This window comes from Stenotrophomonas maltophilia group sp. SKK55, assembly GCF_057179845.1.
The window spans coordinates 1-107,823 of sequence record NZ_JBXUHP010000056.1; the positions used below are offsets into that span (position 1 = coordinate 1).

Consider the following 107,823-nt stretch of genomic DNA (forward strand, 5'->3'; position numbering starts at 1 on the left):
CTACAGAGCGATCGAAAAGACCTAGAGCCGAACGGTCGTCCGCGCCGGGCTCTCGGCACCTAAGGTGCCAGAGTCGGAAGAGATAAGAGCCGAGCCCACGCTCGGCTGCTTCTTCTCACACCCCGACACAGCCGAGCATGGGCTCGGCTCTACAACCGCGCGTTAAGCTGCGCGCCACCCGATCCTGGAGTTTCGCCCCGATGACCACCCGCCGTTTCCTGCAGCTGGATGTGTTTTCCCCGCGCGCCGGCGCTGGCAACCCGCTGGCCGTGGTACTCGATGCCGAGGGCCTGGACGACGCCAGCATGCAGGCCATCGCACGCTGGACGCGCCTGCCCGAGACCACCTTCGTGTTCCCGCCCCAGGCCGCCGGTGCCAGCTACCGGCTGCGCATGTTCAGCCCGCAGAAGGAAGTGCCGTTCGCCGGCCACCCCAGCGTCGGCACGGCGCATGCGGTGCTGCAGGCAGGCCTGGCCACACCGATCGACGGCGTGCTGGTGCAGGACGGCATTGCCGGTGTCCTGCCGCTGCGCGTCAGCGGTGAGGACGCGCAGCAGCGCATCGACATCCGCACCCCGCGCGCGCAGCTGGCCGAGACGACCGAGGTCACCGATCCTCGCCTGCAGGCCGCACTGAAGGGCTGGCCGCTGGGCACGCTGCCGCCGGCGCGCATGCAGGGCGGACGCAGCTGGTGGGTGGTGCAGTTGGCCGATGAAGCCGCATTGCGTGCGCTGCATCCGGACTGGGACGCGGTGGCTGCGCTGGCCGAGTCCACCGACAGCATGGGCGTGTTCGCCTATGCCTTCAGCGATGGCAGTGAGGGATTCGATCTGGCCGTGCGCGCTTTCGTCGGCAATGGTCGGCGCTTCGAGGACGCCGCCTCGGGGGCCGCCAATGCAGTGCTGGCCGCGTGGCTGGACCTGCGCGACGCGCTGCCACGTGGCCGTGCACCGTTCGAAGTCAGCCAGGGCCGCGAAGTCGGCCACGATGCGCGCCTGACCCTGCGGGTCGACGAGGACGGCGAGGTCTGGTCGGGCGGCCAGGTGCAGACCGTCATCACCGGCACCCTTGATTGGTAAAGGGACACTGTAGAGCCGAGCCCACGCTCGGCTGCTCTTCGGCCAGATCACGGGAGCTGCAGAAGCCGAGCATGGGCTCGGCTCTACAGATGCGCCGGCTCAGCCCAGCTCGGCTTCCAGGCTGATCGGCACGGCGCTCAGTGCCTTGGACACCGGGCAGTTCTGCTTGGCGTCATCGGCAATCGCACGGAACTGCGTCGCGTCGATGCCCGGCACCACCGCCTTCACCTTCAGCCGGATCTGCGACAGCTGCGGGCCGCCTTCCAGCGACAGATCGACCTTGGCTTCGGTATCCAGCGAGGTCGGGGTAAAGCCGGCTTCGCCGAGCTTGGCTGACAGCGCCATAGTGAAACAACCCGCGTGCGCGGCGGCAATCAGCTCTTCCGGATTGGTGCCCTTTTCGTCGCCGAAGCGGCTGTTGAAACCGTAGCGGGTCTTGTCCAGCAGCCCACTCTGCGGCGTGCTCAACTGCCCCTTGCCCGTCTTCAGATCGCCTTCCCAGTGCGCGGTGGCGTGTCGCGAGATTCCCATTGTGCTGCTCCTGCGTGGCGGTGATGAACGGCTACCCTCGCACGTCACGCGTTAGCCCTGCGTCGCTCCGCCGCACGCCGGACGTCGCCCCCGAGCCCGGCGCGTGGACACTTCCGCGCCAGCCCGGAACGCATTTTCCTCTTGTTTTCAGTGGTTTCGCGCACCCCACCGATCGGCGGGCGCCGGCGATCGAACACGCTGGCGTGCCCCCATCCCCCACCGCCGACCATGTACTGAATCGGCCTGGATATGAAAAAACATGCACTTTCCGCGCTTCGGGCTATTGGCGGCGCCCGAGAGTTGCCCTACATTGCGCTTGCCGACGGGGTTCGGCGCCGACCAAACAACCAACCGTTCACGGAACAGGAAACCATGGCAAAGACCGCTAAGAAGGCTGCCCCGAAGAAGGCAGCGAAGAAAGTCGCGACGAAGGCAGCCGCCAAGCCGGCCGCTCCGAAGCCGATCAAGGAAGTGCTGACCAAGTCCGGCCTGGTTGCACACATCGCTGAAGCCTCCGGCGTCATCGCCAAGGACGTCCGCGCTGTGCTGGCCTCGCTGGAAAGCGCCGTCGCCTCCTCGGTGCACAAGAAGGGCGCTGGCTCCTTCACCCTGCCGGGCCTGCTGAAGATCACCACCGTCAATGTGCCGGCCAAGCCGAAGCGCAAGGGCATCAACCCGTTCACCAAGGAAGAGCAGTGGTTCGCCGCCAAGCCGGCCACCACCAAGCTGAAGGTGCGTCCGCTGAAGAAGCTGAAGGACGCCGCGCTGTAAGCGCGCGCCCCAACGTGGATTCCGACGGGACGGCTCTGGCCGTCCCGTTTTTTTTTGCGTGCCCCGCGGTAGATCCACGCCATGCGTGGATGCGTCGCGCTGCGGCAATCCGCAACACAGCGTTGCCGCCTCCCCGGGAATGCCCGCACAGGCCCGTCACCACTGGCCGAGCGCGGCCTGGGCAGGTGCTGGAACGTACCGGGTGGAACACTGCGTGCAGCGCCGGCCGTCGCCTCAGGCCGTGGCCTTGCCTATGGTGGGCACATCCTCCACAGCTACGGCGAGCACACCCTCATGGCCAGCCCCTCCACCCGCTACCGGATCTCGGTGACCCCCATCGAAAAGGACGGGCTGCAGTGCACAGGGCGCTGCACCATCGAACTGGAGCATCGCGCCAGCCGCGACCTGATGCGCCTGCTGGAGGCGGCCCCGCGTACCGCCGGTATCAGCGGCGACGAGCGTGCGACCCTGGTGATCGCCACCCAGCTGCTGCGCGACATCGTGCAGCGCCATGCCGAGACCGGCGGCCACGCATTGGCGGCCATCGCCGGCCAAGTCCTGCCAGCGCTGGACGCTCTGGATCAGCTGCCCTCCTCCCGCTGATCCCGGCGCAATCGCTACACTGCCACCCTTCAGGTTGCCTCGGGGAGGAGGCAGACATGCGCAGGATAATGTTGCTGATCGCCCCCCTGGTGCTGCTGGGCTGTTCACGCCCGGCAGCACAGACGACCGGCGACATCGCGGCAGCGTCCGCTCCCGTCGCTGCTACCGCAGCCGTGGACACCCGCACCGGCCCCGATCCCGCAGCAATGCAGGCAAGTGAAATGCCGGTGCTGTCTGCTGTCGCCGACGATGCCGAGCCGCCATCGACGATGCTCAACCGCTACGTAGCGGCGTTGCTCAACCGCGACCGCGCCGCCAGCGATGCCGCCTGGACGATCCCGCCCAGCGACCCGCGGCATGCGGACGACGCCGCGCTGCGGCAGCTGCAGGACCTGCGCACCCTGCGCCTGCACAGCGATCCCCCGGTCGCCCGCGACGACCGGCAGCCACCGCGGCTGCTTGAAGTGCCGGTGCAGATCCGCGCGATCACCGCCAACGGTACGTTCCGCTTCGGTGGCTGGTACCGCGTGCAACCCAGCAGCGATGGCAGCGCCTGGCAGATCCAGTCGGCGCAACTGCGTCCAATGCTGGACTGAACCGTTACAGCCGCATGCACGCGCGATTCAGCCTGCACGGCTACTCTTTGATCCATCCATTCCCTGCCATCGGTCACCGCCATGCGCCTGCGTTCCCTGATGACCCGCCTCGCTGCCTCCACCGTACTGATCGCCGCTGCGATCGGCGCGCAGGCGGCTCCCTCCATTTCCGGCCGCGAACTGTCGGTGGGTGCCAGCGACGTCCAGCAGTACCTCGATGGCAGCTTCCCGCGCACCCAGGACGCCCTTGGCGGCCTGATCTCCCTGACCATGAGCCATCCTCAGCTGAGCCTTCCGGCCGGCGAGCGCTTGAACTTGGGCATGGACGTGGCACTGGCCACCGCCGGTGGCAACCCGGCCAAACTGGGTACGGTGAAGCTCAGCAGCGGCCTGCGCTACGACGCGCAGACCCAGGGCTTCCACCTCCAGCAGCCCAGCGTGGACGACTTCACCCCGGCCAACCAGGGCGGCCGCCTCGACTCACGCACCCGTGGCCTGCTCAATGCCTGGCTGAGCGACTACGCCCAGCGCGAACCGATCTACAAGCTGGACCCGGCGGTGGCCGGGGTGCTCGGCGCGCTGCAGGTACAGGCGGCACAGGTCAAGAACGGCAAGCTGGTGGTCACCTTCAACCAGAACCTGGGCAACCTGGTGCCGGCAGGCCTGCTGGGCAAATAAGGTGGTGCCGGGCGCTGGCCGGCAGCGCAGACTGCACTGCCGGCCAGCGGCCGGCACTACCGGTATAGCGGATCACGCGGCAAGCGCTTTTACCACCGCCTCGCTGAAAGCAGGAATGTCATCCGGCTTGCGGCTGGTGATCACGTTGCCGTCGACCACGACCTCGGCGTCGCGCCAGTTCGCGCCCGCGTTGGCCAGATCCTGCTGAAGGGAGGGCCAGGAGGTCAGCGCGCGGCCATCGGCCAGGCCGCTGTTGATCAGCAGCCACGGGCCATGACAGATCGCGGCGACGGGCTTGCCGGCTTCATCCACTGAGCGGATGAAGCTGAGCACCGCGTCGTCGGTGCGCAGTGTGTCCGGATTGATGACGCCCCCTGGCAGCACCAAGGCATCAAAGCCCGCCGGGTCCGCCTCGTCCAGCGGAATGTCGACCGCGACGGCGTCGCCCCAGTTCTTCTCTTTCCAGCCCTTGATGGTCGCCTCCTTTGCGGGCGACACCACGCTGACCCGCGCACCTTCCGCTTCCAGCAGCCGCTTGGGCTCGGTCAATTCGGACTGTTCAAAGCCGTGGGTCGCGAGGATTGCGATCTGTTTGCCCTTCAATCGCTCTGCCATGGGTGCACTCCAGTTGGGGAGTGCACAGCGTGGACGAACGGCCCTTGCACGGCGGTGACCCTGCCGTGCACGGCAGGTGGAGAGCCTCCCGCTGGTGCCGGCCGCTGGCCGGCTCCTGCATCGCGCCATGCCGGCCAGCGGCCGGCCCTACCCGGTACCGGTCAGCGCTTGGGCTGCAGCATGGTGCCGGTGCACTTGGGCGAGCCGCAGCGGCATTCCCAGATCTTCTTCAACTTGGCGGTGTGGCGCTCGGCCAGGGTGATGCCGTAGTTGTAGGTCAGCTCTTCGCCAGCCTTGATATCGCGCAGCGCCTCGATGAACACCTTGTCACCACGGCTGTCGCCGTCCTCATCCTCCTCGATCACCGCCTCGCAGTTCGGGTCGCAGCTGTGGTTGATCCAGCGCGCGTCGTTGCCCTTGTAGTTGGCGTCGATCACCCAGTCGTCATTGAGGGTGAACAGGAAGGTATGGCCGCTTTCGACGTCGCCGCTGTCATCGGCATCAACGTCGCCGTGGCTGCGCAGCAGGCCCTTGTACTGGATCACGCGCTCGCCCTGCTTGATCGGGGCGACGGCGAACACGCCGTTGCCATGGATGGCGGACTTGCGGGCTTGGATCTTCTTCGGCATCGGCACGGGCTGTTTGCAGCGGATGGAACAGGGATTCTCGCCCATTCCGGGTGATTGCGAAAATCACCCGGTTGGCGCAGCATGGCGCCCCCGGCAGCGCCCGCTGGCAGAGCCTCCCGGCCCGGCCCCAGCGCCGGCTGAATGCCCGGGTTGGATGGTGACGAATAAAAGCGTACAATTTCAGTCCGCTTTAAGAACCACTCGCATCCCCATGTTGCGCGTCACCAAGCTCACCGATTACGCCACCGTCGTGCTGACCGTGCTCGCCGCCCGTCCGGGCGAGGTGCTCAGTGCCACCGAACTGGCCGAATTCACCGGCCTGGAGCCGCCCACCGTCAGCAAGGTACTCAAGCCGCTGGCCCAGGCCGGCCTGGTCGAAGGCCTGCGCGGCGTCCGTGGCGGCTACCGGCTGACCCGCCCGGCCATCGAGATCTCGCTGTTCGAAGTGGTCGAAGCGATGGAGGGGCCGCTGGCCCTGACCGAATGCAGCCACGACCACCACCAGTGCGGCATGGCGCCCAAGTGCGGCGCGCGCAGCAGCTGGCGGTTGATCAACGACGTGGTGTCCGAGGCCCTGCGCGACGTCAGTCTTGCGCAGATCCTGCCCCCCCTTCCCCTTGCCGATGACGAACAGCGCCGCACCATCGCTGTCGACGTCGTCTCCTGATCCACAGGCAGCCCCCCATGGCCACCGAAACCATCGAAAACGTCGCCCACGACGACACCCCCAACCGCGAGATCCACGAGCAGCTCGGCCGCAAGTATTCGGCTGGCTTCATCACCGAGATCGAGTCGGACTCCCTGCCGCCGGGCCTGGACGAGGACACCATCCGTGCCCTGTCGGCCAAGAAGGACGAGCCGGAGTGGATGACGCAGTGGCGCCTGGACGCCTACCGCCACTTCCTGACCATGCCGATGCCGGACTGGGCCAAGCTGGAGATCGCCCCGATCGACCTGCAGGCGCTCAGCTACTACTCCGCGCCGAAGGGCCCGAAGTACGCCTCGCTGGACGACGTGCCGAAGGAACTGCTCGACACCTACGACAAGCTGGGCGTGCCGCTGCACGAGCGCGCCAAGCTGGCCGGCGTGGCGGTGGATGCGGTGTTCGACTCGGTGTCCGTCGGTACCACCTTCCGCAAGGAACTGGCTGAGAAGGGCATCATCTTCTGCTCGATGTCCGAGGCCATCAAGGAACACCCGGAGCTGGTGCGCCAGTACCTGGGCACCGTGGTGCCGGTGGGTGACAACTACTTCGCCGCGCTCAACTCGGCGGTGTTCTCCGATGGCAGCTTCGTGTTCATTCCCAAAGGCGTGCGCTGCCCGATGGAACTGAGCACCTACTTCCGCATCAACGCCGGCCACACCGGCCAGTTCGAGCGCACCCTGATCGTGTGCGAGGACAAGGCCTACGTGTCCTACCTGGAAGGCTGCACCGCGCCGATGCGCGACGAGAACCAGCTGCACGCCGCAGTGGTCGAGCTGGTCGCGCTGGAAGACGCGGAGATCAAGTACTCCACCGTGCAGAACTGGTACCCGGGCGACGAGAACGGCGTCGGCGGCATCTACAACTTCGTCACCAAGCGTGCCGAATGCCGTGGTGCGCGCAGCAAGGTCACCTGGACCCAGGTCGAGACCGGCTCGGCGATCACCTGGAAGTACCCGTCCTGCGTGCTGCTGGGCGACGACTCGGTCGGTGAGTTCCACTCCGTGGCGCTGACCCATCACCGCCAGCAGGCCGACACCGGCACCAAGATGATCCACGTCGGCAAGCGCACCAAGAGCAAGATCGTCAGCAAGGGCATCAGCGCCGGCCGCGGCCAGAACACCTACCGCGGCCTGGTGCGCGTGGACCGCAATGCCGACGGCGCGCGCAACTACACCCAGTGCGATTCGCTGCTGATCGGCAAGCAGTGCGGCGCCCACACCTTCCCCTACATCGAGGTGAAGAACCCGGGCGCCACCGTCGAGCACGAGGCCACCACCTCCAAGATTTCCGACGACCAGCTGTTCTACTGCCGCGCCCGTGGCATCAGCCAGGAAGACGCGGTGTCGATGATCGTCGACGGCTTCTGCAAGCAGGTGTTCCGCGAACTGCCGATGGAGTTCGCAGTGGAAGCCAAGAAGCTGCTGGAAGTCTCGCTGGAAGGTTCGGTCGGATGAAGGCCCTGTTCGCCCTGGCCCTGCTGCTCGGTACCGCCGCGCCGGCATGGGCGGCAAGCGCCGACGCCGACGGGTGCAATCCTGAAGGCACGCAGATGGAGCTCAACGCCTGCGCCGACCGCGATTTCCGCAAGGCCGACGCCGAGCTCAACGCGGTCTACCGGCAGGTGCTGGCCAAGCTTGCCGGGCAGCCGGTGGCACTGGCCCGGCTGAGGGACGCGCAGCGCCTGTGGGTGCAGCTGCGTGATGCCGATCTGGAGGCGCGCTACCCGGTCGGCAAGGACGAGAATCCGCGCGTCCTGTACGGCTCGATGTACCCGATGCTGTATCTGCACGCCAAGTCCAGCCTGACCGATACGCGCACCACCTACCTGCGCAGCGAATTCCTGGAGCGCAGCGAATACGACCTGTAAGTCGCGCTGCCTGCCATCCCCCATTCGACAAGACGACCATTCCAATGCTGAAGATCGAAAATCTCCACGCCCGCATCGGCGACAAGGAAATCCTCAAGGGCCTGTCGCTGGATGTGAAGCCCGGCCAGGTGCACGCCATCATGGGCCCGAACGGCGCCGGCAAGTCCACCCTGGGCAATGTCCTGGCCGGCCGCGACGGCTACGAAGTGACCGGAGGCAGCGTGCAGTTCGACGGTGTCGACCTGCTGGAGCAGGACCCGGAAGCGCGTGCCGCTGCCGGCCTGTTCCTGGCATTCCAGTACCCGGTGGAGATCCCGGGCGTGAACAACACCTACTTCCTGCGCGCGGCGCTGAACGCCCAGCGCAAGGCACGCGGCGAGGACGAACTCGACTCCATGCAGTTCCTCAAGCTGGTGCGGCAGAAGCTGGCCGTGCTGCACCTGAAGGACGAGCTGCTGCATCGTGGCGTCAACGAAGGCTTCTCCGGCGGCGAGAAGAAGCGCAACGAGATCTTCCAGCTGGCCGTGCTGGAACCGAAGCTGGCGATCCTCGACGAGACCGACTCGGGCCTGGACATCGACGCACTGAAGAGCGTGGCCGACGGCGTCAATGCGCTGCGCGCCGCCGACCGTTCGTTCCTGGTCATCACCCATTACCAGCGCCTGCTGGACTACATCAAGCCGGACGTGGTGCACGTGCTGGCCGATGGCCGCATCGTCAAGAGCGGCGGCCCCGAGCTGGCGCTGGAACTGGAAGCGCACGGCTATGATTTCCTGAAGGACCGGGTCGTGCCCGAGGCGGCGGTCTGATGAGCGCCCTGCTCGACTCGATGGCCCAGGCCTTCTGCGGCAGCGATGCGCGCCGCGAAGTGCTGGATGCGGCCCTGCGCGATGGCCTGCCGGCCGCCCGCAATGAAGCCTGGAAGTACACCTCGCTGCGCCAGCTGGAACGCCGTGCGTTTGCTGCGGCACCGCTGCAGGGCCCGGCGCTGGACGCCGCGCTGCTGGACGACATCCCGGCGCCGCGCCTGGTGTTCGTCAACGGCCGCCTCGATGCCACGCTGAGCGACGTGCAGGCCCTGCCGGCCGGCGTGCAGCTGCAGCCGCTGTCGGCCGCACTGGCCTCCGGCGAAGACGCCGTGCGTTTCCTTGGCCGCCGCTACGAGCGCAGCGAAGAGATCTTCGCCCGCCTCAACGCCGCACTGGCCGATGAAGGCGTGGTGCTGCGCGTGGACGAAGGCGTGCAGGTCGAAGCGCCGCTGCAGCTGGTATTCGCCAGTGTGGCGGGCGAGACCGACCTGGCCTGGCACCACCGCCACCTGATCGAACTGCGTGCCGGCGCCAGCCTGGGCGTGGTCGAGCACCGCTTCAGCGTCGGCGATTCGGCCCACCTGGACAACACCGTGCTGCACGCCCACGTCGCCCGCGATGCCGTGCTCAAGCATGCCCGCGTGCAGGCCAGCAGCGCGCGCCAGACCAGCTTCCTGCGCACCGACGCCGTACTCGCCCGCGACGCGCAGTACCACCGCGTCGACCTGGAACTGGGCGCCGCGCTCAGCCGCCATGAACTGAACGTGCGCCTGGAAGGCGACAATGCCCGGCTGACCGCCAACGGCGTGCTGCTCGGCAATGGCCGCCGCCACGTCGAAACCCGCCTCGGCATCGACCATATCGCCCGCGATACCGCCTGCGAGCTGCTGTGGCGCGGCGTAGCCGCCAACCGCAGCCGCGTGGTGTTCCATGGTGGCATCCAGATCCGCGAAGGCGCCGATGGCACCGACGCGAACCTGTCCAACAAGAACCTGCTGCTGTCGGCCGACGCCGAGATCGACACCCAGCCGACGCTGGTGATCGACGCCGATGAAGTGAAGGCCGCGCACGGCGCGACCGTTGGCCAGCTCGATGCCAATGCGCTGTTCTACCTGCGCTCGCGCGGCCTGCCGCAGGCCCAGGCGCAGGCGCTGCTGAGCGCTGCGTTCTGCCATGAACCGCTGAAGATCCTGCCGGACGCGCTGCGCGCGCAGCTGGCACGCCGCCTGGACAAGGCCCTGGCCGAGGCGGGTGTGGCATGAACCTGTCCACGCCGCGCCCGATCGAAGAACGCACCGGCGCCCCCGACTGGGACCGCGTCCGCCTCGACTTCCCGCTGCTGATGCGCGAAGTACACGGCAAGCCGCTGGTCTATTTCGACAATGCCAACACCGGCCAGAAGCCGGTGCAGGTGATCGGCGCGGTGGACGAGTTCTACCGCCGTTACAACGCCAACGTCAGCCGCGCGGTGCATGCACTGGGCAGCGAAGCCACCGATGCCTACGAAGGTGCGCGCAACACGCTGGCGCGCTTCCTCAACGTGCGCCCCAGCGAGCTGGTGCTGTGCAGCGGCACCACCTTCGCCATCAACCTGGTGGCGTATTCGTGGGCGCTGCCGCGGCTGAAGGCCGGCGACGTGATCCTGGTGTCGCGCATGGAGCACCATGCCAACATCGTGCCGTGGCAGCTGGTCGCGCAGCGTACCGGTGCCACCATCCGCGTGGCCGAGATCACTCCCGATGGTGCGCTGGACCTGGATGCGCTGCGCGCGGCGATGACCCCGGAGGTCAAGCTGCTGGCGGTCACCCATGTCTCCAACGTGCTGGGCACGGTCAACCCGGTGCGCGAGATCTGCCGCGAAGCGCGCAAGCGCGGCATCATCACCGTGGTCGATGGCTCGCAGGCCGTGCCGCACCGCAAGGTCGACGTCGCCGCGATCGGCTGCGATTTCTACGCCATCACCGGCCACAAGATGTGCGGCCCAACCGGTACCGGTGCGCTGTGGGCGCGCCGCGAACACCTGGACGCGATGCCGCCCTTCCTCGGCGGCGGCGAGATGATCAAGGAAGTCAGCTTCGACGGCACCGTGTTCAACGATGCCCCGCACAAGTTCGAAGCCGGCACCCCGAACATCGCCGGCTTCATTGGACTGGGCGTGGCCGCCGACTACCTGCAGCAGCTGGGGCAGGACCACGTGGAAGCGCGCGAAGCCGAACTGCTGGCGCACTTCACCGAAGAACTGCACCGCGTCGATGGCCTGCGCATCATCGGCGAAGCACCGGAAAAGGCGGCCGTGGTCTCATTCCTGATCGACGGCGCACATGCGCATGATCTGGCGACCCTGCTCGACCTGGAAGGCGTGGCCGTGCGGTCAGGCCAGCACTGCGCGCACCCGCTGCTGCAGTACTTCGGCCTTGCAGCAACCTGCCGTGCCTCGTTGGCGTTCTACAACACGCACGCCGAGATCGAGCGGTTCATGACTGCGCTGACCAAGGTGCGCAAGCTGCTGGGATGAGCCCGCAGACTGGGGTCAGATCCCTTTCGCCGCCCGAAAGGGCTCTGACCCCAACTACCCGATCACTCCTGCAGCCGCCGCACCGACGACACACATAGTTCGGCAGGCCACTGGCCAAGATGCCCCTTGCCGCTCACCGCATCCGGCCGCGCCGCCGACACGATCCCGGTCATTTCAAAAGCCTGCTCCGTCGGCAACGTCACCGGCGCGATTCCCTCCACCCAGATGCCGTCTGCCGCCCACGGGTCACGTACCGCCGGTCCCGGATGCAGCGCCGACATTTCCCAGCCTTCGACGTAGGCACCCCGCACCTTTACCAAGCGGCCCTGGTAGCGGACAGGGTGCGCACGCAGTTCCTCCAGGGCGACAGGAAGTGCACGTGCCGGGTTGAACCCAGGGCAGGCAAAACTGTTGAAGGAAGCATCCCTGCCCACGACAGAGCCATCCGTGCACGCGAGCAGGATCGACATCGCCACGATCATGCCGAGCGTAGCGACCTTCATGGCGCCCCCGTCTCCGCCTTGCCAATCCATTTCTGCCTCCTGCGGGAAAGCGATGAACGGCGAGCATAGCCGGCGCTCCGGGGGCAGAGCTCCTCCGCGTTGCGAAAGGGATCTGCCCCCTCCCCCCATTTGCGCCCGCCCACGCCCCACCTAGAATGGGGCGATGAGCACTCTGACCTTCCGCGCCGCCACGCCGGCCGACATTCCCGCCCTGATCACCCTGGTCACCTCGGCCTACCGCGGCGATGCCAGCCGCGTCGGCTGGACCACCGAAGCCGACCTGCTGGACGGTGCCCGCATCGACGCCGAAGGCATCCAGGCCGACCTCGACCGCCCGCGCTCCACCATCCTGCTGGCCGAACGCGAGGGCCAACTGGTGGCCTGCGCCCACGTCGCCGATGTCGACGGCAAGGGCTACTTCGGCATGTTCTCGGTTGATCCGGCGCAGCAGGGCGGCGGCGTCGGCAAGCAGCTGATGGACGCCGCCGAAGCGCACGCCGCACGCGAATGGAACGTGCCGGTGATGCAGATGACGGTGATCGACGTACGCGACGAACTGATCGCCTTCTACGAGCGTCGTGGCTACCAGCGTACCGGCATCAAGAAGCCGTTCCCGTATGGCGACGAACGCTTCGGCATTCCCAAGCGCGACGACCTGCGTTTCGAGATCCTGGAGAAATCGCTGGCCGGAGCGGCCGCGTGAGCGATACCTGGACCTTCGTCTGTGCCGGCAACGAGCTGCTGCCCGGTGAAATGAAGAGCGTGTTCGACGAAGTGACCGGCACGCCGATCGTGGTGTTCAACCTCGACGGCGAGCTGTACGCACTGGAAGACCAGTGTACGCACGAGGAATTCGAGCTGTCCTCGGGCGAATTCAACACCGCCGAAGGCAGCGTGGAGTGCGTACTGCACGGTGCGCGCTTCGACGTGCGCGATGGCCGCGCCCTGTGCGCCCCGGCCTATACGCCGGTACCCAAGTTCCCGGTGAAGCGCGAACACGACGCCGTCTGGACGCGCGACGACCGGGATTGAGGCCGCGCCCCGACCTCGGGGTATCCGCCCGTGGGCTGGATCTGCAGGAGGCCCGCAAGGGCCCTCCCAGGGCGTTCCCCGGCCGCTCCAACATGCCGTACATGCGAATCATTATCGTTGATGTTATTCTACGTAACATCTTCGTAACGACGCCGCCCTCGCGCCATGGCTTCGCCCGCGCCCACCGCCACGTTGTGCCAGCTCGCCCGCCAGGGTTGGCCGTTGCTCGTGGCCGTGCTGCTGACGCTGCTGCTGGGCTGGTCGGCACTGCACGAAGGACGCGGCAATGGCCCTGCTGCCCACGGCTGGCAGGCACACGCTGAAGATCTGCAGCAGGTCATGCCGACGCCGGCCCCGCCGGCGGACGAGTGCCCGCACCATGCGGCACCGGCACCGGAACCGCCGCTGGACGGCGAGGGCGCCGCGCCCTGCACCGGACTGGCTCCCCCGCGCGCCATCCTGGTCGCGCACATTCCGCTGTGGCGATCCGACGCCCTGCGTTGGCAGCGGCACGATCCTGCGCTGCGCTTGAACCCCGGCCACGCACCGCCTGCACCGCACGCCAGTTGAGGCGCCCTGCGGCGGTTGCCGTGCGCCTGTTTACGTTTCCTGCCAGCCGAGCGTCGGCTCGGCTCTACAGATACCGCCTTCTACATGTCGTCGCGCTGTCTGCGCTTCGGCCTTCGCCGTTTCCCGATCCACGCCACTACCCATAGCCATGACCCACATCACGTCCCGCAAACACGCCCCGCGCGTATCCCTGCTCGCCACCGCCACCCTGGCCGCCGGCTTCGCACCGCTGGCCGCGCAGGCTGCCGACAGCGCCGATGCCGGCTCCCGCAATGCCACCGACCTGGACAAGGTGCAGGTGCGCGGCAGCTGGTTCAATCCGTCCTCGCCGAAGTTCACCGCCGAACTGCTGGACACCCCGAAGTCGGTGTCGATCGTGTCGGAAAAGCTGATCGCCGAAACCGGTGCGACCAACCTGCAGGATGCACTGCGCATGGTGCCGGGCATCACCTTCGGTGCCGGCGAAGGCGGCAACCCGACCGGCGACCGCCCCTTCATCCGTGGCTTCGATTCGCAGAGCAACGTCTTCGTCGACGGCCTGCGCGACGTCGGCTCGCAGACCCGCGAGATCTTCGATCTGGAGCAGGTGGAAGTGGTCAAGGGCCCGAGCTCGGCCTACGGTGGCCGTGATTCCGGTGGTGGCAGCCTGAACCTGGTGAGCAAGACGCCTAAGCTGAAGAACGAGACCAACGCCAGCATGGGCATCGGTACCGACAGCTACGCACGCGGCACCGTGGACGCCAACTACGTCCTGGGCGATGGCATCGCCGCGCGCCTGAACCTGATGAAGCACGAATCGGACATCGCTGGCCGCGACGCCGCCAATGTCAGCCGCTGGGGCATCGCGCCGTCGATCGCGTTCGGCCTGAACGGCCCGGCGCAGCTGATCGCCAGCCACTACCACATGCAGAGCGATGACCTGCCGGACGCCGGTGGTTTCCCCTACGGCAACCCGAACGGTGCGCCGGCCTCGAAGTGGGTCGACGGCCGCCCGATGGTGCCGGACCGCAACAACTACTACGGCCTGGTCGACCGTGACTTCCAGCGCACCCGTGCCGACATCAGCACGCTGGATGCCAGCTACGATTTCGGCGGCCACAAGCTGCGCAACATCGCGCGCCTGGGCAACACCAGCAACGATTACCTGTGGACCCAGCCGGACGACAGCCAGGGCAACCCGAACAACTACGGCACCTTGTGGCGCCGTACCAACGCCCGCGCCGTCGACGTCAAGAGCTTCGCCGACCAGCTGGGCCTGACCGGTGCCTTCCAGACCGGCGCGCTCAAGCACAGCTACAGCGCTGGCGTGGAGTACAGCGACGAGAAGATGACCCGCGGCAGCTATCTGATGACCCCGGGCACCAGCAACCCGCTCACCGGCAACAGCAAGTGCCCGACCACCGGCGCGGCCACCGGCTACAACTGCACCGATTTCGCCGATCCGGATCCGCGCGATCCGTGGGCAGCCACCCATTCGGTGTACCGCAGCGACAAGGCACTGGACGTCGAGCAGCGCACCAGGACCACCTCGGCCTACGTGTTCGACACCATCGAGCTCAATGAGCAGTGGATGATCAACCTCGGCCTGCGCTACGACGACTTCCGCACCACCCTGACCACCCCGGTGGCCGGCAAGGCGCCGACCCGCGTGCGCAACAGCAATGACTTCCTGAACTACCAGGCCGGTGTGGTGTTCAAGCCGGCCGCCAACGGCAGCATCTACCTGTCGTGGGGCACCTCCTCGACCCCGCCGGGCATGGACGGTGGTGACGGTTCGGACGGCCTGAGCGCCGCCGTGGCCGACCTCAAGCCGCAGGACACGAAGAACCTCGAACTGGGCACCAAGTGGGACCTGTTCGACCAGCGCCTGAACCTGACCGCAGCGATCTTCCACACCGTGATGAACAACGCACGCGTGACGGTCGACAACGGCACCAGCCAGAACGCCGGCAAGAAGGAGATCAACGGCTTCGAACTGGGCTTCACCGGCCAGCTGACCGACGCCTGGAGCCTGTACGGCGGCTACACCTACCTGGACTCGGAACTGAAGGACAACGGTTTCGTCTGTGGCGCACCAGTGGGCCGCACCTGCCCGTCCAACGTGTACGTGCCGTCGCCGTACAACGGCAACGTGTTCCCGAACACTGCCAAGCACAGCGCCAACCTGTGGACCACCTACCGCTTCCCGATCGGCCTGACCCTCGGCGCCGGCGCGTTCTACTCGGACAAGCAGTACGGTGATGTCGCCAACACCAAGTGGATCCCGAGCTACACCCGCTTCGACGCGATGGCCAGCTACGCGATCCAGGACAACATCAGCCTGCAGCTCAACGTGCAGAACCTGACCGACAAGACCTACTTCACCAAGGCCTATGCCTCGCACTACGCGAGCATCGCCCCGGGTCGCTCGGCCACTCTGGCACTGAACGTCAAGTTCTGATGTAACGGCGCTCCACCACGGCGGCAGGCGCTCTCCTGCCGCCGTTTTTGTTTCCGGCGATACTCACCCCATGGCAACCCGTACCCCCATCGACAGCGACGCCCTGGCCGAGCTGCTGCAGCACGATCCACAGGCTGCGTTCGCACGCGTGCGCGACGCCGCACAGGCCGGGCAGGTCGAGGCGCAGCTGCTGCTCGCGCAGATGCACATGGAAGGTAAAGGCACCGCGCAGGACGCCTCGGCTGCGCTGCTCTGGTACGAAACCGCCGCCAACAACGGCGCGCCGATGGCGATGAACATGCTCGGCCGCTGCCATGAGCTGGGCCAGGGCACCACGCCCGATCCCACGCTGGCCGCGGTGTGGTACCGGCGCGCGGCCGACACCGGCCTGGACTGGGGCCTGTACAACCTGGCCAACCTGCTGGCCACCGGCCGCGGCGTGCCCCAGGACCGCGCGCAGGCACTGGCCCTGTACACCCGCGCCGCGCATCTGGGCCATGCCAAATCGATGAACCTGCTGGCCCGCCACCTCGAGGACGGGCTGGACACCGCAGCCGATCCGCAGGCAGCGCTGGCCTGGTACCAGCGCGCGGCCGAGGCCGGTGATTTCCGCGGCCAGGCCAACTACGCCTCGATCCTGCTGCAGGCCGGCCAGGTCGAGCAGGCCGTGCACTGGCTGCAGCTTGCACTGGCGCACGGCAGCCCGGCGTTCATGGCGCACATCGTGCCGGAGCTGGCCGCATCGCCGCATCCACAGGTGCGCGCCCTGGTCGCACCGCCGTCGCTCTGAGGAGTTCCGCATGCTGCTGCACATCCCCGATATTCTCAGCGCCGACCAGGTGGCCGACTTCCGCCGCCGACTGGATGCCGCCGACTGGACCGATGGCCGCGAAACCGTCGGCCATCTGGGCGCGCAGGCCAAGCACAACCAGCAGCTGCCCGAGGCGTCGCCGCTGCGCCGCGAGCTGGGCGAGATCATCCTCGTCGCGCTGGCCCGGCATCCGCTGTTCTTCAGCGCCGCGCTGCCACTGAAGTACCTGCCACCGCGCTTCAACCGTTACAGCGGCGGCGGCACCTACGGCTTCCATGTCGATGGCGCGGTGATGAACCTGGCCAACGGCGAACAGCTGCGTTCGGACATCTCCTGCACCCTGTTCCTGTCCGCGCCCGAGGAGTACGAAGGCGGCGAGCTGATCATCAGCGACACCTACGGCGAGCACGAAGTGAAGCTGCCGGCTGGCGACCTGATCGTCTACCCGTCCAGCAGCCTGCATCAAGTGCGCCCCGTCACCCGCGGCGCACGCGTGGCTTCGTTCTTCTGGGTGCAGAGCATGATCCGCGACGACGTGCAGCGCCGCCTGTTGTGGGAAATGGATGGCTCGATCGAGCGCCTGCGGCAGACCGGCGGCGACGCCGAGGCGATCCTGCAGCTGACCGGCGTGTACCACAACCTTTTGCGGCGCTGGAGCGAAGTCTGAGCCTTGCCGGGCCGGTCCGCGAAATTTTGGCAATCATTCTCATTTGCAACAGCTAACGGCTCTCATTACAATCACGCCCCGTTGATGCCGGCCGCTGCCGGCAGACCCCTGGGGACCCCTGCTTGCTGCGTCCGCTTCGCCCTCGCCCGCTCATCCATCGCAAGATGGGCACCGCCATGCGCGGCCAGCGTCCGGCGCTGGCCAGCCTGCTGGCATGGGTGGCGATGCTGGCGTTGCTGCTGGGCACCCTGCCACTGCTGCCACAGGCCCAGGCTGGAATGGCCATGCAGATGCCGCTGGAAGAGCGCGGTGGCGAAAGCCCCCTGCAGGAAGAGGCGCCGGCCAAGCTGCGCCGCGGTGCATCCACTCCGGTGAAAGCGGCCGAGCAGGCACACCCGCCGTTGCTGCTGGCCAGCCACTGGCTGCGCACTGAACTCGAACTCGTACCCGCCACGCCGGCCATGCCCGGCGTGCGCCCGGACTGGCCGCTGGCCGCTCCGGACACGCCCTGGGCCGATGCGCCCGGGCGCCGCCAGCAGCGCGGCCAGGCGCCCCCGCTGGCCTGATCCACGGCCTGGCGTGACCGCCTGCGCGGTCGCGCCTGCACGTCGCTGCCTGCTTCATCCCTGCCGCCCCTGACCGGGCCTTCCGTGCCCGCCGCGCGCTTCGCGCACGGCATCGCGCCACCCTGCATTCTTCGAGGTAATTGCCATGGCCCAGCGCCATCGTGTCCGTTCGTCCCTGTCCCGTACCCTGCTGACCAGCGCCGTGCTCGCGGCTTTCGCCAGCCCCGCCTTCGCCCACGGTGACGCCGTCGGCGCCCCGCAGGCGCTGGACAAGGTGGTGGTCACCGCCTCCGGCTTCGAACAGAAGGTGATCGATGCCCCGGCCAGCATCAGCGTGGTCAGCCGCGAGGAACTGAGCAAGCGCCCGTATACCAGCCTGGTCGATGCGCTGCGCGACGTCGAAGGCATCGACGTGGGCCTGGAAGCGACCGACAAGAACGGCCGTGCCACCGTGTCGATGCGCGGTCTGCCGTCCGAGTACACCCTGGTGCTGATCGACGGCCGTCGCCAGAGCAATGTCGGCCAGATCTACCCGAACAACTTCGGTGGCGGCCAGTTCGCCTACCTGCCGCCACTGGAGGCGATCGAACGCATCGAAGTCGTGCGCGGGCCGATGTCCACGCTGTACGGCTCGGACGCGATGGGCGGCGTCATCAACATCATCACCCGCCGCAACCAGGACAGCTGGCACGGCTCGGTGACCCAAGGCTTCACCGTGCAGCAGGACGACCAGTTCGGCGATGCGCGCACCACCGACCTCTACCTGAGCGGCCCACTGCTGAAGGACCGCCTCAGCCTGGCGGTACGCGGCAGCTACTACGATGCCAAGGCATCGAACCCGGAATGGGATGCACTGACCCTTCCCGACGGTACGCCGTGGGAGCGCAGCATCGGCTTCGGCGGTGGCGGCAAGTCGGTCGCCAACACCAACTGGAACACCGGTGTGCGCCTGGACTTCCGCATCAACGACGATCACGAACTGTGGCTGGACTACGACGTGTCGCGGCAGAAATACGACAACAGCGAAGGCCAGACCGGCACCCTCGACAGTCTGGCCAGCCTGTGGCGCGTCGGCAATGCGATCATTCCCAACCCGAACGGCAGCGGCACCGTCACCCGTCGCGTGGTGCAGCCGCGCGTGGGCTACACCGCCTACCAGCGCTACGAGCGCGATCAGCTGTCGCTGACCCATCAGGGCCGCTACAGCTTCGGCACCTGGCAGACCTCACTGACCCACAGCAAGAGCAACAACCTGGGTCGTTCGCTGCCGCTGACCCTGGACGAGCGTGCCAACCTGCAGACGCTGTGGAATGACGTCTGCCGCCGCACCGGCGCCGCCAACCACTGTGCGGCCGGCCGAGGCAACGCCCTGGCCGCCCTCAACCCGAGTGAGACGGCGCGCCTGCAGGCGTTCCTGCCGCGCCCGCTGCGCAGCATGGAACTGGAAGGCTACGTGCTCGACACGATGCTCGACCTGGACTTCGGCGCGCACACGCTGACGGTGGGTGGCCAGTACAACAACACTGACATGGTCGACGGTGTGTTTGGCATGGATGGCGCCGGCTACCGCAGCAACGTCAAGCAGAAACACCGCATGTGGGCGCTGTTTGCCGAGGACAACTGGGCGCTGACCGACACCCTCACTGCCACCTTCGGCCTGCGCTACGACGACCACAACGTGTTCGGCAGCCACGTCAGCCCGCGTGGCTACCTGGTGTGGAACGCCAGCGATGCGTGGACCTTCAAGGGCGGCGTCAGCACCGGCTACAAGACCCCGCGACCGGACCAGCTGTTCCCGGGCATCACCGGCTTCGGTGGCCAGGGCGTGCTGCCATTGGTCGGTTCGCCGAACCTGAAGCCTGAAACCAGCACCAACTACGAGCTGGCCGCCTACTACGAGGGCCAGCGCTGGGGCTTCAACGTCACCGGCTTCTTCAACACGTTCGAAGACAAGATCGCCAGCGGCGGCACCTTCCCCAACTGCGAAGTGGCGCGCGCCGGCAGCGGCTACTGCGTGGACATCGGCCCGGGCTGGGCCGCACTGGGCTACAGCACCTTCACCCAGAGCGTGAACATCGACAAGGCTGAAACGCGGGGTGCCGAACTGGCCGCCCACGTCGACCTGCTCGACACCCTGCAGCTGCGCGGCAACTACACCTGGACCAGGAGCGAGCAGACCCGTGGCGCACAGAAGGGGCTGCCGATCAGCGGCACCATGCCGGCAAAACACATGGCCAACGCCAGCCTCAACTGGCAGGTCAACGAAGCGGTCAGCCTGTCGCTGATCGGCGAGGGCCGCTACGACCGCTACCGCGACACGCTGCTGGACGCCAACGGCGCCAGCCACACCCGCTACTACGAGGACTACACGATCTTCCATCTGGGTGGCAGCTGGAAGGCCACGCCCTGGCTGACGGTGAACGCACGGGTCAACAACCTGTTCGACAAGGATTTCGTCTCGCAGTCGTGCCTGTTGATCAGCCAGAGCGAATTCAACTGCGTGGACGACTATGCGACCAAGGACCAGCGGCGCAGCTACTGGATTTCGCTGAACGCGAAGTTCTGATCGCCGGGCCCTGCTCCTGCTCCACGCATGGCGTGGATCTACCGATCGGTAGTGCCGGCCGCTGGCCGGCACCCCGGAATGCCTGCTCCGGGATACAGAACGATACGCAATTGCGAGCTATTCTCATCAATGATGTAATGGGCAGTCCCCGTCCGCCTCGAACCGTGCCGTGAGCCGTCCCGCCCTTTCCACCGTGCAGCAGCAACAGAACCGTGGCTTCTGGCTGCGGACGCTGCACCAGTGGCACTGGATCAGCTCCGCGGTTTGCCTGATCGGCATGCTGCTGTTCGCGGTGACCGGCCTGACTCTCAACCATGCCGCGAAGATCGAGGCCAAACCCCAGGTGCAGAACCAGCATCTGGAACTGCCGGCCGATCTGCTTGGACAGCTCGGCACGCGCGAAGTCGGCAACGCGCCGATCCCGCGCCCGGCCCGGCAATGGCTGGACACGCAGCTGGGCATCGCCATCGGCGGCCGCCCGGCCGAATGGTCGGCCAAGGAGATCTACCTGTCGCTGCCGCGCCCCGGTGGCGACGCCTGGCTGAGCATCGACCGCGAAACCGGCGCGGTGGAGTACGAATCGACCTCGCGCGGCGTGGTCTCCTACCTCAACGACCTGCACAAGGGCCGCAACGCAGGCCCCACATGGGGCTGGTTCCTGGACCTGTTCGCCGTGGCCTGCCTGGTGTTCTGCATCACCGGCCTGTTCCTGCTGCACCTGCATGCGCGGCAACGGCGCATGACCTGGCCGCTGGTCGGCCTCGGCCTGATGATCCCGCTGTTGATCGCCCTGCTGCTGATCCACTGACTTCCACCGTGAATTCCATCCGTTCCTCCGGAGCCGCCCCATGCGCGTCACCCTGACCATCGCCCTCAGCGGCCTGCTGGCCACCTCGCCGGCCTATGCCACCACCCTCGACATCAACGTCGAAGTGCCCAAGCTCAACGTGGCCGAATACCACCGCCCGTATGTGGCGGTGTGGCTGGAAGGCGCCGACCAGAAGGTCGCGGCCAACCTGTCGGTCTGGTACCAGCAGACCAGCAACAGCGAAGGCCACGGCACCAAGTGGCTGCCCGACCTGCGCCAGTGGTGGCGCAAGAGCGGCCGCACCCTGCAGGTGCCGGTGGACGGCGTGACCGGCCCGACCCGCCCGGCCGGCAAGCACGCGCTGTCGTTCAACGACAGGCAACCGGCACTGAAGCAGCTGGCCCCCGGCAACTACACCCTGGTGGTGGAGGCGGTGCGCGAAGTCGGCGGCCGCGAACTGCTGAAGATCCCCTTCACCTGGCCGGCCACCGCCGCGCAGAGCGGCAAGGCGCAGGGCGCCACCGAACTGGGCCAGGTCACCCTGTCCGTCAAACCCTGAAAAGGGGACGGAGGGGATTAAGTCGTAATCCCCTTCTCCTTGCCGCATCACCCCGCATCCACTGGAGTCCTCCGCATGAAGCGCACGCTCGTCCTCGCCGCCGCCCTGGCCGCTGCCCTTCCCTTCTCCGCCCTGGCCCACAAGGCCTGGCTGCTGCCCTCGCAGACCGTGCTCGCCGGCAACGCACCGTGGGTCACCGTCGACGGTGCGGTCTCCAACGACCTGTTCTACTTCAACCACGTGCCGCTGCGACTGGAATCGCTGGTGATCACCGCGCCGGACGGCAGCACCCTGCAGCCGCAGAATGCCTCGACCGGCAAGTACCGCAGTGTGTTCGACATCGAATTGAAGCAGCCAGGCACCTACCGCATCGCGTCGGTCAATGACGGCCTGTTCGCCACCTATGAGCAGAATGGCGAGCGCAAGCGCTGGCGCGGCAGCGTGGCGACCCTTGGCGAACTGCCCAAGGACGCGAAGAAGCTGGAACTGAGCCAGTCGGTCGGCCGCGTGGAGACCTTCGTCACCAACGGTGCACCGAACGACACCGCGCTGAAGCCGACCAACCGGGGTATCGAGCTGGTCGCTGTTGGTCACCCGAACGACCTGTTCGCCGGCGAGGAAGCCACCTTCCGCGTGCTGGTCGATGGCAAGCCGACCGCTGGCCTGGAGTTCGAGATCGTGCGGGGCGCCACCCGCTACCGCAACGCACAGGACGAACTGAAGCTCACCAGCGACGCCAAGGGCGAGATCAAGGTGACCTGGCCGGAAGCCGGCATGTACTGGCTGGAAACCGGCACCGAAGACAACAAGACCTCGGTGAAGCAGGCCGCCAAGCGCCGCCTGAGCTACGTCGCCACGCTGGAAGTGCTGCCGCAGTGATGTGGACCACGATGCCGGGCACACCCCGGCATCGCCGCCACGACGCATCACCATGACTGATCCCCAGCTCGACATCGCCCGCCTCGGCGGCACCACCATGGGCACCACCTGGAGCGTGTCGCTGGTCGCGCAGCGCCAGCGCGACCTGCACCCACTGCATGCCGGCATCCAGGCGCGGCTGGATGCGGTGGTGGCGCAGATGAGCACATGGGAGCCCGGCTCGAACCTGAGCCGCTACAACCGCACCAACACTGGCCAATGGTGTGTACTGCCCGCCGAGACCCGCCACGTTCTGGCCTGCGCACAGGCCATCGCTGCCGCCAGTGACGGCGCCTTTGACCCCACCATCGGTCCGCTGGTTGCGCTGTGGGGCTTCGGTGCACACGCCGGCGAACGCCGCCCGCCCGACGACGCTACCCTGCAGGCCACGCGTGAGCGTTGCGGTTGGCGGCGCCTGCAGTGGCAGGGCGATGCGCTGCTGCAACCGGGTGGACTGGAACTGGATCTCTCTGCGATCGCCAAGGGCTTCGGCGTCGATCACGTGGCTGCCTGGCTGCATGGGCAAGGCATTGCGGCAGCGCTGATCGAAGTCGGCGGCGAGCTGGCCGGCTACGGCCGCAAACCGGATGGCCATCCCTGGCGCGTGCTGGTGGAATCCGCACCCGAAGAAGACGCGCACAGCGAAACACCACTGCGGGTGCTGGCGTTGGATGGCAAGGCGGTCGCCACCTCCGGCGATCGCTGGCATCAGTACCAGGCCGATGGCGAGGTCTACAGCCACAGCCTCGACCCGCGCAGCGGCACGCCGGTGCGCCAGGTCGCCGCAGCGGTCACCGTGGTGGCAGACGACGCGATGCATGCTGATGCCTGGGCCACCGCACTGACCGTCCTTGGTCGCGAACACGGCATGGCACTGGCCGAGCGCGAAGGCCTGGCTGCACGCTACCTGCAGCGTGCAGCGGACGGCGCGCGGGAGTTCCTCAGCAGCGCCTTCCAGCGCCTGCTCGACGAGCAGGATGCATGAGCACCCGGCCGTCACGCGCCTGGCTCGGCAACGGCCTGGTCCTGCTTCTGCTGGCGCTGATCGGTTGGGCGTTGCTGCGCCTGCATCTCGGCGAAGCGTGGTGGCACGGCGCGCCGCCAGCGCGGCAGTCGCAGATCGCGGTGCTCGCTACGGCGTTGTATGCGCTGGCCTGCGCCGCACTGTGGTGGCGTGGGCGCCCGCGCGACGATGCCGCCTCCGCTGACGCCGCACCGATCCTGCTGGTCTGGTCCAGCCAGACCGGTTTTGCCCGCGACCTGGCCGAACGCAGTGCCGAGGCATTGCGTGGTGCCGACGTGCCGGTGCGCGTGCGCGGTCTGCATGAGGTCGACGCCGCCTTGCTGGCCAGCAGCCAGCGTGCATTGTTCATCGCCAGCACCACCGGCGAAGGCGATCCGCCTGACCACGCGCTGCCGTTCCTGCGCCGGGTGATGGCTACGCCGCCGTCGCTGCAGCACCTGCAGTACGGCGTGCTCGCACTGGGCGACCGCAGCTATGGCCACTTCTGCGGATTCGGCCACCAGCTCGATCAATGGCTGCGCCAGCACGGTGCGCATCCGCTGTTCGACGCGATCGAAGTCGACAATGCTGATCCGGCAGCGCTTCGTCATTGGCAACAGCTGCTGGGACAACTCGGCGGCGGCGCCAGTGAACTGCCCGACTGGAGCCCGGCCGAATACCAGCCGTGGACGCTGCTGCAGCGCGAACATCTGAACCCGGGCAGCCCCGGCGGTCCAGTGTATTGGTTGCGCCTGCGGCCACCGGCCGGCGCAGATGTGCAGTGGCAGGCCGGCGACATCGCCGAGATCGGCCCGCAGCATGCGTCGCACACCGTGCGTGCCTGGCTGGACGCACAGCGCTTCGATGCGGACAGGGTGCTGGATGACGGGCAGACGTTGCTGGCACGCGTCGCGCGCTCGCACCTGCCTTCATTGGTTCCCCCGGGTGATCTGCCCGCATTGCTGGCGACCCTGCAGCCGCTGCCGCATCGCGAGTACTCCATCGCCTCGGTGATGGCCGACGGCGCGATGGAGCTGCTGCTGCGTCGCCAGCTGCGCGCGGACGGCACGCCTGGCATCGGCAGCGGCTGGCTGTGCGACCACGCGGTCATCGGCGAGCCGGTGCAGCTGCGCCTGCGCCGCAACGACAATTTCCACGGCGTCGCCGCCGAGGTGCCGCTGCTGCTGATCGGCAACGGCACCGGCATCGCCGGCCTGCGCGCGCACCTGCACGAACGCGTACGCAATGGCGCGCGCCGTACCTGGCTGCTGTTCGGTGAGCGCACTGCCGCGCATGACTTCCACTTCGGTGAAGAACTGCAGGCGATGCTGGAAGACGGCACGCTGGCGCGGCTGGATGCAGTGTTCAGCCGCGATGGCGGCGTGCATCGCTATGTGCAGGACCGCCTGCTGGCCGAAGCAGCAACACTGCGGCAGTGGGTGGACGAAGGCGCGACGATCCTGGTCTGCGGCAGCCTGCAGGGCATGGCCCCGGCGGTGGATGCGGTGATCGAGCAGGTGCTGGGGACTGCGGACAAGGAAGCGCTACTGCTGGCCGGTCGTTACCGGCGCGATGTGTATTGAGCTCACCGCGTCCACGCATGGCGTGGATAGCGCCCACCGGCGCCGAGGAATCATCCCGCCGCCGCACTGACCCGGATCGCCAGCAACTCGCCCCCGCCCTGCAACGCATGCCTTTGCCGTTCACCGGCCGCCAACCACGCGGTATCGCCAGCGTGCATCGGCGGCAGACCACTGTCAGCCCCAAATTCGGCATGACCGGCCAACAGGTAAAGCGCCCAGGCCACGCCTGGTTCGCAGAAAAAGAACATCGAGCCCACCAGCGGCCGATGCAGTAGTTCGGCCTGCAGCAGGTCGCGCTTCCACATCAGGTTGAAGTCGTGGGTGGTGCCGTCGACCAGTTCGCCGTGCAGCGTTTCCTCGCCCGCAAAGCGCACGCGCCCATGCGGCGGCAGGACTTCGGCCACGCGGCCATCCTCGAAGCGCAGGCGCACGCCATTGCCCTGCAGCAGCACCAGCTCACGCTCCACACCGGGAAACGCGGAGAACGCCGCGTCCAGCTCGATCTCGGCCACCGACAGGCGCAGCGCCCAGTCATTCCCCTGCGCAGGCAGGCGCAGGATCTCGCGGGTCCAGCCAAGTCCATTCCGCCAGCGTTCGCGGCGATAGTCCAGGCTGGAAATGACCTGGCTCGGAGTGTGCAGCAGGGAGTCGATGTTCATCGGCGCATTGCATCACGCCGCGCGCCATCGTGCATCACCGCGTGGCCAGCGTGCCCTGGCCGCCGCACCCGCCGGCCAGCAGCTGCGAGTGTTTCAACCAGTCCTGGTCGGGGTAATAGGCGAACACCATCGTGCCGCCACGCAACGCATCGATCAGTGGCTTGGCCACCGACAGGCGCACCGCCGGACAGCCCAGGCTGCGGCCCAGCCGCCCCTGCAGCTGCGCGGTGGCCGGGTTCACATATGGCGCGCCGTGGATGACGATCGCGCGTTCGCGCGCGCGGTCATTGAAGCCCGGTTCCAGCCCGGCCAGGCGCAGCGAATACCCGTTGCCGCCCATGTAGGTCTCCTGCGCGGTGAACGCGCCGAGGCTGGACATGAAACTGCCATCGCGGTTGGAGAAGTGCTCGGTGCGGTTCTCGCCGCTGTTGCGGCCATGCGCCACCCATTCCTCGAACAGCAGGCGCTGGTGGGCCAGGTCGAACACCCACAGGCGCGGCTCGGTGGACGGTCGCGAGTAATCGATAACGCTCAGTCGGTCACCGTTGATGCCAAGCTCCGGCCGCTGCAACGCACAGCGCATGGCGTGCGCCGCCAGCTGCAACACGTGGCGGTCGGCCTTGGGCGCACTGCGCGACAGCAAGGCAGCCAGATCTTCGGCACTGGTGGCGAGGGCGGGCGTCTGTGCCAGCGCCGGGGCGCTGGCCGAGGTCGCCAGCAGGCCGAACGCGGCCAGCCGGCACAGGCGGGATGCAGTCATGGGCACAACGAGGGAACTCAGTTGCCCTTGAGGGTGGACCCTGGCGGCTCGGATTCCAAGACCGGCTGCATTCCGGATTCAGCCAGGCTTGGACGGACCGCCGGCAGCGAGGTCACCAGCAGGGTCGTGCCTGGCACCAGCACCCGGTACAGCTGGCGGGCGAACTCGGCCGGCAGCGCCATCGGCAGCGAGGGCGTGGCCAGCAGGTCCGGCGTGGCCTGGGCGCGGTCCTGGCCCAGCAACGGGTAGGCCGTCCACTGGTGCAGGCGCTGGTTCGCGTCCAGCGGGCTGGGCGTATCGCTGTAACCCTGCCCCATCACGAACAGGGTGGTGCCCTGGAAGGCCGGCAGCGCGTCGGCCTTCAGCGGCGACTCGCCGATCATCACGCCATCGCGCAGCACGTACAGGCGCTGGTCGTGCAGGCTGACCAGGATGCCGACCTGCCCGGCCGGCGCCGCGCTGTCGTTCCACCAGGCCTGTGCCGACGCCCCACCCTCCGTCTCCGGCAGGGCCTGGCCGCGTGCATTGACCGGCGCCAGCACTGACGGATAGGCCAGGGTCATCGGCGAGCTCTTGGCATCGGCCACCACGACGGTATCGCCACGCTGGGTTTCGCTGAACAGCTTCTGCGCGAAGGCCTGCGGCAGGCGCACGCAGCCGTGCGAGGCCGGATGCCCGGGCAGGCTGCCGCCATGCAGGGCGATGCCATCCCAGGTCAGCCGCTGCATGTAAGGCATCGGCGCGCTGTTGTAGAGGTTGGACCTGTGGTCCTTGTCCTTCTGCAGGATGGTGAACACGCCGGTCGGTGTCTCGTGCCCGGCCTTGCCCGAGCTGATCGTGGTCAGGCCGATGGCAATACCGTTGCGGTAGACGTAGGCACGCTGCTCATCGAGGCTGACCACCAGCACGATCGGGCCGGTCGGCGAGATTTCCGGATGCCACAGGTATTCGCCCGGCTTCAGGTCGGTCGGCCCGCGTACCTCGGCGGTGCCGGCGGTGGCGGCTGCGGGCTTGGCAGCCGGTGTCGTCGCAGCGGCATGGGCCAGCAGCGGCAGGGCCAGTGCAAGGGCGAGCATCAGGGTCGTGGGGCGGTGCGGAAGCATCCAGCGCGGGTCCTTTCCATGCAGAGCGGCCACCGTACACCATCGGCCCGTGGTGGCCGCGGCAAAACCAGGCGCCGGAAATGAAACTGCCCGGCGACACAGCCATGTGTCGTACCGGGCAATCGTTACGTCCTTGTCGGCCTGCTGCCGCCCCCTCGCATCCTGCGCTGTGGGGGTAGCGTTGCATCCTGCACGCGGCCGCGTCTGTCCTGTTTGTATCTCAGCCCCTTCCACAGGTCTGTGATGCCACCATCCTGGTGATTGGTGCCGCGTCCTGCGGCGGTCGGTGGTCACGGCCTTCCTGTCCGCGACCGGTGAACCAGCCTCCTGCCGGTTCCGACGATTCCTGCTGTCAGCGCCTGGGTACGGTCCGCACCGGTACCGATCCGGGTACCGGATCCGCCGGCAACAACCTGTTGCCTACGGTGATCCGCTGTCGATTCCGTTCGACGATCGCTTTCCCTATCCCCTTCACCTGCGCCAGGTCCTCGACGCGATGAAACGGGCCGTGTCTGCGCCGGTGCTCGACGATCGCCTCGGCCTTGGCGGCCCCGACCATCGTCAATCCCTGCTGCAGCGCCTGGGCATCGGCGCGGTTGATGTCGATCGGTTCGGCGGCATGCGCCCCAGCGATCCCCACTACCAGCACCAGTGCCCTCAACACGACACTCCAAGGCACCACGTGTATCTCCCTGTGATTCTGGCCGCCCCGACCGGCAATCCCGTCGGCAGGAACAGTGTCCGTCACCACATGTGCACAGCCTATCGGTTTCCCGGATTTCCGTAAGCCAGCCAAATACCCGACGTGATGTAGGAAAAACCCTACCCGTGGCACAGGCGTAGAATGGCCGGATCAGCCCATGCAACCGGAGTTTCAGATGGACAGCGCCAAGCTCGGCCAATTCGTCAATGACAAGTGGGACAGCGAAATCGTCCCGCAGTTGGTCGACTACATCCGCATTCCCAACAAGTCGCCGATGTTCGACGCCAATTGGGTGCAGAACGGCTATATGGAACAGGCGGTCACCCTGATGGAGAACTGGGCCAGGGCCCAGCAGCTGCCCGGCCTGAAGGTTGAAGTGGTGCGCCTGGAAGGCCGTACGCCGCTGATCTTCCTGGAAATTCCCGCGACCGGCGCCGAAACCGGCGACGACACCATCCTGCTCTACGGCCATCTGGACAAGCAGCCGGAAATGACTGGCTGGGATGACGATCTCGGCCCGTGGACGCCGGTCCTTCGCGGCGACAAGCTGTACGGCCGCGGCGGTGCGGACGACGGCTACGCCATCTTCGGCTCGCTGGCCGCCGTGCTGGCGCTGCAGGCCCAGGGCCTGCCGCACGCCCGCTGCGTGGTGCTGATCGAGGCCTGCGAAGAGTCCGGCAGCTACGACCTGCCGGCCTACGTCGACCACCTGGCCGAGCGCATCGGCAAGCCCTCGCTGGTGGTCTGCCTGGATTCGGGCTGCGCCAACTACGACCAGCTGTGGTGCACCACCTCGCTGCGCGGCCTGACCGGCGGCAACTTCACTGTGAAGGTGCTCAACGAAGGCGTGCACTCCGGCGATGCCTCCGGCGTGGTGCCGTCCAGCTTCCGCCTGCTGCGCCAGCTGCTGTCGCGCATCGAGGACCAGGACACCGGCCGTATCCTGATCGACGGCATGAACGTGGAAATCCCGGCCGAACGCCTTGAACAGGCCAGGCGCGCGGCCGAAGTGGTGGATACCGAGATCTTCGAGAAGTTCCCCATGGTCGACGGCCTGCGTCCGATGAACGAGGACCTGACCGAGCTGGTGCTCAACCGCACCTGGCGCCCGGCGCTGTCGGTCACCGGCGTGGGCGGCATGCCGCCGCTGGAATCGGCCGGCAACGTGCTGCGCCCGCAGACCTCGGTGAAGCTGTCGCTGCGCCTGCCGCCGACCGCCGATGGCAAGACCTGCGGCGAGCTGCTGAAGGAAGCGCTGCTTCGCGACCCGCCGAACGGCGCGCAGGTCACCCTGGACCTGGAAAAAGCCTCCACCGGCTGGAACGCCCCGGCCATGGCGCCGTGGCTGACCCAGGCCATCGACGATGCCAGCCAGGCCTTCTTCGGCAAGCCGGCGATGTACATGGGCGAAGGCGGCTCGATCCCGTTCATGGGCATGCTCGGTGAGAAGTTCCCGGGTGCGCAGTTCATGATCACCGGCGTGCTCGGCCCGCACTCCAATGCGCACGGCCCGAATGAGTTCCTGCACATCCCGATGGGCAAGAAGGTCACCGCCTGCGTGTCCAAGGTGATCAGCGAGCACTACGCCGCCAGCCTGCGTGGCGAGACCAGCGGTTCGCCGGTGGCTGCCGACAGCGGCACCCGCCACGGCGACCACGGCTGCTGCTGATCCGGCACCGGTGACGGACGCAGCCTGGCCTTGCTAGGCTGCGTCCACACTCAAGCGGAATCCGCGCGCATGAATGGTCTGTTCGGCAGCAGCAGCTGGTTGTACATCCTGCTGGTCGGCTTCTTGGTCGGCCTGCTCGGGCGTTTCTTCATGCCCGGCAACAACCGCATGGGCTGCCTGCTGACCATCGTGCTGGGCATCCTCGGTGCACTGCTGGCCGGTTGGTTCGGCCAGTACATGGGCTGGTACGCCCCCGGCGAACCGGCCGGTTTCCTCGGTGCGGTAGTGGGCGCGGTGGCCGTGCTGGCCGTCCTGCGCCTGTTCAGCGGCCGCCGCTGACCCCGTCCCTCCTTCCCCTCCTGTTCCCGACGTTGGCGCGCCCAGCGCCCCCGGATATGCCCGCATGACCGAACCCGCCTCCGATCCCCAGCGCAGCGCGCGGCGCCTGCAGTGGGCCCGTACCCAGCTCGACGATGCCAGCGCGGTGGTCGAGCGCGCTTCGGTCGATGCCGGCATGCGCAGCTACTGGCGCACCACCAGCACCCGTGGCAGCCACATCGTGATGGACGCCCCACCGGGGCTGGAAGATCCGCGGCCGTGGCTGCGCATGCGCGGCCTGCTGCACGACCACGGCCTGCGCGTGCCTGCATTGCTGGCGCAGGACCTGGAGGCCGGCTTCCTGCTGCTGGAAGATCTCGGCGGCCCGACCCTGGCCAGGATCCTCGACGAGCGCAACGCCGATGAATGGTTCGGCCGCGCGATCGAACAGCTGCTGCGCCTGCAGGCGATTCCGGTGCCGGCCGACTTCGGCCAGTTCGGCGAAGCGCTGCTGCAGCGCGATGCCGGCCTGTTCGACGAATGGTTCCTGCAGCGTCACCTGAACCTGGAACTGGACTGCGGTGAGCTCGAGGGGCTGCAGCTGGTGCATCGCCGGTTGATGGACAACGCGCTGGGCCAGGCCCAGCTGATGACCCACCGCGATTACATGCCGCGCAACCTGATGCCGGTCGACGACGGCCCCGCGGTGCTGGATTTCCAGGACCTGGTGCGTGGCCCGATCGCCTACGACGCGGTGAGCCTGTTCAAGGACGCCTTCCTGAGCTGGCCGCTGCAGCGCGTTGACGAGTGGCTGGCGCAGTACCACGAACGCGCGCGCGACGCCGGCCTGCCGGTGCCCGACCGCGCCACCTTCCTGCGCGATGCCGACTGGATGGGCATCCAGCGCCACGTGAAGATCCTCGGCCTGTTCTGCCGCTTGCGCTACCGCGACAACAAGGGCCATTACCTGGACGACGCACCGCGCTTCATCGGCTATCTGGATGAAGTGCTGCCACGCTATCGCGAGCTGGCCCCCCTGCAGCAGCTGCTGGAAAACCGCATCAAGCCGGCGCTGGCAGACCTGGGCGCACCGATGCGCGTGGCCCGATGAAGGCGCTGGTCTTTGCCGCCGGGCTCGGCGAGCGCATGCGCCCGCTGACCCTGCACACACCCAAGCCGCTGTTGGAAGTGGCCGGCAAGCCACTGATCGTCTGGCACCTGGAGCGCCTGGCGGCGCTCGGCGTACGCGAGGTAGTGGTCAACACCGCGTGGCTGGCCGAGCAGTTCCCGGCGACGCTGGGTGATGGCAGCCAGTGGGGCCTGCGCCTGCATTTCCTTTACGAAGGGCAGACCCCACTGGAAACCGGCGGCGGCATCCTCAATGCACTGCCGGTGCTGGGCGATGCCCCGTTCCTGGTGGTGAACGGCGATATCTGGACCGATTTCAATTTCGCCACGCTGCCGCGCGAGCCGCAGGGCCAGGCACACCTGGTGCTGGTCGACAATCCGGTTCAGCACCCGAACGGTGACTATCGGCTGGATGCACAGGGCCTGCTGCACCACGACCGCGCAGGGCCATGCCTGACCTATGCCGGCATCGGCGTGTACCGCCCCTCGATCGTGGCCGACTGGCGCGCGGTGATCGGCGATGCGCCGGGCAGCGAGCGGCTGCCGCCGAGGTTCTCGGTGGTGCCGCTGCAGAAGCATTTCATGGCGCAGGGGTTGATGACGGGGCAGCACCATCGGGGGCGTTGGACCGATGTCGGGACCGTGGATCGCCTGCGCGCGCTGGATGTGGAGCTGGCGGCGAACGGCTGAGCCCCTCGTGGCTGGACTCATTGAAAGCAGAAGCCGTGCTTGGCCGGTCGGGGTGGGCTGCGCAGGGGACGCTGCAAGTCCCCCTCCGGGGCCCGGCCCAGCCGCTGGCGGCTGTGCGTTCGGGCGCTTGCGAAGCAGTGCTTCGCAAGCAAAGCGCCCTCACCCCTGTAAGCTCGGTCGCCGCATCCATGCGGCTCACGCCCCTGCGCAGCCCACCCCGACCGGCCTCTGACAGTTTCCATGCGCGTCCAGCCACGGAAGAAAGAAAGAAAAGCAAGAGCGGGTCGCTTCGCTGCGCTTGCTCTGGTGTCGACCAAGGTCGACACCCACCAACAGCAGTGCAGTACGCAGTCCCGGCAGATCGCGGGAATCTGTCGAAGGCGGGGTGGCTCAGGTTGCGGGGGCGTGAGCGCCATGGATGGCGCGATCGAGGCTACAGGGACGTACTTGCGCCGTCCCCCGCAACCTGAGCCACCCCGCCTCCCCTCAGGAAGCCAGCCTTTGACGTTGACGTTGACGTTGACGTTGACGTTGACGTTGCTTCGGCTTCGGCGGGTGCAGGGCGCAGCCCTGCCAACAAACCCCACCCTCAGTAACGAGGCCGGCCTTCTTCCAGCACCTGGCGCAGGAACGGCACGGTGATCCGCCGCTTCGCCGCCAGCGATTCGCGGTCCAGCCAGTCCAGCAGGGTGATCAATCCACCCAGCTCACGGCCGGTGTGCGACAGCAGCCATTCGATGGCCGCTTCGTCGATGGCCAGGCCGCGTCGCAGTGCACGCTCGCGCAGCACCGCAGCACGACCTTCCTCATCCAGCGGCTGCAGCAGCACGCGCACGCACTGGCCCAGGCGCGAACGCAGGTCCGGCAGCACCAGGCCCAGCTCGCCCGGCGCCTTCTGCGCCGTGTACAGCACGGTTACACCTGCAGCGCGCGCGCGGTTGTGGAAATCAAACAGCGCGATCTCGTCCTCGCGATTGCCGGCAACCTCGTCCAGCCCGTCCAGCGCCACCAGTTCGCGTGCGTCCAGCCCATCCAGCGCTGCACGAACGCGGCCGGCGGCGCTGGCCAGTGGCACGTACGTCGGCAGGCGCCCGGCCTGCTCGGCGCTGGAGCACATCGCCAGCGCCTGGTGGGTCTTGCCGGTGCCCGCCGCACCTTCCAGGTAGACCCAGTCGTGGCTGGCGCCAACCGCGATCGCGCGCAGCTGCGCCAGCGCGCCATCCGGCGCGCCGATGAAGGTCTCCAGGCGCTGGTCCCGCGGGTAATGCAGGGCCAGCGGCAGTTGCGGCACACCCATCACTTCAGGTCGGGGCCCTTGTCGTTCGGAACGATGATATGGGGGGCGTCCACTACGCCATCAAGCACGATCGCCGGCTTCTCGCCCACGTACAGCTCGCTCTGTCGGTAGCGCTGATGCGCATAGCGCAGCAGAACATTGGTCACCGCCGCCACCGGCAGCGCCAGCAGCATGCCGAGGAAGCCGAACAGCTGGCCGCCGGCCATCACCGCAAAGATCACTGCCACCGGGTGCAGGCCGATCTTGTCGCCGACGATACGCGGGGTCAGCACGTAGCTTTCCAGCAGCTGGCCCACGGTGAACACCACGCCCACCAGGATCAGCAGCTTCAGGTCGAAGCCCTGCGCCTGCACCAGCGCCGCGATCACCGCCATCAGCACGCCAGTGGTCGCGCCCAGGTACGGTATGAAGCTGATCAGGCCGGCAATCAGGCCGATCAGCAAGCCCAGCTTGAGGCCGACCAGCGACAGGCCGCCGGCATAGATCACGCCCAATGCCAGCATCACCAGGAACTGTCCGCGGATGAACGCGCCCAGCACCTCGTTGGACTCGCGCGCCAACGCGCTGATGGTGCCGATCTGGTTACGCGGAATGACCGACGCCACCCGCTCGACCAGCTTGTCCCAGTCGCGCAGGAAATAGAACGCCAGGATCGGCAGCAGCAGGATGTTGACCACCCAGGTCACCATCGCAAAGCCCGAACGCGAGACGTAGCCCATGAATGTGGTGGCGAAGCCGCCGGCCTGCTGCCAGTGGCTGCGCACCCATTCGATCAGGCGGTCCGGATCCAGCCACTGCATCACTTCCAGGCCGGTCTTCTGCTCGAACCAGGGGATCCCCTTCTCCATCAGCCATGCCTGTGCCTGCGGCGCGACCGCGATCAGGGTGGTGATCTGGCGCTCGATCATCGGCACCAGCACCAGCAGCAGCGCCACGATCACCAGCACCATCGCCGCGAACACCAGCACAACGCCGGTCATGCGCGAACGGCCGGTGGCCTCGATGCGGTCCACCAGCGGGTCGCCCAGCCACGCCAGCGCCAGCGCCAGCACGAACGGGGTCAGGATCGGTGCCAGCAGCCACACCACCCAGCCGACCAGGCCGGCGAACAGGATGTACTTCAGGCGGCGCAGGAACTGCGCGATTTCGGCTTCCGGGGTCAGGGTCATCGCAAGCGGTACTCGTTGCTGACCGGCGCGGCCACCGGGGCACCGGTGGTGTCATCGATCGGGGTCGGCAGGGCCGGCAGCGTCGCGCTGGGCACCAGCACGCCGTTGTCGCCCAGCATGCGGTTGAAGCCGGCCAGGCCGGTGGTCATCTCCAGGCTCAGCTCCAGCTGGCCGGCCGAAGCGTGCAGCGGGGTGACATTGCGCACCACCGGCACCTCGCGCAGCCCGGCGGCAAGGCGCAGGTAGTCGTCGGCACTGTTGATGCCGGTGACCACCACGCGGTAGGTCCCGGCCTGGCCGACGGCGGCACCCGCCTTGGCATAGCGCCTGACCAGCGCGTCGGCGGCGCCGTCGGCACCGGCGGCCATCGCGCGCATGGCGTTGGCGTCCTTGCTGGTCCACTTGTTCAGCTCACGGCCGTTGTCGACGAACACCCAGTCCGCTTGCCAGCCGCCGTTGGCGCGGTAGAGCTTGCCGATCAGCTGCATCGGCGGCGAGTAGCGCGACGAGGCGCGGGCCACGGCGGCACTGTCCTGGCGCCAGATGGCACCGGCCAGCGCCTGTTCGGCGGCACCGCCGCTGGGCAGGCCCAGCTTGTAACCCCGCTCGATGGCGCGGTTCAGCAGCGGGCGGGCGGCGTTGGCCTGCTGCACGCTGACCAGGCGCGGGCCACTGCCGTCGTCGACGGCCAACCACACCACCGGCTTCGGCCGCGGCTGCGGCCACAGCGGCAGGCCCAGCGCCGAGACCAGCGAGTCGACGTCATCCTCGCGGAAGCGGGCCACCAGCAGGGTCCTGAAGCTCGGCGCGCCGCTGGCGCCCACGCTCTGGTCCTGCTTGTAGTCGTAGCTGGCCACGTAGTCCTTGGCGTTGCGCAGCGCCTGCACCACGCCGGGGCGGGACATCACGTTGCGGTCGCCCGACAGTTTGCCCAGCACCACGCTCAGGGCACGGGCCAGGGCGCCGTTGCGATCGGCTTCGGCCTGGCTGTTGACGGGCACTTCGGCCTCGTACGCACCCGAGGCGGTGGCAACATCTCCCTCGGTGCGCAGGCCGCTCTGGGCCATCGTGGCCACCGGCAGGCTCAGTGCAAGGAGCAGGGTCAGAATCAGGCTGCGGCGCATCAGGACATCCATTGGCTCGACGAATCCGGGGGAATTGTTGCCCGAATACGGCCTTTGCGCCAATGCGGCCTGTTAAAATCGCTCGTTCAATCCCTGCCAGCGCCGACGCCCGTGACCAACACCCCGTCTTCCGCCCCCTCCCCCCTCACCTACCGTGACGCGGGTGTCGACATCGACGCCGGCAACGCGCTGGTCGAGCGGATCAAGCCCCTGGTCAAGCGCAGCTTCCGCCCGGAAGTGATGGGCGGCCTGGGCGGCTTCGGCGCCCTGTTCGACCTGTCCAACAAATACCGCGAGCCGGTGCTGGTGTCGGGTACCGACGGCGTGGGCACCAAGCTGAAGCTGGCCCACCAGCTGAACCGCCACGATACGATCGGCATCGACCTGGTCGCGATGTGCGTGAACGACGTGCTGGTGCAGGGCGCCGAGCCGCTGTTCTTCCTGGACTACTTCGCCACCGGCAAGCTGGACATCGACACCGCCGCAGCGGTGGTGGGCGGCATCGCCAACGGCTGCACCGAGGCCGGCTGCGCGCTGATCGGCGGTGAAACCGCTGAAATGCCCGACATGTACGCCCCGGGCGAGTACGACCTGGCCGGCTTCACGGTGGCTGCGGTCGAGAAGAGCGAGCTGAAGGACGGCGCCAGCGTGGCCGCCGGCGATGTGCTGATCGGCATCGCCTCGTCCGGCCCGCATTCCAATGGCTACTCGCTGGTGCGCCGCATCTACGACCGCGCCGGCCGCCCGGCCGACCTGGAACTGGAAGGTGGCGTGAAGCTGGTTGATGCGCTGATGGCACCGACCCGCCTGTACGTGAAGCCGATCCTGTCGCTGCTGAAGTCGCACGGCGACGCCATCCACGGCATGGCCCACATCACCGGTGGCGGCCTGACCGAGAACATCATCCGTGTGGTGCCCGACGGCCTCGGCCTGGACATCCAGGCCTCGTCCTGGACCCTGCCGCCGGTATTCCAGTGGCTGCAGAAGGAAGGCGCGGTGGCCGACAGCGAGATGTGGCGCACCTTCAACTGCGGCATCGGCTTCGTGCTGATCGTCGCGCCGGACCAGGTGGCTGCGGTGTCCGAGGCGGTCAAGGCGCAGGGCCTGGAGCGCTGGACCATCGGCCAGGTGGTCACCGCCGAAGGCGCCGAACGCGTCCGCATCGGCTGAACCCGACCCCGAGGAGCCCGCATGGACGCAACGCCCCCCTTGGCACCCACCCCGGTACCGCCGCCGTTGGCGGCCGTGCCGGTCTTCAGCAGGCAGGACGCTGACCACCTGCGCGCGCTGTCCATCGCGCACTACGTGTTCGGTGGCCTGATCGCGCTGCTCTCGCTGTTTTTCATTCTGTACATCGTGCTCGGCATCAGTGCGCTGAGCGGCCATCTGCCGATGAACTCCGGGGGCCAGCCCTCGTCGCCGGCCGAACAGCGCCTGTTCGGCTGGGTGTTCACGGTGCTGGGGACCGTGTTCGTCGCCGGTGGCCTGGGCATGGCCGCATTCGTCATCCAGGCCGGACGCTGCCTGGCCCAGCGTCGTCGCCACCTGCTGTGCCTGATCGTGGCCGGCCTGCTCTGCCTGTGCGCGCCGCTGGGCACCGTTCTGGGAGTATTCACCCTGGTTACGTTGCTGCGCCCGCAGGTCAAGGCCGCCTTCGATGCAAGTGGTGCAACGACATGACGACACCCGTCGCACCACCGCCGCTGCCGCAGCAGACCCTGGCGCAGCTGCAGCTGGCCAGCCATCTGCAGACGCTGAAGGTGCTGTTCTACGCGCTGGCGGTTTTCCACTGGATGGCCGCGCTGGCGTTTCTCGGTTTCATCGGCCTGGTCGCCAGCTCACGCGGGCTGGCCGATGGCGCGGTACTGGCCACGGTGTACGGGGTCATTTCGCTGCTGGCTGCCGCGCTTGGCGTCGTGCAGCTGCACACCGCACGCCTGCTGTCGCGCCGCACCGGGCTGGCCTGGTGCCAGCGCGCGGCCTGGCTGGCGGTACTGGCTGGCCCGCTGGGCATGGCCCTGACCGCCTATGCCTGGGTGTTCCTGTCCAAGCCTGACATGGCCGCACTCTTCGACCGCGGCGACCATCTCAGCGTCTGAGCTTGCCGGCAGACGCCCCCTTCCCTGATCGACTCCCCATGTCCGCGCCTGCCCTCCCGACGACCGCCTCGCCTGCCGCTTCCCGTTTCACGGGCCCCAAGAAGCTGGCCTTCGCCGCCGTGCTGGCGGTATTCGCGATCAGCTGGCTCCACCCGCTGTGGCCCATCGAGCAGGCCCTGCACAGCACCCTGACCGTGATCGGGCTGGCCGCACTGCTATGGGTCGACCGCCGGGGTGGCTGGCTGGGCAATGGCGCCTTCATCGCGATCTGTGGCTTCATCGCACTGCATTGCGTGGGCGCGCGCTGGCTGTACTCCAACGTGCCCTACGACGCCTGGGCGCAGGCGCTGACCGGCTGGTCGCCAAATGCGGCGTTTGGCTGGCAGCGTAATCATTTCGACCGGCTTATCCACTTCCTGTTCGGCGTCTGCTTCACGCCTGCGCTGCTGCAGCTGGCACGCCATGCCTGGCCGGCGCTGCGCCGCGGCCAGGCTTTCACCCTGGCGGTGATGGCAGTGATGTGCGCCAGCCTGGTCTACGAGTGGTTCGAGTGGGCCATCGCGCTGGCCCTTTCGCCCGACGCCGCCGAGGCCTACAACGGGCAGCAGGGCGACATGTGGGACGCGCATGCCGACATGCTGCTGGCGACCGTGGGCAGCCTGCTGACCTGGCCGTTGATCCGACGGAGTGCCCGGCAATGACCACGCCCACCCGCATTGCCGTGCTCGCCTCCGGCCGCGGCAGCAACCTGCAGGCCATCCTTGATGCAATTGCCGACGGCCGCCTGCCCGCCGAGGTTGTCGGCGTGTTCTCCGACCGCCCAGCCGCCGCCGCGCTGCAACGGGTCGGTGCACGCCTGCGCTGGGCGCATGCACCGAAGGAGTTCGATGATCGCGCCGCCTACGAGCAGGCCCTGGGCGATGCACTGGCCGCGGTCGCGCCGGACTGGATCGTCTGCGCCGGTTACATGCGCATTCTCGGCGCCGCCTTCGTGCAGCGCTTCAATGGCCGCCTGGTCAACATCCACCCCTCCCTGCTGCCACTGCACAAGGGGTTGGATACGCATGCGCGGGCTTTGGACGCTGGCGATGCCGAGCACGGGGCCAGCGTGCATCTGGTCGTTCCCGAACTGGATGCCGGCGCCGTGCTGGCCCAGGCGCGGGTGCCGGTGATGCCCGGCGATGACGCCGACAGCCTGGCCGCGCGCGTGCTGGAGGTGGAGCACCCCCTGCTGATCGCCACCCTCCAGCTGCTGTGCGCCGGCCGCCTGACTGAACGGGAGGGGCAGCCGCACCTGGACGGTCACCCCCTGTTTAGCCCACTGGCCCTAGATTCCGCCGGGAACCTGAACCGGTAACGCCCACGCACACGCCCCGCTGACTGCGGGGCTGGCATCCTGCCCCCCTCCTGCAGCTCCTGTCCTCCATGAAGACCACGACCCTGCTGTCCACTTCATTGCTGCTGTCGCTTGTCGTGCTTCCCGGCGTGGGTTGGGGCCAGGTGCAAGCGCCTGCGGCCCCTGCGCAGCCGGCGCCCGTAGTACAGCCGCCCGCAGAACCGGCCGTGCCGATGCCCCCCGCGCTGGCCTGGGAGCCGCCGCCGCTGCAGCCGTTCACCGCGACCTACCAAGCCTTCTACAAAGGCAAGGAGGCCGGCGACGCCAGCATGCAGGTCACCCACACCGGCGGCAACCAGTGGCGGGTGGACATGCAGGTGGTCGGCCGCCGCGGCTTCGCCAGCGTGCTGGGCCTGAACATCGAGCAGAGCACGGTGTTCGAAGAGCGCAGCGGCGTCTATGCGCCGCTCAGCCAGAGCACGGTGCGCAAGGGCCTGTTCCTGGGCAAGAAAGCGGTCGGCACGTACAACTGGCAGGCCGGCACCGCGCAGTGGAGCGGCGACGTCAAGAAGGAACGTGCGCAACCGATCGCGCTGCAGCCGGGCGACCAGAGCGCGCTGCTGATCAATCTGGCGATCATGCGTGATGCCCGCCCGGGCGCCACCATGCACTATCGCTACGTGGACATGGGCAAGGTCCGCCAGCACGACTACCAGGCCGCGCCGCAGACCGAGAATGTCGAGGTCGGCGACCTGTCCTACAACGCGCTGCGGGTCTACCGGACCAACGGCGGCAACAACGAAACCATCCTCTGGATCGCCAACGGTGTCCCCACCCCGGTGCGCATCCTGCAACGCGAAGACGGCGAAGACCGCGTCGATCTGCGCCTGATCGAATACCAAGGAGTCTGAGCATGAGCACCCTGACCCGCCCCCTCACCTGGATCGCTGCAGCGGCACTGTCGGTGGCCAGCCTGCCGGCCATGGCCCTGCAGCCATTCAAGGCCGATTACCTGGCCAGCTACATGGGCATGCAGGCCAATGGCAGCATGACGCTGAGCAGCGAGGGAGCCAACAAGTGGCGCTACACGCTGCAGGTGAAGAACCAGCTGGCCGACCTGAGCCAGAGCACCGTGTTCGAAGAGGTGCGCGGCCAGCTGCGCCCGCTCAGCAGCCAGGACCGTTCGGCACTGCTGGTGAAGAAGCGCAATGTGCAGGCCAACTACAACTGGACCAGCAACCAGGCCACCTGGACCGGCGACATCAAGCCGGACCGTGCGGGCCCCATCGCGTTGAAGACGGGCGACATGGACGCGCTGCTGATCAACCTGGCGATCGCCCGCGACCTGGCCGCCGGCAAGCCGCTGACCTATCGCATGGTCGACGAAGGCCGCATCAAGAACATGACCTACCGCGTGATCGGCAAGGAATCGATCACCGTGGGCGGCAAGAGCTACGAGGCCACCAAGGTCTCGCGTGCCGACGGCAACAAGGAGCTGATCGCCTGGATCGTGCCGGAATTCCCGGTGCCGGCGCGCATGCTGCAGCGTGAGAGCGGCCGCGATGCGCTGGACCTGACCATCAAGGCGATGAACTGACCGGAGATCCACGTCATCCACGCATGGCGTGGATCTACTGGAAACCTGAAGTAGATCCACGCCATGCGTGGATGGACGCCCCGGGAAAAACGCCCGCTTTCGCGGGCGTTGTTCTTACTTCTTTTCCTCGGCCGCGGCCGGCTTGAACTCGGTGCGGCAGTCCACGCGGATCTGCTCGCCGGTGCTGCGCCAGACGAAGGTGCGGCAATGGCGGTTGCCGTCCTGGCTGTCGTTCACCGCGACCGCGTAGAACGATTCGATGATCTCGTCACGCGAGACCGTGCCGTCGCCGTTCCAGTCCATGTCCTTCTGCTCGATGCCCTGGGTGATGGCGATGTTGGCGTACCAGGCATAGCCCAACCACGCCAGCACGATCAGCACCAGGGCCAGCAGCGCCTTGCGGCGCGGGCTGAACTTGCCGCGCAGGATCATGGCACGCGCCGGATGGTGGCGCCGAGCGAAGACAGCTTCTCTTCAATGTTCTCGTAGCCACGATCAAGGTGGTAGATGCGGTCAATGGTGGTCTCGCCGCTGGCCATCAGGCCGGCCAGGATCAGCGAGGCCGAGGCACGCAGATCGGTGGCCATTACCGGCGCACCGCTCAGGGTCTCGCTGCCACGCACGATGGCGGTGTGGCCTTCGACCTGGATGTCCGCACCCAGGCGCAGCAGTTCGTTGACGTGCATGAAACGGTTCTCGAAGATCGTCTCGTTGATCACGCCGACGCCGTCGGCCACGCAGTTGAGCGCCATGAACTGCGCCTGCATGTCGGTCGGGAATGCGGGGTACGGCGCGGTGGTCAGGTTGACCGCCTTCGGCCGCTTGCCCTGCATGTCCAGGGTGATGGTGTCGTCGGTGGTCTCGATCTTCGCGCCGGCCTCGACCAGCTTGGACAGCACCGCGTCCATGGTATTCGGGCGCGCACGGTTGACCGTGACCTTGCCGCCGGTCATCGCCGCAGCGACCAGGAAGGTACCGGTTTCGATGCGGTCGGGCAGCACTTCGTGGCGACCGCCGGACAGGCGCTCGACGCCTTCGATGACCAGGCGGGCAGTGCCCAGGCCTTCGATCTTCGCGCCCAGCGCGATCAGGCAATGTGCCAGATCGGTCACTTCCGGTTCCATCGCGCAGTTGTCGAGGACGGTGGTTCCTTCGGCCAGCACCGCGCCCATCAGCACATTCTCGGTCCCGGTGACGCTGACCATGTCGAACGTGAAATGGCCGCCCTTCAGACGCTTGGCGCTGGCCTTGATGAAGCCGTTCTCGACCACGATCTCGGCACCCAGCGCCTGCAGGCCCTTGATGTGCTGGTCGACCGGACGCGAACCGATCGCGCAGCCGCCGGGCAGCGACACTTCGGCCGCACCGAAGCGGGCCAGCAGCGGGCCCAGCACCAGGATCGAGGCGCGCATGGTCTTGACCAGCTCGTACGGCGCAACGTGCTGGTTGACCGAACGCGGGTCGACCACGATCGCACTGCCACGCGACAGCGTGCCCTGGTCGATGGTGACCTTGGCACCCAGCTCGCCCAGCAGCTTCACCGTGGTGACCACGTCGTGCAGGTGCGGCACGTTGGTGATCTCCACCGGCTCGTCGGCCAGCAGGGTCGCGCAGAGGATGGGGAGGACGGCGTTCTTGGCGCCGGAGATGCTCACTTCACCGTGCAGCGCAGCGCCGCCGGTCACAACGATCTTGGCCATGTATTCGGGATCTTCTGCGGTTCAGCCGGCTTCGGCCGGGGTCACGGTTTTCAGTGCCAGCGCGTGGATCGCGCCGCCCATCAGGTCGCCCAGCGTGGCATAGACCATGCGGTGGCGGGCCAGCGGCATCTTGCCGGCGAAGGCCTCGCAGACCACGGTCGCTTCGAAATGCACGCCATCATCGCCCTGCACATCGGCGCGGGCGCCAGGCAGGCCGGTTTCGATCAGATTGCGGATGGTGTCGGCGTCCAACGGGCTTTCCTAATAAAATGTGCCTCCATTCTACTTCCGCTGCGTGGCGTCCGCATGGCCGAATCCCTGTTGCCCCCCCGTTCCGTCGACCCTGCCGGCCTGGTCGCCAGTGGCCGCCGCGTGTTCGAGATCGAGCGGCAGGCGCTGGATGCCGTCGCCGACCGCCTTGGCGAGGCCTTCCAGCAGGCCTGCGAGGCGATCCTGGCCAGCCGCGGCCGGGTGGTCGCCACCGGCATGGGCAAGTCCGGCCACATTGCCCGCAAGATCGCCGCCACCCTGGCCTCCACCGGCACACCGGCGTTCTACGTGCATCCCGGCGAAGCCGGCCACGGCGACCTGGGCATGATCACCGAAGCCGACGTGGTGCTGGCCCTGTCCTATTCGGGCGAGTCCGATGAGGTGCTGATGCTGCTGCCGGTGCTCAAGCGCCAGGGCAACGTGCTGATTTCCATGACCGGCCGCCCGCAGTCGAGCCTGGCCACCGCCGCCGACATCCACCTGGATGTAAGCGTGCCGGCCGAGGCCTGCCCGCTGGCGCTGGCGCCGACCTCCAGCACCACCGCCTCGCTGGCGATGGGCGATGCGCTGGCCGTAGCCCTGCTTGACGCACGCGGCTTCACCGCCGACGACTTCGCCCGCTCGCACCCGGCCGGCAGCCTCGGCCGTCGCCTGCTGCTGCACATCACCGATGTCATGCACACCGGCGAGGACCTGCCCAGCGTGAGCGCCGATGCCAGCCTCAGCGAGGCACTGGTGGAAATGAGCCGCAAGCGGCTCGGCATGACCGCCGTGGTCGACGCCGATGGCGTGCTGATCGGCCTGTTCACCGACGGCGACCTGCGCCGGGCGCTGGACAGCGCGCTGGACGTGCGCACCGCGAAGATCGCCGATGTGATGACCCGCAACCCGCGCACCATCGGTGCCGACCAGCTGGCCGTAGAGGCCGCGCGGCAGATGGAGACCCAGAAAATCAACGGCCTGATCGTGGTCGATGGCCAGGGCCGTGCGGTCGGCGCCCTGAACATTCATGACCTGTTGCGGGCCCGGGTGGTTTAACCGACAGTCCGTAGACCCCATTCAGTCTGTAATGCCCCACACGCCCCCACCGAGCCTGATCGCCTGATGCCCTGGTCCCCGCTGCCCGCGTTCCCCGCCCACCTGCATGCCGCTGCGGCCCGCGTCCGCCTGGCCTGCTTCGACGTGGACGGTACCCTCACCGACGGTCGGCTGTACTACGACAAGGACGGCAACGAGAGCAAGGCGTACTTCGTGCAGGACGGTCTGGGCCTGAAACTGCTGCAGCAGCACGGCATCCACCCCGTGCTGATCACCGCGCGCAACAGCCAGTCCGCGCTCAAGCGCGGCGCCGACCTCGGCATCGACACCCAGATCGCCGTGGGCGACAAGCTGGCCAGCGTGCAGGCGCTGTGTGCGCAGCATGGCATCGGCCTGGAGCAGGTGGCCTTCATGGGCGACGACCTGCCGGACCTGGCGCCGCTGGGCGCGGTCGGGCTGGCGGTGGCGCCAGCCAACGCCCACCCGTGGATCGCCGAGCGCGTGCACTGGCAGACCCGCGCCGATGGCGGACGTGGCGCCGCCCGTGAACTGTGCGACATCCTGCTGGCCGCCCAGGGCCATGTGGACGCGGTCCTGGCGAGGTTCGGCGCATGAACCTGCCCACCCTGAACTGGCGCACCGTGCTCGGCATCGGCCTGCTGCTGGCGGCCCTGCTCAGCAGCTGGGCCGCCCTGCGCAACCGTGACAAGGGCCCGGCCACTGCCGGCCAGGACGCCGGCGTGGACTACATCCTGCACGACTTCCAGATCGTCGCACTGGATGAGCAGGGCAAGGAATCAACCACCCTGCGCGCACCGCGGCTGGAACGGCAGCGCGGCGACCAGACCATCAACATCGCCACCCCACTGTTCGAGATGCCGGACAAGGATGGCAAGCACTGGACCCTGCGCGCCGAGACCGGCTGGCTCAGTGCCAAGGGCGACGAGATGAAGCTGCGCGGCAATGTCGCTGGCGACAGTCCGGCCGATCCGGGCGTGGTGCCGACCACGTTCCGCACCGACCACCTGGATGTGTTCCCGAAGGAAAACCGTGCCCGCACCGATGCGCGGGTCACCATGACCCGTCCCGGCATGGAACAGTCCGGCGTCGGCTTCGAGGTGGATTCGAAGAACAACACGTATCATTTCCTCAGCCAGTCCAAGGGCCGTTACACGCCCCGACGCTGATTCCGCCACCCTCCTGCGACGTCCCCGGACCGGCGCAAGGATGGCAGCCCCCCCACCCGCCCCCGGTTTCCCGGCGGCCCCACCGGTAGAACGGACCCCGATGAAGATCCCCTTTGCAGCCGTACTCGCGCTCGGTCTCCTTGTTCCCAGCGCTGGCTTTGCCAAGTCCACCGACCGCAACGAGAACATGAACATCGACTCGGGCGCCCAGTCGGGCGTGCTCACCGGCGATGGCAAGACCGTGCTCTCGCAGGGCGTGACCGTTACCCAGGGCACGCTGGACATCCGCGCGTCCGAAGCGGAGATCTACCTCAAGGACGGCGAGGCCGTGCGTGCGGTATTCACCGGCAAGCAGGCCACGATGAAGCAGCAGCTCGACGACGGCACCTGGATGGACGCGGTGGCTGATCGCATCGACTACGACATCAAGACCGAGATCATCACCCTGACCGGCAACTACAAGGTCACCAGCGCGCGCGGCACCAATGCCGGCCAGCGCATGGTCTACAACACCCGCACCGGGGAGATGAACTCCGGTGGCGATGGCAGCCGCGTGCGCACCGTCATTCCGCCGAAGAACAAGAACGCGGCGGCACAGCCGGCCGCCGCACCCAAGGCGGCGGCTCCTGCCAGCGCGCCGGCCAGGCCGGCGGGGAGCAAGAAGTAATGCTCGTCGCCAAGGGCCTGCGCAAGCGCTACAAGCAGCGCGAAGTCGTCAAGGACTTCGGGCTGACCCTCGACGCCGGTGAAGTGGTCGGCCTGCTCGGCCCCAACGGTGCCGGCAAGACCACCTGCTTCTACATGATCGTCGGCCTGGTCGCCGCCGATGCAGGCAGCATCGTGCTCGACGGCAAGGACATCACCAGCGACCCGATGTACACCCGTGCCAAGCAGGGCGTGGGCTACCTGCCGCAGGAGCCGTCGGTGTTCCGCAAGCTGACCGTGGCCGACAACCTCCGCCTGGTGCTTGAACTGCGCGAAGACCTGGATTCGGCCGGCCGCGAGCGCGAATTGAACAGCCTGCTCGACGAGCTGCAGCTGGGCCATGTCGCCGACCAGCTCGGTGCCAGCCTGTCCGGTGGCGAACGTCGTCGCTGCGAGATCGCCCGCGCACTGGCCGCGCAGCCGCGCCTGATCCTGCTCGACGAACCGTTTGCCGGTGTCGACCCGATCTCGGTGGGCGAAATCCAGCGCATCGTCACCCATCTCAAGCAGCGTGGCATCGGCGTGCTGATCACCGACCACAACGTGCGCGAGACCTTGGGAATCTGCGACCGCGCGTATATCCTCGCCGAGGGCACCGTGCTGGCCCAGGGCTCGCCGGAGGCGATCCTGGACAACGCTGACGTACGTCGCGTCTACCTTGGGGATTCCTTCAAGCTGTGACCGCAGGTGCTGGGTCCCTTTCCTTCCATTCGGCACAGGCATGAAGACTCGGCTGCAGACATCGTTGGGACAGCAGCTGGTGCTCACCCCCCAGCTGCAGCAGGCGATCAAGCTGCTGCAGATGTCCACGACCGAGCTGGAGCTTGAAATCGCCCAGGCCGTGGAAAGCAATCCGCTGCTGGACTGGGCCGACAGCAACGACAGCAGTGCCGCCAATGAAGGCGGCGACAACACGGACGCCGGCACGCCGGCCGAACGCACCGACAATGGCGACGACTGGGCACCGGCCGAGCTCGACTGGAGCGCTGCCGGCAGTGGCGGCAGCTTCGACGATGATGATGACGCCGGCAGCGCCGCCGAGCGCGTGGCCGAAACCGAGACGCTGGCCGACCACCTGCTGTGGCAGCTGCACCTGTCGCATCTTTCCATGCATGACCGCAGCATCGGCGCTGCGCTGATCGATGCGTTGGACGACGACGGTTACCTGCGCGAACCGCTGGCCACCATCGCCGAAACCCTGCTGCCGTCGGTCCATGCCGATGAGGATGAAATCCTTGCGGTGCTGCATCGCATCCAGCGCTTCGACCCGGTCGGCGTTGCCGCGCGCACGCTCGGCGAATGCCTGCAGCTGCAGCTGGATGTGTTGCCTGGCGACACCGCGGGTCTGGCGCTGGCGCGGCAGATTGCCGCAGGCCCGCTGGAACGGCTGCCACGCAGTGGCGTCGCCGGTCTGGCCCATGAACTGAAACAGCCGCTGGATGAGGTCGAGACGGCGGTCGCCCTGCTGCGCTCGCTGGACCCGCGTCCAGGGACCCAGATCGCGCCGCTTTCGCAGGATACCTACGTGGTGCCCGACGTGGTGGTGTGGCGGCAGAACGGCATCTGGCGCGCGGCGCTGGCCGCCCATGCCGGGCCGAAGGTGGTGATCCACCGTGGCTACGAACAGCTGATCCGCCGCTGTGGCGAGGCCGACGCCGGCTACCTGCGTGGCCAGCTGCAGGAGGCGCGCTGGCTGCTGAAGGGCCTGCAGCAGCGCGGCGAAACCCTGCTGCGGGTGGTGCGCAGCCTGATCCTGCAGCAGGCCGGTTTCCTCGAGTTCGGCGAACAGGCGCTGCGTCCGCTGACCCTGCGCGAGATCGCCACCGAACTGGGCCTGCACGAGTCGACGGTGTCGCGCGCGATCGCCCGCAAGCATGTGCGCACGCCGCGCGGCACGCTGCCGCTGCGTGCCTTCTTCGCCTCGGGCATCGATACCGAAGGCGGTGGCGAGGCGTCCAGCACCGCCATCCAGGCGATGATCCGGCGCCTGATCGACGACGAAAATCCGCGCAAGCCGCTTTCTGACGCCAAGCTGGCTGACCTGCTCAAATCGTCGGGAATTCCAGTAGCGCGACGCACCGTGGCGAAGTATCGTGAAGCCATGAACATCTCCGCCTCGCACGAAAGGGTCAGAATCGCTTGACGCACCGCCGCGCCCGGCGGAGAGGTTCATTGGCACATCCGAACACAGGAGAAACCCGATGCGCATCGAAACGTTTGGCAAAGACGTCGAAGTCACCCCGGCCCTGCAGTCCTATGTGGAGGAGAAGCTGGCCCGGATCGGAAAACACTTCGACCAGCACTGCGAAGCGCGGGTGACCCTCAAGCTGCAGAAGACCGAACACCACGTCGACGCCAGCCTCAACATCCCGGGGCAGACCCTGCACGCCGAGGCCGGCGGCCAGACCATGTATGCCGCGATCGACCTGCTTGCGGACAAGCTTGACCGCCTGGTCATCAAGCACAAGGAGAAAAAACAGCAGCACGCACCGCTGCCGGTGGGCGACAATGGTGGCTGATCGCCACCGTTCCCCGCAGACATGCCCCTGACTGACCTCCTGGCGGCCGTGCAGACCCAGCTCTGCGCGGCCACCGACCGCGACAGCGTCCTGCAGGCCGCCGCCGGGTTGCTGGCCTGCCGCCAGGCCAATGCCGAACAGATCTATCTGAACCTGTGCCAGCGCGAAGCCCTGGGCAGCACCGCGATCGGCCACGGTATCGCCATCCCCCACGGCCGCGCGCCGACCCTGGACCGCCCCCGTGGCGCCCTGCTGCGCCTGGCGGCCCCGGTCGACTTCGGCGGCGATGAGCCGGTGGACCTGGTGTTCGCCATGGCCGTCCCGGCCCACTACACCCACCAGCACCTGATGCTGCTGTCCGAGCTGGCCGAGCTGTTTTCCGCGCCGGATATCCGCCAGGCCCTGCGTGAGGCCGGCGATGCCCGGGCCCTGCGCGAGGCGCTGGACATGACCCCACCTGCGAGCGCCGCATGAATACCAGCATCACCGCCCGTGAACTGTTCGAACAGCAGCGCGAGCGGCTGGGGCTGCGCTGGGCCGCAGGCAAATCCGGTGAGAAGCGCGAGCTGGAGGCCGGCAATACCGTCTCGCGGCGTCCCTCGCTGGCCGGCTACCTCAACGCCATCTATCCCAACAAGGTGCAGATCCTGGGCACCGAGGAACTGTCCTGGCTGGATGCGCTGGAACCGCGCCAGCGCTGGGAGACCATCGAAAAGATCATGCAGTCGCACCCGCTTGCGCTGGTGCTGACCCGCAACCAGGCCTGCCCGGAAGACCTGCGCGCCGCCGCCGATGAATCCGGCACGCCGCTGTGGTTGTCGCCCAAGCGCGGCCACGAACTGCTCAACCACCTGTCCTACCACCTGGCGCGCACGCTCGCACCGAGGGTGATCCTGCACGGCGTGTTCATGGAGATCTATTCCATTGGCGTGCTGATCACCGGCGAGGCCGGGTCGGGCAAGAGCGAGCTGGCGCTGGAGCTGCTCAGCCGTGGTCACCGCCTGGTCGCCGACGACGCCCCCGAGTTCACCCAGATCGCCCCGGATGTACTCGACGGCACCTGCCCCGAACTGCTGCAGGACCTGCTGGAAGTGCGCGGCCTGGGCGTGCTGAACGTGCGCGAGATGTTCGGCGACACGGCTGTAAAGAAGAACAAGTACCTTCGGCTGATCGTCCACCTGACCAAGCCGATGACCGAACCCACCCCGCATGGCTACGAGCGTCTGACCGGCGACTCGGGCACCCGCCATGTGCTGGACCTGGACGTTCCGCTGATCACCCTGCCGGTGATGCCCGGCCGCAACCTGGCCGTGCTGACCGAAGCCGCCACCCGCCTGCACATCCTGCGCACCAAGGGCATTGACCCGGCGGCCATGTTCATCGCCCGCCACAGCAACCTGCTGGAACGGCGAACACCCTGATCCTCCTGCCCCTCGAAGAGCCTGTCCATGAGCACCGCAATCCCCACCGCCCCGACCCTGATCATCGTCAGCGGCCTGTCCGGCTCGGGTAAATCCGTCGCCCTGAAGACCTTCGAGGACCAGGACTACTACTGCTCGGACAACCTGCCGATCCACCTGCTGCCGGACTTCGTGCGCAGCCTGCTGGCCAACCACGACGGCAGCGCACCGCGCCGCCTGGCCGTAGGCATCGATGTCCGCGGCCAGGCCGACCTGAGCCAGCTGGGCGACTGGCGGCAGCTGGCCACCGACGCCGGCGTGGAAGTGAAGGTACTGTTCTTCGAGGCCAGCGACGAAACGGTGCTCAAGCGCTACGCCGACACCCGCCGTCGCCATCCGCTGAGCCAGCTGGGCCTGTCGCTGCCCGAAGCGATCGCCCGCGAGCGCGAACTGACCGCACCGTTGCGCCGCGAGGCCGATGCGGTGATCGATACCAGTACCCTCAACGTGCACCAGCTGCGGCGGCGGATCATCACCGAGTTCGCGATGGACCATGCCACCGGCCTGTCGCTGCTGTTCGAATCATTCGCCTACAAGCGCGGCGTACCGGCCGAGGCGGACTTCGTGTTCGATGCGCGGGTGCTGCCCAATCCACACTGGGACCCGGACCTGCGCGCGCTGAGCGGCCGCGAGCCGGGCGTGCGCGACTATCTGGAAGCACAGCCCGACGTGCAGCGTTACCTGGCCCAGCTGATGGATTTCCTGGATACCTGGCTGCCGAAACTGGGGGATGGCACCCGCAGCTACGTGACCGTGGCGTTCGGCTGCACCGGAGGCAAGCACCGCTCGGTGTTCCTGGCCGAGCGCATGGCCCGGCACGCCCGCGAGATGGGCTGGCAGGACGTGGCCACCTACCACCGCGAACAGGATTGAGGGTGGTCGGCCGGGCTGCGCCCGGCACCCGCCGGTCGTGCCGGCTGCTGGCCGGCAACAGCAACAGCAACAGCGGCATTTCGGGGGATTGCGGGGCGGTGTGGGCTGCAGGACACGCCGTGGATGAATCTCGGTCAGGCATCGAAAAAACGGAAAGGGGCGGCCCCCTTTTCAACAGGAAAGGGCCCGGACCCGAGCAACACTGAATACGGGACACAGTACCCCTCATCTGCTGCTATCGCCGATTCACCTTGACCTGTTAACGTGCAGTAATGACCTGTGGCATTCTCCTCGTAACACATCCGGGGGTCGGGCCCGCCCTGCTTGAGGTGGCGACCCGGCTCCTGCGGCAGTTGCCGCTGAAAACCGAAGCTTTCGAAGTACCGTTCGACGCAGACCTGGACGCCCTGCTCCCGCTCGCCTCGGCCGCCCTGCGGCGGGTCGATGCAGGGGATGGCGTGCTGATCCTGACCGACCTGTACGGCGCCAGCCCCGCCAACCTTGCCGGGCAGCTGGCCCGGCTGGGGACCCCGGTTCGCCGAGTGTCAGCGCTGAGCCTGCCGATGTTGCTGCGGGTGATGAATTATCCGGAACAGGGACTGGATCAACTGCCCGCCACAGCCGCGGCGGGTACCCGTAATGGAGCGATAGTCGACGATGCTTGAACGAGAACTCACCGTCAGCAACCGCCTGGGCCTGCATGCCCGGGCCACCGCCAAGCTGGTGCAGACCCTGGCGCCGTTCCGCTGCAACGTGACCATGGCCGCCAAGGGCCGTGAGATCAACGCCAAGAGCATCATGGGCGTGATGCTGCTGGCCGCCGGCCAGGGCACCCCGGTCACCGTGCGCATCAACGGCGAGGACGAAGCCGCCGCGATGGAAGCGGTGGTCGGCCTGTTCGAACGCCGCTTCGACGAGGACAGCTGAGCGTGCCGCGCGCACGCGCCAGCCAGGTCCTTTCCGGCCAACGGCCGGTACAGCTGCTGGCCGGCCACGGCGCCGCGCGCGGAACGGCGATGGGCCGGGCACGCGTGCGGCTGCCGCATGCGCTGGAGGTGGCCGAGCAGCGCGTGGCCGCCCACCAGGTCGAGGCCGAACTGGCGCGCCTGCACCGGGCGCTGGATGCCGCGCGTACGGAAATGCACGAGCTGCGCCAGCGCCTGCATGGCGCCCTGAACCAGGAAGTGGGCGAGTTCCTCGACCTGCACGCGCTGCTGCTGGACGACCCCGAGCTGCTGCACGGCCTGGACGAGCTGATCCGCAGCGGCCCGTACAGCGCCGGCTATGCCTTGCGCCTGCAGCGCGACCGCCTGGCCAAGGTCTTCGATGGCATGGACGATGCCTATCTGAAGAGCCGCATGGACGATCTCGACCATGTGATCGGGCGCATCCACGCCTTCCTGCAACCCGAACGGCCGTCGGCGGTGAAAGGCCTGGCCGGCGAGATCCTGGTCTGCGACAACATCGCCCCCTCCGAGCTGGCGCAGCTGCAGGCACAGGGCGTGGTCGGCATCGTCACTGCCGCCGGCAGCGCGCTGTCGCACAGCGCGATCCTGGCGCGCAGCCTGCACCTGCCCCTGATCGTCAACGTGCCGCAGCTGCTCAGCCGCATCGCCGATGGCGATGTGCTGATCATCGATGGCGCCGACGGCAGCATCACCGTCAACCCGCAGGCCGACAACCTGCGGGACTACCGCGTCCGGCTGAAGGAGCACGCGCGCGAGCAGCGCGAGCTCGGCCGCCTGCGCAGCAAGCCCAGTCGTACCCGCGACCAGGTCGACATTGCCCTGCTGGCCAATGCCGAATCGCTGGAAGACGTGACCCAGGCGCATGCACTGGGCGCACAGGGGCTCGGCCTGTACCGCACCGAATTCCTGTTCCTGCAGCGCAATGAGCTGCCGGACGAAGAAGAGCAGTTCCAGACCTACCGCGATGCCGCGCTGGGCATGAGCGGGCGGCCGGTCACCATACGCACGCTGGACCTGGGCGCGGACAAGGCCGACCGTACCGGCCTGACCCTGAGCAACGAAGAGAACCCTGCACTCGGCCTGCGCGGGGTGCGCCTGTCGCTGGCACGGCCGAAGGTGGCCGACACCCAGCTGCGCGCGATCCTGCGCGCGTCTGCGTACGGCAAGCTGCGCGTGCTGGTGCCAATGGTCAGCACCCGCGAGGAGCTGCTGGCCGTGCGCCGGCGCATGCTCAAACTGACCGAACAGCTGCGCGACGAAGGCCACATGGTGTCCGACCATGTACCGCTGGGCGCGATGATCGAAGTCCCCGCCGCTGCGCTGGCGCTGGAGAGCTTCATCGACCTGGTCGATTTCCTGTCGATCGGCACCAACGATCTGGTGCAGTACCTGCTGGCTGCCGACCGCAACAACGAGGCGCTGGGCGAGTTGTATTCACCGCTGCACCCGGCCGTGCTGCGGCTGCTGCAGATGGTGATCGAGACCGGCGCGCGCCACCGCGTCCCGGTGGCGGTCTGCGGCGAGATGGCCGGTGATGCCCGGATGACCCCGCTGCTGCTGGCGCTGGGCCTGAGCGAGTTCAGCCTGCACCCCGGTACGTTGCTGGAGGTACGCCGTGCGATACGCGAAGCCGACCTGTCCGTGCTGCGCGCGCGCGCGCCGAAGCTGCTGGCCGCGCGCGACCGCCGCGCCATCGAACGCTGGCTGGCGCTGGTGGCGGAAACGGCCTGAGCGCCTAGGGTGGTGCCATCCGGCGGCTATGCGCTGAAACATCGCCTTGCGATAATGACGCGCTGAACACCCCTGTTGCCGCATCCTTGCCGGGATCGCGGCTTTTCTTATCCCGCGGGAGCTGCGATGGCTGAAGCTGTACGCCACGACAAGACTGCGCGCCAACTGCGGATGCTGTCCGATGCACTGGACAGCGGCCGGCTGGGCCCGGTACGTCGCCTGGTCAACACCCTGGCCCCGGCCGAGATCGGCAACCTGCTTGAATCGCTGCCGCCGGGCAAGCGCGAGGTGGTGTGGGGCCTGGTCGATCCTGAAGACGACGGCGAGGTGCTGGTCCACGTCGGCGAGGACGTGCGCGAAAGCCTGCTCGCGGACATGGACCCGGACGAGATCATCGCCGCGGTCGAAGACCTGGACATCGACGATCTGGCCGACCTGGTCGAAGACCTGCCGGATACGGTCATCGATGAAGTCCTCAAGTCGATGGACCGCGAGAACCGCGAGCGGCTGGAACAGGTGCTGTCCTATCCCGAGGACAGCGCCGGCCGCCTGATGAACCCGGACGTGGTGACCGTGCGCGCCGACGTCAACGTCGACGTCGTGCTGCGCTACCTGCGCCTGCGCGGCGAATTGCCGGACCACACCGACCACCTGTTCGTGGTCAGCCGGCGGCACCAATATCTCGGCCGGGTGTCGCTGGCGGCACTGGTGACCCACGAGGACACCACCCCGATCAACCGCCTGATCGACGACGAGCAGCCGGCCATCGACGTCGGCGAGAGCGACCAGGAAGTGGCACGGCAGTTCTCCGACCATGACTGGATCTCCGCACCGGTAGTGGACGAGAACAACATCCTCGTTGGCCGCATCACCATCGATGACGTGGTCGACATCATCCGCGGCCAGGCCGAGCACCAGGCGCTGGGCGCCGCCGGCCTGGACGAGGACGAGGACCTGTTCAGCCCGGTCTGGCGCGCCATGCGCCGCCGCCTGATGTGGCTGTCGATCAACCTGTGCACGGCCTTCCTGGCCTCCAGCGTGGTCGGCCACTTCGAGGGCACGATCGACAAGCTGGTGGCGCTGGCGGTGCTGATGCCGATCGTGGCCGGGCTGGGCGGCAATGCCGGCACCCAGGTGCTGGCGCTGATGGTGCGTGGCCTGGCGTTGGGCCAGGTGGGCGCCTCCAACGCGCGCACGCTGCTGTGGAAGGAAGTGCGGGTGGCCGCGCTCAACGGCCTGCTGCTCGGCTCGATACTGGGGCTGATCGTGCTGCTCTGGTTCCACTCGCCCGGACTGTCGGCGGTGATCGCCATCGCGCTGACCTGCAATCTGCTGTTCGCGGCACTGGCCGGCGTGCTGGTGCCGCTGACCCTGAAACGCTTCGGCTTCGACCCGGCGCTGGCCAGTGGCATCTTCCTGACTGCCGTGACCGACTCGATGGGCTTCTTCACCTTCCTCGGCCTGGCCACGCTGGTGCTGCTGCACTGATCCCTGCCGGGCCGGATCCCCGCAACGCGGAGCTCCGACCCACACCAAGACCCAGGGTCGGATCCCCGCAGCGCGGGGCTCTGACCCGATTCCAACTGGACCCTCATGGCCACCACGATCGAAAACTATTTCCAGCCCGGCTGGCGCGACCAGCAGCACACCTGCCCAGCTTGCGAATGGAAGGGCAGCTCGCGTGCCATGGAGATGGAGCTGGACGAGGACGCCACCGAGTACGACTGCCCGGTCTGCGAAAACCCGTTGCTGGTGGTGCTGCACCCGGACATGGCGCAGGTGCAGGCCGCCGCCGCCAGCGGCAATGCCGAAGCCCAGGAACAGCTGGACATCATCGCCAGCTTCCCACGCCCGCAGTGATGCGGCGCATGATGCCGCGTTGACCTGCGGCGGACTAGGATGCGACTGAACCCACCGCTCCGGGAACGTCGATGGTCCGTACGATGATGCGCTGGCTGCCGATGCTGGCGATCCTGATGATGGCCGGCTGCGCCTCGCACCCGGACAGCGCACGTGGCCGCTTCGAATCGCGTGCGGTGAAAGTGGATGGCCGTACCGCCTATTACCAGGTGTTCATTCCGGCAACCGCGGCGCGCACGCCTGGCGCGCTGCCGGTGGTGCTGTTCCTGCATGGATCCGGCGAGCGTGGCGGCGACGGCGTCAAGCAGACCCATGCCGGGCTGGGGCCGCACCTGCGCAGGCACGCGGCCGACTTCCCCGCGTTGGCCGTATTCCCGCAGGTGCCGGGCCGCCAGGAATGGAGCGGGCGCAACAACCGCGTTGCGCTGGCCGCCCTGGACGCCACCATCGCCGAGTTCGGTGCCGATCCCTCGCGGCAGTACCTGACCGGGATGTCGATGGGCGGCTATGGCAGCTGGAACATCGCGCTGGATCAACCCGGGCGCTTCGCCGCGATCGTGCCGGTATGCGGCGCAGTGCTGGCGCCGCGTGCGGTGCGTCCGACCCTGTTCGTCGAACAGGTGGCCCAGGAATCCGATCCGTATGCCGCGATCGCCAAGCGGCTTCGGCACACACCGATCTGGATCTTCCATGGTGCGCTGGATGACGTGGTGCCGCCGGATGACGACCGCCGGTTGCACGCCGCATTCCAGAACGCCAACGCGCGTGACGTGCGCTACACCGAATACCCCGAAGGCAACCACAATGCCTGGGACGCCACCTACGCCGACCCGGCAATGTGGGCATGGCTGTTCGCGCAGAAGCGCTGAGCCATGGCTTCTGCTGGGAAACACCTGTGGGTGGATGCCAACCGTTGATCGGCTTGGGTATTGGTGGGTGCCGACCGTTGGTCGGCTCGGGTATTGGTGGGTGCCGACCGTTGGTCGGCACTATCTCTCCGCTTCGGGGTAATCCATTGCTTGGTACCTCCCATCGATCTCCCATCGGCACCAGGCATACGGATACTCTGCCACGCAGCTCGCCAAGTTCGCCCTGACCGGGTTGGCGACGATGTACATCGCATGGCGAAACAGTGATTCTTCAGAACGAATGGCGTGATCGTGATAGCTCGATTGCCAAAATGGTCCTGTCTTGCCCAGCGTGCGGTTGATCCGCAATGCACTGCTCGATTTGAAGCGTTGCATGATGTAGTCCAGCGAGAACGCACGGATCTCCACAAGCCAATGGATGTGGTCCGGCATGACCACATAGGCAAGTGAGTGCGTCAGGCCATCATCATCAATGCGACGGAACACATCCATCACCTCCTGTGCCGCAGTGGCATCATCGAAGTAGCGTCGACGTTCCTGGGTGACGGTGGTCAGGATGTAGGATTGCCCGATCCGGGAATGGCGGCCAAGGCGTAGGCGTGCGCGGTTCATGGGCCCAAGCGTGCGCCTGCCGGTATCCCTCTTCTATCGGGCAACCACGTCAGTACAGGTAGGCCCGAAACCATTCAATGGCCAGGCCCGCACTTCACCGCACTGATGGTTCAGTGCCGACCAACGGTCGGCACCCACCGGATCGGCTGAGAACAGATCAGCCGTGCCGACCAACGGTCCGCACCCACCGGGTCGGATAAGGACAGATCAGCCGTGCCGACCAACGGTCGGTACCCACCGGGTCGGATGAGGACAGATCAGCCGTGCCGACCAACGGTCGGCACCCACCAAAGTGGTCAGCCCAGCAAGGTTTCCAGCACGGCCATGCGCACGGCGACCCCGTTGGCGACCTGGCGCAGCACCCACGATTGCGGGCCATCGGCCACGTCGTCGGTCACTTCCACGCCGCGGTTGATCGGACCCGGGTGCAGTACCGCAGCGTCCTTGCCGGCACGCGCCAGGCGCGCGCGGGTCAGGCCGTACTGCGCGTGGTACTGCTCCAGCGACGGCACCAGGCCTTCTTCCATGCGCTCGCGCTGCAGGCGCAGCATCATCAGCGCGTCGACGCCTTCCAGCATCGCGTCGAAATCATCGCCGACCACGCAGCCCTTCAGGGTCTCGTCGTCCGGCAGCAGCGACTGCGGGCCGCACACGCGGATCTCGCCCACGCCCAGCGTGCGCAGCGCATGCAGGTCGGTGCGCGCCACGCGCGAATGCTTCACGTCGCCGACGATCACCACCTTCAGCTTCGAGAAATCCGGGCCCTTGGCCTGGCGCAGGGTCAGCATGTCGAGCAGACCCTGGGTCGGGTGCGCGCTGCGGCCGTCGCCGGCATTGATCAGCGCGGTGCCCTCGCCCGCGGCGTCGGCCAGCGCGGCCACGGCGCCGTCATCGGGGTGTCGCACCACGAAGCCGCGCACGCCCATCGCTTCCAGGTTGCGCAGCGTGTCGCAGGCGGTTTCGCCCTTGCGCGTGGACGAGGTCGAGGCATCGAAGTTCAGCACATCGGCCCCGAGGCGCTGCGCGGCCAGCTGGAACGAGCTGCGGGTGCGCGTGGACGGCTCGAAGAACAGCGTGCACACCGCCGAACCAGCCAGCACGTGGCGCTTGTTGCCGACACGGCCGACCGCGGCGTCGCGGATCTGCCCTGCCCGATCGAGCAACTGCAGCAGGGTTTCGCGCGGCAGGCCCTCCAGGGTCAGCAGGTGGCGCAGGCGTCCGGAGGCATCGATTTGCTGGGCAGTCATGGCGGGAGTCGTGCAGTCAGGGAATGGGGGTGGCGTCGTCGGGGGACGACAGCCAGCGGTCGATGATCACCGCTGCGGCAACGGCGTCGAGAGCGGCCGCATCACGGCGGCGCTTGCGCCCTTCGGCGCGCTCGACGGCGAAGCGGCGTGCGGCCTCGACCGAGCTGGAACGCTCGTCGATCATCACCACCGGCAGCTTGAAGCGTTCCCGCAGCTGGCGGGCAAAGCCCTGCGCACGCTTGCGGTTGGGCTGGTCCTGGCCGTCCAGGGTCAGCGGGTCGCCGACCACCAGGCCGTCGGGCTTCCATTCCTTGAGCAGGCGTTCAATCGCGGTCCAGTCCGGGCCGTTGCCGTGCACATCGACCACCGCCACCGCGCGCGCATGCGCGGCGAAGGCACTGCCGATGGCCACGCCGATCCGCCGCGAGCCGACATCAAAACCCAGAACGGTGCCGTCACGGCGAATCGCCGGCGCAGCAGGAACCGGGGCGGGCGTGATGGGCTCAGACATGGCCGCTGTAGTCGGTCAGCCGGAACAGGTCCACGCCGATGCGCGAAGCCGCCCCCTGCCAGCGCTGCTCCAGCGGCAGCTGGAACACCAGCTCGGCATCGGCCGGCACGGTCAGCCAGCTGTTCTCGGACAGCTCGCTTTCCAGCTGCCCTGCGCCCCAACCGGCACAGCCGAGGGTGACCACCGCATTGGCCGGGCCTTCGCCACGCGCCATCGCTTCGAGGATGTCGCGCGAGGTGGTCAGGTACAGGCCGTCGCCCACGGTCAGGCTGGAATCCCACGCGCGCGCGTCGTCGTGGATGACGAAGCCGCGTTCGGGATGCACCGGACCGCCATTGAGCACCATGCGCGCCTGCAGCTCGCCATCACCGGTGGTGATGTCCATCTGCGCAAGCACTTCACCCAGCGTGTATTCGGAAGGCTGGTTGACCAGTACGCCCATCGCCCCGTTCTCGTCGTGCTGGCAGATAAGCGCGACGCTGCGGGCAAAGGTCGCGTCGAGCAGCGACGGCAGCGCGACGAGCAGGTGATCGGCAAGGGAGGTCGGCATTACAGGCATGGGCCCATTCTACCTGCTGGGGGCGGGATGGTCGCGCGATGGCGCCGAACCGCGATGGGCTAGGATGGTGCTTTGCCACGGAAGGTCATTGATGCCATCTTCATCGCCCCTGACCCTGCCGGCACGCAGCGCCATCGTCCTGATCGCCCTGCTGCAGGGCCTGATGCTGTACGCCGCGCAGGAGCTGTCCGATGCCTGGCCCTTCCGCGATATCGGCTGGCGCTATTGCTGGTACGCCTGGGTGCTGGCCATTCCCAGCGCAGTGGCGCTGAGCCTGGTCGAGCTGGGCCAGCGCCGCCTGTGGCTGCAGGCCGTGCTTGGCTCGACGGTGGTGCTGGCGCTGGCCGGCTGGATCGGCTGGAACCTCAATGGCGAAACCGCACTGGAATCGGGCGCGCTGCAGTTTCCGTTGACCCTGGGCATGGGCGTGGCGGTGTTCGTGGCCCTGCCCTGGTGGCAGTTCCAGCTGCAGCATGGGCACTGGCGCGCCAGCTACCCCGAGTTGTTCGAGCGCGCCTGGCAGAACGGTTTGACCCTCGCTTTGGCGGCGCTGTTCACCGGGCTGACCTGGCTGCTGCTGTGGCTGTGGGCAGCGCTGTTCCAGCTGCTGGACGTGAATGTCTTCCGCGACCTGTTCCGGCAGGACGCTTTCATCGCACTGGCCACCGGCAGCCTGGCCGGGTTCGGCGTGCTGATCGGGCGCACCCAGCACCGTGCGATCCAGATCACCCGCCAGGTGCTGTTCGCGATCTGCCGCGGGCTGCTGCCGCTGCTGTCGTTCATCGCCGTATTGTTCGTGCTGAGCCTGCCGCTTACCGGGCTGGAACCGCTGTGGAAGACCCGTTCGGCCGCCAGCCTGCTGGTGGTGGTGTCGCTGCTGCTGGTGACGTTCACCAATGCGGTCTACCAGCAGGGGGAAGACAGTGTCTCCTACCCTCTGGTGCTGCGCAGGCTGGTCGAAGCCAGCCTGCTGACACTGCCGGTTTACGCCGCGCTGGCACTGTATGCATTGGGCCTGCGCGTGGCGCAGTACGGCTGGACCCTGGATCGCTTCTGGGCGGTACTCGTCGCATTGGCCACGGCCGGCTATGCCGTGGGCTACGCGCTGGCGGTGCTGCGCCGGCAGCGCCGCTGGCTGCAGATGCTGGAGCCGGTCAACCGCTGGATGTGCTGGGCGGTGCTGGCACTGGCCCTGCTGGGCAACTCGCCCCTGCTGGACCCGGTGCGGCTGACCCTGTCCAGCCAACTGGAGCGGCTGCGCGCGGACCCGCCGGCGATCACCAGCAGCGACGTCAACGTGCTGCGCTTCGATCTGGGGCGCCGTGGCGTGCAGGCGCTGCGCGAACTGCAGCGCGATCCGGCCATCACCGCTGATGCCAACGCGCCACAGGTGATCGCTGCAGCACTGGCACGCACCTCACGCTGGGACGACGGCCATCGCCTCGACAAGGGGCCGCAGGACGTCGCCGCGCTTCAGCGCGCGCTGAAGCTGGCCAAGGGATCCAGTTCGCCACCGGACGACTGGTGGAAAGCTCTGGCCACCCGATCGATCAATGGCGAATCCTGCGCCCAGAGCGAGCGCGACTGCCTGATCGTGCATCGCGACCTGGACGGCGATGGTACCGGCGAGGTGCTGCTGTGCGAGCTGAACACCCACCGTGGACCGGACTGCGTACTGTACGCACGTGGCAAGGATTCGCAGTGGCGCCGGGCCGGTGCGCTGTTCGGCACCGTCAGCGGCCAGGCCGAGACGATCAACCAGGCCCTGCGTGACGGCAGACTCACGCTCATTCCACCGCGCTGGCCGATGCTGTCCATCGGCGGGCACCCTGCGGTGGCCATCGATCCCGAATCCGAACCCGATTCCAACGAGCCTTCCCCATGAGCGGCTACTGCCTCATCGCCCCGGGCCATCCGGTGCACGACTATTACCACGCCAACGAGTACGGCTTCCCGCAGCGTGACGAGCGCGAGCTGTTCGAGCGACTGGTGCTGGAAATCAACCAGGCCGGCCTGAGCTGGGAAACGATCCTGAAGAAGCGCGAGGGCTTCCGCGCGGCCTACGACGGCTTCGATGTCGACCGCGTGGCGGCGTATGCCGAGCAGGACATCGAGCGCCTGCTGTCGGACGCGGGCATCATCCGCAACCGGCTGAAGGTGCTGGCGGCGATCCACAACGCGCAGGTGATCCAGCAGCTGCGGGCCAGCCATGGCAGCTTCGCGGCGTGGCTGGATGCGCACCACCCGCGCAGCAAGGCCGACTGGGTGAAGCTGTTCAAGAAGACGTTCCGCTTCACCGGCGGCGAGATCACCGGCGAATTCCTGATGAGCCTGGGCTACCTGCCCGGTGCGCACGCCGAGGATTGCCCGGTGCATTCGCGGCTGCTGATGCTGTCACCGCCGTGGTTGAAGGCCGCCGCCCGCTGATGGATATCCGCCGGGCATGGCCCGGCGCTACCGGAACCGCCACGTAGTAGCGCCGGGCCATGCCCGGCGAACGCGGAGAGCGCGATCACACGCCCATGTAGCGGCCGGGGCGGTGGTTGAACATCAGCACCAGGCTGAGCACCACCGCGCCGATGGCCGAGTACAGCACCTTCGATGGCGACAACACGAAGAACGCGGCCACCATCAGGCAGGCGTCGTAGGACATCTGCACCTTGCCCGCGCTCCAGCCACGGGTGCGCTGCAGGTACACCGCCAGGATGCCGATGCCACCAAGGCTTGCACGGTGGCGGATGAAGAACAGGATGCCCAGGCCGGACAACGCACCGCCGACGATCGCCGAGTAAAGCGGGTTGATGTGCGAGAAGTCGATCCAGCGCGGCAGCAGGTCGGTCAGCACGCCACAGGCGGTGACCGCAGCGAAGGTCTTCAGGGTGAATTCCCAGCCCATGCGCCGCAGCGCCACCCAGTAGAACGGCAGGTTGACCAGCACGAACACCAGGCCGAAGTTCCAGCCCATCGCGTAGTGCAGCAGGAACGCCATGCCCGCCATGCCGCCGATCATCAGCCCGCCCTTGGCGAAGATGGCCAGGCCCAGCGAGGCCACCATCGTGGCCAGCACCATGCCCTGCACGTCCTCGGCGATCGAGTGACGCAGCGCTTTGTCGTCGGCGGTGGTGCCGGCACTGTCGGGCGGCGGGGTCAGCGGACCGGCGGTGACCAGGTGGCCGTCAGCGTCGTCGCACGGCGCGGGGCCATGGGAGGGAAGGGACATGCGGGTGGGGGAACAGCGGGTGGGGAGCGGTATTAGACACGATCTGCATGACAGTTGCAGATGAAATCGTTCAGCCACCCTCGCCCATTCAGGTTATTCCGGGACTGCGACGGGCAGCACGGCCAGCATGTCCTCGCCATCGTCGTCCATCCCGGTCTCGACGAATCCGAAGCTGCCATAGAAGGCGCCGGCCACCGGATTGCGCGGGTTGTAGCAGATCTCGATCTCGGCCAGCCCGGGCGTGGCCCGGATCTGCGCCAGCGCCAGTTCCAGCGCACGTCGACCGATGCCACGGCCCTGCCAGCGTTGATCGACCATGAAGCGCCAGATCGACATCCGCTGCGGCGTCTCCGGCACCCACATGAAGAACCCGACCCACTCGCCATCGGCACGGATGGCGCGGGTCTGGTAGCCGGGATGGAATGCCGCCTGCACCAGCGACCAGGTATTGCTGGCCACGAAACCCTGCTGCGCCTCGCTGACCTCGAGATCGCACACCGCCTCGTAGTTGTCGGGAGTGATCGCTTCCAGCGTGACCTGCATGCGAGCGTCCTGCCTGGGGATGGACGCCCAGTCTGCCCGCCCCCTGCATCCCTTGGGACGATGCTGCCGACAACCGTTCAGCGCAGGGTTGCCTGCTCAACCCTTGCCGGCCAGGTGATGCGCCACCAGCGCGTTGGCATGGCCATGGCCCAGCCCATGCTCACTTTTCAGGAAGCTGACCAGTTCCATGTGTTTCAGGCCCTTCTTCCCCGCCAGCAGCCCGAACCAGTGCGTCACCCGCTGCCCGTAGGTCTTCTCGATGGAGGGGAAGTACGAGGCCGGGCCTTTCGGCTTGGTGTCAGTGCTCATGTGCAGCTCCCGTTGAAGTCATTCATTCGACGAACCACAGACCCTGAAATCGACATACCCACACGTTTGACCCGGTGCCGACCAACGGTCGGCACCCACCAAGGCAGAATGCCGTTCCAACAGCTCGCGGGAAACTGTCGAAGGCGGGGTGGCTCAGGTTGCGGGGCGTGAGCGCCATGGGCCCGAGGCATGCCTCGGGCGGGTTGGGCAGGACGCCCAACCCCGGTCTTGCCGTGTGCGCAGGACAGCGCACACGAGCAAGCGCGACCGAGCCACACGGACGGCGTCCCCCTCAACCGGACCCACCCCGCCATCCCACGGAATGCACGCATTTGACGTTGACGTTGCCTTGGCTTGAAGCAGGTGCCGGGCGCAGCCCGGCCGTATCATTCCCGCATGCCCCGCGAAAATCTCAACGACCTGCAGGCCTTCGTCCACGTTGCCCGCGAGGGCAGCTTCACCAAGGCTGCCGCCCAGCTGGGCGTGTCCCAGTCCGCGCTCAGCCATGCCATGCGCGGACTGGAGCAGCGCCTGGGCGTGCGCCTGCTGACCCGCACCACCCGCAGCGTCTCGACCACCGAAGCCGGTGCCCGCCTGCTCGATACCCTGGCCCCGCGCCTGGCCGAGATCGAGGACGGGCTGGCCGCGCTGGCCGAGTACCGTGAACGCCCGGCCGGCACCATCCGTATCAATGCCACCGGCCACGCCGCCGAGTACATCGCCTGGCCCAGGCTGGCGCCGCTGCTGCAGCAGTATCCGGATTTGAAGGTGGAACTGGCGGCCGACTACGGGTTGGCCGACATCGTGGCCGAGCGCTACGACATCGGCATCCGCCTGGGTGAGCGGCTGGCGCGCGACATGATCGCCGTACCGATCAGCCCGCCGCTGCGCATGCGCGTGGTCGGGGCGCCCAGCTACTTCCGCCAGCACGTGGTGCCGCGGCATCCAGACGACCTGGCCGGGCACAACTGCGTGACCCTGCGGCTGCCCACGCATGGTGGGCTGATGCCGTGGGATTTCGGCCAGGACGGCAATGAACTGAGCGTGCGCGTGAGCGGCCAGTGGACGTTCAACACCATGGGCATGACCCGCACCGCTGCGCTGGCAGGCAGCGGATTGGCCTGGCTGCCGGAAGACCAGGTGCAGCCGATGCTGGACGATGGCCGGCTGCAATCAGTGCTGGACGACTGGTGCCCGCACTTCGATGGCTACTACGCGTACTACCCTTCGCGCCGCCACGTGACCGTGGCGATGCGGACGGTGCTTGATGCGCTGCGCGGGCCGATGGGGTGAGGGTCAAGGAGTGCGGACCCACTGTCCGCACTCACCGGCTGGTCAGCCCTTGGCCTGTGCCGCACGCTGCGCGTTGTAGCGCTCGCCAACGATCGACACTTCGTCCAGCGCCTGCGCGATGCGTTGCAGTTCTTCCGGCGCCAGCTGCAGGTCGGCCGCGCCCAGGTTTTCTTCCAGGCGATGAACCTTGGTGGTGCCCGGAATCGGCACGATCCACGATGCCTGCGCGAGCAGCCAGGCCAGTGCGACCTGCGCAGGCGTCGCACCGCGCGCTGCCGCAATCGTGCTGATGCGATCCACCAGCGCCTGATTGGCGCGGCGCGCCTCCACTTCGAAACGCGGCACGCTGTTACGGAAGTCGTTGGCGTCGAAGGTGGTATCGGCGTTGATCGCACCGGTCAGGAAGCCGCGGCCCAGCGGGCTGAACGGCACGAAGCCGATGCCCAGCTCCTGCAGCGTCGGCAGCAGCTCACGCTCCGGTTCGCGCCACCACAGCGAGTACTCGCTCTGCACGGCGGTGACCGGCTGCACCGCATGCGCGCGACGCACGGTGGCAGCGCTCGCCTCGGACAGGCCGAAGTGGCCGACCTTGCCCTCGGCGATCAGGTCGCGCACGGTACCGGCCACATCCTCGATCGGCACGTTCGGGTCGACGCGGTGCTGGTAGAACAGATCGATATGGTCGGTACGCAGGCGCTTGAGGCTGGCTTCGGCCACGGCACGGATGTTCTCCGGGCGGCTGTCCAGGCCGGCATCGGTGCGCGCATCCTTGAAGCCAAACTTGGTGGCGATCACCAGCCTGTCGCGGTAGGGGGCCAAGGCCTGGCCGAGCAGGTCTTCGTTGGTGTACGGGCCGTACACCTCGGCGGTGTCGAAGAAGGTCACGCCGCGCTCGACGGCGGCGTGCAGCAGGGCAATGCCCTGGCTCGGTTCGACCGGCTGGCCGTAGGCATGGGTCAGGCCCATGCAACCCAGGCCCAGGGCGGAAACCTTCAGGCCGCTGCGGCCGAGTTCACGTGTCTGCATCGTCGTACTCCAGAGGGGGAATGCTGACGATACGCCTGCGGTGGCGATGGATTGAGCCGGCTGGACCGCAGTCGGTCATGACTGGAATTCATCAATCCGGTCATGACCGTTGCCGGTCAGGTCAGCGGATTTCGGAGATCTCCACCCCATCCAGCCCCTGCGACAGGGTGCGCGCGTCGCCGCCCTGGCTGAGCTTGATGCGCAGGCGCACCTCGTTCTGCGAATCGGCGTAACGCAGCGCGTCCTCGTAGCTGATCTCGCCGGCCTGGTACAGCTCGAACAGGCTCTGGTCGAAGGTCTTCATGCCCAGCTGGACCGAGTCCTTCATCACTTCCTTCAGCTTGTGGATCTCGCCGTCGCGGATGTAGTCCTGTACCAGTGGCGTGCCCAGCAGGATCTCCATCGCGACCTTGCGCGAGCGGCCATCGGGAGACGGTACCAGCTGCTGCGCGACCACGCCCTTGAGGTTCAGCGACAGGTCCATCAACAGCTGGTTGCGGCGGTCTTCCGGGAAGAAGTTGACGATGCGGTCCATCGCCTGGTTGGCATTGTTGGCATGCAGCGTGGCCAGCACCAGGTGGCCGGTTTCGGCGAACGCGATGGCGTGGTCCATGCCTTCGCGGGTACGCACCTCGCCGATCATGATCACGTCCGGCGCCTGGCGCAGGGTGTTCTTCAGCGCCGCTTCCCAGCTGTCGGTATCGATGCCGACTTCGCGCTGGGTGATGATGCAGCCCTCGTGCTTGTGCACGAATTCGATCGGGTCTTCGATGGTGATGATGTGGCCGGTTGAGTTCTGGTTGCGGTAACCGATCATCGCCGCCAGCGAAGTCGATTTACCGGTACCGGTGGCACCGACGAACAGGATGATGCCGCGCTTGGTCATCGCCAGCGTCTTGATGATCGGCGGCAGGCTCAGCTCTTCCACGGTCGGAATGCGCGTCTCGATGCGACGCAGCACCATGCCGACCTGGTTGCGCTGGTAGAAGCAGCTCACGCGGAAACGGCCGACACCGGACAGGCCGATGGCGAAGTTGCATTCGTGGGTCTTCTCGAATTCCTCGCGCTGCGCCGGGGTCATCACGTTGAGGACCAGGTCGCGGCTCTGCTGCGGCGTCAGTGGGGTCTGGGTGATCGGCGAGATCTTGCCGTTGACCTTCATCGCCGGTGGCATGCCGGCCGTGATGAACAGGTCCGAGGCGCGCTGGTGCGCCATCAGCTTGAGGAACGAAGTGAAATCGATGGTGGTCGCGGTGCTGTTCACGGCGGGCTCCCAAGAGGGCATGTACCAGGAAACGATCGGTGGAGGAAACGGCACGGGGACGGCGCCGCACTGGTGCACGCCGCCCGTCGCTGTCCCGCCTTACTCGAACAGGCGCTTGTCCTTGGCGTACTCGCGGGCCTGGTTGCGGGTGATCAGGCTGCGCTTGACCAGGTCCTGCAGGTGCTGGTCCAGGGTCATCATGCCGTACTGCTGGCCGGTCTGGATGGCCGAGTACATCTGCGCCACCTTGTCCTCGCGGATCAGGTTGCGGATGGCCGGGGTGCCGACCATGATTTCCCACGCCGCGGTCCGGCCGCCGCCGACCTTCTTCAGCAGTGCCTGCGAGATCACCGCACGCAGCGACTCGGACAACATCGAACGCACCATCGGCTTTTCGCCGGCCGGGAACACGTCGATGATACGGTCGATGGTCTTGGCCGCCGAACTGGTGTGCAGGGTGCCGAACACCAGGTGGCCGGTTTCCGCGGCGGTCAGTGCCAGGCGGATGGTTTCCAGGTCGCGGAGTTCGCCGACCAGGATGATGTCCGGGTCCTCACGCAGTGCCGAGCGCAGTGCTTCGTTGAAGCCATGCGTGTCACGGTGCACTTCGCGCTGGTTGATCAGGCACTTCTGCGAGGTGTGCACGAATTCGATCGGATCCTCGACGGTGAGGATGTGGCCGTATTCGTTCTTGTTGATGTAGTCGATCATCGCCGCGAGCGTGGTCGACTTGCCCGAGCCGGTCGGGCCGGTCACCAGGATCAGGCCCTGCGGTTGCTGGATCACCTCGCGGAACAGCGGCGGGCAGGCCAGGTCCTCAAGGGTGAGCACCTCGGACGGAATGGTACGGAACACCGCACCGGCGCCACGGTTCTGGTTGAACGCGTTCACACGGAAGCGCGCCAGCGACGGGATCTCGAAGGAGAAGTCCACTTCGAGGAATTCCTCGTAATCGCGGCGCTGCTTGTCGGACATGATGTCGTACACCAGCGCGTGGACCTGCTTGTGGTCCAGGGCCGGGATGTTGATCCGGCGAACGTCGCCGTCCACGCGGATCATCGGCGGCAGGCCTGCAGACAGGTGCAGGTCGGACGCTTTGTTCTTTACGGAAAACGCCAGCAGTTCGGCGATATCCATGAGCGGCTACTCCCCAATAACGGCTTCGACTGGAAGGATCTTTCCCCGGGCGGCAGTATAGCCTCCTGATTCAACGGAACGCGTTACGTGGCCACTCCCCTGCCCCAGATCCTGAGCAACCTGCATGCCGCCGCCGAGGCGGCCGGCCGGCCCGATCCGCGCCTGCTGGCCGTGTCCAAGACCCAACCGGCCGAGGCCGTGGCCGCGCTGGCCGCACAGGGCCAGCAGGCCTTCGGCGAGAACTATGTGCAGGAAGCGCTGGCCAAGATGCAGGCGTTGCAGCACCTGGCGCTGGAGTGGCACCTGATCGGCCACCTGCAGTCGAACAAGGCCGAGGCCGTGGCCACCCACTTCGACTGGGTGCAGAGCGTGGACCGGCCCAAGCTGGTAACGGCGCTGGCGCGCCATCGCCCGGCCGCACGCGGCCCGCTGAATGTGCTGATCCAGGTCAACATCGACGATGAATCCAGCAAGCACGGCTGTGCTCCGGAAGAAGTGGACGCACTAGCCGCGGCGATTGCCGCCGAGCCCACCCTGCGCCTGCGTGGCCTGATGGCGATTCCTGCGCCGTGGCCCGAGGTGGAGCGCCGTCGGGATGCGTTCGTGCGCATGCGCACACTCTTCCAGTCGCTGGCCGCCCAGCATGCACAGGTCGACACGCTGTCGATGGGCATGAGCAGCGACTACGCCGACGCCATCGCCGAGGGCGCCACCCTGGTGCGCATCGGCACCGCCCTGTTCGGCGCGCGCCCGCGCCCGGCCTGATTTTCCAAGGAGACATCCATGGCAGCTGATTCCATCACCTTCATCGGCGGCGGCAACATGGCGCGCAGCCTGATCGCCGGTCTGATCCGCCAGGGCGTGCCCGCCGCGCACATCCATGTGGCCGAACCGGTTGCAGCGCTGCGCGAGTCGCTGGCTGCCGACTTCGGCGTGCAGGTACACGACAACGCCACCGATGCCGCCGCACAGGGCAGCACCTGGCTGCTGGCGGTGAAGCCGCAGGTGCTGCGTGAGGTCTGCCAATCGCTGCAGGCACTGGCCCAGGCAAACCGGCCACTGGTGGTGTCGATCGCTGCCGGCATCACCAGCGCACAGCTGGAGCGCTGGCTGGGTGGCAACCTGCCGGTGGTGCGCGCAATGCCCAATACCCCCGCTCTGCTCGGCGCCGGCGTGACCGGCCTGTATGCCACGCCCTCGGTGGATGCACAGCAGCACGCGCAGGCCGAACAGGTGCTGGCCAGTGCCGGGCGCACCGTGTGGATCGAACGCGAGGCACTGATGGATTCGGTCACCGCCGTGTCTGGCAGCGGGCCGGCCTATGTGTTCCTGCTGGCCGAAGCGATGGAAGCAGCGGGCATTGCCCAGGGCCTGCCGGCCGACGCCGCGCGCACGCTGGTGGTACAGACCCTGCTGGGCGCCTCGCGCATGCTGGATGAGGCCGGTGAGAGCCCCGCAGAGCTGCGCCGCCGCGTGACGTCACCCAACGGCACTACCCAGGCCGCGATCGAGAGCTTCCAGGCTGGCGGCTTCGAGGCACTGGTGGACAATGCACTGCGCGCCGCGCAGGTGCGTGGACAGGAATTGTCTGCGGCGAATGATTGATCCCGATGTGTGCCGACCAACGGTCGGCACCTACCATCATCCACGCATGGCGTGGATGATCATTGCCCCAACGTGGCCATGACGAAATCCACGAAGCACTGCAAACGCGGGCGCGGACGTCGATCGGGCAGGTAGATCAGGTGCATCGGCCGCGGTTCGGGCAGGTAGTCGCGCAGCAGCGGCTTCAACCGCCCCGCTGCGATCTCCGCCGCCAGCAGTGCGGTGGGCTGCAGTACCAGCCCGGCCCCGGCCACGGCGGCTTCGCGCAACGCGAAGCCATCGTTGCTGCTCAGCCGTGCCTCCCAGTCGACCTGTTCGCCGTTGGCCAACTGCCAACCATGCCCGCCGCGCCAGGCCAGGTGGCTCAGGCAGTCGTGCCCCTGCAGGTCATCCGGTGTTCGCGGCGTGCCGCGCCTGCGCAGGTAAGACGGCGCCGCGCACAGGCTCATCGCATACGGCGGCAGCGGCCGCGCCACCACTTCCTGCGATGGCAACGGCCCGACCCGGATCGCCGCGTCGAAGCCATCTTCGATCAGGTCCACGCGGCGGTTGCTCAGGTCAAGCTCGATATTCAACTGCGGCTGCGCGCGCAGCAGGCCGGCCAGCTGCGGCGCCAGCACGCAGCTGCCCCAGGTGGTGGGCGCGCTGACCCGCAACAGGCCACGCGGCTGTACCTGCAGGCCGGCCACATCGGCCTCGGCCTGCTGCACCTGCTCCAGCACCTGCCGGCACCCGGCCAGGTAGGCGCTGCCGGCTTCGGTCAAGCGCTGGCGGCGGGTGTTCCGTTGCAGCAACGCGGTGCCCAGATGTGCTTCCAACTGCTGGATGTACTTGCCCACCATCACCGCCGACACCTGCAGCTGTTCGGCGGCCCCTGCAAAGCTGCCGCGCTCGGCCACGGCGACGAAGGCCTGCATGCAGCGAAGGGTATCCATTGCTAATCCAGAGTTAGGAATCTGCGAATCATACGCCGCTTACCTAACCCCGCTGTGACGGCGCAGACTGCGCTCACTCCCACACGCAAGGAACGGCCATGAAGATCCTCCTCGTCGGTGCCAGTGGCACCCTCGGCCAGGCAGTCGCCCGTCAGCTCGGCCAACAGCATCAGATTCTCGCCGCCGGCCGCCACAGTGGCGAACTGCGCGTGGACCTGACCGACGACGCCAGCGTCGCCGCGCTGTTTGCGCGTACCGGTGCAGTCGATGCGGTGATCTCCACCGCCGGCAAGTTGCACTTCGGTCCGCTGCAGGACATGACGCCCGAGCAGTTCAACCTGGGCCTGCAGGACAAGCTGCTGGGCCAGGTGCGGCTGGCACTGGCCGCCCAGCACCATCTCAACAGTGGCGGCTCGATCACCCTGACCAGCGGCATCGTCAGCGCACAACCGATCCGCGACGGCGTCAACGCCACCGCAGTGAATGCCGCACTGGAAGGCTTCGTGCGCGCCGCCGCACTGGAACTGCTCCCGCGCGGCCTGCGCATCAACGTGGTCAGCCCGAACGTACTGATCGAATCGATGGCGGCCTACGGCCCCTACTTCCCGGGCTTCGAAGCGGTAAGCGCGCAACGCGCCGCACTGGCCTTCCAGCGTGCAGTGGAAGGCATCCAGAGCGGCGAGACGATCACGGCCTGGTAAGAAAAAGGGGACGGAGGGGATTAAGTCGTTTTCGTCCGCCGGGCATGGCCCGGCGCTACCGGGAGCGCGTCCCCTTTTTCATTCCCAGCGCATCGGGCCGTCGCCGCGTTCGCCGAGGACGTCGCCGGGGTTGGCCAGGCGGCAACGCTGCAGCGACAGGCAGCCACAGCCGATGCAGCCGGTCAGTTCATCGCGCAGCAGCTGCAGCATGTGGATGCGCTCTTCCAGCTCGGTGCGCCAGCGCGCGGACAGCTTGGCCCAGTCAGCCTTGGTCGGTGCACGGCCTTCAGGCAGGCTCTCGAAGGCGCGGCCGACCGCTTCCAGTGGCATGCCCACCCGCTGCGCAACGCGGATCACTGCCAGCCGGCGCAGCACGTCGCGGCTGTAACGGCGTTGGTTGCCCGAGGTGCGCAGGCTGCTGATCAGCCCCTTGCGCTCGTAGAAATGCAGTGCGGAAACGGCCACGCCACTGCGCTGGGAGACCTCGCCAACGCTGAGTTCCTGGGATGCCATTGCTTGACCTCAACTATAGTTGAGGTGGCATGCTGCTATCTTCGCCGCCCGTTGACAAGCGCGGCCCGCACCTGACAGGTATGACCCCGACCCTCTCTCCCGCCGACACCCGCCTGCCGGCTGACACATCGATCCTGTCCGCGCGCTACCGCGCCACCACCCTCGGCATGGTCGCGCTGGTCGCGCTGCACGCCTTCGAAGCATTGGCCGTCGCGGCCGCGATGCCCACGGTGGCCGAAGCACTCAGCGGCCTGCGCCTGTATGCGCTGGCCTTCGGTGGCACCCTGGCCACCAGCGTGATCGGCATGACCCTGGCCGGACGCTGGGCCGACCGCCAGGGCCCGGCACGGCCGCTGTGGTACGGCCTGGCCTGCTTCGTGCTGGGCCTGCTGCTGGCCGGCTTCGCCGTGCGCATGGGCATGCTGGTGGCCGGGCGCCTGCTGCAGGGCCTGGGTGCGGGCGCGATTTCGGTCTCGCTGTACGTGATGGTCGGCCGCAGCTACCCCGAGCACCTGCGGCCGAAGGTGTTCGCGGCATTCTCGGCGGGCTGGGTGGTGCCCTCGATGGTCGGCCCGGCGCTGAGCGGCCTGATCGTCCAGCATCTCGGCTGGCGCTGGGTGTTCCTGGCAGTGCCGCTGCTGGCAGTCCCTGCTGCCCTGTTGCTGCGGCCTGCGCTGGCGCGCATGCAGGCCTCCGCCGACAGCAACGACGACGAGGGGCGCGGCAACGTCGTACGTTGGGCCAGTGGTGCATCGCTGGCGGCGCTGCTGCTGTACTTCGGCGGCCAGCAGCACGGTCCGACCGCCCTGCTCTGCATCGGCGTGGCGATGCTGGCGCTGCTGCTATGCGTGCATCGCCTGCTGCCGGCCGGAACGCTGATCCTGCGCAGGGGCCTGCCCAGCGTGATTGCACTGCGCGGCATCGCCGCTGCCGCATTCTTCGCCTGCGAAGCCTACCTGCCGCTGCTGCTGCAGCGCGAACGCGGACTCCCGCCCAGCTGGGCCGGCGCGGTGCTCAGCCTCGGCGCACTCGGTTGGTTCGCCGGCTCCTGGCTGCAGGGTCACCAGCAGCGCGGCTGGTCACGCCAGCAACTGCTGCGCGTCGGCACGGCGATGATGACGGTCGGCATCGCCGCAACGCTTGCGGTGTTGTTCAATGCAGTGCCATTGCCGGTGGCCCTGGTGGGCTGGACGGTCACCGGTTTCGGCATGGGCATGATCTACGCCAGCCTCTCGGTACTCACGCTATCGCTGTCAGCAGCGCATGAGCAGGGTGCCAACACGTCGGCCCTGCAGCTGAGCGAGGCCCTGTCGGTGACCACCGCGCTGGCGGTCTCCGGTGCGTTGTTCGCGCTGTTCGTGGAAAGCGCGCCGCACACCGGCTACCTGCTGTGCCTGGCGATCACCTTCGGCCTGGCGGTGCTGGCTGCGGTGATCGCGCGGCGGGTGTAGCGCCGTCGGGTTTCGGCAGTGCCGGTCGCTGGCCGGCACCATCACGGGATTCCCGCGTGCGCGGAGAGTGCCGGCCAGCGGCTGGCACTACCGGGTCCCCGTCCCCACGTCATCGATATCCCGGTGCAGGATGCGCCGCACTTCCAGCACCGCTTGCGGGGTCTCCTGCACGCTGTGGCCGGAAATGATCACCTTCTCCGACTGTGCACCCGGCAGGTGCGCACTCCAGTACGGCACCAGTCCGTCATCGGACTTGTCCACCGGCAGCTCCGGCTTGCGCTGGGCGATGATCGAGTGGTACTTCAGTCCCGCTTCGATCGGCAGCTGCGCTGCGGCCTTGACGAACGGATCGCTGGCCTTGAGATTGTCGATGCTGTTGGGAATCTTCGGCTTGGCCGTGCCATCGACCTGCTGCTCGGCCTGCGCCAGCGCCATGAACACATCCTCGAACTTGCCGAGAATGGTCAGCGGCAGGCGCACCAGCCGGCCCAGCAGGCGCCCGACCTTGTTGCCGGCAATATCGGTGCCCTGGTGGGGAGCGGCGATGAAGATCGCGCGCTCCACGTTCGGCTGTGCCTTGAAATGCAGCAACGGCCCCAGCTTGTTCTGCACGCGCTTCAGACGCTCGCCCTTCAGGTCATAGTTGGCCAGCAGGTCGTTCCACAGCACGTCACCGGAATCGCTCACCAGCAGCCGCGCGAGCACGCCGCCCATGCTGTGGCCGATGTAGACCATGTCCTTCGATGCACGCGTGCTGCCATTGGGATCGAAGTGCTTCAGCGTGTCATTGAACGCGTTGGCGATCTCGTAGCGGTTCAGCGCGATCGGTGCGTTGGTCGGGTAATAGACCTGCCACACCTGGAACTGCTGGCGCAGCTCCGGGTCGCCCATGATCTCGTTGGCCAGGTTCACCCAGGCTTCCGGGCTGCTGGCCAGGCCGTGCAGCATGAAGATGATGCGGCGGTTCGGGTCCCACGGCTGCATCAGGTAGATGTGTGGCTCGCCGATGCCCTCGCTCATGCCGAACAGGGTGCGCAGTGACTGCCGGGCGAAGCCGCTCTGGGCAAGCCACAGGCCGTAAGCCGCGGTGAAATTGCCGGCCAGCGGCACCTGCTCGCCGTGCAGGGTGATGCGCTCGGTGGCTTCCGGCGAATAGGCATCCAGTTCAACCCGGCGCGTCCGCATCACATCGTCCAGGCTGCTGCCTTCGAAGCGCAGCAACGCGGTGACGTTGATCGAGGACATCTCGCTGAACTCAGGCACCGAATCGTCATGCCGGTGGCGACGGCCACGGCGCTCGTCACCGCCTTCATCCGCTGCCGTTTCGGCCTTCGGGCCATCCGCTGCGACTACGGGTGCGACCAGCTTCGGCGGGTCCATCACCATCACCAGCTCGGCACCGAAGCCATCACGGCGATAAGTACTGCGCAGCCCGACGAAGCTGACCGTGCCGGCCGGCACCAGCTGCGCGGGAATGCTTTTCAGGTTCAGCTGCTGGTAGTTGGAGGCCAGCGACCAGCTGCCAACCGAGATCGGCTTCGTGTAGTCCTCGCCAGCCAACGCAGCGGCGCGCGCACGCACGAACAGCACCACCGCTGCCTTCTCGGCGGCGTAGTTGTAGTAGTCTCGCACCTGTGTCTGCCGGTCCTCGAAGGCACGGTCGGACGGCGAGCGGCCGCTGTAGAACAGGTAGGCATAGGCGTAGCGCGCGGCTTCCAGCCAGGCGTCCAGCGCTGCGTCGCTCATCGGCGGATCACCGGCTGCGGTCTTCTTCGGCGTCAGCGCCAGCGCGGCCTTCACCCACAGTTCGGACAGCGCCGACAGCCGCTGCTCGACATTGAGATCGTCGGTCATCAGCAGCGTGCTGCGGCAGACCAGGAAGTCCTTCTCGCACTGCGATTCGTCCAGGCCTGCCGCGCTGAGCGTCTCGCGCGCGGCGGGGCTGAGCTTGCCGGTATTGAGCACGTCGGCACGCTTGTTGACCAGCGAATCGCTGGACTTGACCTGCTTGACGGTGACCATCGCACAACCGCTGCTGCCCAGCAGCAGGAAGGCGGCGAACAACACCGGCAGCGCACGCTGCCAGCGGATCAGGAGGAGTCGAGTCATTACTGCGGGTCCTGCTCGGTGCCAGGTACGCCCTGGCGGATCACGGTGGAGAAGTGTTCGCCGCTGCCCAGGTCCAACGCGCGCTGGGTGATGCGGCCCTTGTCGTGCAGCTCGGCGTACGGCACACCCGGGGTCAACGCACCCACTTCCTGTGCGTACTCGGCCAGGTAGCCGGACAGCAGCAGGCGGTAGTCCAGCGGCAGGCGCGGCGCGATGTGGCGGGCCAGGTCGAAGACGATGGTGGTGCAGTTGCTGGTGAGCGTGTTGTAGAAGCCCGGCTTCGCATCCAGTTCGCGTGCCTGTGCGATGTACGCGGCAAACAGCTCCTTCAGCTGCGCCCGGTCCATGCCATGCAGGCGGTACAGGTAGACGTCCTCACCGCGCGCATTGGTGCGGGTGCGGATGATGTCGGTCTCCTCCGCGGCTACCAGGGTCATCTCGAACTTGCGGAAGAAGCCGCCCAGTGCCGAGAACGATTCGCCGCGCTCCTTGCGGATCTCCAGCGAGAACACCACGTGGCGCCCATCCTCGAAGCCAAACGAGATGAGGGTGTGGGCGATCGCCGGGCCCATCCAGTACGACAGCACCAGGTCGGCCGAGCGGAGTTGGTCCAGGTCGTACGCGCGGCGCACCCAGTGCGCGTCGTAGTCGGTTTCACTGCGCCAGGTGAAATCACGCACGTTGTCGAACACCACGTGGCGCCCATCGAAGGACACCACATGCAGGCGCTGGGCCACGTCGTCGGCCCATACGCGGTCCTGGCGCGGGGTCAGCAGCAGCCACCAGAGGCCAGCCAGCGCCAGCGAAGCGCCGAACGCCAGGCCCAGGCGACGGCTGCTGCGGCCACGCGCGACCCGCCATGAGGCCCACAGCGCAGCCAGCAGCCACAGCACGGCAATACCGTTCACCAGCCAGCCCGGCCCGGGCATCTGGTAAGCCAGCAGCCCGGTCACCCACAACGCTGCCAGCGCCATGGCACTTCCTGTCATCCAACGTCCTGCGGCTCTCACTGGCATCCTGTCGCGGTCCCGAAGCCGCATAGTTAGCCACAAGCGGGTTCACCGTGGCATCTACGGCCCGTTCAGGCACGCCGGCGCACCGTCTGCGGCGGCCCCGCGGCCAGATGAATCACACAGGAGCAACGATGGGCATCACTTCCGTGGCCGGCGTTCCGGTCCAACCCCGGCACCGCGCAACCTGCCACTGCGGCACGGTCGAGCTGCTGCTGGACCTGCCGGACGGGATCGTCGATCCCCGCCGCTGCGACTGCTCGATGTGTCGGCGCCGGGGTGCCATCGCCGCCAGCGTCCCCCGCCAGGGCCTGCAAGTGGTGCGCGGGCAGCATCACCTGCAGAAGTACCAGTTCAACACCCATGTGGCCGAGCACTACTTCTGCGGCGTGTGCGGCATCTACACCCATCACCGGCGCCGCTCCAACCCCGACCAGTACGGCTACAACGTGGCCTGCCTGGAAGGCATCGACCCGTTTGCGCTGGGGGTCATTCCGGTCAGCGACGGGATCAATCACCCGTCAGACCGCAGCGACTAGTGGCGCGTGCGCCGCGGCGGCGTGGCGATCTTCTGCCAGGGCGCCATGCCGCTGCGCCCCGCCCGCGCGGGTCGTTTCAGCCAAGGCCGGCGCGGCGGTGCCTGCGGCGCATCCGCGGCCGGGGGAGGAAGCGGTCGACGGCCAGGCCAGAGATGATCGAGCAGCCACATGGCGGGTCTCCGTGGGGGACGGGGACGATCAACATTAGACCTGGATGGGCATGGGTGGCGTGAGCGGAAGACGACAACGGGATGACGGCGGAGGGGGCGATGAGCCTGCTACGCCGTATGCTCGGCCAACGTGCCTTTGCGTTTCCGCAGCAACAGGTGCAACAACACAGCACACACAGCCGTCAGCAGTGCCAGTACACGCAGCAGTGTTGCCAGCGCCTTGGCGCTGACCTGCTGCAGCTGCTCACCGCTCATCGCCGGCAGCAGTGCCGCCGCCTGGTCGCGGGACCCGCTCGCCAGATAGGCACCGGCGCGTGCCAACGACGAGGGCGATGCCCCATGCAGCTGCTGGTCGGCCAGCATCGCCAGCAGCGCCGTCACTGCGGCCAGGGCGATGCCTTCGCCCGCTACCCGCACGGTTCCGAAGATGCCGGCGGCCATGCCCGCACGCTGTACAGGCACCACGCTCACCGACAGCCCATCCATCAGGCCCCATGGCAAGGCCGTCCCTGCACCGACCAGCATCAGCAACGGCACCCACTGCGAGGGCGACGGCTGCGATGCGTGGCGCGACAACAGGTACAGGCCAGAGGCACAGACCAGCAGTCCCAGCGTGCACAGCCGCGCACTTCCAACGCGCTCCGCCCAGCGCGCAGCCAGCATCGGCAGCACCAGCATCGGCGCGGACAGCGCCAGCATCTGCAGTCCCACCAGCGTCGTGCTCTGGCCATGCACGCCCAGCAGTTGCAGAGGCAACACGACCAGCAGCACCACGTAGCCCAGGCAGGTCGCCACCGGCAGCAGCTGGACGCCGAGAAACGCCGGTTGCCAGAACAGTGAGAGGTCCAGCAACGGGGAAGGATGCAGCCGTTCGGTACAGACGAACGCGCCGCCCAACAGCAGCGTCGCCAACAGCGCCAGCTGCACGCGACCGGCGTGCAGGCCGTACTCGCCCAGCCACAGCAGGGCCAGGGTCAATGCCGCCAGCATCAGGCTGAAGCCCAGCATGCCGGCGATGTCCAGCCGTCCGCGCTCGCCCCGGCTTTCGGGCAACGCGCGCGCGGCCAGTGCGAACGCCGCCAACGTCAGCACACCGCCCGCAGCGAACACGCTGCGCCAGCCCAGCGCCTGCAGCAGCAGGCCCGCGAGCAGCGGCCCCAGCGCCAGGCCCGCACCGAATGTCGTGCCCAGCAGGGCGAAGACACGGGCACGCCTCGGTCCCTGCCAGCCCTGCGCCAGCGCAGCGGTGCCCGAGGCCAGCGCTGCGGCAGCGGCAACGCCCTGCAGAGCGCGCGCCAGATCCAGCCACAGCAGCGTAGGCGACAGGCATACAGCGGCCGTCGCGACGGTGAAGCCGGCCGTGCCCAGCAGGAACATCCGCCGTCGGCCATGGCGATCAGCCAAGCCACCGGCAGCGAGCAGCAGGCTGCCGAAGGTGAGCATGAAGGCGTTGGTCACCCAGGCCAGCGCAGTGGGCGATGCCACTGAGGAGCGGGACAGCACCGGCACCGCGACGGCGCCGGCGGTGAAGGACAACGGCAGCGCCAGCGCGGCCAGGCAAACCGCAAGCAGCGTCCAGCGTTGCGGCGTCTGGGCAGGTACAGGGAGCATCGAAACCGGGGCCATGCGGGCCTCCATCCATCAGGGGCACTGATGATGGGCGGGCCGTTATTCCTGAAAAACAGGCTCTATGGACGTTGATTGCGGCCATATGTTCCGCAATCATGTCGGTCATGGACTCCATCTCTGCCCTGCTCGCCTTCGTCCGAACCGCAGAGGCGGGCAGCATCGTCGGCGCTGCCCGCGTACTCGGCCTGTCCGCCTCGGCGGTAGGCAAGCGCATCGCCCGCCTTGAACAGAACCTGGGCACCCGTTTGTTCCAGCGCACCACCCGCCGCGTGCACCTCACCGACGAAGGCGAACTGCTGCTGCAGCGCTGCCGCCGCGCACTGGATGAACTTTCCGAAGCGCAGGCGGACCTGGCGCAACGACAGCACGCTCCCAGTGGGCTGCTGCGCATCGGCCTGCCCACCATCGGCTACCGCTTCCTGCTGCCGGTGTTGCCCGGATTCCAGCGACGCTACCCCCAGGTGCAGCTGGAACTGGAGTTCAATGACCGCATCGTCGACGTGGTCAGCGAAGGGCTGGACGCGGTGATACGCAGCGGCGAACTGGCCGATTCCAGCCTGACCGCACGGCGACTGGGCGGCTTTCGTTTCATCCTCTGCGCGGCACCGGGGTATCTGAAGGCGCACGGCATTCCCGGCGATGTAGGCGACCTGCGCCTGCACACCGCGCTGCGCTTCCGTTACCCCACCACCGGAAAACTGCATCCGTGGCAGCTGCCGGGCATCGAAGGCGACGCCGGGGCGCGCCTTTCCACGGCGATGACCTGCAACAACATGGAAGCCGTGCTGGCCGCTGCGATCGGTTGCATGGGCCTGGCCTGGATGCCTGACTTCCTCGCCGCCGACGCGCTGGCCGACGGCCGCCTGCAACAGGTGTTGCCCACACTACCTACGCACCAGGGGCAGTTCTCGCTGCTATGGGCCGGTGGGCGCCATCCCAGTGCACGCCTGCGGGTGTTCATCGACTATGCCGTCACGAACCTGTTCCAGGACGCCTCATAAAAAGGGGACGGAGGGGATTAAGTCGTAATCGGCCCTACTGTGCCCGAAACGACCTAATCCCCTCCGTCGCCTTTTTCCCTGGGCGCTGGCGCTGCGTTGAGCTGGTAATGCGCGACCAGCGCATCCACCACCGCGCGCACACCCGGCAACTGTCCACGACGATGCGGCAGCAGCACGCTGGTGGTCACTTCGCCGGCATGCCACGCCGGCAGGACCTGCTGCAGGCGGCCGGCCGCAATCGCTGTGGCACACAGGCTGTGCGGCAACACCGTGATGCCAAGGCCCGCTTCGGCCGCCGCGATCAGCAGCTGCGATTCATTGCCGACCAGCGCAACCTGCGGTTCCACCTGCACGGTGCGGGCGTCGGTGCCGTGCAGTGTCCAGCGCGTTGCGTGGCGCGCCGTCAGCAGGCCGGCATGCGCGCGTAGCTGCTCGGGCGTATCCACTGCTGGCGCGGCTGCCAGATAGCCAGGCGACGCCACCAGCACGATGCGTTCTCTACTCAGCGAGCGCTGCACCAGACCGGAATCCGGTAGCGGACCGAAGTGGCTGCGCAAGGCAATGTCGATGCCTTCCTGCGCCAGGTCGACGAAACGATCACTCACTTCAACTTCGATGCGCAGCCGCGGATAGCGGCGGGCCAACGGGGGCAGGCACACGGCGAGCTCGCCCTGCACCACCGGAATCGAAGCGCTGATGCGCACGGTGCCACTCGGTTCGGCCTGGCGGTCACGGACAATGGCCTCGGCGGACTCCACCTCGGACAACGCCGCGCGTGCGCGATCAAAGAACGCCTGGCCGACTTCGGTCAGCGCGAAGCGCCGCGAACTGCGTTGCAGCAGCCGTACCCCGAGGTGTTCTTCCAGCAGCGCCACGCGCTTGCTCAACGTCGAGCGCGGCAGGCCCAGATGGCGTCCGCCTGCTGCAAAACCGCCCTGCTCCACTGCGGCCACGAACAGGGCCAGATCGTTGAGGTTGAGCATGCGCAACGTCCACAGGTGTGGACTTCAGGATGCCATTCGAACCGCTTCCGGGGCAATGTCCACGCAGGCACGCTTTCCTCACCCGCCGCATCGCGGCTTGAACCGGAAACCTGCCATGACCCCGATCCTCTTCTACGGCGTGCCCTCGGGCTGCTCGTTCGGCTCCATCGTCGCGCTGGAATGGCTGCGCCAGCCGTATCACCTGTGCCGTATCGACATGCCCGGCCAGGTGCAGGGCGAAGACTATCGCCGCCTCAATCCACTGGGCGAAACCCCCACTCTGTGCACCGCGCAGGGCGAACTGCTCAGCGAGAGCCTGGCCATCCTCAACCACCTGGCCGCCAAGGGCGTTGCGCAGGGGCTGGGCTTCGCACAGGGCACCTCCGGCTTCGACCGCCTCAACCACCGGCTGGCCTATCTCAACACCAGCTTCTTCGGTGCCTACGCCCCGCTCTGGCACGCGCTGGAACACGCCGAGGGCGATGACGGCAAGGCGCTGCGTGCCTATGGCACCACCAAGGTGCGCCAGGCCCACCAGGCGCTGGAGCAGATGCTCAGCACAGGCCCGTGGCTGCTGGGCGAGCAGCGCAGCTTCGCCGACGCCTACTTCGCCGGCATCGCCCGCTGGAACGATTACCACCAGGTGGTCGACCGCCGCGAGTTCCCCAGGGTGCAGCAGCTGTTCGAGCGCCTGCAGGACGACGCCGGCGTGCAGTTCGCCCACGCCATCGAAGCACAGCGGCCGGCTACCAGCAGCGGTGGCTTCCTCGGCGAGGTGCGGCTGGAAGACGTGCTTGAGGCCGCGGCGGCCTGAGTCCTGCCCTGCCTGTGCGGCAGCGGCGCGCAATGCCTCTTGCGCGCCGCGCTACAGTGGTATGTCCCCTGCTGCAGGAATCCGCGCATGTCCTCGTTCTCCGACCCGCAGGCCGTTGCCCGCTATGCCGAGGGCCCGCTGCGCCAGGTGCCGGGCTTCCTCGCGCTGCAGCAGATGAGTCGCCTGCTGCTGGCCGAACACGTTCCCGCGCAGGGCCGCGTGCTGGTGCTGGGCGCCGGTGGCGGGCTGGAGCTGAAGGCTTTTGCCGAGGCGCAGCCGGGCTGGCAGCTGCTGGGCGTGGACCCGGCCGCACCGATGCTGGCCCTGGCCGAGCAGACACTGGGCCCGCTGATGTCGCGCGTGCAGTTGCTGGAAGGCTACATCGACGATGCCCCCGACGTGCGCTTCGAAGGTGCCAGCTGCCTGCTGACCCTGCACTTCCTCGACGCCGCGCAGCGCCTGCACACGCTGCGCGAGCTGCACAGGCGCCTGCAGCCCGGCGCGCCGCTGGTGGTGGCCCACCACAGCGTGCCGCAGGATCCGGACGGCAAGCTGCGCTGGTTGCAGCGCTACGCCGCGTTCGCCGAAGCCTCGGGTGTTGCCCACGCCGATGCACAGCGCGCGATCGACGCCATTGCCGAGCGACTGCCACTGCTGGCGCCCGAACAGGAAGTGGCGCTGCTGCAGGAGGCCGGCTTCGACGGCGTGGAGCTGTTCTATGCGGGCTTCAGCTTCAAGGGCTGGGTGGCGTACGCCGGCTGATGCCTACGGCACCACCGTGATGCCGATGCGCTGCATCAACAGCGCCACCTGCTGCACACCCAGCGTGGCGCCACGCAGGTTGGTGCTGCGCAGGTCCAGCTCGCCCAGATCGGAATTGGTCAGGTCGCAGTCGGTGAAGTTGGCGCTGTTCCAGTCGACACCCTCGAACTGGCCACCGGACAGGTCCGAGCCAGCGAAGCTGGCGCCGCTCACGTTTGCACCGTCCCAGCGGTTTTCCCATAGCTCGCACTTTTCCAGCGTGACCCGCGAGAAATTGGCATAGCGCAGGTTCGACTTCTTGATGAAGGCGCTGCAGAACCCGCTGCGCGTGGTGATCTGGTTCATGAAGCTGGCGTTGCTGAAATCCGCACCCTGCGCGCGGCACTCGCTGATCTCCAGGCCCAGCGCCTTGATGAAGTTGAAGTGGCACATGCTGATGTCGCAGCTGCGGAAGCTGGCCTCCTTCAATGTGGCGCCATTGAAGCGGCAGCCGCTGCGGCTGTCGGCATCGTAGAAGCTGCAGTCGATGAACTCGGTGGCGGTCAGGTCGGCACCGGAAAAATCGCACTCATGGAACTGCTGGTCGACCACCTTCTGGCCGGTGTACTGGTCCGCGCCGATGCGCAGCTTGCGGTGAACGGTGCGGGACATCAGGGATTCCATGCCAGGAGTCCCGCCATCATGCCGGGCCGCGAGGGTGATCCATAGACGTGGGCGCGGGCGGATTCACCGGCAGTCCAGCCGCCCCGTGCCCCCCAATACCGGATGCACGGTGTTGCACGTTAATGCACGAACGTGCAGACTTGTGGCATGAGCTCCGATCCCAGCCCCCTCCCCGCCCAGCGCACCCGACAGATCCTGGAGGAACTGCGCCAGCAGGGCCGCGTGGTCGCCGCCGAGCTGGCGCGCCGCTATGCCGTCTCCGAAGATTCGATCCGCCGCGACCTGCGCGAACTGGCCGCACAGGGCCTGTGCCAGCGTGTCTACGGCGGCGCCGTGCTGCCGCCGCCAAAGGAGCGCCCGCTGCGCGAGCGCCTGACCCGCGACCGCGGCGACAAGGCCGAGCTGGCCGCACGCGTGTGCGCGCTTCTGCAACCCGGGCAGGTCGTACTGCTCGACGCCGGTTCAACCAACCTGGCGATCGCCCAGCAGCTGCCGCCCGCGCTCGGGCTGATGGTGATCACCAATGCGCCACAGATCGCCACGGCCGCCAGCATGCTTGAAGGCACCTCGGTGCAGCTGATCGGCGGCCGCCTGGCCAGCGGTGGCGGTGCGGTCGGCGCAGAAGCACTGGCCCAGGTGCAGCGCCTGCGCGCCGACGTGTACCTGCCCGGCCCCTGCGCGGTGGACGGCGATACTGGTGTGTGGGCAATGGATGCAGAAGAGGCCACGCTGAAGCGCGCGATGGTCGCGTGCAGCAGCCGCGTCATCGTCGCCGCCACTACTGAGAAGCTCGGTGCACGCGGCAACTGGCAGATTGCCAGCCTCGACGAGATCGACGACCTGGTGCTCACCACCTCGGCCCCGCCGGCGCTGGCGGCACGCTTCCGCGCCGCAGGCATCGCGGTACACCCCACTCCGCCCTGACCGTACCGCTCATGTCCGTTGCCAACCGCGCGCGTGCCGAACAGCACGCGACCCGCGCTGCGTTCTTCATTCCCGGCTTCGCCACCGCGCTGTGGGCCACCCTGGTGCCGTTCGCCAAGGCGCGCACCGGGATCAACGACGCCACGCTGGGGCTGGTGCTGCTCTGCCTCGGTGCCGGTTCGCTGCTGGCGATGCCGTTGTCCGGCGTGCTCGCCGCGCGCCTCGGTTGCCGGCGGGTGATGGTGGCCAGCAGCCTGCTGATCTGCCTGACCGTGCCCGGCCTGGCGCTGGCCGGTTCGGCCTGGACGCTGGGCCTCGTGCTGTTCGTGTTCGGTGCCGCCGTGGGCGCGATGGACTGCACGATGAACGTACAGGCCGTCATCGTCGAGCGCGACGCACGCCGCGTGATGATGTCCGGCTTCCATGCCTTCTTCAGCATCGGCGGCTTCCTCGGCGCGGCCACCATGACCGTGCTGCTGTCCGCACAGCTGTCGCCCTTGGCATCCGTGCTGGTCGGCGTCGGCGCCATGTTTCTGGTGATGCTGTTGTCGGCGTCGTACTGGCACAGCGAACGCATGCCGCATGACACGCCGATGCTGGCCCTGCCACACGGCATCGTGCTGTTCATCGGCGTGCTGGCGTTCGTCGCCTTCCTCGGTGAAGGCGCGATGCTGGACTGGAGCGCAGTGTTTCTCAGCGACGTGCGTCGCGTCGATGCCAGCCTCGCCGGCATCGGCTATGTGACCTTCACCCTGACGATGACCGTCGCGCGCCTGTTCGGCGACGCACTGGTGGCACGCGTGGGCCGCCAGCGCGCGATCGTGTTCGGCGCGTTGCTTGCCGCCGCGGGCGTGCTGGTGCTGACCCTGGTCACGCCGTGGCAGGCATCACTGCTCGGCTATGTGCTGGTCGGCCTCGGCTGCGCCAACATCGCACCCGCACTGTTCTCGCTGGCCGGCCACCAGACCCGCATGCCCGGCGCGCTGGCCATCACTGCCGTGTCCACGCTGGGGTTTGCCGGCATCCTTGCCGGACCGGCGCTGATCGGCTTTGCTGCCAACCACTTCGGCCTGATCGCCGCGTTCATCGGCGTGGCCACGGCCTTGTTGCTGGTGGCGATGTCCACGCGTTGGCTGCGGGTGTAGCCCGCGGCATCAACGCCGTCTGCGCCGCAGCTTCATCCGCAATCGCCGATAGCCGATCACCGTCGCCGTGGCACACAACGCGGTGCCGGCAGCGCTCAGCAGCAGCAACACCGCCAGCCGGGCACCTTCCTGGCGCAGCATCGCTGGCAGATCCCAGCTGTGCAGGAAGTAGAACAACCAGCGCCCCACCCGCTCGCGATGCCCCATCGTCAGCAACGGATCGCCCGTAGCCAGATCGAGATAGACGCGCGTCGCTTCGGCATCACCGAAGTCCACCACGGCCACCGGGAAGCGGCGCACTGCTGCGCCGTTCATGGCTTCCGGTGCACGCGGATAGAAGTAGGCATCCGCTGTCTGCTGCACCACGAAGCCCTGCATGGGCGCAGCGGACAGCGCCCGCGCCTTCTGCTGCAGCCACGCGGCTGGCAGCAAGTGCGCAACCTGCAGATGCTCGTCGCTGCCGGACACGATGCGGGTCTCGCCCTGCCCGTCCAGCAGCACCGCGAACAGCTCACCACCGATCCGTCGCCACTGGATCTCAACTGGCCGGAAGCACTCAGCATCGGCCACCGCCAGAAGCTTTGCCGGCTCACCCAACACGCCATCCACCGCCACCGCGCCGCCACGATAGCGCCCACCGTCGATCGCAGCATGCGTGCTGCTGAAGACGCCCAATGGATTCATCGACATCAGGCCGCTGAAAATCCAGGTGAACACGAAGGCCGCGGCACACAATCCGATCAGATGGTGCCAGCGCATCCACGACTCCACGTATGGCGTCTTCGCACCGGAACGATAGTGCCCACGGAAACGCCAGCGCCACACTCCCACCACGATGCCGCTGATCGCCGCCACGGTGCACAGCGCGGACAGCACGATCACCACCCACGTCCACACAGGGTCCACCGACTGCATGCGCAGGAAGTACAGCCAGTGCAGCCAGGCGCCCACATAGTTCCAGCGCTGCTGCACATGCGGGGCGTCCAGCACCACTTCACCGGTACGCGAGGACACGTACAGGTCGCCCGGCTGCGCGCCGCCCACCTCGACGCGATACAGCGGTCGATGCACATCCAATGCGCGCGAATGCGTCCAGCGGTCCTCCTCCACGCGCATCGCACCCACGAAGGCCTGGCCGACCGCGAACTGCGCGGCGGATGCTTCGGCGCGCTGTGCCGACACCGGCAGCAGGGCCTGGCCGGTCACGGCAGACCAGGCGCCCACGTTGCTGCCACTTCGCACCACATACGCCGGCTCGCCACGCAGCGTGGTCAATGCCACAGCCTCCGGCTCGGCCTGCACGGCGGCAGGCAGTACAGACAGCCCCTGCAGGTCGCGGGCCTCACCCAGCACCGGCAACGCCGCCAGCCGCTCGCCGGGCGTCAGCTTCGGGTAACCAATGAACAGCATCACCATGCCGCTGACGAGCCACAGCAGCATCAGCAGGCATCCGCCGATGCCCAGCCAGCGATGCACCAGGTAGGTCCAGCGCTTGGCGGTGGAACGCAACGTCATCGCCAGCGCCCTCAGAAGCGATGGTCGACGGTGAATTCGACGCGCCGGTCCGCCCCCAGCAGCCACTGGGTGCTGGTGTAGTACGCGGTGGCGTAGTACGCCTTGTCGAACACGTTGAACAACCGCGCGGACAGCCGCGTGCGCGGTGCCGCCTGCCAGGTCAGTGCCAGATCGGTGGTGCTGTAACCGGGCAGCTCCAGTGTATTGGCGTTGTCAGCGTAGCGCTTGCCGACGTAGCGAACGCCACCCGCCGCATTCCAGTCCGGTGCGAACTGCCAGCCCAGCCACACACTGGCCAGGCGCTCGGCTACGTTCGGCGGCACGTTGCCATCACGCGATACCAGCACCGCCGGCGAACCCGTGGTTTCCAGGAAGTCCTCGAATTCGGCCGTCAGCACCGTCGCGTTGGCATCCAGCGTCCAGTGCGGCGCGACATTCCAGGTCAACGACGCTTCAATACCGCGCGAGGTCTGCGCGCCCACCTGCACGCGGCGATCCGGCACCAGCGGATCGCGGCTGAGCAGCCCGGTCTTGCGGATGCGGTACGCCGCCAGCGTCCACTCGCCACCGTCGAAGGCCTGCTTCAGGCCCACCTCGATCTGCCGCCCCTTGGCCAGGTCGAAGGCTCCGTTGGCCGGGCTGATCATCAGCAGCCCGCTGACCGGATCTGCCGCCTGCGAGTACTGCGCATACAGGCTCAGCGTCGGCTGCAGCGCAAATACCGTGCCTGCGCGCCAGCCGGTGCTACTGTAGGTTTTCGAGAACGCGTTCTGGCCCCTGATCAGATCGGTACGATCAATGCGCGCGCGGTCGTGGCGCAGCCCACCCAGCACCGACCAGCGCTCGCTCAGCGCCAGCCGGTCCTCCACGAACAGCGCGTACTGCTCGGCACGGTTGCGGTAGCGCGGCAGGTTCGGCGCATCGCTGGCGAACTGCCCCGGCACCGGATGGAACGGATCGACCGGGCCGGAGCTGCCGGTGTAGGTGTTGTTGGTGTGCTTGAAGTGCGCGCGGTTGGCATCCAGGCCCACGGCAAAACTGTTCTGCAGGTCACCCACGCTGCCCTGCACGCGCAGCGTCGAGGTCAGCCCCGTCTGGTCCTGGTTGTGGGTGATCTGGGTGTTGCCCGAGCGGTCGACCAACCCGGTTCGCGGGTTGTAGACATAGGCCTCGGCGTTGCGCCAATCGCGCTGGCTGTCGATCTGGTAGACGCGCGTGCGCCATTCCACATTCGCGGTTGGCGTCCACAGTGCATCGAGCTGGGTCCAGCGGTCGCGGAAGCGGATCTCGCTGTCGTCCACGTTGTAGTTGCGGTGGCGCAGCGCCTCCAGCTGGCGGCCCTCGACCAGCGGCGTGCCGAAGTAGCGCATCGGCTGCTGGTAGCCCTGCGCATGGGTGAGCGTCAGCTGCAGGTCCGGGCGAGCCTGCCACAGCAACGCACCGGAGAACGTCGCATCGTTGTTGCGGCCACGGTCGACCCAGCCACCGCTGTAGTTGCCACTCACATCCAGCCGGTAGGCCAGCCCGGGCGTCAGCGCGCCACCACTGCCGAAGCCCAGCCGCGCGGTGTCCTCGCTGCCCACGGTCATGCTGATCTCGTTTTCGATGGCACCGCGCGAGGGCTTCTTCGGCACGATACTGATCACGCCGCCAATCGCACCGTCGCCATGGATCACTGAGGCCGGGCCGCGCAGCACTTCGATGCGCTCGATCGGCCAGGTATCGAACGGGAAGGTGATGCCCACGCCGCCGTACTGGCGCAGCCCGTCGTACAGCCGCATCACCGAGGCACCGTCCGTGAAGCCGCGACTGGACAGCGCACTCAGGCCATTGCCCGGGTGCGGCATGGCACTGATCGCACCCGCCCGGCTGATCGCATCGTTGAGGTTGCTGTCGCCGCGCTGCTCCAGGTGCTCGCGCGAAATCACCGTCAGGCTGGCCGGTGTCTGCAGCACGCTCAGGCCCAACGCAGAGCCGGCGCTGGCGGTGGAGGACAGCTCGCCGCTGCGGGTATCGACCACGCGCACGGTATCCAGCGTGGTCGGGGGTGCCGCGTCGGCCGCAAGGGCAGAAGCGGAGTGCAGCAGCAACGCGCAAGCGACAGGCAGCGTCGCCCGGCGCAGGTACGCGGGGTTGGGGTTCGTTTTCATTTTTTCACGGCATGCAAGGCCACCCCGCAATGGCAGGGCAGCAATCAGAAAGGGACAGACACGCGCGTGCGGGCAGCGGCCGTGGCCGGCAACCTCATGGAAAAACGTTCAATGCAACGCGCGTGCGGCTCAGGCGGCCATGAAGGCCGGTGGCCCGCGCGCTCCCAATGTGCCGCTGATCCGTTGCGGCAACGTCCGTACCGCACCGCGCAGCGCGCGGCACACCTGTGCCATCGGCGCCAACAGCAGCACTGCCGCCACCAGCAGGGTGATCAGCCGCGCAGCGATCAGGCAGTAATCGCAGTCCACACCCATCTCATGGTCGGCGTGTGGATCGGCAGCCGGCTTCGCTTTCGATTCCCCGTGCTGCATTGCCATCGCGTGATGGTCGTGGTGCCCTTCCATCGCGTGCTGCGCATGCTCTGCGTGCATCGCGTGATTCATGGCTGCCACCGGTGCGGTGGTCGCAACGTGGCCATGCGCCAGCCAGCGGCTCACCAGTGGGGCGAGCAGCACCAGCAGCATGGCAAGCCATGCCAGGACCTGGAACCGGCGGTGGAGGACAGAACGACGCACACCCCCATTCTACGGGGGGATGACCAACCTTGGACCATGTTCAGGGTTTCCAGAAAGATGGTGCGACGTTATGACGCAGCCTCGGACGCAGGCGCTCTCCATGGCCCCAGGGGGGACGGAAGGCGACCTTACGGCCCCTTCCGTCCCCGCATCGCATTGCTAGAACCGCGCGGGCTGCTGCACCGCACGTTCCAGGAACATGACGCCCGCCTGCAGGCTGTTGCGGGCGTTCTCCAACCAGCGTTCCGGATCGGCCACCGCGAATCGCTCCTGTGCATCCACATCACCCGAATCGGCCAGGTCGGCCAACTGCAGATGGATGTGGTTCTCCACCAGGCTCACCAGCACGGCGAGCTCGGCCGACAATCCGGCGATGCGTTCGGTGAAGCCAGCGTCGTTGCTGTTCAGAGACATGTCCCCTGTTCCTATACGTTGCGGTGTTGATGGATGGCTTCGAAACGCTCGGCACAGGCAGGCCCACAGAACAGCCTGGCCGGATCGTTGTCGAAGTCTTCGCTGCAGTCCGGGTTGTGGCATTCCCCAATGGGTGAGAGAGGAGCAACGTTGCTGGCCCGCGTTGCGTGCCGGGCCAATGCGCGTTGCAGATGGCGCGCTTCAAATTCCTGCGCTTCGTCGATGGTGTCCGTCATGCCAGCTGTATTTTATCGGGGGGTGGTCGCACCGATTGAGAACGCCGCGACGACAGTGGAAAACGCGGGCTCGGCATCGGATCGGCGTTCGCAGTTGCAATGGATTTCAGGCATGCAGGCTCCTTGTGCATGGGTGCCCCGAGGGGCGGTGGATTGAAACGAAGGGCCGTCTCTGACGGCGATCGCATCATCGGAAAAGCGGTTCTCGCCAACTGCGACGCAACGTCGCGCAGGCGACGATCTGCGCACGTCATCGCAGATCCATCGCCCGCTGACAGTTTTCATCCGGACCAGGGATGCAAGGTACTGGAAGGTGTTGCAAATGGTGTCACTTTCCGACACCATGATCACGTCATCTCCCTCCACCTTGCCCTGGCCACGTCGCGTTGGTCCGCCGTCGCGTGGCCGGCACACGGCAGGCATTGCACAGCGCATTGGCCACTACCCGCTGCGGTGGACCGATCCACGTTCCAAGGGGCCCCGTCGAATGCACACACCGCACCCAGCGCAGGACATCGTTCCGGCGTTCCTGCAGGCCATGCACGCGCATGGCATCGTGCCGGATGCACGTGGCCGCGACGCACTCAACGCCGATGGCACGCTGGTGCGCTTCCATGTGGAAGGCGACCGCCATGGCACCCGCAATGGCTGGGCCGTGTTGTTCGGAGACCACGTGCCGGCCGGTGAGTTCGGCAGCTGGCGCACTGGCAGCCGCCATGCCTGGTGTGCGAAGCCGGAAACCACACTGAGTGCTGCCGAACAGCGCACGATCCGGCAACGCCAGGAAGTCGCCCGTACCGAACGGGAACGGCAGCAGCGCGAACGAGAGGAGGCCGCAGCCAAGGCCGCCAACGTATTGTGGAACCGCGCCCTGCCCGCAGACGTGCACCATCCCTACCTGATGCGCAAGGGTATCCACGCGCATGCGCTGCGTGTGGCGGCATGGCCCGTGCGCAACAGCGACGGCCTGGTCTTCCGCTACATCGACAATGCCCTGCTGGTGCCGGTGATGAACGCCACGGGCCGGATCGTCTCGCTGCAGGCGATCTTTCCGCGCACGGATCCGGCACTCGGCCGCGACAAGGACTTTCTCAGCGGAGGCCGCAAACAGGGCTGCTTCCACGTCATTGGCAAGCCGCTGCCTGGACAGCCGATCGCCATCGCCGAGGGCTACGCCACGGCGGCGTCAATCCACCAGGCCACGGGCGGGTGCGTGGTGGTGGCCTGGGACGCAGGCAATCTCGCTGCGGTCGCCCGTGCCTGGCGCAGCGCGGTTCCCGATGCCGACTTCGTCATCTGTGCCGACAACGACCGATGGACCCGGCAACCGCTGGACAATCCCGGTGTCACCCACGCCACTCGCGCTGCCGCAGAGATCGACGCGCGCGTGGTGTGGCCCGAGTTCGCCGCGCTGCACGACGACGATGACCGCCCGACCGACTTCAACGATCTGCACCTGCGCGAAGGGCTGGAGGCAGTGCGCACCCAACTGCTCCCTCGGCCGCCTGCCATTACCGAGGAAGACACTGCGGAAGAGGATGCGCCATCGTCGTCCAACGCACGCTACCAGGTACCCGGCAACCTGTCCGCATTCGATGCCTTTACTCCGTTCCCCGACACCGGCGCGCGCGGACGCCCGCTGCCGACCGCGCGCAATCTGGCCGAGCTGTGCCGGCGCACCGGCGTCACCGTGCGCTACAACGTCATCCGCAAGGATCTGGAGATCCTGGTCCCGGGGCTTCAGAGCACGGTCGACAATGCCAAGGAGGTGGCTGCCGGTGAAGTGATGGACTGCATGCACCGCGCCGGCATGGCCATCGCCAGCTTCGAGACCAACCTGTGCCAGGTCGCCGAGGCCAATCCGTACAATCCCGTCGCCAGCTGGATCACCTCACGGCCCTGGGATGGCCAGTCCCGCCTGCAGGCGTTCTTCGACACCGTGCAGGAAGCTCAACCCACGCGCATGGCCGACGGCCGCATCCTGAAGGAAGTGCTGATGCGTCGCTGGCTGATCTCCGGCGTGGCCGCGGCGTTTGAGCCGGACGGCGTGGTGGCGCGTGGTGTGCTGACCTTCGTTTCGAAGCAGAACCTGGGCAAGACGCGCTGGGCACGGCAACTGGCACCGGCCGAGCTGCAGTTGATCGCCGATGGCGTGGTGCTCGATCCGGCCAACAAGGACAGCATCAAACAAGTCATCTCCAAGTGGATCGTGGAACTGGGCGAAGTCGACGCCACGTTCCGTCGCACCGATATCGCTGCGCTGAAGTCGTTCATCTCACGCAGCCACGACGAGATCCGCCGCCCGTATGCGCGCACGGAATCCCGCTATGCGCGGCGCACCATCCTGTTCGCCAGCGTGAATGACGAGCGCTTCCTGCGCGACGCCACCGGCAACACCCGCTGGTGGACTGTGCATGCCGTGGGCCTGGGCGAACCGGCACGGATCGACATGCAGCAGGTGTGGGCCGAAGCCCATGCGCTCTACTGCGACGGCGAGACCTGGCACCTGTCCAGCGAGGAACTGGATGCGCTGAACGCCACCAACAGCGAGCACGAACCGATCTCTCCGATCGCCGAGCTGATCGACCGCTACTTCGACTGGTCCGTCCCTGCCGTGCAGTGGAGCGCACAGTACCGTGCCACCGAGATTGTCATCGCGGTCGGCATCGACAAGCCGAACCGCCGCGAGGTCAACGAGGCCGCCGCCTATGTGGTCAAGCGCCATGATGTGCGCACGAAGGTGGTCGGCAAGGAACGGGCCAAGGTCTGGTTGATGCCACCGCGAAAGCTCAACCTCGCCGGGCACGCAGCCGGTCCGTTCTGATGCCATGAATCCATGACGGCCATCAGATCGACCGCAGCAGCGCTGAGTGTCACCTCGCCCAATTGGGATGCCAGTAGATGAAAGGTGTTGACGAGGACGGTCCACAGAGGCAAGATATCCGTATCGGCTTCGCCACCTTCCAGGAGCGCTTCCGCCATGCCTCGTCCCCGACTGCATGCCTTCGAAGGTGAGCAGCTGACCGTGCAGCAGATCCACCAGCGGGTACCGGTGCTTTCCGAACGCACCATCCGCGACCACCTTGCTGCCGGCCGCCGTACACGTTCCGCCATGCTGAGCTTCGACCCGATCGCGGCGGCTGCCCGAGGTGGTCGCATCACCCAGCGCATCCTGCGCGCACGCAGCACGGCCGGTCGCGATTCCTGACCCGCCCGCACTGCCGAATTTTCCCAGGAGTAGATTCCGCATGATTCCCGCCTCCCTCGACAGCGGCCATCGCATGATTGCCGACACGCTGGCTGCGTTCCGTACCGGCCCCGCTCTGGGCAGCATCGCGCTGAGAGCGGCTCCGCAAGCGCGTCCTCCGCTCTATATCGGCATCGCCGGCGGCAGGCGGGCCGGCAAGGACACCCTCGCCAACGGACTGGCCTCGGCACTGGCACTACCCTGCGACAGCTTCGCCGCCCCGCTACGGCAGTTCGTCGCCTCCCTCCTCGGGTTGTCGCTGCGTGAACTGGACAACCGCAAGGAGGACGCCATCGACTGGCTGGCTGAATTCACTCCACGCCACCTGATGCAGGCCGCCGGCATCGAATGGGGGCGTGATCGCGTCCATCCCGAGCTGTGGGTACGTTCGCTGTTCGCACGCCTGCCAGCGGGCGGCCTGGTACCTGATGTCCGCTTCGCCAATGAAGCACATGCGATCCGCCGCCGCGGCGGTGTCGTGATCCGCGTCAACCGCCCGGGCCATGGTATCCATCAGACCCACACCAGCGAGCAGCCACTGCCCGATGAACTGATCGACATCGAGGTGAGCAACGACGGTAGCCAGGCCGATCTGGTACGCAGGACGCTGGACCAGCTGCTGTCGCGCGGCGTGATCTGAGCCTGGAGCAAGGCCGCGTTGCCCTGCCGCGTGCCCTGTCCCGCCCGCAGGTTCCGACCCATCGTCGGCGAAAATGATGTAAGGTCGTCCCCCATCACCGACGACACCTGTCGTCACCCCGCATCCCCAACCCCGTTCGCAAAGAGGAAATGCCATGGAGGTCGAACAGTTCACGTCGACGCGCCTGAAGGCCATCGAGTTGTTCAAGTCCCAGCCCAAGGGCGGCAAGGACACCGTGAGCCTGGACGCGATCTTCATCTCGCTGTGCTCGCAGGCCAACGCCCAGAGCGACGCCGGCAGCGCCAGGCAGGCACGGACCGCCGCACGCCCCGGCAGCCAGCAGCCGCCCGCGCCGTGGTTCACCGAAACCCTCGCTGCCTTGAAGGGCAAGGGCGAGTCGATCACCGTGGCGCGTTTCCTGATGTTCGCCAACCGCTTCCCGGTCAAGCGCATGGACCAGGTCAATGCCGCCCGCTGGCTGCGCGACGCGGGCTACATCCCGCGCAAGACCGGCGGCAACCTGGTGTTCGACCTTTGATCCAGCTCCACCTGCAGTTCTGAAGCCCCGGCATCGTCCGGGGCTTTTTCGTTTCAGGGCCCGCTCGCCTGCATGAGGACGGCCCACGGGGCGTCGTCCTCACCCTGTACCTGCCGCATCTCCTTGATCTGCTCTTCCTTCCGCCTTGTGAGGACCACGAGTACGAAAGGAGGGGAAAACATCGGTGGCAACAGCCAGCGGTTGCAAGGCATCACACCGCGCCCAGCAGCACTCCTCACCCGTCCTCGCGGCGCCGATGAATGTCTTCAGCACACACGGCCGAAAGTAGATGAAAGGTGTTGACTGAAGGGGCGGGGTGGCAACAGTGGAGATCAATGCCACTGACGACATCCTTCATGAACGCCCTGCCCGACAGCATCCAGACCCTGGCCGAGGTCATCGGCGAATCCGCAGCCCTCACGCTGGTGCGTGCATGGCCGCCGACCACCTCCAGCACCACCGGCCGCCACCGCGTCATCGTCTACGTTCCATCCACCCTGCCTGATCAGCATCGCCTGATCGACATCCTCGGCCACGACGTCGCCCAGCGGCTGGTCGCGCATTTCGGTGGCGAGCTGCTATTCCTGGCCTCCTGCTTTGCCGCCGGGGCGCACGAACGCCGCGATCAGATCGCGCGTGCCGTGGCCAGCGGCATGCCGCGCGAACATGTTGCACGTGAGTTCGGTGTCTCGCAGACCACCATCAAGCGCGCCCTGCGCGGTGCCCGCTCCGCGCCACCGCCGGCGGTCCACCCGGCCCTGCTCAAGGGATACGCGCGCGCATGAACGAAAGCGACCTGCTGGCCGGTGTACCGGACTGGGCCAAGTACCTGGGGGGAACCTCGGGCGTGCTGATCGCGGTATCGCTGTGGCTGCGCCAATGGTTGTCGTCGGCCAAGGTCGACCGTACCGCCGACGAAGCCACCAGCAACACGCTGCGCACCCTGCAGGAGCAGCTTGCCGCCGAACGCACCCGCGCCGACGGCCTGATGCACGAACGCGAGGCAATGGCACAGGAGATCGGCCAGCTGCGCGGCGAGGTCAGCGCCCTGCGCGCACAGATCGTCCAGCAGAGCGTGCAGATAGATGCGCTGCTCGCGCTGGTGCGCAAGCAGCCGGGAGCCGCCGCATGACGGCCGCCGCAGCCAGCGCCCTCGGCGGCGCCAATGTGGTCGCATTCCTGGACATGCTGGCCGTGTCCGAAGGCACCGACATCCCCAGCCAGCGCTCGCGTGACCGTGGCTACGACGTGATCGTCGGAGGCCAACTGTTCAACGACTACCGCGACCATCCCCGCGTGCTGGTGTCGCTGCCACGCTGTGGCATCAAATCCAGCGCCGCCGGCCGCTACCAGTTTCTTCGCAGCACCTGGGACGACCTGCGCGCGCGCCTCGGCCTGCCCGATTTCGGCCCGGTCTCGCAGGATCGCGCGGCGGTCGCCCTGCTTAGGCAGTGCGGGGCCTACGAGCTGATCCGGCTGGGACGTTTCGATGCCGCCATCACCGCGGCCCGGCGCATCTGGGCGTCGCTGCCCGGTGCCGGCTATGGGCAGAAGGAACATGCGCTGGAAACACTGCGCGTGGCCTACCACGCCGCCGGCGGAGCCCTGCAATGACGCCCCTCGCCCTGCGGTTCCGAATCGGCCTGCTGGTCCTAGCCGGAAGCCACGCAGGCTGCGCCTGGCTGGGGTGGACGCTACGGGACCGCAGCGCAGACCTCGCCGTTACCAGCACCCAGGCCGCACAGCAGGCATCGCGCGCTGATACGGCGCAGGCCGCCCATCAGCGGGACCTCGCCAACGCCCGCGCCGGTGCTCGGGCCGAATCGCAGCGCTTGGCCATGCAGACCCAGCGCACCCGGCAGTTCAACACCCTGCAACAGGACATCGAGACCCATGCCAAGACGCCTGGCCGTGATCGCGGCGACGCTGATGCTGAGTTCGTGCGCATCTGGCGCGAAGCCAACGCCGGCCGCGCCCTGCCTCGTTGATCTCAGCATCGCACCGGCGCAGTTGCGTGCGCCGGACGAGCTGCCAGACCTGCGGGCAGCTACTGATGATGCACTGCTGCGCAATCACGTTGCGGTCGCGCGGCAGTACCACGCGCTGGCCGATCAACTGCGAGCGCTGCTGTGCAGCCTCGGCAGTCAGCGCGGCATCACCCTCAACGGCTCGGCACCGGTAGCGCCTCCAGGCTGCGGCGTCGCCGCCGGCAACAACCACGGCGCCGCGCCGGCCTTCTGACCCCGCCGCGGGCGGCCACGCCTGCAATGCCGTGCCCATCCGGTGATGGCAACACTGGCTGCAGACCGCGCGTGCCACGCGGCCACGCCCTTCCACCATTCACTACATGAGCTGATATGGCGACTGACTCCCCCTCTCCGACGCTCGACACACTGCACGGCGCCATCGAAACCGCCATCCGCGCACGCTTTCCGGACTTCGCAACCGTCGAGTTCTATCGCGAGGCCAGCACCGAAGGCATGCCCACACCGGCCTGCCTGCTGGCACTGACCCGCTGTGACCGCAGCCGGGAAGGCAATGACGGCAGCGGACTGCTTCAGGCGGTACTGCGTTTCGAGGCACGCATCGTCGTGGCGGCCGGTAGCACCGCCGGCGCGCTGCAACTGCGCAATGCCGCGATTGCATTGGCCACCTGGCTGCACCAGCTCGGCCGCTTCCACGGTGCCTCCAGCGGTGCGATCGACGTAATCGCGGCCCTGCCCGAAGACGCCGCAACCGCACAGGCCGGCCTGCGCAGCTGGGTCGTCGAATGGTCACTGCCGGTCGCGCTGGGCGACAACGCCTGGGACGATGAAGGAGGCGTAGTGCCACAGGCGTCCTACAGCTTCGCGCCAGAGATCGGCCGTGCCCATGTAGCGCGCTACCAGCCCCTGCCGGAACGCGCACCATGAGCGCCGAACACGCACGTTTGATCGGCAACCTGCTGATGATCGGTGTGATACGCGAGCTGGACGAGGCGAATGGGCGTGTTCGCGTCGATGCCGACGGCATGCTCACCGACTGGATTCCCTGGCTGGAACGCCGGGCCGGACCCGGCGTGCGCAGCTGGTGTGCCCCCGAACCCGGCGAGCAGGTGGTACTCGCCTGTCCCTATGGCGACCCCGGCCAGGCACTCGTGCTCGGCAGCCTGTACCAGGACCGGTTCCCGGCGCCCGCCGACTCGCGACTGCGGCAGCGCACCGAGTACGCCGACGGCAGCATCGTCGAGTATGACCAGGAAACCGGCACGCTCAACGTCCATGTTGGCAGCGGCAAGGTCACTGTCACCTGTGCAAGTGCGCAGGTGATCGCCAGCGAATCGATCGTGCTCGATACGCCGTCGATCAAGGCGACTGGCAACCTGGACGTCACCGGCGCGATCAGTGCGGGCAAGGACATCAGCACACCCGCCGAGATCAAGGCAGGTGCCATCGGGCTGAAGGCACACACGCACACCGCGCAGGGGCCGACCGCTCCCACCACGCCGGCGCAGGCCTGATCGGCCACGCCTGCAATGCCCTGAATACCCGCACTCCACGACGATAGAGGCCATGCGAGGAATCGACGCCAACACCGGCAAATCACTGGATGGGCTCGCCCATCTGCACCAGTCCGTGCGTGACATTCTCACCACGCCCCTTGGCTCCCGCGTACTGCGCCGCGAATACGGCTCGCGCGTGTTCGAACTGATCGATGCGCCGACCAACCGTTCGCTGCGCATGGACCTGATCGCGGCCACCGTCGACGCGCTCGCGCGATGGGAACCGCGTCTCCACGTCGAGAACATCGACGTCTCCCTCCCCGCCCCCGGCGTGATGATCCTGGCAGTGACCGGAATCCACCTGCCCGACGGCGAGGCCATCACCATCGAAGGAATCGAGGTTCGCTAACCGTGGCATCCGGCTCGTTCACCAGTGTCAATCTGTCCCAGCTGCCTGCCCCGGCGGTCATCGAAGTGCTCGATTTCGAAGCCATGTTCGATGAATCGCTGACCGCGCTGCAGGCCCTGGATCCCACCTTCGACGCGCTGCTGCCGTCGGACCCGGCCTTCAAGATCCTCGAGGTCTGCACCTACCTGCGCCTGCTCGATCGCCAGCGGGTCAACGATGCAGCACGTGGCGTGATGCTGGCCTATGCCGTCGGCAACGATCTGGACCATCTGGCTGCGATCTTCGGCATCGCCCGCCAGGTGCTGGACCCCGGCAAGCCGCAGCAAGGCATCGCACCGCGTTACGAAAGTGACGAGGATTTCCGACGCCGCATCCAGCTGGGGCCGGAAGGCTTCAGTGTGGCTGGGCCGGAGGGTGCCTACATCTTCCACGCGCTGAGCGCCGACGCCCGTGTGCTGGATGCCAGCGCAACCAGTCCCTCCCCTGGCGAGGTAGTGGTTTCTGTGCTCTCACGCGAAGGCGACGGCACCGCTTCCCAGGGTCTGCTCGATATCGTCGACGCAAAGCTGAGTGCGGATGACGTGCGACCACTGACCGATCACGTAGTGGTTAAACCCGCTGCCATCATCAACTACACGGTCGACGCCGCACTTTTCACTTTTGCCGGCCCGGATTCGCAGGTGGTGCTGGCCGAAGCGCGCACCCGCCTTGACCGCTACATCAGCGAATCGCATCGGCTCGGCCGCGACGTCACCCGTTCGGGATTGTTCGCCGCACTGCATGCCGAGGGCGTGCAGCGCGTGGAGATCACCAACCCGGCCAAAGACATCGTGGTTGATCGTACCCAGGCCACGCACTGCACCAGCATCACGCTGACCCATGGCGGCAATGATGAGTGACGCTGCCACCCGCCTGATCGGCGCGCGTCTGAGCGGTGCCATCGATGGGCGAAACCGTACCTTCCGTCACCCCGGTGGTGCACTGGCAACCCTGCAGGCGGTGTACCGCACCGACCAGCAAGGACGGCAGCGGTTGCGCGATGTTGCCATCAGCGGCGCCACGGTCATCCTGTCGGCCGCCCCGGCACCCGGCACGCTGATCGAAGGCGATGCGCAGATCGCGGTTCCGGGTGCTCCCAACCTGCTGCCCCCTAATGCCACCCATGCCGAACGTGGACTGGCGCGCGCCATCGTCGCCCGTCCGCTGCCGGTAGACATCACCGCACTGTGGGACGCCGACCGCTGTCCGACCGCATTGCTGCCCTGGCTGGCCTGGGCCTTGTCCGTTGACGAATGGAAAGCGTATTGGCCGGAGACGGTGAAGCGTGCACGCGTACGCGCCGCGATCGCCATCCAGCGCCGCAAGGGCACCTGGGGCAGCGTGCGCGACGTGGTCGCCGCTTTTGGTGGCTCGATCCTGATCCGCGAATGGTGGGAGATGCAGCCGCAGGGTGCACCGCACACCTTCGAAGCGGTGATGACCATCGCCAACCAGGGCGGCGAGACCGCCACCGCCAAGTTCGTCGACGACGTGATCGGCGAGATCAGCCGGACCAAGCCGGTGCGATCGCACTTCACCTTCACCCAGGGCATGCAGGCCAGCGCCGGTATCGGTGCACTTGTCGGTGCCCAGGGCACCACCTTCCGCCGCATCCAACTGATCGGAGAGTAAACCCCGCATGCGCTTGAAAATCACCGACGCCGGCTTTGCCAAGCTGGTCAATCCACCCAACACCGGCACCAATGCCGTGCTGATCACCGAGATCGGCCTGACGTCCACGGCATTCACGCCGACGACGGGGCTGACCGCCCTGCCCGGCGAGATCAAGCGGGTCACCACTTTCGGCGGCAACGCCGTGGGAGATGACACGCTGCACGTCACGATCCGCGACGACAGCGCTACCGCCTACAGCCTGCGCGGCTTCGGCCTGTACCTGGGCGACGGCACGTTGTTTGCAACCTTCGGCCAGACCGATCCCATCATGGAGAAGACCGCAGCCTCGATGCTGCTGCTCTCCACCGATACCCGCTTCAGTGAAGTCGATACCGCGCTGATCGAATTCGGCAATGCCGAATTCATCTATCCCCCTTCCACCACCGAAGTGCAGGGCGTGGTCGAGTTGGCCACTACGACCGAGACCGAAGATGGTGCAGACACCCAGCGTGCGGTGACACCGCGCGGGCTGCGTGCCTTCATCGACAAGCGCTTTGGTGCCAGCGCCCCCACCCAGTTCGTGCGCACGCTGCTGTCGATCGCAACCGATGCCGCGTTCCGTTCCGCCCTGGGGCTGAAATCGGCAGCGTTGAAGGACGAGGGCGCCGACAAGGGCCTGGATGCCGATCTGCTCGATGGCAGGCACGGCAACCATTACCTGGACTGGCGCAACATGACCGGCGTGCCATCCAGCGTGCACGTGCCCGGACAGGTGATTCTGTTCGCCGGTGCCACTGCGCCCAACGGCATGCTGCTGTGCAATGGCGCCGCTGTTCCGCGTGCCAGCTATCCGGCACTGTTCGCCGCCATCGGTACCCGCTACGGCGCCGGTGATGGTGCGACCACCTTCAACCTCCCGGCAATGCAGGAAGGCACGGTGGTCACGCACACGCTGAACCCGGAAGCGGTCGGCAGCTTCACCCAGGGTGAAGTGATCCGCCATGCCCACGGTGCAAGCGCGGCAACAGCAGGCAACCACAGCCACGCCATTTCCGTGGGCGCAGGCGGCGCGCACTCCCACGGTGCCAGCGCCAGTGCCGTCGGTGACCACGCGCACGGTGCATGGACCGACTCGCAGGGCCACCATACGCATACCGGTGGCACCTCGTGGGCCGGCGACCACCAGCATGGAGGCGTTGTTCCCTCCAATCCTGCCCTCAACGGCTACGGCGTCTATCGCGAACGCGACAACGATGCGCTGTATCCGGACGGCGCCACAGCACCCGCCGGCGGTCACGCCCATAGCTTCAGCACCGACGGCGCAGGCGCACATGGCCACAACATCGGCATGAACGGCGCCGGCGGCCACTCGCACACCATTTCCATCGCCCAGGTCGGTGACCACGGCCATGCCGCGTCGGCCGCCGATGCCGGTGCACACACCCACACCATCGTGGTGGAGAACACCGGTGGCGACCGCAACCTGCCTGCCGGCCTGCGGATGATCTATTGCATCGCGTACTGAGGACATGAGCTTGCCTACTGAACCGCGCTTCGCGCACTCCTACGATCCCGATACCCGCGCCTACATGGGCAAGATCCGCCTGCAGCCTTCCCCGGACGGTACCTGGAACCTGCCCGACTTCACCGTGGACGTCACGCCTCGCCAAACTGCCGGCGAATACCAGGCACTGCGCTTGGCCGATGACGGCTCACGCTGGGAAACGGTGGCCGATTTCCGTAACCACATGCTGTGGGACACACGCACCGCGATGGCGATACCCAATCGCCTTGCGCTGGGCGAGCCGTTGCCCAAGGACGTGACCCTGTCCGAACCATTCAAGCTGGATGGCACCACCGCGCAATACAACGCGTGGAATGCCAGCCGCCGCGAATGGACGCTGCTGCCGGACTACAGCTCGCGACCGCTGTGGAACAAGCACGATGCCAGCTTCGCGACTCCCGTTTCCCGTGGGGTCGCGCTGCCGCCATCGGTCACCGATCTGGCACCGCCTGCAGATCGCAGCTACCCGGTCACCTTCGATGAAGCCCGTGCTGCCTGGGTGATGGTCACTGCCCCCGAACCCGACCCGGCCGCGCAACCGCAACCGCAACCGTGATTTCGGGCCACCGCTGCAATTAATCCAGCCGCGGCCAGATACGAACATGTCCCCATGCGGCGCAGATCGCGACCGCAGCACCCACCCAACCAAGGAAAAAACAACGCATGGCCGAATTTCTGCATGGCGTGCAGGTCGTCAACATCGATGGTGGTTCCCGCTCGATCGCTGTTGCCTCGACCAGCGTCATCGGCATCGTGGGCACCGCGCCCCGCGCCGACAAGATCGCCTTCCCCTACAACACTCCGGTCCTGGTGACCTCGCGTTCGCAGGCAGCCAAGCTGCTCGCCAACGCCGCAACCGAAGTCGATGAGGGCACCCTCCCGGGCCAGCTCGACGCCATCTTCGACCAGTCCAACGCGGTCGTCGTCGTCATCCGCGTCGAGAAGGGCGCCACCGAGAACGACACCCTGGCCAATGTGCTGGGCGGCGTGAACGCGCAGACCGGTGCCTACACCGGCGTGCATGCACTGCTGGCGGCAAAGTCGGTGGTGGGCATCAAGCCCCGCATCCTGGCGGTACCGGGCTTCACCCACACCCACGAAAAGCGCGATACCGAACTGCTGGCCAACCCGGTCGTGGCCGAACTGCTCGGCATTGCCGACAAGCTGCGCGCGGTGATCATCAAGGATGGCCCGAACAGCACCGACGACGCTGCCAAGAGCACCACCGCCCTGACCGGTTCCAAGCGCGTCTACGTGGTCGACCCGGCGCTGCTGGTGCAGTCCGGTGACGCCATCGTCACCCGCTATGCCTCCGGTGCCGTGGCCGGTGCCATTGCCCGCAGCGACAACGAACGCGGCTGGTGGGCATCGCCGTCCAACCTCGAGCTCAACGGCGTGGTCGGTACCGCACGTGCGATCGACTTCGGCCTGTCCGACGCGACCAGCCGCGCCAACCTGCTGAACCAGTCGAACGTGGCGACCATCATCCGCGAAGGTGGCTTCCGCCTGTGGGGCAACCGTACCGCCAGCAGCGACCAGAAGTGGCAGTTCCTGTGTGTGGTGCGCACTGCCGACATCATTGCCGACAGCCTCGAGGCCGCCCACCTGTGGGCCGTCGACCGCGGCATCAGCAAGACCTACGTCGACGACGTGCGTGAGGGTGTCAATGCCTTCCTGCGCGGCCTAAAGACCCAGGGCGCGATCCTCGGCGGCAACTGCTGGATCGACCCCGACCTGAACGCAGCGGACAGCGTGGCCCAGGGCCGCTTCTACTGGGACTTCGACTTCACCCCGACCTACCCGGGTGAGCAGCTGACCTTCCGCATGCACATGAACAACAACTACGTCTCGGAGATCTTCTAAGCATGGCGCGCAAGATCCGCAAAAACTTCAACTTCTACGTCGACGGCAAGGGCTATGCCGGCAGCGTGATGTCCTTCACCGCCCCCAAGCTGTCGCTGAAGACCGAGGACTTCCAGGCCGGCGGCATGCTGGCCCCGACCGAGATCGTGCTCGGCCATGACAAGCTGACCGCCGATGTCGAGTTCGCCTCCGACGACGCGGAGATCATGAGCAAGTTCCACGTCATCGAAAGCAAGGAATACGGCTTCACCGCCCGCGAAGCGCTGGAAGGCGATGACGGCGAAGTGACGCAGGTCGTGCACAACATGCGCGGCAAGGTGAAGCTGCTGGACCGTGGCGAAACCAAGGTCGGCGAGAAGGGCACGATCAAGGTCAACCTGGCGCTGAGCTACTACAAGCTGACCCATGGTGCCCAGGTCGTGCAGGAGATCGACGTGGTCAACATGATCGCCCGCCAGGGTGGCGTGGACGTGCTGGCCGGCATCCGCGGCGCACTGGGCATCTGAACCCTCGCCGCACTGAAGAACCCGGGGGCGCCTCGCGCCCCCGCATCCATCGCACCGCATCGCATTCCAGGAACGCATCCATGTCCAGCAAGACCAAGACCCCCATCGACACCGTCATCGAGCGCGATGGCTTCGCCGAGATCACCCTCACCCGCCCGCGCCAGGTCAACGGCATGGAAACCGCTGTGCTGCGCATGCGCGAACCGACCGTGGAAGACATGGAGCGCTACCAGGATGACAAGGGCAGCGACGCACAGCGCGAGGTGCGGATGATCGCCAACCTGTGCGAGGTCTCGCCGGAAGACGTGCGCAAGATGCCGCTGCGCGACTACGCACGACTGCAGGCAGGCGTCGCGCTTTTTACCACCTGACCCTGCCTCAGATCAGGCAGGGAGTGCTCGCCCTGGCCGGTCATACCGGCTGGGGCCTGCGCGAGATCATGACACTGCGGGTGTCGAAGTTCATCTGGTGGATTCAGGGATTGCCGGTACATGGCCAGTAACGTTCAAACGACAACGATCACGATCGGCGGCGAGGTGTCCAAGTCACTGAAGGACGCCTTCTCCTTTGCCAACGACGGTATCAAGCGCCTCGGCACCGAGGTGACCCTGCTGGATCGCAGGCTCGCGCGCATGAGTACGACCAGCAAGGAGTACGCCCGCATGCGTACCCAGGTCGATGCTCTGCGTGCCTCGCAGGTGGCGCTGGAGAGCATCGAAGCAAAGCGCGACGCCAACCTGGAGAAGCGCGGGAAGCTCGGCTCGGCATTTGGCGAGGCACGCGGCACGCTTGGCACGGCCGTTACCGCGCTGGCCAAGCCGGTCGAGAACGCCTCCGGCTTCGCCCGCCAGAACCAGCAGATCGGCGTGGCAGCCAACCTCAGCCGCGCCCAGGTCAGCGCACTGGGGCAGGCCATCCTGGAACAGTCGCGTGCAACCAACCAGGGCGCCGACGCGCTGCAGCGCTCGATCAGGCTGATGATCGACGCCGGCATGGATGCGCAGTCGGCCCAGGCCAGCCTCGGTGCTGTCGGGCGGACCACCACCGTCACCGGTGCCAGCATCGATGATGTGGCCCAGGCTGCGGCCGCCCTGCAGCAGTCGTTCGATATCGATCCCTCGCGCATGCAGAGCGCGCTGGATGTGCTGGTGGTCAACAGCCGGCAGGGCGGCCTGGGCCTGAAGGACATGGCCGCAGTGCTGCCTACCCTGGGTTCGTCGTTCGAAGCGATGAAGCTGCAGGGCACCTCGGCGACCGCCACCCTCGGCGCGGCCCTGCAGGCCACGCTGGACTCGGCCGGCGGCGCCGACAAGGCCGCCAGCAACATGAAGAGCTTCATGTCCGAGGTGCTCTCGCCGGACATTCAGGAGAAGGCCAAGAAGAGCCTGAACCTGGATCTGCGCAAGATCATCGGCGATGCACAGACCAGCGGCGGCAATCCCTTCGACGCTGCGATGCAGGGAATCATCCAGGCGACCGCGGGCGACCAGAAGAAGATCGGCACCCTGTTCAGCGATGCACAGGCGAAGAACTTCGTCCAGCCGATGATCGAGAACTGGGATACCTACATCCGCGTCCGCGACAAGGCCTTGAATGGATCGGCGGGTACCACCGATGCGGCGTATGCCGATGCGATGCAGACCGATCCGCAGAAAATCGAAGGCGCCAAGATCGCCGTGGACAACCTGTCCAAGGCCTTCGGTGCGGCCCTGCTGCCTGCAGTTGGCGAGGCCGCGGTCAAGCTGACCGAACTGTTGAACGGGGTCACCTCGTTCGTGCAGGAAAACCCGAAGCTGATCGCCAACACCACGCAGATCGTGGTCGGCATGCTGGGCATGCGCACGGCGGTGCTCGGCGCACGCTATGCCTGGACCTTCCTGCAGGGCCCGATCCTGGGCGTGCAGAAGGCCTTCCAGCTGTTCCGGGGTGGCAGCCTGCTGGCACAGATGGGGCGCTTCGGGCCGATGGCCATGCGCCTGGCGTCGGGCTTCCGTGTGGTTGCCACTGCGGTGGCGGCCATCGGTGGCGGGTCGATCACGATCGCCATCGCAGCGATCACCGCAGGCGCCATCCTGGTGCGCAAGTACTGGGAACCGATCGAGGCATTCCTGGGCGGCGTCTGGGACGGCCTGAGCGGTGCAGGCACCGCGGCGATGGGTGAACTGATGCGCGCGGTTGAACCACTGCGCCCCGCCTGGGAAGTCATGAGCGGGCTGATCGGCCAGGCGTGGGACTGGCTGTCGAAGATGCTTGCACCTGCACAGTACACCGGCAACGAACTGTCACGCGTTGCCCAGATCGGCAGCTTCCTCGGTACCGTTCTGATGGAAGGCCTGAGAATGAACATCCAGCTCATCAGCGGCTTGGTGCAGTACGTCGTCTGGATGGGCAACGTGTACACGACCGTCGCGAGCGGGATCGGCAGCGTATTGAGCATGATGTGGACCGCGATCAAGTCCGGTGCCGAATCCCTGTTCAACTGGCTCGTTCCGAAGCTGGATTTCCTCATGCCCTACGTCGAGAAGCTGATGGGGTTCGTCGAAGGAGGCATCGGCAAGGTCAGTGCGCTGGTCGGCAAGGGCCTGGACTTCGGGAAGGAGATGCTTGCCGGTGGTGCAGAAGCGATCGGCAACGGCATGGTGGGGTACACCAACATGCGCGCCGGCGGCCGAGGTGGCCTGGATGACGCCGTGGGCCTGGCCGGTGACGTCGCCACGCTGGACGGGCCGGGGGTGCGCAAGCGATGGGGAGGCATCAGCGAGGCCGCTCGGGGTCGTACCGCACCCGACATGCCATCGCCCTCCCCACGCGGCGTCACCACCGTGCAGCAACAACAGACCAATAACATCACCATCCACCAGCAACCCGGTGAATCCAGCGAATCGGTGGCACGTCGCACGGCCGACGAACTGCAGCGCCGCAACGCGGTTGCTGCCCGTGGCGGCCTGGCAGACAGGAACTAAGCATGAAGCGCGAGTTCGTAACCGCATCCATCGACAAGCTGTTGTCCAGTTTCCAGAGCAACGACTCCGGCAACGCCCCGGTGCTGCTGATGCTGGGCGGCTTCAAGTTCAGCCTCAACACCGCCGTGTTCCAGGAGATCCAGCAGAGCAACGAATATGGCTGGGCAGCCCAGGAGCGCATCGGGCAGATGGCCGCCCTGCAGTACACCGGCCCCGGCAAGGCCAGCATGACCTTGCCGGGCGTCATCCACTATGCGTTCCGGGGCGCCGGCAATGAGCTCTCGCAGCTGCGCAGGCTGGCGGCACAGGGCAAGCCACAGCGGCTGCTGACCGGCAAGGGCGGAAACCTGGGGCTGTGGGTCATCGACAAGATCGACGCCACCGCCTCCGGCTTCACCGTCGATGCGGGAATCCAGCGGCACGAATTCACCCTCTCCCTGCGGAAGCACAGCGATGGCACGAACGTATAACACCCGCGATGGCGACGTCGTTGACCGCATCGCGCATGCGCACTATGGCGAACAATCACCGGCCATTCTGCGCGCGATACTCGACGCCAACCCGGGCCTGGCCGCCCGCGGCGCGGTACTGCCTGCGGGCATCGCGATCACTCTGCCAGACGTGCAGCGCCCCGCCGGCGAACGCAAGGGGATCGCACTGTGGGACTGAACATCACACCGGCATTCCGCGTGGTGGCCAACAGCCAGGACATCACCGACAAGATCATGTCGCGCTTCAAATCACTGCGTATCACCGACGAGACCGACAACAACTCGGACATGCTGGAGCTGCAGCTGGCCGACCATGATCCGTCCGATCCGATCCAGCTGCCGCCGGCAGGCGCGGAGCTGGAAGCCTTCATCGGCTATGACGGCGAAGTGCGGCGCATGGGCCTGTACATCTGCGATGAGGTGGAGATTTCCGGCTACCCGGGCAGCATGACCCTGCGCGCGCGCGCCGCACCGTTCGAGGCCAGCAAGGGCGGCAAGAACGATCTGCAGACGCAGAAGACGCGCACCTGGAAGAAGGGCACGACGATCGGCGGCATGGTCCAGCGCATGGCCGGCGAGCACGGACTCAGCGCGGCCGTGAGCGGATCGCTGGCGTCGATCGCACTGCCGCTGACAGTGCAGTCG

Annotated in this window: 122 protein-coding genes and 1 pseudogene (1 of these 123 only partly in view); 86 read left to right on the top strand and 37 right to left on the bottom strand. The window is 67.2% G+C overall.

Annotated features, from left to right (window positions below):
• Positions 1 to 200 precede the first annotated feature (200 nt).
• Positions 201 to 1,079, top strand: coding sequence for a PhzF family phenazine biosynthesis protein (locus AC2A1N_RS16620; protein ID WP_484372919.1), 879 nt, complete (start codon positions 201 to 203; stop codon positions 1,077 to 1,079).
• A gap of 99 nt (positions 1,080 to 1,178) precedes the next feature.
• Here the strand turns inward: AC2A1N_RS16620 and AC2A1N_RS16625 are convergent, their stop codons facing one another.
• Positions 1,179 to 1,610, bottom strand: a complete 432-nt coding sequence (locus tag AC2A1N_RS16625; RefSeq protein WP_061479212.1) for an OsmC family protein — start codon at positions 1,608 to 1,610, stop codon at positions 1,179 to 1,181.
• 372 nt (positions 1,611 to 1,982) lie between these two features.
• Here AC2A1N_RS16625 and AC2A1N_RS16630 point away from each other — a divergent pair, with 372 nt between their 5' ends.
• From AC2A1N_RS16630 to AC2A1N_RS16645, 4 genes are all read left to right on the top strand, one after another.
• Complete coding sequence (locus AC2A1N_RS16630) at positions 1,983 to 2,381, top strand: HU family DNA-binding protein (protein WP_005415606.1); 399 nt, start codon at positions 1,983 to 1,985, stop codon at positions 2,379 to 2,381.
• 294 nt (positions 2,382 to 2,675) lie between these two features.
• Positions 2,676 to 2,984, top strand: coding sequence for a DUF3861 family protein (locus AC2A1N_RS16635; RefSeq protein WP_005415605.1), 309 nt, complete (start codon positions 2,676 to 2,678; stop codon positions 2,982 to 2,984).
• Positions 2,985 to 3,040: 56 nt separating this feature from the next.
• Positions 3,041 to 3,580, top strand: a complete 540-nt coding sequence (locus AC2A1N_RS16640) for a hypothetical protein (RefSeq protein WP_484372921.1) — start codon at positions 3,041 to 3,043, stop codon at positions 3,578 to 3,580.
• A gap of 81 nt (positions 3,581 to 3,661) precedes the next feature.
• On the top strand, positions 3,662 to 4,258 hold the full coding sequence (locus tag AC2A1N_RS16645; protein WP_005415603.1) for a YceB family lipoprotein: 597 nt from the start codon (positions 3,662 to 3,664) through the stop codon (positions 4,256 to 4,258).
• A gap of 72 nt (positions 4,259 to 4,330) precedes the next feature.
• Here the strand turns inward: AC2A1N_RS16645 and AC2A1N_RS16650 are convergent, their stop codons facing one another.
• Both AC2A1N_RS16650 and AC2A1N_RS16655 read right to left on the bottom strand, forming a co-directional pair.
• Positions 4,331 to 4,873: a type 1 glutamine amidotransferase domain-containing protein gene (locus tag AC2A1N_RS16650; RefSeq protein ID WP_134968777.1), complete on the bottom strand. Its 543-nt coding sequence runs from the start codon at positions 4,871 to 4,873 to the stop codon at positions 4,331 to 4,333.
• Positions 4,874 to 5,034: 161 nt separating this feature from the next.
• The gene (locus AC2A1N_RS16655; RefSeq protein ID WP_012479369.1) at positions 5,035 to 5,502 is read right to left on the bottom strand and encodes an SET domain-containing protein; all 468 of its coding nucleotides are present in this window, start codon (positions 5,500 to 5,502) and stop codon (positions 5,035 to 5,037) included.
• Positions 5,503 to 5,713: 211 nt separating this feature from the next.
• Here AC2A1N_RS16655 and AC2A1N_RS16660 point away from each other — a divergent pair, with 211 nt between their 5' ends.
• Genes AC2A1N_RS16660 through AC2A1N_RS16685 form a run of 6 tightly spaced genes read left to right on the top strand, consistent with a single transcriptional unit; the run spans position 5,714 to position 11,399 of the window.
• Complete coding sequence (locus tag AC2A1N_RS16660; protein WP_049414161.1) at positions 5,714 to 6,169, top strand: SUF system Fe-S cluster assembly regulator; 456 nt, start codon at positions 5,714 to 5,716, stop codon at positions 6,167 to 6,169.
• A 17-nt stretch (positions 6,170 to 6,186) separates the two neighbouring features.
• Positions 6,187 to 7,662: a Fe-S cluster assembly protein SufB gene (gene sufB, locus AC2A1N_RS16665; protein WP_005408435.1), complete on the top strand. Its 1,476-nt coding sequence runs from the start codon at positions 6,187 to 6,189 to the stop codon at positions 7,660 to 7,662.
• The gene (locus AC2A1N_RS16670; RefSeq protein ID WP_484372924.1) at positions 7,659 to 8,075 is read left to right on the top strand and encodes a lysozyme inhibitor LprI family protein; all 417 of its coding nucleotides are present in this window, start codon (positions 7,659 to 7,661) and stop codon (positions 8,073 to 8,075) included. Before sufB ends, AC2A1N_RS16670 begins: the two co-directional genes overlap by 4 nt.
• A 44-nt stretch (positions 8,076 to 8,119) precedes the next feature.
• Positions 8,120 to 8,884 (top strand): Fe-S cluster assembly ATPase SufC, encoded by a 765-nt coding sequence (gene sufC, locus AC2A1N_RS16675; RefSeq protein ID WP_484372926.1) that lies wholly within the window; start codon positions 8,120 to 8,122, stop codon positions 8,882 to 8,884.
• Entirely contained in the window at positions 8,884 to 10,146 is a 1,263-nt protein-coding gene (gene sufD / locus AC2A1N_RS16680; RefSeq protein ID WP_061479217.1) for a Fe-S cluster assembly protein SufD, read from the top strand. The genes sufC and sufD overlap by 1 nt, the downstream gene beginning before the upstream one ends.
• Entirely contained in the window at positions 10,143 to 11,399 is a 1,257-nt protein-coding gene (locus tag AC2A1N_RS16685; protein WP_061479218.1) for a cysteine desulfurase, read from the top strand. Before sufD ends, AC2A1N_RS16685 begins: the two co-directional genes overlap by 4 nt.
• Positions 11,400 to 11,461: 62 nt before the next feature.
• On the opposite strand, the gene AC2A1N_RS16690 is transcribed toward AC2A1N_RS16685, so the two are convergent.
• A complete protein-coding gene (locus tag AC2A1N_RS16690) occupies positions 11,462 to 11,902 on the bottom strand; it encodes a hypothetical protein (protein WP_478458099.1) in 441 nt (146 codons plus the stop codon).
• A 163-nt stretch (positions 11,903 to 12,065) separates the two neighbouring features.
• Here AC2A1N_RS16690 and AC2A1N_RS16695 point away from each other — a divergent pair, with 163 nt between their 5' ends.
• From AC2A1N_RS16695 to AC2A1N_RS16755, 13 genes are all read left to right on the top strand, one after another.
• Entirely contained in the window at positions 12,066 to 12,605 is a 540-nt protein-coding gene (locus tag AC2A1N_RS16695; protein ID WP_061479220.1) for a GNAT family N-acetyltransferase, read from the top strand.
• Positions 12,602 to 12,934, top strand: a complete 333-nt coding sequence (locus AC2A1N_RS16700) for a non-heme iron oxygenase ferredoxin subunit (protein ID WP_061479221.1) — start codon at positions 12,602 to 12,604, stop codon at positions 12,932 to 12,934. Before AC2A1N_RS16695 ends, AC2A1N_RS16700 begins: the two co-directional genes overlap by 4 nt.
• A gap of 165 nt (positions 12,935 to 13,099) precedes the next feature.
• Positions 13,100 to 13,504: a hypothetical protein gene (locus AC2A1N_RS16705; protein ID WP_061479222.1), complete on the top strand. Its 405-nt coding sequence runs from the start codon at positions 13,100 to 13,102 to the stop codon at positions 13,502 to 13,504.
• 148 nt (positions 13,505 to 13,652) lie between these two features.
• Positions 13,653 to 15,944: a TonB-dependent receptor gene (locus AC2A1N_RS16710; RefSeq protein WP_061479223.1), complete on the top strand. Its 2,292-nt coding sequence runs from the start codon at positions 13,653 to 13,655 to the stop codon at positions 15,942 to 15,944.
• A 70-nt stretch (positions 15,945 to 16,014) separates the two neighbouring features.
• Positions 16,015 to 16,734, top strand: a complete 720-nt coding sequence (locus AC2A1N_RS16715) for a tetratricopeptide repeat protein (protein ID WP_061479224.1) — start codon at positions 16,015 to 16,017, stop codon at positions 16,732 to 16,734.
• A gap of 10 nt (positions 16,735 to 16,744) precedes the next feature.
• Positions 16,745 to 17,422 carry a Fe2+-dependent dioxygenase gene (locus tag AC2A1N_RS16720; protein ID WP_061479225.1) on the top strand — a complete coding sequence of 226 codons (678 nt, stop codon included), beginning with the start codon at positions 16,745 to 16,747 and terminating at the stop codon, positions 17,420 to 17,422.
• Positions 17,423 to 17,586: 164 nt separating this feature from the next.
• Positions 17,587 to 17,988: a hypothetical protein gene (locus tag AC2A1N_RS16725; protein ID WP_061479226.1), complete on the top strand. Its 402-nt coding sequence runs from the start codon at positions 17,587 to 17,589 to the stop codon at positions 17,986 to 17,988.
• A gap of 145 nt (positions 17,989 to 18,133) precedes the next feature.
• Positions 18,134 to 20,554 (top strand): TonB-dependent receptor domain-containing protein, encoded by a 2,421-nt coding sequence (locus tag AC2A1N_RS16730; RefSeq protein WP_484372931.1) that lies wholly within the window; start codon positions 18,134 to 18,136, stop codon positions 20,552 to 20,554.
• Positions 20,555 to 20,723: 169 nt separating this feature from the next.
• Positions 20,724 to 21,362, top strand: a complete 639-nt coding sequence (locus AC2A1N_RS16735) for a PepSY-associated TM helix domain-containing protein (protein ID WP_484372933.1) — start codon at positions 20,724 to 20,726, stop codon at positions 21,360 to 21,362.
• A gap of 40 nt (positions 21,363 to 21,402) precedes the next feature.
• The gene (locus AC2A1N_RS16740; protein WP_154350356.1) at positions 21,403 to 21,921 is read left to right on the top strand and encodes a DUF2271 domain-containing protein; all 519 of its coding nucleotides are present in this window, start codon (positions 21,403 to 21,405) and stop codon (positions 21,919 to 21,921) included.
• A gap of 75 nt (positions 21,922 to 21,996) precedes the next feature.
• Entirely contained in the window at positions 21,997 to 22,800 is an 804-nt protein-coding gene (locus tag AC2A1N_RS16745; RefSeq protein ID WP_484372935.1) for a DUF4198 domain-containing protein, read from the top strand.
• Between the two features lie 52 nt (positions 22,801 to 22,852).
• Positions 22,853 to 23,824, top strand: a complete 972-nt coding sequence (locus AC2A1N_RS16750; RefSeq protein WP_484372937.1) for an FAD:protein FMN transferase — start codon at positions 22,853 to 22,855, stop codon at positions 23,822 to 23,824.
• Entirely contained in the window at positions 23,821 to 25,425 is a 1,605-nt protein-coding gene (locus tag AC2A1N_RS16755; RefSeq protein WP_484372939.1) for a sulfite reductase subunit alpha, read from the top strand. Before AC2A1N_RS16750 ends, AC2A1N_RS16755 begins: the two co-directional genes overlap by 4 nt.
• Before the next feature lie 50 nt (positions 25,426 to 25,475).
• Here the strand turns inward: AC2A1N_RS16755 and AC2A1N_RS16760 are convergent, their stop codons facing one another.
• The 4 genes from AC2A1N_RS16760 to AC2A1N_RS16775 all read right to left on the bottom strand — a co-directional run bounded on the left by AC2A1N_RS16760 (position 25,476) and on the right by AC2A1N_RS16775 (position 28,626).
• The gene (locus AC2A1N_RS16760) at positions 25,476 to 26,084 is read right to left on the bottom strand and encodes a HutD/Ves family protein (RefSeq protein WP_061479232.1); all 609 of its coding nucleotides are present in this window, start codon (positions 26,082 to 26,084) and stop codon (positions 25,476 to 25,478) included.
• 34 nt (positions 26,085 to 26,118) lie between these two features.
• Complete coding sequence (locus tag AC2A1N_RS16765) at positions 26,119 to 26,844, bottom strand: murein L,D-transpeptidase catalytic domain family protein (RefSeq protein ID WP_061479233.1); 726 nt, start codon at positions 26,842 to 26,844, stop codon at positions 26,119 to 26,121.
• 17 nt (positions 26,845 to 26,861) lie between these two features.
• On the bottom strand, positions 26,862 to 27,947 hold the full coding sequence (locus AC2A1N_RS16770; protein ID WP_180869107.1) for a L,D-transpeptidase: 1,086 nt from the start codon (positions 27,945 to 27,947) through the stop codon (positions 26,862 to 26,864).
• 352 nt (positions 27,948 to 28,299) lie between these two features.
• Positions 28,300 to 28,626 carry a ComEA family DNA-binding protein gene (locus AC2A1N_RS16775; RefSeq protein ID WP_032953992.1) on the bottom strand — a complete coding sequence of 109 codons (327 nt, stop codon included), beginning with the start codon at positions 28,624 to 28,626 and terminating at the stop codon, positions 28,300 to 28,302.
• 199 nt (positions 28,627 to 28,825) lie between these two features.
• Here AC2A1N_RS16775 and AC2A1N_RS16780 point away from each other — a divergent pair, with 199 nt between their 5' ends.
• From AC2A1N_RS16780 to murU, 4 genes are all read left to right on the top strand, one after another.
• Positions 28,826 to 30,319 (top strand): M20 family metallopeptidase, encoded by a 1,494-nt coding sequence (locus AC2A1N_RS16780; RefSeq protein WP_061479235.1) that lies wholly within the window; start codon positions 28,826 to 28,828, stop codon positions 30,317 to 30,319.
• A 69-nt stretch (positions 30,320 to 30,388) separates the two neighbouring features.
• Positions 30,389 to 30,658 carry a GlsB/YeaQ/YmgE family stress response membrane protein gene (locus AC2A1N_RS16785; protein WP_061479236.1) on the top strand — a complete coding sequence of 90 codons (270 nt, stop codon included), beginning with the start codon at positions 30,389 to 30,391 and terminating at the stop codon, positions 30,656 to 30,658.
• A gap of 64 nt (positions 30,659 to 30,722) precedes the next feature.
• Positions 30,723 to 31,748: an aminoglycoside phosphotransferase family protein gene (locus tag AC2A1N_RS16790; RefSeq protein ID WP_154350350.1), complete on the top strand. Its 1,026-nt coding sequence runs from the start codon at positions 30,723 to 30,725 to the stop codon at positions 31,746 to 31,748.
• Positions 31,745 to 32,455 (top strand): N-acetylmuramate alpha-1-phosphate uridylyltransferase MurU, encoded by a 711-nt coding sequence (gene murU / locus AC2A1N_RS16795; RefSeq protein ID WP_134969025.1) that lies wholly within the window; start codon positions 31,745 to 31,747, stop codon positions 32,453 to 32,455. Before AC2A1N_RS16790 ends, murU begins: the two co-directional genes overlap by 4 nt.
• A gap of 589 nt (positions 32,456 to 33,044) precedes the next feature.
• On the opposite strand, the gene hda is transcribed toward murU, so the two are convergent.
• From hda to AC2A1N_RS16810, 3 genes are read right to left on the bottom strand one after another with little or no spacing between them, the layout of a single operon-like run.
• Positions 33,045 to 33,752, bottom strand: a complete 708-nt coding sequence (hda, locus tag AC2A1N_RS16800) for a DnaA regulatory inactivator Hda (protein ID WP_053500213.1) — start codon at positions 33,750 to 33,752, stop codon at positions 33,045 to 33,047.
• Positions 33,752 to 34,921, bottom strand: a complete 1,170-nt coding sequence (locus tag AC2A1N_RS16805; protein WP_005415573.1) for an AI-2E family transporter — start codon at positions 34,919 to 34,921, stop codon at positions 33,752 to 33,754. The genes hda and AC2A1N_RS16805 overlap by 1 nt, the downstream gene beginning before the upstream one ends.
• The gene (locus AC2A1N_RS16810) at positions 34,918 to 36,057 is read right to left on the bottom strand and encodes a DUF2066 domain-containing protein (protein ID WP_061480734.1); all 1,140 of its coding nucleotides are present in this window, start codon (positions 36,055 to 36,057) and stop codon (positions 34,918 to 34,920) included. Before AC2A1N_RS16810 ends, AC2A1N_RS16805 begins: the two co-directional genes overlap by 4 nt.
• A gap of 99 nt (positions 36,058 to 36,156) precedes the next feature.
• Between AC2A1N_RS16810 and purM the strand changes: the two genes are divergently transcribed.
• The 7 genes from purM (at position 36,157) to AC2A1N_RS16845 (ending at position 41,077) form a co-directional block, all read left to right on the top strand.
• Positions 36,157 to 37,215 (top strand): phosphoribosylformylglycinamidine cyclo-ligase, encoded by a 1,059-nt coding sequence (gene purM / locus AC2A1N_RS16815; RefSeq protein ID WP_484372943.1) that lies wholly within the window; start codon positions 36,157 to 36,159, stop codon positions 37,213 to 37,215.
• A 21-nt stretch (positions 37,216 to 37,236) separates the two neighbouring features.
• Positions 37,237 to 37,725, top strand: coding sequence for a hypothetical protein (locus tag AC2A1N_RS16820; RefSeq protein WP_061480736.1), 489 nt, complete (start codon positions 37,237 to 37,239; stop codon positions 37,723 to 37,725).
• Entirely contained in the window at positions 37,722 to 38,144 is a 423-nt protein-coding gene (locus AC2A1N_RS16825; RefSeq protein WP_061480737.1) for a hypothetical protein, read from the top strand. Before AC2A1N_RS16820 ends, AC2A1N_RS16825 begins: the two co-directional genes overlap by 4 nt.
• Before the next feature lie 38 nt (positions 38,145 to 38,182).
• Complete coding sequence (locus AC2A1N_RS16830) at positions 38,183 to 38,845, top strand: DUF2238 domain-containing protein (protein WP_484372946.1); 663 nt, start codon at positions 38,183 to 38,185, stop codon at positions 38,843 to 38,845.
• Positions 38,842 to 39,501, top strand: a complete 660-nt coding sequence (gene purN / locus AC2A1N_RS16835; RefSeq protein ID WP_061480739.1) for a phosphoribosylglycinamide formyltransferase — start codon at positions 38,842 to 38,844, stop codon at positions 39,499 to 39,501. The genes AC2A1N_RS16830 and purN overlap by 4 nt, the downstream gene beginning before the upstream one ends.
• Before the next feature lie 68 nt (positions 39,502 to 39,569).
• Complete coding sequence (locus AC2A1N_RS16840) at positions 39,570 to 40,391, top strand: DUF3108 domain-containing protein (RefSeq protein ID WP_072168187.1); 822 nt, start codon at positions 39,570 to 39,572, stop codon at positions 40,389 to 40,391.
• Between the two features lie 2 nt (positions 40,392 to 40,393).
• Complete coding sequence (locus tag AC2A1N_RS16845) at positions 40,394 to 41,077, top strand: DUF3108 domain-containing protein (RefSeq protein ID WP_005415565.1); 684 nt, start codon at positions 40,394 to 40,396, stop codon at positions 41,075 to 41,077.
• 114 nt (positions 41,078 to 41,191) lie between these two features.
• On the opposite strand, the gene AC2A1N_RS16850 is transcribed toward AC2A1N_RS16845, so the two are convergent.
• The 3 genes from AC2A1N_RS16850 to AC2A1N_RS16860 are packed head-to-tail and all read right to left on the bottom strand — an operon-like array spanning position 41,192 to position 43,029.
• Entirely contained in the window at positions 41,192 to 41,509 is a 318-nt protein-coding gene (locus tag AC2A1N_RS16850; protein ID WP_032957609.1) for a hypothetical protein, read from the bottom strand.
• Positions 41,506 to 42,777 (bottom strand): UDP-N-acetylglucosamine 1-carboxyvinyltransferase, encoded by a 1,272-nt coding sequence (murA, locus tag AC2A1N_RS16855; RefSeq protein WP_134968817.1) that lies wholly within the window; start codon positions 42,775 to 42,777, stop codon positions 41,506 to 41,508. Before murA ends, AC2A1N_RS16850 begins: the two co-directional genes overlap by 4 nt.
• Positions 42,778 to 42,798: 21 nt before the next feature.
• Positions 42,799 to 43,029, bottom strand: a complete 231-nt coding sequence (locus AC2A1N_RS16860) for a BolA family protein (RefSeq protein WP_005408396.1) — start codon at positions 43,027 to 43,029, stop codon at positions 42,799 to 42,801.
• Between the two features lie 54 nt (positions 43,030 to 43,083).
• Here AC2A1N_RS16860 and AC2A1N_RS16865 point away from each other — a divergent pair, with 54 nt between their 5' ends.
• The 16 genes from AC2A1N_RS16865 (at position 43,084) to AC2A1N_RS16940 (ending at position 56,257) form a co-directional block, all read left to right on the top strand.
• Positions 43,084 to 44,085, top strand: coding sequence for a KpsF/GutQ family sugar-phosphate isomerase (locus AC2A1N_RS16865; protein ID WP_061479792.1), 1,002 nt, complete (start codon positions 43,084 to 43,086; stop codon positions 44,083 to 44,085).
• Between the two features lie 66 nt (positions 44,086 to 44,151).
• The gene (locus tag AC2A1N_RS16870) at positions 44,152 to 44,700 is read left to right on the top strand and encodes a KdsC family phosphatase (protein ID WP_049415164.1); all 549 of its coding nucleotides are present in this window, start codon (positions 44,152 to 44,154) and stop codon (positions 44,698 to 44,700) included.
• Complete coding sequence (gene lptC, locus AC2A1N_RS16875) at positions 44,697 to 45,272, top strand: LPS export ABC transporter periplasmic protein LptC (protein ID WP_005415560.1); 576 nt, start codon at positions 44,697 to 44,699, stop codon at positions 45,270 to 45,272. The genes AC2A1N_RS16870 and lptC overlap by 4 nt, the downstream gene beginning before the upstream one ends.
• Positions 45,273 to 45,372: 100 nt before the next feature.
• A complete protein-coding gene (lptA, locus tag AC2A1N_RS16880) occupies positions 45,373 to 45,939 on the top strand; it encodes a lipopolysaccharide transport periplasmic protein LptA (protein WP_061479791.1) in 567 nt (188 codons plus the stop codon).
• A complete protein-coding gene (lptB, locus tag AC2A1N_RS16885; protein ID WP_005415558.1) occupies positions 45,939 to 46,658 on the top strand; it encodes an LPS export ABC transporter ATP-binding protein in 720 nt (239 codons plus the stop codon). Before lptA ends, lptB begins: the two co-directional genes overlap by 1 nt.
• 40 nt (positions 46,659 to 46,698) lie before the next feature.
• Positions 46,699 to 48,120 (top strand): RNA polymerase factor sigma-54, encoded by a 1,422-nt coding sequence (locus tag AC2A1N_RS16890; protein ID WP_484372949.1) that lies wholly within the window; start codon positions 46,699 to 46,701, stop codon positions 48,118 to 48,120.
• Positions 48,121 to 48,178: 58 nt separating this feature from the next.
• Entirely contained in the window at positions 48,179 to 48,496 is a 318-nt protein-coding gene (gene hpf / locus AC2A1N_RS16895) for a ribosome hibernation-promoting factor, HPF/YfiA family (protein WP_005415556.1), read from the top strand.
• 21 nt (positions 48,497 to 48,517) lie between these two features.
• Positions 48,518 to 48,970, top strand: coding sequence for a PTS sugar transporter subunit IIA (locus AC2A1N_RS16900; protein ID WP_061479789.1), 453 nt, complete (start codon positions 48,518 to 48,520; stop codon positions 48,968 to 48,970).
• Complete coding sequence (hprK, locus tag AC2A1N_RS16905) at positions 48,967 to 49,917, top strand: HPr(Ser) kinase/phosphatase (protein WP_005408388.1); 951 nt, start codon at positions 48,967 to 48,969, stop codon at positions 49,915 to 49,917. Before AC2A1N_RS16900 ends, hprK begins: the two co-directional genes overlap by 4 nt.
• 27 nt (positions 49,918 to 49,944) lie before the next feature.
• Positions 49,945 to 50,829: an RNase adapter RapZ gene (gene rapZ, locus AC2A1N_RS16910; RefSeq protein WP_005415554.1), complete on the top strand. Its 885-nt coding sequence runs from the start codon at positions 49,945 to 49,947 to the stop codon at positions 50,827 to 50,829.
• A gap of 272 nt (positions 50,830 to 51,101) precedes the next feature.
• On the top strand, positions 51,102 to 51,494 hold the full coding sequence (locus tag AC2A1N_RS16915) for a PTS sugar transporter subunit IIA (RefSeq protein WP_019659454.1): 393 nt from the start codon (positions 51,102 to 51,104) through the stop codon (positions 51,492 to 51,494).
• On the top strand, positions 51,487 to 51,756 hold the full coding sequence (locus AC2A1N_RS16920; RefSeq protein ID WP_005408385.1) for an HPr family phosphocarrier protein: 270 nt from the start codon (positions 51,487 to 51,489) through the stop codon (positions 51,754 to 51,756). The genes AC2A1N_RS16915 and AC2A1N_RS16920 overlap by 8 nt, the downstream gene beginning before the upstream one ends.
• A 2-nt stretch (positions 51,757 to 51,758) precedes the next feature.
• A complete protein-coding gene (gene ptsP, locus AC2A1N_RS16925; RefSeq protein ID WP_484372952.1) occupies positions 51,759 to 53,528 on the top strand; it encodes a phosphoenolpyruvate--protein phosphotransferase in 1,770 nt (589 codons plus the stop codon).
• A gap of 126 nt (positions 53,529 to 53,654) precedes the next feature.
• On the top strand, positions 53,655 to 55,016 hold the full coding sequence (gene mgtE, locus AC2A1N_RS16930; protein WP_061479787.1) for a magnesium transporter: 1,362 nt from the start codon (positions 53,655 to 53,657) through the stop codon (positions 55,014 to 55,016).
• A gap of 105 nt (positions 55,017 to 55,121) precedes the next feature.
• Positions 55,122 to 55,388: a hypothetical protein gene (locus AC2A1N_RS16935; protein WP_061479786.1), complete on the top strand. Its 267-nt coding sequence runs from the start codon at positions 55,122 to 55,124 to the stop codon at positions 55,386 to 55,388.
• 71 nt (positions 55,389 to 55,459) lie between these two features.
• Positions 55,460 to 56,257: a carboxylesterase family protein gene (locus AC2A1N_RS16940; protein ID WP_061479785.1), complete on the top strand. Its 798-nt coding sequence runs from the start codon at positions 55,460 to 55,462 to the stop codon at positions 56,255 to 56,257.
• A 120-nt stretch (positions 56,258 to 56,377) separates the two neighbouring features.
• Here the strand turns inward: AC2A1N_RS16940 and AC2A1N_RS16945 are convergent, their stop codons facing one another.
• The 4 genes from AC2A1N_RS16945 to AC2A1N_RS16960 all read right to left on the bottom strand — a co-directional run bounded on the left by AC2A1N_RS16945 (position 56,378) and on the right by AC2A1N_RS16960 (position 59,186).
• On the bottom strand, positions 56,378 to 56,869 hold the full coding sequence (locus tag AC2A1N_RS16945) for an REP-associated tyrosine transposase (RefSeq protein WP_061479784.1): 492 nt from the start codon (positions 56,867 to 56,869) through the stop codon (positions 56,378 to 56,380).
• Between the two features lie 296 nt (positions 56,870 to 57,165).
• A complete protein-coding gene (locus AC2A1N_RS16950; protein ID WP_061479783.1) occupies positions 57,166 to 58,116 on the bottom strand; it encodes an aspartate carbamoyltransferase catalytic subunit in 951 nt (316 codons plus the stop codon).
• 16 nt (positions 58,117 to 58,132) lie between these two features.
• On the bottom strand, positions 58,133 to 58,627 hold the full coding sequence (gene ruvX / locus AC2A1N_RS16955; RefSeq protein ID WP_049410643.1) for a Holliday junction resolvase RuvX: 495 nt from the start codon (positions 58,625 to 58,627) through the stop codon (positions 58,133 to 58,135).
• The gene (locus tag AC2A1N_RS16960; RefSeq protein WP_058979385.1) at positions 58,620 to 59,186 is read right to left on the bottom strand and encodes a YqgE/AlgH family protein; all 567 of its coding nucleotides are present in this window, start codon (positions 59,184 to 59,186) and stop codon (positions 58,620 to 58,622) included. The genes ruvX and AC2A1N_RS16960 overlap by 8 nt, the downstream gene beginning before the upstream one ends.
• Before the next feature lie 91 nt (positions 59,187 to 59,277).
• Here AC2A1N_RS16960 and AC2A1N_RS16965 point away from each other — a divergent pair, with 91 nt between their 5' ends.
• Positions 59,278 to 61,071: a DUF4153 domain-containing protein gene (locus AC2A1N_RS16965; protein WP_484372956.1), complete on the top strand. Its 1,794-nt coding sequence runs from the start codon at positions 59,278 to 59,280 to the stop codon at positions 61,069 to 61,071.
• Complete coding sequence (locus AC2A1N_RS16970) at positions 61,068 to 61,613, top strand: DNA-3-methyladenine glycosylase I (RefSeq protein ID WP_061479781.1); 546 nt, start codon at positions 61,068 to 61,070, stop codon at positions 61,611 to 61,613. Before AC2A1N_RS16965 ends, AC2A1N_RS16970 begins: the two co-directional genes overlap by 4 nt.
• A gap of 85 nt (positions 61,614 to 61,698) precedes the next feature.
• Here AC2A1N_RS16970 and AC2A1N_RS16975 read toward each other — a convergent pair whose 3' ends face one another.
• The 3 genes from AC2A1N_RS16975 to AC2A1N_RS16985 form a co-directional block, all read right to left on the bottom strand.
• Complete coding sequence (locus AC2A1N_RS16975; protein WP_005415543.1) at positions 61,699 to 62,406, bottom strand: YitT family protein; 708 nt, start codon at positions 62,404 to 62,406, stop codon at positions 61,699 to 61,701.
• 93 nt (positions 62,407 to 62,499) lie between these two features.
• The gene (locus AC2A1N_RS16980) at positions 62,500 to 62,949 is read right to left on the bottom strand and encodes a GNAT family N-acetyltransferase (protein ID WP_061479780.1); all 450 of its coding nucleotides are present in this window, start codon (positions 62,947 to 62,949) and stop codon (positions 62,500 to 62,502) included.
• 96 nt (positions 62,950 to 63,045) lie between these two features.
• Positions 63,046 to 63,258, bottom strand: a complete 213-nt coding sequence (locus AC2A1N_RS16985; protein WP_484372959.1) for a DUF4287 domain-containing protein — start codon at positions 63,256 to 63,258, stop codon at positions 63,046 to 63,048.
• 396 nt (positions 63,259 to 63,654) lie between these two features.
• On the opposite strand from AC2A1N_RS16985, the gene AC2A1N_RS16990 reads away from it, so the two are divergent.
• Positions 63,655 to 64,551 carry a LysR family transcriptional regulator gene (locus tag AC2A1N_RS16990; protein ID WP_061479779.1) on the top strand — a complete coding sequence of 299 codons (897 nt, stop codon included), beginning with the start codon at positions 63,655 to 63,657 and terminating at the stop codon, positions 64,549 to 64,551.
• Positions 64,552 to 64,593: 42 nt separating this feature from the next.
• On the opposite strand, the gene AC2A1N_RS16995 is transcribed toward AC2A1N_RS16990, so the two are convergent.
• From AC2A1N_RS16995 to AC2A1N_RS17005, 3 genes are all read right to left on the bottom strand, one after another.
• Positions 64,594 to 65,577: an aldo/keto reductase gene (locus AC2A1N_RS16995; RefSeq protein WP_134968804.1), complete on the bottom strand. Its 984-nt coding sequence runs from the start codon at positions 65,575 to 65,577 to the stop codon at positions 64,594 to 64,596.
• A 121-nt stretch (positions 65,578 to 65,698) separates the two neighbouring features.
• Positions 65,699 to 66,841: a PilT/PilU family type 4a pilus ATPase gene (locus AC2A1N_RS17000; protein WP_308141532.1), complete on the bottom strand. Its 1,143-nt coding sequence runs from the start codon at positions 66,839 to 66,841 to the stop codon at positions 65,699 to 65,701.
• A 99-nt stretch (positions 66,842 to 66,940) separates the two neighbouring features.
• Positions 66,941 to 67,978 carry a type IV pilus twitching motility protein PilT gene (locus tag AC2A1N_RS17005; protein WP_004147099.1) on the bottom strand — a complete coding sequence of 346 codons (1,038 nt, stop codon included), beginning with the start codon at positions 67,976 to 67,978 and terminating at the stop codon, positions 66,941 to 66,943.
• A gap of 87 nt (positions 67,979 to 68,065) precedes the next feature.
• Here AC2A1N_RS17005 and AC2A1N_RS17010 point away from each other — a divergent pair, with 87 nt between their 5' ends.
• Entirely contained in the window at positions 68,066 to 68,743 is a 678-nt protein-coding gene (locus AC2A1N_RS17010) for a YggS family pyridoxal phosphate-dependent enzyme (protein WP_231352589.1), read from the top strand.
• Between the two features lie 18 nt (positions 68,744 to 68,761).
• Positions 68,762 to 69,583 carry a pyrroline-5-carboxylate reductase gene (proC, locus tag AC2A1N_RS17015; protein WP_061479775.1) on the top strand — a complete coding sequence of 274 codons (822 nt, stop codon included), beginning with the start codon at positions 68,762 to 68,764 and terminating at the stop codon, positions 69,581 to 69,583.
• A gap of 59 nt (positions 69,584 to 69,642) precedes the next feature.
• On the opposite strand, the gene AC2A1N_RS17020 is transcribed toward proC, so the two are convergent.
• On the bottom strand, positions 69,643 to 70,518 hold the full coding sequence (locus tag AC2A1N_RS17020; RefSeq protein ID WP_095377013.1) for a LysR family transcriptional regulator: 876 nt from the start codon (positions 70,516 to 70,518) through the stop codon (positions 69,643 to 69,645).
• 98 nt (positions 70,519 to 70,616) lie between these two features.
• Here AC2A1N_RS17020 and AC2A1N_RS17025 point away from each other — a divergent pair, with 98 nt between their 5' ends.
• On the top strand, positions 70,617 to 71,219 hold the full coding sequence (locus AC2A1N_RS17025; protein WP_134969238.1) for a short chain dehydrogenase: 603 nt from the start codon (positions 70,617 to 70,619) through the stop codon (positions 71,217 to 71,219).
• A 78-nt stretch (positions 71,220 to 71,297) separates the two neighbouring features.
• Here AC2A1N_RS17025 and soxR read toward each other — a convergent pair whose 3' ends face one another.
• Positions 71,298 to 71,732: a redox-sensitive transcriptional activator SoxR gene (gene soxR, locus AC2A1N_RS17030; protein ID WP_111197479.1), complete on the bottom strand. Its 435-nt coding sequence runs from the start codon at positions 71,730 to 71,732 to the stop codon at positions 71,298 to 71,300.
• A gap of 29 nt (positions 71,733 to 71,761) precedes the next feature.
• On the opposite strand from soxR, the gene AC2A1N_RS17035 reads away from it, so the two are divergent.
• Entirely contained in the window at positions 71,762 to 73,183 is a 1,422-nt protein-coding gene (locus tag AC2A1N_RS17035) for an MFS transporter (RefSeq protein WP_061479771.1), read from the top strand.
• Positions 73,184 to 73,270: 87 nt separating this feature from the next.
• Here AC2A1N_RS17035 and AC2A1N_RS17040 read toward each other — a convergent pair whose 3' ends face one another.
• Together AC2A1N_RS17040 and AC2A1N_RS17045 are read right to left on the bottom strand one after the other, a co-directional pair.
• Positions 73,271 to 75,292 carry an esterase/lipase family protein gene (locus AC2A1N_RS17040; RefSeq protein ID WP_061479770.1) on the bottom strand — a complete coding sequence of 674 codons (2,022 nt, stop codon included), beginning with the start codon at positions 75,290 to 75,292 and terminating at the stop codon, positions 73,271 to 73,273.
• Complete coding sequence (locus tag AC2A1N_RS17045; protein ID WP_484373050.1) at positions 75,292 to 76,266, bottom strand: Lnb N-terminal periplasmic domain-containing protein; 975 nt, start codon at positions 76,264 to 76,266, stop codon at positions 75,292 to 75,294. The genes AC2A1N_RS17040 and AC2A1N_RS17045 overlap by 1 nt, the downstream gene beginning before the upstream one ends.
• 170 nt (positions 76,267 to 76,436) lie before the next feature.
• Here AC2A1N_RS17045 and AC2A1N_RS17050 point away from each other — a divergent pair, with 170 nt between their 5' ends.
• Positions 76,437 to 76,841: a GFA family protein gene (locus tag AC2A1N_RS17050; RefSeq protein WP_061479768.1), complete on the top strand. Its 405-nt coding sequence runs from the start codon at positions 76,437 to 76,439 to the stop codon at positions 76,839 to 76,841.
• Between the two features lie 278 nt (positions 76,842 to 77,119).
• Here the strand turns inward: AC2A1N_RS17050 and AC2A1N_RS17055 are convergent, their stop codons facing one another.
• Complete coding sequence (locus AC2A1N_RS17055) at positions 77,120 to 78,637, bottom strand: MFS transporter (protein ID WP_154350331.1); 1,518 nt, start codon at positions 78,635 to 78,637, stop codon at positions 77,120 to 77,122.
• A gap of 107 nt (positions 78,638 to 78,744) precedes the next feature.
• Here AC2A1N_RS17055 and AC2A1N_RS17060 point away from each other — a divergent pair.
• A pseudogene (locus AC2A1N_RS17060) lies at positions 78,745 to 79,669 on the top strand (LysR family transcriptional regulator).
• Positions 79,670 to 79,694: 25 nt separating this feature from the next.
• Here the strand turns inward: AC2A1N_RS17060 and AC2A1N_RS17065 are convergent.
• Positions 79,695 to 80,624: a LysR substrate-binding domain-containing protein gene (locus AC2A1N_RS17065; protein ID WP_061479767.1), complete on the bottom strand. Its 930-nt coding sequence runs from the start codon at positions 80,622 to 80,624 to the stop codon at positions 79,695 to 79,697.
• A 115-nt stretch (positions 80,625 to 80,739) separates the two neighbouring features.
• On the opposite strand from AC2A1N_RS17065, the gene AC2A1N_RS17070 reads away from it, so the two are divergent.
• Positions 80,740 to 81,438: a glutathione S-transferase family protein gene (locus AC2A1N_RS17070; RefSeq protein ID WP_061479766.1), complete on the top strand. Its 699-nt coding sequence runs from the start codon at positions 80,740 to 80,742 to the stop codon at positions 81,436 to 81,438.
• An 87-nt stretch (positions 81,439 to 81,525) separates the two neighbouring features.
• On the top strand, positions 81,526 to 82,200 hold the full coding sequence (locus AC2A1N_RS17075; RefSeq protein WP_061479765.1) for a class I SAM-dependent methyltransferase: 675 nt from the start codon (positions 81,526 to 81,528) through the stop codon (positions 82,198 to 82,200).
• A gap of 3 nt (positions 82,201 to 82,203) precedes the next feature.
• Here AC2A1N_RS17075 and smqnr read toward each other — a convergent pair whose 3' ends face one another.
• Positions 82,204 to 82,851, bottom strand: coding sequence for a SmQnr family pentapeptide repeat protein (smqnr, locus tag AC2A1N_RS17080; protein ID WP_061479793.1), 648 nt, complete (start codon positions 82,849 to 82,851; stop codon positions 82,204 to 82,206).
• A gap of 159 nt (positions 82,852 to 83,010) precedes the next feature.
• On the opposite strand from smqnr, the gene AC2A1N_RS17085 reads away from it, so the two are divergent.
• Both AC2A1N_RS17085 and AC2A1N_RS17090 read left to right on the top strand, forming a co-directional pair.
• Positions 83,011 to 83,787 (top strand): DeoR/GlpR family DNA-binding transcription regulator, encoded by a 777-nt coding sequence (locus tag AC2A1N_RS17085; protein WP_061479764.1) that lies wholly within the window; start codon positions 83,011 to 83,013, stop codon positions 83,785 to 83,787.
• An 11-nt stretch (positions 83,788 to 83,798) separates the two neighbouring features.
• Positions 83,799 to 84,932, top strand: a complete 1,134-nt coding sequence (locus AC2A1N_RS17090) for an MFS transporter (RefSeq protein ID WP_484372967.1) — start codon at positions 83,799 to 83,801, stop codon at positions 84,930 to 84,932.
• 9 nt (positions 84,933 to 84,941) lie between these two features.
• On the opposite strand, the gene AC2A1N_RS17095 is transcribed toward AC2A1N_RS17090, so the two are convergent.
• From AC2A1N_RS17095 to AC2A1N_RS17115, 5 genes are all read right to left on the bottom strand, one after another.
• A complete protein-coding gene (locus AC2A1N_RS17095) occupies positions 84,942 to 86,447 on the bottom strand; it encodes a PepSY domain-containing protein (protein ID WP_484372969.1) in 1,506 nt (501 codons plus the stop codon).
• Between the two features lie 11 nt (positions 86,448 to 86,458).
• Complete coding sequence (locus tag AC2A1N_RS17100; RefSeq protein ID WP_484372971.1) at positions 86,459 to 88,597, bottom strand: TonB-dependent receptor; 2,139 nt, start codon at positions 88,595 to 88,597, stop codon at positions 86,459 to 86,461.
• Positions 88,598 to 88,726: 129 nt separating this feature from the next.
• A complete protein-coding gene (locus AC2A1N_RS17105) occupies positions 88,727 to 89,122 on the bottom strand; it encodes a DUF2946 family protein (protein WP_061479760.1) in 396 nt (131 codons plus the stop codon).
• Positions 89,123 to 89,332: 210 nt separating this feature from the next.
• Positions 89,333 to 89,587: a hypothetical protein gene (locus tag AC2A1N_RS17110; RefSeq protein ID WP_005408345.1), complete on the bottom strand. Its 255-nt coding sequence runs from the start codon at positions 89,585 to 89,587 to the stop codon at positions 89,333 to 89,335.
• Positions 89,588 to 89,598: 11 nt separating this feature from the next.
• Complete coding sequence (locus AC2A1N_RS17115) at positions 89,599 to 89,823, bottom strand: hypothetical protein (protein WP_484372973.1); 225 nt, start codon at positions 89,821 to 89,823, stop codon at positions 89,599 to 89,601.
• Between the two features lie 487 nt (positions 89,824 to 90,310).
• On the opposite strand from AC2A1N_RS17115, the gene AC2A1N_RS17120 reads away from it, so the two are divergent.
• The 7 genes from AC2A1N_RS17120 to AC2A1N_RS17150 all read left to right on the top strand — a co-directional run bounded on the left by AC2A1N_RS17120 (position 90,311) and on the right by AC2A1N_RS17150 (position 95,862).
• A complete protein-coding gene (locus AC2A1N_RS17120; RefSeq protein ID WP_061479759.1) occupies positions 90,311 to 92,647 on the top strand; it encodes a VapE domain-containing protein in 2,337 nt (778 codons plus the stop codon).
• A gap of 156 nt (positions 92,648 to 92,803) precedes the next feature.
• Positions 92,804 to 93,031, top strand: coding sequence for a hypothetical protein (locus AC2A1N_RS17125; protein ID WP_061479758.1), 228 nt, complete (start codon positions 92,804 to 92,806; stop codon positions 93,029 to 93,031).
• Between the two features lie 40 nt (positions 93,032 to 93,071).
• On the top strand, positions 93,072 to 93,710 hold the full coding sequence (locus AC2A1N_RS17130) for a deoxynucleotide monophosphate kinase family protein (protein ID WP_061479757.1): 639 nt from the start codon (positions 93,072 to 93,074) through the stop codon (positions 93,708 to 93,710).
• Between the two features lie 154 nt (positions 93,711 to 93,864).
• Positions 93,865 to 94,248, top strand: a complete 384-nt coding sequence (locus tag AC2A1N_RS17135; RefSeq protein WP_061479756.1) for a hypothetical protein — start codon at positions 93,865 to 93,867, stop codon at positions 94,246 to 94,248.
• Between the two features lie 356 nt (positions 94,249 to 94,604).
• Complete coding sequence (locus tag AC2A1N_RS17140) at positions 94,605 to 95,033, top strand: Mor transcription activator family protein (protein WP_232460607.1); 429 nt, start codon at positions 94,605 to 94,607, stop codon at positions 95,031 to 95,033.
• Entirely contained in the window at positions 95,030 to 95,380 is a 351-nt protein-coding gene (locus AC2A1N_RS17145; protein ID WP_057501923.1) for a hypothetical protein, read from the top strand. Before AC2A1N_RS17140 ends, AC2A1N_RS17145 begins: the two co-directional genes overlap by 4 nt.
• The gene (locus tag AC2A1N_RS17150) at positions 95,377 to 95,862 is read left to right on the top strand and encodes a glycoside hydrolase family 24 protein (protein WP_061479754.1); all 486 of its coding nucleotides are present in this window, start codon (positions 95,377 to 95,379) and stop codon (positions 95,860 to 95,862) included. Before AC2A1N_RS17145 ends, AC2A1N_RS17150 begins: the two co-directional genes overlap by 4 nt.
• 80 nt (positions 95,863 to 95,942) lie before the next feature.
• Here the strand turns inward: AC2A1N_RS17150 and AC2A1N_RS17155 are convergent, their stop codons facing one another.
• A complete protein-coding gene (locus AC2A1N_RS17155; protein ID WP_156476667.1) occupies positions 95,943 to 96,143 on the bottom strand; it encodes a hypothetical protein in 201 nt (66 codons plus the stop codon).
• Here AC2A1N_RS17155 and AC2A1N_RS17160 point away from each other — a divergent pair.
• The 15 genes from AC2A1N_RS17160 to AC2A1N_RS17230 all read left to right on the top strand — a co-directional run.
• Positions 96,142 to 96,489 (top strand): hypothetical protein, encoded by a 348-nt coding sequence (locus tag AC2A1N_RS17160; RefSeq protein WP_242891790.1) that lies wholly within the window; start codon positions 96,142 to 96,144, stop codon positions 96,487 to 96,489. The two genes, AC2A1N_RS17155 and AC2A1N_RS17160, sit on opposite strands and share 2 nt — an antisense overlap.
• Before the next feature lie 116 nt (positions 96,490 to 96,605).
• A complete protein-coding gene (locus tag AC2A1N_RS17165) occupies positions 96,606 to 97,160 on the top strand; it encodes a hypothetical protein (RefSeq protein ID WP_484372979.1) in 555 nt (184 codons plus the stop codon).
• The gene (locus tag AC2A1N_RS17170) at positions 97,157 to 97,747 is read left to right on the top strand and encodes a phage baseplate assembly protein V (RefSeq protein ID WP_242891794.1); all 591 of its coding nucleotides are present in this window, start codon (positions 97,157 to 97,159) and stop codon (positions 97,745 to 97,747) included. Before AC2A1N_RS17165 ends, AC2A1N_RS17170 begins: the two co-directional genes overlap by 4 nt.
• A gap of 52 nt (positions 97,748 to 97,799) precedes the next feature.
• On the top strand, positions 97,800 to 98,138 hold the full coding sequence (locus AC2A1N_RS17175; RefSeq protein WP_049444104.1) for a GPW/gp25 family protein: 339 nt from the start codon (positions 97,800 to 97,802) through the stop codon (positions 98,136 to 98,138).
• A gap of 2 nt (positions 98,139 to 98,140) precedes the next feature.
• Positions 98,141 to 99,037 carry a baseplate assembly protein gene (locus AC2A1N_RS17180; protein WP_049444103.1) on the top strand — a complete coding sequence of 299 codons (897 nt, stop codon included), beginning with the start codon at positions 98,141 to 98,143 and terminating at the stop codon, positions 99,035 to 99,037.
• The gene (locus AC2A1N_RS17185) at positions 99,030 to 99,809 is read left to right on the top strand and encodes a phage tail protein I (RefSeq protein ID WP_061480687.1); all 780 of its coding nucleotides are present in this window, start codon (positions 99,030 to 99,032) and stop codon (positions 99,807 to 99,809) included. The genes AC2A1N_RS17180 and AC2A1N_RS17185 overlap by 8 nt, the downstream gene beginning before the upstream one ends.
• A gap of 7 nt (positions 99,810 to 99,816) precedes the next feature.
• On the top strand, positions 99,817 to 101,316 hold the full coding sequence (locus AC2A1N_RS17190) for a tail fiber protein (protein WP_061480688.1): 1,500 nt from the start codon (positions 99,817 to 99,819) through the stop codon (positions 101,314 to 101,316).
• A 4-nt stretch (positions 101,317 to 101,320) separates the two neighbouring features.
• On the top strand, positions 101,321 to 101,911 hold the full coding sequence (locus AC2A1N_RS17195) for a hypothetical protein (RefSeq protein ID WP_061480689.1): 591 nt from the start codon (positions 101,321 to 101,323) through the stop codon (positions 101,909 to 101,911).
• Between the two features lie 107 nt (positions 101,912 to 102,018).
• Positions 102,019 to 103,218: a phage tail sheath C-terminal domain-containing protein gene (locus AC2A1N_RS17200; protein WP_061480690.1), complete on the top strand. Its 1,200-nt coding sequence runs from the start codon at positions 102,019 to 102,021 to the stop codon at positions 103,216 to 103,218.
• Between the two features lie 2 nt (positions 103,219 to 103,220).
• Complete coding sequence (locus AC2A1N_RS17205; RefSeq protein WP_010483789.1) at positions 103,221 to 103,724, top strand: phage major tail tube protein; 504 nt, start codon at positions 103,221 to 103,223, stop codon at positions 103,722 to 103,724.
• A gap of 80 nt (positions 103,725 to 103,804) precedes the next feature.
• Positions 103,805 to 104,095, top strand: coding sequence for a phage tail assembly protein (locus AC2A1N_RS17210; RefSeq protein WP_010483792.1), 291 nt, complete (start codon positions 103,805 to 103,807; stop codon positions 104,093 to 104,095).
• Between the two features lie 120 nt (positions 104,096 to 104,215).
• A complete protein-coding gene (locus tag AC2A1N_RS17215; protein ID WP_484372984.1) occupies positions 104,216 to 106,687 on the top strand; it encodes a phage tail tape measure protein in 2,472 nt (823 codons plus the stop codon).
• 2 nt (positions 106,688 to 106,689) lie between these two features.
• Positions 106,690 to 107,157, top strand: a complete 468-nt coding sequence (locus tag AC2A1N_RS17220; protein ID WP_049410185.1) for a phage tail protein — start codon at positions 106,690 to 106,692, stop codon at positions 107,155 to 107,157.
• Complete coding sequence (locus AC2A1N_RS17225; RefSeq protein ID WP_010483798.1) at positions 107,141 to 107,356, top strand: tail protein X; 216 nt, start codon at positions 107,141 to 107,143, stop codon at positions 107,354 to 107,356. The genes AC2A1N_RS17220 and AC2A1N_RS17225 overlap by 17 nt, the downstream gene beginning before the upstream one ends.
• On the top strand, positions 107,347 to 107,823 hold the 5' portion of the coding sequence (locus AC2A1N_RS17230) for a phage late control D family protein (protein WP_049410183.1). The gene runs 597 nt beyond the window's last position; the window shows 477 of its 1,074 coding nt (coding positions 1-477); the start codon lies at positions 107,347 to 107,349; its stop codon lies beyond the right edge, outside the window. The genes AC2A1N_RS17225 and AC2A1N_RS17230 overlap by 10 nt, the downstream gene beginning before the upstream one ends.

Coding starts and splice junctions, on each gene's coding strand:
- AC2A1N_RS16620 (WP_484372919.1), top strand. CDS start 201: ATGACCACCCGCCGTTTCCTGCAGCTGGATGTGTTTTCCCCGCGCGCC.
- AC2A1N_RS16625 (WP_061479212.1), bottom strand. CDS start 1,610: ATGGGAATCTCGCGACACGCCACCGCGCACTGGGAAGGCGATCTGAAG.
- AC2A1N_RS16630 (WP_005415606.1), top strand. CDS start 1,983: ATGGCAAAGACCGCTAAGAAGGCTGCCCCGAAGAAGGCAGCGAAGAAA.
- AC2A1N_RS16635 (WP_005415605.1), top strand. CDS start 2,676: ATGGCCAGCCCCTCCACCCGCTACCGGATCTCGGTGACCCCCATCGAA.
- AC2A1N_RS16640 (WP_484372921.1), top strand. CDS start 3,041: ATGCGCAGGATAATGTTGCTGATCGCCCCCCTGGTGCTGCTGGGCTGT.
- AC2A1N_RS16645 (WP_005415603.1), top strand. CDS start 3,662: ATGCGCCTGCGTTCCCTGATGACCCGCCTCGCTGCCTCCACCGTACTG.
- AC2A1N_RS16650 (WP_134968777.1), bottom strand. CDS start 4,873: ATGGCAGAGCGATTGAAGGGCAAACAGATCGCAATCCTCGCGACCCAC.
- AC2A1N_RS16655 (WP_012479369.1), bottom strand. CDS start 5,502: ATGCCGAAGAAGATCCAAGCCCGCAAGTCCGCCATCCATGGCAACGGC.
- AC2A1N_RS16660 (WP_049414161.1), top strand. CDS start 5,714: ATGTTGCGCGTCACCAAGCTCACCGATTACGCCACCGTCGTGCTGACC.
- sufB (WP_005408435.1), top strand. CDS start 6,187: ATGGCCACCGAAACCATCGAAAACGTCGCCCACGACGACACCCCCAAC.
- AC2A1N_RS16670 (WP_484372924.1), top strand. CDS start 7,659: ATGAAGGCCCTGTTCGCCCTGGCCCTGCTGCTCGGTACCGCCGCGCCG.
- sufC (WP_484372926.1), top strand. CDS start 8,120: ATGCTGAAGATCGAAAATCTCCACGCCCGCATCGGCGACAAGGAAATC.
- sufD (WP_061479217.1), top strand. CDS start 8,884: ATGAGCGCCCTGCTCGACTCGATGGCCCAGGCCTTCTGCGGCAGCGAT.
- AC2A1N_RS16685 (WP_061479218.1), top strand. CDS start 10,143: ATGAACCTGTCCACGCCGCGCCCGATCGAAGAACGCACCGGCGCCCCC.
- AC2A1N_RS16690 (WP_478458099.1), bottom strand. CDS start 11,902: ATGAAGGTCGCTACGCTCGGCATGATCGTGGCGATGTCGATCCTGCTC.
- AC2A1N_RS16695 (WP_061479220.1), top strand. CDS start 12,066: ATGAGCACTCTGACCTTCCGCGCCGCCACGCCGGCCGACATTCCCGCC.
- AC2A1N_RS16705 (WP_061479222.1), top strand. CDS start 13,100: ATGGCTTCGCCCGCGCCCACCGCCACGTTGTGCCAGCTCGCCCGCCAG.
- AC2A1N_RS16710 (WP_061479223.1), top strand. CDS start 13,653: ATGACCCACATCACGTCCCGCAAACACGCCCCGCGCGTATCCCTGCTC.
- AC2A1N_RS16715 (WP_061479224.1), top strand. CDS start 16,015: ATGGCAACCCGTACCCCCATCGACAGCGACGCCCTGGCCGAGCTGCTG.
- AC2A1N_RS16720 (WP_061479225.1), top strand. CDS start 16,745: ATGCTGCTGCACATCCCCGATATTCTCAGCGCCGACCAGGTGGCCGAC.
- AC2A1N_RS16725 (WP_061479226.1), top strand. CDS start 17,587: ATGGGCACCGCCATGCGCGGCCAGCGTCCGGCGCTGGCCAGCCTGCTG.
- AC2A1N_RS16730 (WP_484372931.1), top strand. CDS start 18,134: ATGGCCCAGCGCCATCGTGTCCGTTCGTCCCTGTCCCGTACCCTGCTG.
- AC2A1N_RS16740 (WP_154350356.1), top strand. CDS start 21,403: ATGCGCGTCACCCTGACCATCGCCCTCAGCGGCCTGCTGGCCACCTCG.
- AC2A1N_RS16745 (WP_484372935.1), top strand. CDS start 21,997: ATGAAGCGCACGCTCGTCCTCGCCGCCGCCCTGGCCGCTGCCCTTCCC.
- AC2A1N_RS16750 (WP_484372937.1), top strand. CDS start 22,853: ATGACTGATCCCCAGCTCGACATCGCCCGCCTCGGCGGCACCACCATG.
- AC2A1N_RS16755 (WP_484372939.1), top strand. CDS start 23,821: ATGAGCACCCGGCCGTCACGCGCCTGGCTCGGCAACGGCCTGGTCCTG.
- AC2A1N_RS16760 (WP_061479232.1), bottom strand. CDS start 26,084: ATGAACATCGACTCCCTGCTGCACACTCCGAGCCAGGTCATTTCCAGC.
- AC2A1N_RS16765 (WP_061479233.1), bottom strand. CDS start 26,844: ATGACTGCATCCCGCCTGTGCCGGCTGGCCGCGTTCGGCCTGCTGGCG.
- AC2A1N_RS16770 (WP_180869107.1), bottom strand. CDS start 27,947: ATGCTTCCGCACCGCCCCACGACCCTGATGCTCGCCCTTGCACTGGCC.
- AC2A1N_RS16780 (WP_061479235.1), top strand. CDS start 28,826: ATGGACAGCGCCAAGCTCGGCCAATTCGTCAATGACAAGTGGGACAGC.
- AC2A1N_RS16785 (WP_061479236.1), top strand. CDS start 30,389: ATGAATGGTCTGTTCGGCAGCAGCAGCTGGTTGTACATCCTGCTGGTC.
- AC2A1N_RS16790 (WP_154350350.1), top strand. CDS start 30,723: ATGACCGAACCCGCCTCCGATCCCCAGCGCAGCGCGCGGCGCCTGCAG.
- murU (WP_134969025.1), top strand. CDS start 31,745: ATGAAGGCGCTGGTCTTTGCCGCCGGGCTCGGCGAGCGCATGCGCCCG.
- hda (WP_053500213.1), bottom strand. CDS start 33,752: ATGGGTGTGCCGCAACTGCCGCTGGCCCTGCATTACCCGCGGGACCAG.
- AC2A1N_RS16805 (WP_005415573.1), bottom strand. CDS start 34,921: ATGACCCTGACCCCGGAAGCCGAAATCGCGCAGTTCCTGCGCCGCCTG.
- AC2A1N_RS16810 (WP_061480734.1), bottom strand. CDS start 36,057: ATGGATGTCCTGATGCGCCGCAGCCTGATTCTGACCCTGCTCCTTGCA.
- AC2A1N_RS16820 (WP_061480736.1), top strand. CDS start 37,237: ATGGACGCAACGCCCCCCTTGGCACCCACCCCGGTACCGCCGCCGTTG.
- AC2A1N_RS16825 (WP_061480737.1), top strand. CDS start 37,722: ATGACGACACCCGTCGCACCACCGCCGCTGCCGCAGCAGACCCTGGCG.
- AC2A1N_RS16830 (WP_484372946.1), top strand. CDS start 38,183: ATGTCCGCGCCTGCCCTCCCGACGACCGCCTCGCCTGCCGCTTCCCGT.
- purN (WP_061480739.1), top strand. CDS start 38,842: ATGACCACGCCCACCCGCATTGCCGTGCTCGCCTCCGGCCGCGGCAGC.
- AC2A1N_RS16840 (WP_072168187.1), top strand. CDS start 39,570: ATGAAGACCACGACCCTGCTGTCCACTTCATTGCTGCTGTCGCTTGTC.
- AC2A1N_RS16845 (WP_005415565.1), top strand. CDS start 40,394: ATGAGCACCCTGACCCGCCCCCTCACCTGGATCGCTGCAGCGGCACTG.
- AC2A1N_RS16850 (WP_032957609.1), bottom strand. CDS start 41,509: ATGATCCTGCGCGGCAAGTTCAGCCCGCGCCGCAAGGCGCTGCTGGCC.
- murA (WP_134968817.1), bottom strand. CDS start 42,777: ATGGCCAAGATCGTTGTGACCGGCGGCGCTGCGCTGCACGGTGAAGTG.
- AC2A1N_RS16865 (WP_061479792.1), top strand. CDS start 43,084: ATGGCCGAATCCCTGTTGCCCCCCCGTTCCGTCGACCCTGCCGGCCTG.
- AC2A1N_RS16870 (WP_049415164.1), top strand. CDS start 44,152: ATGCCCTGGTCCCCGCTGCCCGCGTTCCCCGCCCACCTGCATGCCGCT.
- lptC (WP_005415560.1), top strand. CDS start 44,697: ATGAACCTGCCCACCCTGAACTGGCGCACCGTGCTCGGCATCGGCCTG.
- lptA (WP_061479791.1), top strand. CDS start 45,373: ATGAAGATCCCCTTTGCAGCCGTACTCGCGCTCGGTCTCCTTGTTCCC.
- lptB (WP_005415558.1), top strand. CDS start 45,939: ATGCTCGTCGCCAAGGGCCTGCGCAAGCGCTACAAGCAGCGCGAAGTC.
- AC2A1N_RS16890 (WP_484372949.1), top strand. CDS start 46,699: ATGAAGACTCGGCTGCAGACATCGTTGGGACAGCAGCTGGTGCTCACC.
- hpf (WP_005415556.1), top strand. CDS start 48,179: ATGCGCATCGAAACGTTTGGCAAAGACGTCGAAGTCACCCCGGCCCTG.
- AC2A1N_RS16900 (WP_061479789.1), top strand. CDS start 48,518: ATGCCCCTGACTGACCTCCTGGCGGCCGTGCAGACCCAGCTCTGCGCG.
- hprK (WP_005408388.1), top strand. CDS start 48,967: ATGAATACCAGCATCACCGCCCGTGAACTGTTCGAACAGCAGCGCGAG.
- rapZ (WP_005415554.1), top strand. CDS start 49,945: ATGAGCACCGCAATCCCCACCGCCCCGACCCTGATCATCGTCAGCGGC.
- AC2A1N_RS16915 (WP_019659454.1), top strand. CDS start 51,102: ATGACCTGTGGCATTCTCCTCGTAACACATCCGGGGGTCGGGCCCGCC.
- AC2A1N_RS16920 (WP_005408385.1), top strand. CDS start 51,487: ATGCTTGAACGAGAACTCACCGTCAGCAACCGCCTGGGCCTGCATGCC.
- mgtE (WP_061479787.1), top strand. CDS start 53,655: ATGGCTGAAGCTGTACGCCACGACAAGACTGCGCGCCAACTGCGGATG.
- AC2A1N_RS16935 (WP_061479786.1), top strand. CDS start 55,122: ATGGCCACCACGATCGAAAACTATTTCCAGCCCGGCTGGCGCGACCAG.
- AC2A1N_RS16940 (WP_061479785.1), top strand. CDS start 55,460: ATGGTCCGTACGATGATGCGCTGGCTGCCGATGCTGGCGATCCTGATG.
- AC2A1N_RS16945 (WP_061479784.1), bottom strand. CDS start 56,869: ATGAACCGCGCACGCCTACGCCTTGGCCGCCATTCCCGGATCGGGCAA.
- AC2A1N_RS16950 (WP_061479783.1), bottom strand. CDS start 58,116: ATGACTGCCCAGCAAATCGATGCCTCCGGACGCCTGCGCCACCTGCTG.
- ruvX (WP_049410643.1), bottom strand. CDS start 58,627: ATGTCTGAGCCCATCACGCCCGCCCCGGTTCCTGCTGCGCCGGCGATT.
- AC2A1N_RS16960 (WP_058979385.1), bottom strand. CDS start 59,186: ATGCCTGTAATGCCGACCTCCCTTGCCGATCACCTGCTCGTCGCGCTG.
- AC2A1N_RS16965 (WP_484372956.1), top strand. CDS start 59,278: ATGCCATCTTCATCGCCCCTGACCCTGCCGGCACGCAGCGCCATCGTC.
- AC2A1N_RS16970 (WP_061479781.1), top strand. CDS start 61,068: ATGAGCGGCTACTGCCTCATCGCCCCGGGCCATCCGGTGCACGACTAT.
- AC2A1N_RS16975 (WP_005415543.1), bottom strand. CDS start 62,406: ATGTCCCTTCCCTCCCATGGCCCCGCGCCGTGCGACGACGCTGACGGC.
- AC2A1N_RS16980 (WP_061479780.1), bottom strand. CDS start 62,949: ATGCAGGTCACGCTGGAAGCGATCACTCCCGACAACTACGAGGCGGTG.
- AC2A1N_RS16985 (WP_484372959.1), bottom strand. CDS start 63,258: ATGAGCACTGACACCAAGCCGAAAGGCCCGGCCTCGTACTTCCCCTCC.
- AC2A1N_RS16990 (WP_061479779.1), top strand. CDS start 63,655: ATGCCCCGCGAAAATCTCAACGACCTGCAGGCCTTCGTCCACGTTGCC.
- AC2A1N_RS16995 (WP_134968804.1), bottom strand. CDS start 65,577: ATGCAGACACGTGAACTCGGCCGCAGCGGCCTGAAGGTTTCCGCCCTG.
- AC2A1N_RS17005 (WP_004147099.1), bottom strand. CDS start 67,978: ATGGATATCGCCGAACTGCTGGCGTTTTCCGTAAAGAACAAAGCGTCC.
- proC (WP_061479775.1), top strand. CDS start 68,762: ATGGCAGCTGATTCCATCACCTTCATCGGCGGCGGCAACATGGCGCGC.
- AC2A1N_RS17020 (WP_095377013.1), bottom strand. CDS start 70,518: ATGGATACCCTTCGCTGCATGCAGGCCTTCGTCGCCGTGGCCGAGCGC.
- AC2A1N_RS17025 (WP_134969238.1), top strand. CDS start 70,617: ATGAAGATCCTCCTCGTCGGTGCCAGTGGCACCCTCGGCCAGGCAGTC.
- soxR (WP_111197479.1), bottom strand. CDS start 71,732: ATGGCATCCCAGGAACTCAGCGTTGGCGAGGTCTCCCAGCGCAGTGGC.
- AC2A1N_RS17035 (WP_061479771.1), top strand. CDS start 71,762: ATGCTGCTATCTTCGCCGCCCGTTGACAAGCGCGGCCCGCACCTGACA.
- AC2A1N_RS17040 (WP_061479770.1), bottom strand. CDS start 75,292: ATGACTCGACTCCTCCTGATCCGCTGGCAGCGTGCGCTGCCGGTGTTG.
- AC2A1N_RS17045 (WP_484373050.1), bottom strand. CDS start 76,266: ATGGCGCTGGCAGCGTTGTGGGTGACCGGGCTGCTGGCTTACCAGATG.
- AC2A1N_RS17050 (WP_061479768.1), top strand. CDS start 76,437: ATGGGCATCACTTCCGTGGCCGGCGTTCCGGTCCAACCCCGGCACCGC.
- AC2A1N_RS17055 (WP_154350331.1), bottom strand. CDS start 78,637: ATGGCCCCGGTTTCGATGCTCCCTGTACCTGCCCAGACGCCGCAACGC.
- AC2A1N_RS17065 (WP_061479767.1), bottom strand. CDS start 80,624: ATGCTCAACCTCAACGATCTGGCCCTGTTCGTGGCCGCAGTGGAGCAG.
- AC2A1N_RS17070 (WP_061479766.1), top strand. CDS start 80,740: ATGACCCCGATCCTCTTCTACGGCGTGCCCTCGGGCTGCTCGTTCGGC.
- AC2A1N_RS17075 (WP_061479765.1), top strand. CDS start 81,526: ATGTCCTCGTTCTCCGACCCGCAGGCCGTTGCCCGCTATGCCGAGGGC.
- smqnr (WP_061479793.1), bottom strand. CDS start 82,851: ATGTCCCGCACCGTTCACCGCAAGCTGCGCATCGGCGCGGACCAGTAC.
- AC2A1N_RS17085 (WP_061479764.1), top strand. CDS start 83,011: ATGAGCTCCGATCCCAGCCCCCTCCCCGCCCAGCGCACCCGACAGATC.
- AC2A1N_RS17090 (WP_484372967.1), top strand. CDS start 83,799: ATGTCCGTTGCCAACCGCGCGCGTGCCGAACAGCACGCGACCCGCGCT.
- AC2A1N_RS17095 (WP_484372969.1), bottom strand. CDS start 86,447: ATGACGTTGCGTTCCACCGCCAAGCGCTGGACCTACCTGGTGCATCGC.
- AC2A1N_RS17100 (WP_484372971.1), bottom strand. CDS start 88,597: ATGAAAACGAACCCCAACCCCGCGTACCTGCGCCGGGCGACGCTGCCT.
- AC2A1N_RS17105 (WP_061479760.1), bottom strand. CDS start 89,122: ATGCTGCTGGTGCTGCTCGCCCCACTGGTGAGCCGCTGGCTGGCGCAT.
- AC2A1N_RS17110 (WP_005408345.1), bottom strand. CDS start 89,587: ATGTCTCTGAACAGCAACGACGCTGGCTTCACCGAACGCATCGCCGGA.
- AC2A1N_RS17115 (WP_484372973.1), bottom strand. CDS start 89,823: ATGACGGACACCATCGACGAAGCGCAGGAATTTGAAGCGCGCCATCTG.
- AC2A1N_RS17120 (WP_061479759.1), top strand. CDS start 90,311: ATGCACACACCGCACCCAGCGCAGGACATCGTTCCGGCGTTCCTGCAG.
- AC2A1N_RS17125 (WP_061479758.1), top strand. CDS start 92,804: ATGCCTCGTCCCCGACTGCATGCCTTCGAAGGTGAGCAGCTGACCGTG.
- AC2A1N_RS17130 (WP_061479757.1), top strand. CDS start 93,072: ATGATTCCCGCCTCCCTCGACAGCGGCCATCGCATGATTGCCGACACG.
- AC2A1N_RS17135 (WP_061479756.1), top strand. CDS start 93,865: ATGGAGGTCGAACAGTTCACGTCGACGCGCCTGAAGGCCATCGAGTTG.
- AC2A1N_RS17140 (WP_232460607.1), top strand. CDS start 94,605: ATGAACGCCCTGCCCGACAGCATCCAGACCCTGGCCGAGGTCATCGGC.
- AC2A1N_RS17145 (WP_057501923.1), top strand. CDS start 95,030: ATGAACGAAAGCGACCTGCTGGCCGGTGTACCGGACTGGGCCAAGTAC.
- AC2A1N_RS17150 (WP_061479754.1), top strand. CDS start 95,377: ATGACGGCCGCCGCAGCCAGCGCCCTCGGCGGCGCCAATGTGGTCGCA.
- AC2A1N_RS17160 (WP_242891790.1), top strand. CDS start 96,142: ATGCCAAGACGCCTGGCCGTGATCGCGGCGACGCTGATGCTGAGTTCG.
- AC2A1N_RS17155 (WP_156476667.1), bottom strand. CDS start 96,143: ATGGGTCTCGATGTCCTGTTGCAGGGTGTTGAACTGCCGGGTGCGCTG.
- AC2A1N_RS17165 (WP_484372979.1), top strand. CDS start 96,606: ATGGCGACTGACTCCCCCTCTCCGACGCTCGACACACTGCACGGCGCC.
- AC2A1N_RS17170 (WP_242891794.1), top strand. CDS start 97,157: ATGAGCGCCGAACACGCACGTTTGATCGGCAACCTGCTGATGATCGGT.
- AC2A1N_RS17175 (WP_049444104.1), top strand. CDS start 97,800: ATGCGAGGAATCGACGCCAACACCGGCAAATCACTGGATGGGCTCGCC.
- AC2A1N_RS17185 (WP_061480687.1), top strand. CDS start 99,030: ATGAGTGACGCTGCCACCCGCCTGATCGGCGCGCGTCTGAGCGGTGCC.
- AC2A1N_RS17190 (WP_061480688.1), top strand. CDS start 99,817: ATGCGCTTGAAAATCACCGACGCCGGCTTTGCCAAGCTGGTCAATCCA.
- AC2A1N_RS17195 (WP_061480689.1), top strand. CDS start 101,321: ATGAGCTTGCCTACTGAACCGCGCTTCGCGCACTCCTACGATCCCGAT.
- AC2A1N_RS17200 (WP_061480690.1), top strand. CDS start 102,019: ATGGCCGAATTTCTGCATGGCGTGCAGGTCGTCAACATCGATGGTGGT.
- AC2A1N_RS17205 (WP_010483789.1), top strand. CDS start 103,221: ATGGCGCGCAAGATCCGCAAAAACTTCAACTTCTACGTCGACGGCAAG.
- AC2A1N_RS17210 (WP_010483792.1), top strand. CDS start 103,805: ATGTCCAGCAAGACCAAGACCCCCATCGACACCGTCATCGAGCGCGAT.
- AC2A1N_RS17215 (WP_484372984.1), top strand. CDS start 104,216: ATGGCCAGTAACGTTCAAACGACAACGATCACGATCGGCGGCGAGGTG.
- AC2A1N_RS17220 (WP_049410185.1), top strand. CDS start 106,690: ATGAAGCGCGAGTTCGTAACCGCATCCATCGACAAGCTGTTGTCCAGT.
- AC2A1N_RS17225 (WP_010483798.1), top strand. CDS start 107,141: ATGGCACGAACGTATAACACCCGCGATGGCGACGTCGTTGACCGCATC.